The sequence below is a fragment of the Micromonospora sp. R311 genome (genome assembly GCF_056780015.1).
Genome location: NZ_JBSWCE010000003.1, coordinates 1 through 113,645, shown reverse-complemented (window position 1 = coordinate 113,645; position 113,645 = coordinate 1). Strand labels below are relative to the sequence as shown.

The following is a 113,645-nucleotide window of genomic DNA, read 5'->3' as shown; positions in this document are numbered from 1 at the left end:
TGAACGCCGCCTTCCCGTTCGGTGCCGGGTGGGACCGGCCCGACCTGACCCGCGGCTACGACCTGACCCGGCGGACGGTCGCCGACCTGACCGGCGCACGGATCGACGCCGGCGCGGTGCTGACCTATCCGGTGCTGCGCGAGGTGACCGACCTGCTGGCCGGGGTGGAGGTCTGCCTGCCCCAGCGGGTCCGGTCGAGCCACACCGAGCGGGTCTTCCCGGCCGGTTGCCAGCGGGTCGACGGCCGGGCCGCGGTCGACCTGCTCCGGCAGCGCCGGGACCTGCCCGACGGCGGGTTCGACCGGGACCGCAACGCCCAGCGGTTCGCGGCCGGCTTGATCAACCGGGCCGGTGAGCAGGGCGTGCTGAGCAATCCGGTGCGGCTCTCCCGGCTGCTCACCGAGATCGGACCGGAGCTGACCGTGGCTCCCGACGGCGGCTCCCTGTCGGACCTGCTGCGGGTGGTCCCGGAGTTGGCGTCGGTCGAGCCGGTCGGGCTCAGCCTGCCGGTCGTCCAATCCTCGGAGGCGCACCGCTGGGTCCTGCGCCCGGATCCGGCCGCCGCCCCGGCCTTCCTCGCCGCGCTCCGCGAGGACCGGCTGGCGCAGTGGGCCGCGCAGCACCCGGAGCGGGTCACCCCGCTCCGCTGACCGGACGGGTCAGCGGTAGTCGTCCTCGTCGCCGGCGACCACCCGGGCCTGCTCCATCGCGTCCCAGTCGTCGACCTCCAGGCCCCGATGCGGCTCGGCCTCGCCGTCGGCGGGGTCGATCGACACGGCCTGCTCGACCGCGTCGGCCGGCTCCGCCTCCAGGTCGCGCTCCTCGGGGCTGAGGTGGTCGCTGGGGGCGAAGTCCTCGTCGGGCTGACCCATCAGTCCCTCCCTAGATCTCGGCGGTCGGTTACCCCACACACCGTACGGGCTGTGCCGGTCGTGCGCTCGCAACGGCGGGTGCGAGCCCAGTCGACGGAATCGCCCCACCGGCCGGTACGCCCGGTGCCAGGATGGCACCGTGGGCTTCCTGATCCGGCTGGCGATCACCGCCGCCGCGTTGTGGATCACCACGCTGATCGTGCCCGGAGTGGAGGTGAGGGGTCGGACCGGCGGCGACACCGCGCTCACGCTGGTGGTCGTGGCGCTGATCTTCGGCGTGGTCAACGCGGTGCTGAAGCCGTTGATCAAGGTGGTCGGCTGCGTCTTCTACCTGCTGACCCTCGGCCTCTTCGCGCTGGTGGTGAACGCGCTGCTGTTCCTGCTCACCGACGCCATCGCCGGGGCGCTCGACCTGCCGTTCCAGGTGGACGGTTTCTGGGCGGCGTTCTGGGGCGCCATCGTGATGGCCGTGGTGACCTGGCTGATCAGCGTGGTCCTGCCGGACCGGCTGGAGGGCCGGTGACGGCATCGGGACGCGCCTGCGCCGCCGGAGTCCGGGCACGCACCGGGTCGGTTGTGCCGGCGCGGCGCTCCTACGGGATACTGCCGGCGGAGGACAGCGCGGTCCGGCGCACCCAATGGACAACAGCGGCCAGCACGGCCGACAGCGGTAAGTAAGGAGCGTTCGACATGCCCATCGCTTCCCCCGAGGCTTACGCGGAGATGCTGGACCGCGCCAAGGCCGGCCGGTACGCGTACCCCGCGATCAACGTGACGTCCTCGCAGACCTTGAACGCCGCGTTGAAGGGCTTCGCCGACGCGGAGAGTGACGGCATCATCCAGGTTTCCACCGGTGGCGCGGAGTACCTCTCCGGTCCGTCGGTGAAGGACATGGTCACCGGCGCCGCCGCGTTCGCCGCGTACGCCCGAGAGGTGGCCAAGAACTACCCGGTCAACATCGCCCTGCACACCGACCACTGCCCGAAGGACAAGCTGGACAAGTTCGTCCGGCCGCTGATGGCGATGTCGCAGGAGCGGGTGAAGCGCGGCGAGGAGCCGCTGTTCCAGTCGCACATGTGGGACGGCTCGGCCGTGCCGATCGCGGAGAACCTGGAGATCGCCGAGCAGCTGCTGACCGAGGCCGCCAAGGGCAAGATCGTGCTGGAGATCGAGGTCGGCGTCGTCGGTGGCGAGGAGGACGGCGTCGAGAACGCGATCAACGAGAAGCTCTACACCACCGTCGAGGACGGCCTGGCCATGGTCGACGCGCTCGGCCTCGGCGAGAAGGGCCGCTACATGGCGGCGCTGACCTTCGGCAACGTGCACGGCGTCTACAAGCCGGGCAACGTCAAGCTGCGCCCCGAGGTCCTCGACCACATCCAGATGGCGGTCGGCGCCAAGTACGGCAAGGAGAAGCCGCTCAGCCTGGTGTTCCACGGCGGCTCCGGCTCGCTGCTGTCGGAGATCCGGGAGGCGCTGGACTACGGCGTGGTGAAGATGAACATCGACACCGACACCCAGTACACCTTCTCCCGCCCGGTGGCCGACCACATGTTCCGCAACTACGACGGCGTGCTCAAGGTCGACGGCGAGGTCGGCAACAAGAAGATGTACGACCCGCGGGTCTGGGGCAAGGCCGCCGAGGCGGGCATGGCCGCCCGGGTGGTCGAGGCCTGCGAGCACCTGCGCTCGACCGGCACCACGATGACCAAGTGACACGCTGACCCGTACCGCCGACGGCCGGCTTCCCGCCCGGGGGCCGGCCGTCGGCGTTTCCCGGCCCTCGGTCAGGCCGGGGTGGTGAGCAGCCGGACGGCCTCGTGCACGTCGTCGGTGAGGTACACGGTCCCGGACAGGTCGCCGAACGGCGAGGCGGCCAGCAGGGGCCGCAGCAGCGACTCCACCGGCAGCTCCCGGGTCCAGTACGCGCGGTCCAGGAAGACGTACGCCCCGCTCGCCCCGTCGGTGCCGTAGTAGGTCTTGGTCGCCGCCTGGAAGACCTCCTGGAGGGTGCCGGCCCGGCCGGGGGCGAAGACGATCCCGCCCCGGGCCAGCCGCAGGATGGTGTCCTCCCGGATGGCGTTGGAGAAGTACTTGGCGATCCGGCCGGCGAACAGGTTCGCCGGCTCGTGCCCGTACAGCCAGGTGGGGATGGCCAGCCCACCGGTGCGCGCCCAGTCCAGGTCGCCGTGGGCCAGCGTCGCCGAGTCGGCGCGGGACCGGGTGGCCTGGTCGGCGGCCCGCGGCGCCGGCGGCACGACCGACCGGCCGAAGACCTCCCGGACCCGCAACGCCGCCGCCGTGTAGCGGTCGTGGTCGGTGAAGTCCGGTGCGCCGGCGAGCAGGTCGATCGCCGCGTCCAACTCCGCGGCCGGGCGTCGGGCCAGGTAGGCGCCGAGGTTCGCCGCCTCCATCACCCCCGGTCCGCCGCCGGTGACCACCAGCCGGTCGGCCCGGGCCAGCTCCCAGGCCAGCACGGCGGCCATCCGGTACGGCAGGCTGCCCCGCGGCACCGCGTGACCGCCCATCACCCCCACCACCGACTGCGGCCCGTGCACGGCCAGCCAGGCGCGGGTGGCGTCGGCGAGCGCGTTGTCCACCCCGTGGTCGTGCAGCCGTTGGCCGAGCGCCTCCTTCACCTCCGGCAGCGCCCCGCCGTGCGCGCGGAAGTGCTCGTAGACGCGGGTGTCGTACATCCCGGCGAACCCGCCCTCGGCGAAACCGGCGGCGAGGTCCTCGGGCGTGTAGAGGTGCGCCGGCTGGGTCGGGTACGGCAGTCCGGAGAAGGGCGGGACCACGTTCGCCCCGCGCCGGACCAGGTCGGCGCCGACCTCCCGGTTGGCGAACCGGCAGCCGACGAAGAGCGTGCCGGCGACCGGCACGCCGGTGAGGTCGGGAACCGGGTCCAGGTCGAGCCGGAGCCCCTGCACGGTCAGGCCGGCCAGGCTGCCGGTGGCCAGCCGCCGGTCGAACTCGGCCCGGGTCTCGACCTCGTCGGCGCAGATGTGCGGCTCGATGACGTCCGCGGGTGGTGGAGTCGGCACCCGGTCATCCTGCCCAACGCCGTCCAGCTGCCAAACCCCGGCCGGACGGACAGGAGCCCGGCGGCCGCGGCCACCGGGCTCCTGCATAACCGGGTCCTGGGGAGGCTCCGGACCAATAGTTGTAGTGGAAAATACTTGGCGGCGGCATAGGCCGCAGGCGTGACCAACTCCTCAGCCGTTCAGTCAACCGGTCTGCCCGACCCCCTCGCGGGCCGGTGGGCGAAGCGGGTTGAATGGGGCGATGCAGAACCTGTTGCCGGAACCACCGGCCACCCTCCTCCCCGCGCACGACGAGGCCGACGCCGCCCTGTCGGCCGCCGAGCAGGCCGGCAGCGACCAGGCGTTCGCCGAGGTGGCGGCGCGATTCCCGAGCTACAGCGCGGGCTGGGCCGCGCTGGCGGCCCGCGCCTTCGCCGCCGACCAGGTGATTCCCGCGTACGCGTTCGCGCGCACCGGCTACCACCGGGGCCTGGACCAGCTGCGTCGCAGCGGCTGGAAGGGGCACGGCCCGGTGCCCTGGTCGCACGAGCCGAACCGGGGCTTCCTCCGCTGCCTCTACCTGCTGTCCCGGGCGGCCGGCGAGATCGGCGAGGCGGACGAGGCGGCCCGCTGCGCCCAGTTCCTCCGGGACTGCGACCCGGCCGCGGCGGACGCGCTGGCCAGCAACTGACCCAGCGCGACGGCCGGCCCGTGACCTCGGGCCGGCCGCCCGGCCCGGGCCGGCCGGTGACCTCGGGGCCGCTGCCTGACTCCGGCCGGTGCGGCGCCTGGGCTCTGGTTCGCCGGCCGGCCGTCTGACCTACAGGCCCTCGGCGACGGCTGCGGCGATCTTGAGCCAGGCGTCCCGGGTGGCCGACGAGAGTGCGCCGTACCGGATCGGCTCCCCGGTGTCGATGAGCCGCTCGTAGGGCGCGAGCAGCACCGCCCGGGTGCGGGCGGCGAAGTGCTCCTGGATGGCCGGCAGGTCGATCTCCTTGCGGGAGGGGGGCATGGAGACCACGGTGACCGCCTGCCGGACCAGCCGGTGCCGTCCGCTCTGCTCCAGGTGGTCGAGCATCCGGGCGGCCGTCTCGGCCGAGTCGTTCCGGGCCGACATGGTGACCACCAGCTGGTCGGTGGCGTCCATCGCGGCCTGCCAGTTCTGCGCCCGGACGTTGTTCCCGGTGTCCACGAAGATCAGCTTGTAGAAGCGGCTGACCACCTCGCGGATCTCGGCGAACGCCGCGGCGGTGAGCATCTCGCCGCCGGTGGCCGACTCGTCCGAGGCGAGCACGTCGAACATCCCCTCGCCCTGCGAACGGACGTACTGCGACAGGTCGCCGATCCGCCCGTGCGCCCCCTGGAACTGGCCCAGGTCGCGCAGCATGTCCCGCACCGTACGGGAGTGGAAGTCCTGCTGGGCACGCATGCCCAGGGTGCCCTGGGTCTCGTTGTTGTCCCAGGCCAGCACGTAGCCGCCGCGCTTCTGGCCGAACGTCATGGCCAGCAGCAGGATGGCCACCGTCTTACCGGCGCCGCCCTTCGGGTTCACCACGGTCACCTGGCGCAGCCCGCCGAAGTTGCGCCGGACCATCTCGATGTCCCGCTTGAGCTCCTGCTCGTGCCGCCCCGGCGGCAGGCGCAGCCCGATCTTGTTGACCACCGCCCGTACGCCCATGGTGGCCACCGGGTCGGCCGGGCGCACCTGCCGGCGCCGGGCGAAGTCCTCGGCGGTCGGCGGCGCGGTCGCCTCGGGGCTCCAGTTCGGGTCCGGCTGGGCCGGCGGCACCCGGGTCACCCCGTCCGCCGGCTGGTAGGGATGCTGCGGGGCCGGCTGTGCCGGGGTCTGCTGCCAGCCCGGCGGGTACCAGCCCGGCTGCGGCGGGAACGGCCCGGGCGGTGGCGCGTCCGGTCGCGGGTCGGGTGACTCCGGGGCCCCCGGCTGCGGCACCGCCGGCGGACCGGGCTGCGCGCCACCTTGCGCCGGCACGGCCCCGGTGGCCTGCTGGGCCGGCGCTCCGCCGTGCGCGAGCGCGGTCCCACCTGGCTGGGTCGGGGCTCCGCCCTGCCCCGGCACGGCGGGACCGTGCCGCGGCGGGGTGGGGGTGCCGTGCACCGGGGCGGGGTCCTCCGGGGCCGGTGCCATCGTGGGTGGGGTGCCGGTGGTCGGCGAAGGCGTGCCGGGGACCGGTCCGGGAGAGCCGGCGGCCGGTCCGGTCGAGCTGGTGGCCGGCTCGGCGGCCGCGCCGGAGCGCTGCGGCGGCTGCGCCCAGGGTGACTCGCCACCCCTGACCACGGTGGCCGGAGCCGGCCCGCCGCCCGGCGCCGCGCTCTCCGGTCCGGCCGGGGTCGCGCTCTCCGGCCCGGCCGGGGTCGCGCTGCCCGGTCCGGGCGAGGCCGTGCTCTCCGGTCCGGGTGGGGCTGTGCTCTCCGGCCCGGGTGGGGCTGGGCTCTCCGGTCCGGGTGGCGTCGTGCTCTCCGGCCCGGGCGGGGTGGGCGGCGCGGTCGACGTCCGGGCTGACGGGCCGGCTGCCGTGGCCCGGTCGCTGTCCGGCTCGGCGGCGGCCGAGGACGGGGTGCCCGGTGCGGTCGTCGGCCCGGTGCCGCCGTCGACGCCGGTGCCCCGGTCCGGCGTCGGCAGGTGGTCCGGTTCGCCCGGCGGGCCGCCAGAGGCAGCCCCGACCGGGTCCTTGGCGGTGGCCGGGCCGGGGCTGGCCGGCGGGCGGGCCGGGGTCGGCCCGGCCATCGCCGGCTGGTCGAGGGTGAACGGCAGGTCGAGATCGACCAGAGCCGGTTGCCCAGCCCGGGGGGCCGGTACACCCGCCGGCGTCTCGATCCGGTCGGGCCGGTACCGGTCGACCGCGACGTGAGGGCCGGCTGAACCGGACGGGGCGCCGGACGCGGTGTCCGGGACAGCGGTGGCTCCGGCCGTTCCGGTCCCGTCCGGGCGGGACGCCCCAGCCGCGCCGGCCGGAGCCGGCGCACCGGACGACGGGGCCGCCGGGGCGGCCGGCGTCGGCGTACCGGACGTCGAGGCCGGCGGGGCGGCGGGAGCCGGCGCCCCGGGCGGGCCCGGCGGAGGGGCCGGGGCTGCCGGAGCCGGCGGGGCTGGGGGAGGTGTCGGAGCCGGCGGGGTGGGGGGAGTTGGCGGTGGTGGGGCCCAGCCCTGGCCGGCGGCCCAGTCGGGGGTGCCGGGCGTGCTGGTCGGGCCGGTCGTCGCCCACCCGCCGGGAGCCGGCACCCCGCCGGTCAGTGACGGGTAGTCGGCGGGCGTGGGCGGGGCGGTGCTGGCCGCGGCCGGTGAGCGGGCGGCCCAGGGTGGGGTGCCGGCGCCGGGGGCGCCATCGAGCTGATCCGGCGGCCAGAGTGGTTCGATGTCCCGCTCCGGTACCGGCTGCTGGCCGGGCGTGTGGACCCGGTCGGCGTTGTCGTCCACCACGGTTCCTCCCCATTCCTCCTGCCGAGGATAGGCCCACCGGCCGTACCGGACCGGCCGGCGCGGAGGCGGCCCGGGGTCAGGTCGTCCAGACCGCCCAGGCGCCCGGCTCGGTCCACCAGGACCGCTTCCGGTTCAGCTCGCCCGCCACCCCGTCGTCCAGGTAGGGCAGCTTCTCGTCCCGGGGGAGCACGGAGACGGCCCGGCCGCGGGCCCGGCGTACCTCCAGCCGTACCCGCTTCCTGCCCCACGCGGATCGGGCGACCACGGGCACGGCCACCGCCACCTCGACCCTGCCGTCGGCCGGGTCCGGCGCGCCGAGCAGCGCCACGTCGTCCAGCCGCGCGTACCCGCCGGCGTTGCCGATCACGCAGGCCAGCAGCGGCTCGTCGGCGTTGCTGAGCACGGTGTCGTCCACCTCGACCCGGCCCCGCCAGTGCAGCGGCCGGCCGTTGTCGTCGGCCGCGCCGAGCAGTGCGCCGTCCAGGGTCACCGAGCCGCCGTCGTTGCGCAGCAGGTCGAGCCGGCGGGCGGTGCCGTCCAGCACCGCGGCGGCCACCGCCGCCGGGTCGCGGGGCAGGCCGAGCTGCGCCGCCAGGTCCTGGTGCGTCGTGCTCCGGGCGGGATCGAGCGGGAGTACGCCCACCGGCGGCAGGTCCGGCACCGTACGGTTGCCGGCCAGGTCCGCGGGGCGGCGGCTGGGCGGCGGGGCGTACCGCCGGACCAGCCGGCGCAGGACGGCGCGCAACTGCGCGTCACTGGCCGTGGCGACCACGAGCCGGGTCTTGGAATCGGGATCCGGCCAGGTGAGGCCGTCGGGGCGGGGCGGTCCGTCGAGCCGGGCCAGCACCTCGTCGATCTCCGCGTCGGAGCGCGCGATCACCGTCTCGACCCGGGCACCCCGCGCGGTGAGCGCGTCCGCGCAGGCCAGCACCGGCACCCGGGGAGTCTCGCAGCGCTCGTCGCCCTTGCCGGGCCCGCCCGTGGCGTCGGCCTGGCCCGGCGATTCGGCCGCGGTCGCGCCGCCGCAGCAGGCCCCGCCACTGCCGCAGCCCCCGGGAGCGTCCCGCTCCGATCCGAGGGTGAGCAGCACCACGTCGTACACGGCTACCGGCCTCCCGCCTCTCGCCGCGACCCCTGCCGGTCGCGCCGTCACTACTTGTTAACCTGACACCCCGGGCTCGCCAACCGGTCGCCACCTGGCACCCGAGCCTTCTGGAGGCGGAGAAGATGCCAGCGATCGTGCTCCTTGGCGCTCAGTGGGGCGACGAGGGCAAGGGCAAGGTTACCGACCTGCTCGGCGAGCGGGTCGACTACGTGGTGCGGTACTCCGGCGGCAACAACGCCGGCCACACGGTGATCACGCCGGACGGGCAGAAGTACGCGCTGCACCTGATGCCCTCCGGGGCGCTGTCGCCGAGCGCGAAGATCGTCATCGGCAACGGCGTGGTGGTCGACCCGAAGGTGCTGCTCACCGAGATCGACGGGCTCGCCGAGCGGGGCGTGGACGTCTCCCGGCTGCGGATCTCCGGCGACGCGCACCTGATCATGCCGCACCACCGGGCGTTGGACCGGGTGGTCGAGCGTTACCTCGGCTCCGCCCGGATCGGCACCACCGGCCGGGGCATCGGCCCGGCGTACGGCGACAAGGTCGCCCGGATGGGCATCCGGGTCCAGGACCTGCTCGACCCGGGGATCCTGCGCAAGAAGCTGGAACTCGCGCTGCGCGAGAAGAACCAGATCCTGTTCAAGGTCTACAACCGCAAGGCGATCGACGTCGAGGCCACCGTCGAGGAGTACCTGGCGTACGCGGAGCGGCTCAGGCCGTACATCGCGGAGACCCGGGCGATGCTCTGGGACGCGCTCGACCGTGGCGAGACGGTGCTGCTGGAGGGTGCCCAGGCCACCATGCTCGACATGGACCACGGCACGTACCCCTTCGTCACCTCGTCGAACCCGACGGCCGGCGGCGCGTGCGTGGGCGCGGGCATCCCGCCGACCGCGATCTCGAAGGTGATCGCGGTCAGCAAGGCGTACACCACCCGGGTCGGCTCCGGGCCGTTCCCGACCGAGCTCTTCGACGACAACGGCCAGCACCTGCGCAAGATCGGCCACGAGTACGGCACCACCACCGGCCGGGAGCGCCGGTGCGGCTGGTTCGACGCGGTGGTGGCCCGCTACGCCTGCCGGCTCAACGGCGTCACCGATCTGGTGATCACCAAGCTGGACGTGCTGACCGGCCTGGCCAAGGTGCCGATCTGCGTCGGGTACGAGATCAACGGCCAGCGGGTCGACGACATGCCGATGACGCAGACCGACTTCCACCACGCCGTCCCGGTCTACGAAGAGCTCGACGGCTGGTGGGAGGACATCACCAAGGCCCGCACCGAGGACGAACTCCCCGAGAACGCGCGACGCTACATCGCCCGCATCGAGGAACTCTGCGGCACCCGCGTCAGCGTCATCGGCGTAGGCCCCGGCCGCGAAGAAAACGTCCTCCGCCACCCCCTCCTCCCCTAACCCCCCACCCCGGCCCCCCACCCCCGGGCCCGCCCCCGTTGATCATGAGGTTAGCGGTGTGATTGGCGATCAACTTCGCCGCTAACCTCATGATCAACGCGAGTTGCGGGTTGGTTGTCCACAGGGGTGTGAGGGTTATCCACAGGGGGTCGTGGGGGCGGGTGGGTTGGTCCATGGTCGGGAGTCATGGATCGGTGGTTGGCGCTGCGGCGGGTCGCTGGCGGGCAGGACGGGCTGGTGACCCGGGCGCAGGCGACGGATATCGGGTTCAGCCGGCACGAGATCGACAATCTCGTCACGTTCGGCCGGTGGCGTCGGCTTGCCCGGGCCGTCTACCTGGTGACCGGGCCGACAGTCGGGCAGCCCTCCCGGCGCTGTCGGATACGCGCGGCGCTGCTGTCACTGGGGCCGAAGGCCCACGCGGTACTCGGGACCGCCGCCGAACTCCACGGAATCGCCGGCCTTCCACCCGGTGACGAGATCCATGTGGCGCTGCCCGGTGCCGCCGCGAAGCTTGCGCGGGCCCAGGAACCCGGCCTCGTGGTGCACCAACTGGAGCATCCGGCGGCCTCCGTCGTCAGCCTCGATGGTTTGCCGACCACGGACCCGCTCTGCACTGTCGCCGAGGTGATCCTCCGCGTGGGCCGGTACCCGGCCGTCGCCGTGCTGGACTGCGCGTTGAATCGAGGGCTCGTCACCGATGACGACCTGCTCGCTGTTCCGCGCCTGGTCCGACGTCGCCGAGGCGCGGTGGCGGCACGCGCCGTCCTGGCCGAGGCGGACGGACGCGCCCAGTCCCCGCTGGAGACCCGCACCCGGCTGCGCTGCGTCGACGGCAGAGTGCCTCCGGACACCCTCCAACTGGAGGTGCGGGACGACGACGGCTACCTGCTCGGCATCGGGGACCTGGGCTGGCGCGGTCCGAGGGTGATAGCCGAAGCCGACGGCCGCGGCCCGCACGGCACCCCCGAAGCGGCATACGCCGACCGCCGCCGGCAGAACCGCCTGGTCAACGCCGGCTGGACCGTCCTCCGTTTCACCTGGGCCGACACCCTCGACCCCGCCTACATCCCCTGGACCGTCCGCCAGGCCATCGCCGCCGCCCAACGCCCTTGATCATGGAGTTGACGGCGAAATCGATCATCATTACTGCCGCTAACCTCATGATCAACGGGGGCGAGCGGGGTGGCGCGTAGGATGCGGGGTCGTGCGGGTACTTCTTCTGGGTGGTGGGGGGCGGGAGCATGCGCTCGCGCTCGGGCTGGCGGCCGATCCGACCGTCGACAAGCTGATCGCGGCCCCGGGCAATCCGGGCATCGGGCAGTTGGCCGAGCTGCGGCAGGTGAACCCGACCGATCCGGCGGCTGTCGCCGCGCTGGCGGTGGAGACCGGGGCCGACCTGGTGGTGATCGGTCCGGAGGCGCCGCTGGTGGCCGGGGTCGCCGACGCCGTCCGGGCGAAGGGCATCGCCGCGTTCGGTCCGTCCGCCGCGGCCGCCCGGCTGGAGGGTTCCAAGGCGTTCGCCAAGGACGTGATGACCGCCGCCGGCGTGCCCACCGCCCGGGCGTACGCCTGCGCCGACGAGGCGGCCACCGCCGCCGCGCTGGACGAGTTCGGCGCGCCGTACGTGGTGAAGAACGACGGGCTGGCCGCCGGCAAGGGTGTCGTGGTCACCGACGACCGGGCGGCCGCGCTGCGGCACGGCGCCGAGTGCGGGCAGGTCGTCGTCGAGGAGTACCTGGCCGGGCCCGAGGTGTCGCTCTTCGTGGTCACCGACGGCGAGGCCGCGCTGCCACTGCTGCCGGCGCAGGACTTCAAGCGGGTCGGCGACGGCGACACCGGCCCGAACACCGGCGGCATGGGGGCGTACGCCCCGCTGCCGTGGGCGCCGTCCGGCCTGGTGGACGAGGTGATGCGCGACGTCGTGGACCCGACCCTGGCCGAGCTGCGCCGCCGGGGCACGCCGTTCGTCGGCCTGCTCTACGTCGGGCTGGCGATCACCGCCGACGGCCCCAAGGTGATCGAGTTCAACGCGCGCTTCGGTGACCCGGAGACCCAGGTGGTGCTGGCGCTGCTGGAGACGCCGTTGGCCGGGCTGCTGCACGCCGCCGCCACCGGCACGCTGGCCGACCACCCGCCGCTGCGCTGGCGGGACGGCGCCGCCGTGACGGTCGTGGTCGCCGCCGAGGGCTATCCGGCCGCACCCCGCACCGGTGACGTGATCAGCGGTGCGGAGGGGGCGGGTTTCATCCACGCCGGCAGCCGCCGCGCATCCGACGGTGCGCTGCTCTCGGCCGGTGGCCGGGTGCTCTGCGCCACCGCCACCGGCGCCGACCTGGCGGCCGCCCGGGCCGCCGCGTACGCGCTGGTGTCCGGCGTCGGGCTGGCCGGCGCCCACCACCGGACGGACATCGCCGCCGACGCGGTCGCGGGGCAGATCACGATTCCGGGCTGAACCGGGCAACCCCCGCAGCTTCCGCCTCCGTTTGACCGGTGAGGCGAGGAGGTGGCGGGATTGCCGGCCGACATCGAGGGCTACCGCGAGTACGTCGGGGCGCGGCTGGAGCCGCTGCGCCGCACCGCGTACCTGCTCTGCGGTGACTGGCACACCGCCGACGACCTGGTGTCGACGGCGCTGGTCAAGCTGCTCCGGCACTGGCGGCGGGTGTCAGCGATGGACAACCCGGACGCGTACCTCCGGCGCACCCTGCTGCGGGTCTGGCTCGACGAGCGCCGCCGGCCGTGGCGGCGCGAGGCCGCCTGGGGCGAGGTCCCGGACGGCCCCGCCCGCTCCGCGACCGACGGCGCCGCGGACCGGCTGACCATCCTCGCCCTGCTCGCCGAGCTGCCGCCGCGCCGTCGCGCGGTCCTGGTGCTGCGCTACTTCTGCGACCTGTCGGTCGAGGAAACGGCCCGGGAACTCGGCTGCACCACCGGCACCGTGAAGAGCCAGTCGGCGCGGGCGATCGAGACGCTGCGGGGTCGTCTCGTCGGCGCGCCGGCGCGAGTCGAGGGGGCACGCACCGATGGATGACCTGTCGCAGCACCTGCGCGCGGTGGTGGCCGCGTCGCCGCCGACGCGGATCGACGTGGACGCGCTGATCGCCGCCGAACTGCGCCGCCGCCGGCACCGCACCTGGACGCTGGCCGGCACGGGCGTGGCCGCCGCGGTCGCCGTGGTCGCGGTCACGCCGGCCCTGCTCGCCGGCTCCGGCCCGGGCGGGTTCACCCTGCCGGGCGATGCGTGGACGCCGTCCGCCGGCCCGTCGCTCTGCGCGGTGCCGACCCCGCCGCCCAGTGGCTCCCCGGTCCCTCAGCAGACGTACGACACGGTGCGCGCGCGCCCCACCGAGAGCCCGGGCCGGGCCGTCGCCCGGCTCACCGGGGTGCTCCGTCCGGCGTTGGATGCCGCCCTGCCGGCCGGTATGACCGCCGCCGGCACCCTGCCCGGGTGTGACCTGATCCAGTTCGACTACGACGGGAGCAACCGGTTCTACGAGGCCCGGGCCCGGCTCGCGCTGGGCGGGCAGGTCGACAACCTGCGTGTGACGTTGATTCCGACGGGTGTCGACGCGCCGCGCGGCTGCGCCGCAGCTCCCGATCCCGCGGCCTGCACGAGCAGCCGGCTCCCGGACGGCGGTTCCGTCGCCGTGAGCACGGCGGCCCCGGGGAAGGACGGACACGAGCAGCGCTGGGTTCAGCTGCAGCGGGCGGACGGCACCTCCGTGACGGTGACGACGGACAACGTGCACATCGTGGTGAAGGGTGCCGACGGAGTCCCGTCGGTGGAACTCGGGCCCCCGCCGGTGCTGGCCGTGGAACAGCTGACCGCGATCGCCACCAACCCCGCGCTGACGCTCTATCCCTGACCGGCGTGAGTCCCGGTGCGCCGAGGGCGCCCGCGCGCCGGGACAGCGGCGAGGCGGGTGTGCGGCCCCGGCGGCGGTTGGCCGCCGAGCGGGCCGGGCCGCTCGGGCCCGGCTGGTCGAGCGGGCATCCGGGTTCGGTCGCACCGCCCCCGGCCGCTCAGCCGTAGTAGCGGCGCAGCTCGCGGGTCAGCACCTTGCCGGTGGCGTTGCGCGGCAGGTACTTCACGAAGATGACGTCCCGGGGCACGGAGAACCGGGCGAGGTAGTGCCGGACGTACTCGCGGACGGCCTCCGGGTCGAGCGTCTCGCCGGGGTGCAGGCCGAGGAACGCGGCGAGCCGCTGGCCGTACTCCGGGTCCGGCACCCCGATCACGGCGGCCTCGCGTACCTGCGGCAGCCGGGCGAGCAGGTCCTCCACCTCGGACGGGAAGACGTTCTCCCCGCCGGAGACGATCATGTCGTCGGCCCGGCCGTCGACGAAGAGCAGCCCGTCGGCGTTGACCCGGCCGAGGTCGCCGGTGTTCAGCAGCCCGTCCTGGCTCTCCCGTTTCGCCCCGGAGGTGTAGCCCTCGAAGAGCATCTCGTTGCCGACGAAGATCCGGCCGACCCGGCCGTCCGGCACCGGCCGGCCCGCGTCGTCGAGGATCCGCAGCCGGGTGCCGTGGGGCGGCCGGCCGGCCGTGGTGGGCGCGGCGCGCAGGTCGGCCGGGCCGGCGATGGAGGCCCAGGAGACCTCGGTGGAGCCGTAGAGGTTGTAGAGCACGTCGCCGTAGACGTCCATGAACCGGTGGGCGAGGTTGCCGGGCAGCGCGGAGCCGCTGACCGCGACCACCTTCAGCGGCGGCCGCGGGTCGGGCGCCGGCACCTCCAGCAGCCGCTGCACCATCACCGGTACGGCGAAGAGCGCGTCGCACCGGTGCTCGACGAGCGCGGCCAGCGTGGCGGCCGGGTCGAAGCGCCGGTGCAGCACGATGGTGGCGCGGAGCGCGAAGCAGACCTGCAGGGCGGCGAATCCCCAGGTGTGGAAGACCGGCGCGGCGATCATCACCCGGTTCCGGGTGTGCAGCGGGATGCGGTCGATGATGGACACCAGCGGGCCGAACCCGTTCGGGGTGGGCCGGCGGGCGCCCTTCGGCGTGCCGGTGGTGCCGGAGGTGAGCACGATGATCCGGCCGTCGTGCTCCGGCGGGTGCAGCTCGCCGGGGAGGGCGCCGGCGACCAGCTCCTCGCGGGCCCGCTCGTCGACGCGGTGCAGCTCGGCGGGGAGGCCGAGAACCCGCTCGGCGAACTCGGTGTCGTGTACCAGCACCCGCAGCGCCTGCTCGTCGGCCACGGTGGCCAGCTGGGCGGCGGAGAGCCCGGTGTTCACCAGCACCGCGTCGACGCCGAGCAGGGTCGCCGCGACGATCGTCTCGATCAGGCCGTGGTGGTTGCGGCAGAGCACCCCGATCCGGTCGCCGGGCTGCACGCCGTACGCCGCGCGCAGCGCCCGGGCCAGCCGCTCGGCCCGGTCCAGCAGCTCCTGATAGGTCAGCTCGGCGCCCTGCTCGTCGACGATCGCGGTGCGGCCCGGGTCCCGGGCGGCTGCCTGGCGCAGCTCGCCGGCGAGGCTCCAGCCCCACTTGCGCAGCGCACCGAGCTGGGAGGCGACCCGGATCGGGCGGCCGGGGGTGAGTAGTCCGCGACGGGTGAGCGTGGCGACGATGAACGGCAGGTCCATGCCACAGGCCTCCTTCGACGGTGCACGAAGGGCCCCCGAGCTGGGGGCCCTTCGTGAGCGGTTATCTCGATCATGCACCGGACGCCCGCCCGGACCCACCGGCGGTGACCCGGGCCACCCGGCGGACGCCGGTCGGCGCCGGCCCCCGCCGCACCCGGGTCAGCGGATCTGGACCCCGGAGATCGCCCGGGAGATGACCAGCCGCTGGATCTCCGAGGTGCCCTCGAAGATGGTGTAGATCTTCGCGTCCCGGTACCAGCGCTCGACCGGGTGGTCGCGCAGGAACCCGGCCCCGCCGAGCAACTGCACCGCCCGGTCGGTCACCGCGACGGCCACCTCACCCGCCTTGAGCTTGGACATCGAGCCCTCGCCGGCGGTGAACGGCCGGTTGTTGCGCCCCATCCAGGAGGCGCGCCAGACCAGCAGCCGAGCCGCGTCGATCTCCATCTTCATGTCGGCCAGCGCGAACGCGACCGCCTGGTTCTCGATGATGGGCCGTCCGAACTGGACCCGGTTCTTGGCGTAGTCCAGCGCGTACTCGTAGGCGGCCCGGGCCACGCCGAGCGCCTGGGCGCCGACGGTGGGCCGGGACAGCTCGAAGGTGCGCATCGCGGCCTGCGTCGAGGCCCGCTTGCCGGAGCGGGCCCGGTCCAGCCGTTCCAGCAGCGCCTCCCGGCCGCCGAGCAGGCAGCGCCCGGGCACCCGTACGTCGTCGAGGAAGACGTCGGCGGTGTGCGACGCGCGCAGCCCCAGTTTGCGCAGCTTGCGGGTGGCGGCCAGCCCGGCCGTGCCCGGCGGTACGACGAACGCGGCCTGCCCGCGCGAGCCGAGTTCCGGTTCGACGGAGGCGGTGACCACGTGTACCCCGGCGATCCCGCCGTTGGTGGCGTACGCCTTCTGCCCGCGCAGCACCCACTCGTCGGTGGCCTCGTCGTAGACCGCCCGGGTACGCATCGCGCCGACGTCGGACCCGGCCTCCGGCTCGCTGGTGCAGAACGCCGCCACGGCCGGCTCGTCGACCGAGCCGAAGCACTGCGGCACCCATTCGACCAGCTGGTCGGGGGTGCCGGCGCCGTAGATGGCGGCCACCGCCAGCGAGGTGCCGAAGATGCTCAGCCCGATCCCGGCGTCACCCCAGAAGAGTTCCTCGCTGGCGATGGGCAGGGAGAGGCCGGTCGGGTCGGCCCAGCAGGTGGCGAGGAACTCGAAGCCGTAGAGGCCGACCTTCGCCGCCTCCTGGATGATCGGCCACGGGGTCTCCTCCCGGGCGTCCCACTCGGCCGCGGCCGGGCGCACGACCTCGGCGGCGAAGCCGTGCACCCAGTCGCGCAGGTCCCGCTGTTCCTCGTTCAGGTCGAGCGAGAACTCGGCCATGCTCAGGCCTTGGGGATGTCGAACAGGTTGGCGATGTTGGCCGCCAGGCCCAGGTCGCCCTTGGCCTTGAGCTTGCCGGTCATGAACATCATCACCGGGTTGGCGCCGCCCGACACGATCTTGAGGAACTCGACCGGGCCCATGGTGAGGCTGAGCTTCGGGTCGTGCTGCGCGGTCTCGTTGACGGTGCAGGCGCCGTCGGCGATGACCACCTCGTAGGTGTCGGTGCCGCCGTCGGGGCGCCCGGTGATGTTCCAGTGGATGACCGCGTTGGTGGAGCCGGCCCGGTCGGCCCGGAACAGCGACGGCATCCGGCTGAAGACCTCGCCGAGGATCTTGCCGCGCAGGTCGCCGGACATCACCTCGGCGATCTTGTCGTCGGGGGTGGACTTGACCAGCTGGGCGAACTCCTTCGGGCCGACGTTGGCGAAGTTGGCCGGGTCGAAGTCAGTCATGGGGGAACACCTCTCGGGCGGGCCGAATCTGGTTACTCTGGCGTAACCTTACGCACGAGTAGGTATGCTCGCAAGGTGTCCGGCACCCCGACCTTCAAGCGCCTGCCCCGGGCCGTCCGCGAGCAGCAGATGCTCGACGCCGCGGTCAAGGTCTTCTCCCGGCGTGGCTTCCACGCGGCCAGCATGGACGAGATCGCCGAGGACGCCGGCATCTCCAAGCCGATGGTCTACGCCTACCTCGGCACCAAGGAGGAGCTCTTCGTCGCCTGCCTGCACCGTGAGGGCACCCGGATGATGCAGGCGATCGCCGGGGCGGCCGCCCCCGACCTGCCGGCCGACGAGCGGCTCTGGCGGGGGCTGCGGGCGTTCTTCGGCTTCGTCGGGGCGCACCGGGACGGCTGGGCGGTGCTCTACCGGCAGGCCCGGGGCGAGCAGCCGTTCGCCGGCGAACTCGCCGCCATGCGGGCCCGGCTGGTGGACGTGGTCGCCGGGATGCTCGACCACGCGCTGCGCGCCGAGGGGCGCGAGGTGAGCGAGACCGATCTGGAGGTGGTCGCGTACGCCCTGGTGGGGGCGACCGAGTCGCTGGCCGACTGGCTCGCCGACCACCCGGAGGCGGACCCGGAGAAGACCGCCACCCGGATGATGAACGCCGCCTGGCTCGGGGCCGGCCAGTTGCTGCGCGGCGCCACCTGGCGGCCGCCGGCCGGCTGAGGCGCTCACCGCCGCAGCCCGGCGTACTCCGGCCCCGGGTCGGTGGCGCGCGCCCGGCGCCGGCCCCGCGCCCAGCGGGCCACCTCGACCACCAGGGTCACGGTGAGCGCGAGGCCGAGCCCGAGCAGCAGGCCGCGCAGCGGGTCCTGTTCGAAGGCGAGCCCGCCCAGGTAGCCGACCAGCGCCGAGTAGACCCCCCAGGAGACCGCGGCGAGCGTGTCGAAGGCGAGGAACCGCAGCCGGGGGAAGCGGATCGCGCCCATGGTCAGGGTGACCGCCGTCCGTCCACCCGGGATGTACCGGGCGACGGTGAGGATCAGCCCGCCGCGCCGGGTGATGCCCCGCCGGGCCCGGTCGAGCGCCGTCCGCCGCCGGCCGCCGGCTGGCAGCCGGGCGAGCAGCCGGCCGCCGCCGCCACGGCCGATGGCGTACGAGACGTGGTCGCCGACCAGCGCGCCGGCCGCCGCGACCGCGATCACGGCCGGCAGGTCCGGCTGGCCGGTGGCGGCGAAGACGCCGGCGGTGATGACCGCGGTCTCGCTCGGCACGACCGGGAAGAACCCGTCGACCACCGCGATCACGAAGAGCGCCAGGTAGACCCAGGGCGAGGACATCGTCTGGTGGAGCAGGTCGAGCAGCGAATCCATGATCCCGATGCTGCTGCCGGTGCGGCCCGCCGCCATCGGCCGTGCGTCAGCCGGCGGCCGCTACTTAAGTAGCGGCCGTCCCCGAACCGGCTCAGGGGCGAGCGGCCCGGGGCGTCGGGGTATCCCCGACGCCGGGGCGATCCCGGCCGTCGGTGCTCGGGCGGCCGGCGGGCCAGCGCCTACGCTCGGGGCGTGACCTCCAGCGCCGCCGTGCTCCGGCGGGCCGTCGAGCGGTACGTCCCGCTCGGGCTCGCCGTGCTGGTCGGCGGCGGGGTCTGGTACTCGGCGACCGGTGCCCTGGGGGTCCGTTCGCCGCTGCCCGGGGTGGTGGTCCTGGTCGTCGCCGTGGCGGCCGGCTGGGCCGCCGCGACGGTCCACCGGAGGCGCTGGCCGCTGTTCGCCGCGGCGGCGGTCGCCTGGCTGCTGCTGGCCGCCTGGCCGGCGGCGGTCGCCGCGTCCTGGCAGGCCGGCCTGCGGCTGCGTGGCCGCCGCCCGCTCGGCGGCTTCCTGGCCGGCGCCGCGCTGGTGCTCGCGCTGGGTGTGCTGATCGGCCGGGCGATGGGGGGCGAGCGCGGGTTGACCACCGCCACCCCGGGCAACGCCGTCGCGATGGCCGCCTGGCTGGTGGTCTTCCCGCTGGTGATCGGGCTCTGGATCCGGGCCCGCCGGGACACCCTCGACGCCCTGCGGGACCGGGCCGCGCGGCTGGAGCGGGAGCAGGAGGCCCGGGCGGAGCGGGCCCGGGCCGAGGAGCGGGCCCGGATCGCCCGAGAGATGCACGACGTGGTGGCGCACCGGGTGTCGCTGATGGTGGTGCACGCCGGTGCGCTGGAGGTGACCGCCGCCGACCCGGCGACCGTCGAGGCCGCGTCGTTGATCCGGTCCACCGGCCGGCAGGCCCTCGCCGACCTGCGCGAGGTGCTCGGCGTGCTGCGCCAGCCCACCCCGACCGCCGGCGGTACGCCGGACACCACCCCGCCACCGGGCCTGGCCGGGATCGACGAGTTGGTCCGCGAGTCGCGCGCCGCCGGGTTGCGGGTGCACCGCCACGACGAGGGGACGCCCCGACCCCTGCCGGCGACGGTGGACCGGACCGTGCACCGGGTGGTCCAGGAGGCGCTGACCAACGTCCGCAAGCACGCGGCCGACGCGGAGACGACGGTGCGGCTGCACCACCTGGCCGGCGGGATCGAGGTCGACGTCCGCAACGGCCCGTCGGCCGGCGGCCGCGCCCTGCCCGGCGCCGGGCTCGGCCTGGTCGGCCTCCGGGAACGGGTGGAGCTGCTCGGCGGGCGGCTGGAAGCCGGCCCGGACGACGGCGGCTTCCAGGTCCGGGCGCTGATCCCGGTGCAGGAGGAGACGTGATCCGGGTCCTGGTCGCCGACGACGAGCACCTGGTCCGCTCCGGCCTGCGCCTGATCCTGGAGGCGGCGCCGGAGATCACCGTGGTGGGCGAGGCGGCGGACGGCGCCGAGGCCGTGGCCGAGTCCCGCCGGCTCCGCCCCGACGTGGTGCTGCTGGACGTGCGGATGCCCGGCACCGACGGGCTGGCCGCCGCGCCGCGGATCGTCGCCGGTGGCGCCAAGGTGATCATGCTGACCACCTTCGACCGGGACGAGTACGTGCACCGGGCGCTACGCGCCGGAGCGGTCGGCTTCCTGCTCAAGGACACTCCGCCCCGGGACCTCGCCGCCGCGGTGCGGACCGTGGCCGCCGGGAACGCGATGCTGGCGCCCACGGTGACCCGGCGGCTGATCGAGTCCTTCGCCGAGCGGGGGCCGGACCGGCGGACGGCCGCCCGGCAGCGGCTCGCCGACCTCACCGCGCGGGAGCTGGAGATCGTCCGGGAGGTCGCCCGGGGGCACGCCAACGCCGGGATCGCCCGCCGGCTGGGGATGAGCGAGGCCACGGTCAAGGCGCACGTCAGCCGCGCCCTGGCCAAGCTCGGCGTGGGCAACCGGGTGCAGGTGGCGATCCTGGTGCACGACGCCGACCTGCCCTGAGCCCGGATCCGGCCCGGGCCGGCGGCGGTGGTCAGCGGGGAGCGACCGGGCGGCGGCGGTGGAGCCACCGCCGGGCCGCCTCCAGCAGCAGGGTGATGACGACGGAGAACCCCACCCCGACCAGCACGCCCCGGACCGGGTCGCGTTCGAAGGCCAACCCGCCGAAGTAGCCGAGCAGCGTGCAGTAGAGCGCCCAGGTGAACGCGCCGATCGCGTCGAAGAACAGGAACGACCGGCGGGAGTAGCGCAGCGCGCCCATGGTCAGGGTGACCGCCGTCCGCCCGCCCGGCAGGTACCGGGAGGTGGTCAGGATCAGTCCGCCGCGCCGCTGGACCGCGCGCCGGGCCCACTCCGAGCTGGCCCGCCGCCGGCTTTCCTGCGGGAGTCGGGCCAGCGGCCCGGCGCCGCCGCCGCAGCCGATGGCGTACGAGACGTGGTCGCCGACGAGCGCGCCGAGGAAGGCCGCTGCGATCACCCCCACCAGGTCGGGGTGACCGCCGGCGGCGAGAACGGCTGCGGTGATCACCGCAGCCTCGCCCGGCACCGCCGGAAAGAACGCGTCGACCGCGGTGACCCCGAAGAGCACCAGGTACACCCACGGCGAGGCGACCGTCTCCCGGAGCAGGTCGAGCACGGCTTCCATGCCCCCATGCTGTCCGGGAGACGGTCCCGTAGGGGCTGAGTCAGCGGATCGTGCCGGTCAGGTGCGGGCGGTCGGTGCGCGCGTCGTGCAGGGCGAACTCCCGGGCCGGGACCGCGCTGAAGGCGACCGTGCCGGGCAGCGGGACCGGCAGCTTGAACGCCACGTCGACGGTGAAGGCGTCCGGCAGCCGGCTCTCCAGCGCGGCCAGGCAGCGGGCCTTGCTCCACATCCCGTGCGCGATCGGGCGCGGGAAGCCGAGCAACCGGGCCCCCAGCCGGGAGGTGTGGATCGGGTTGTGGTCGCCGGAGACCCGGGCGTAGTCCGTACCCACCCGGGGCTCGACCCGCCAGTGCGCGGAGGCGGGCGGTACCGCCGGCCGCTCGCCGCGGTCGCGCCGCTCGCCGCCGCCGGTGCCGCGCTCCTTGGCGAGGTACGTCGAGACGCCCCGCCACACCTCCGCGCCGCCCACCTTGGCGACGAGGACCACGTCGAGTTGGCGGCCCCGGTCGTGCGGGCGCAGGTTCTCCGCGTACGTGGTGAAGTCGAGCGTCTCGTCGGCGCCGATCGGGCGGTGCACGGTGATCCGGTTGGCCACGTGCACCACGCCGGCCAGCGCGATCGGGAAGTCCGGCGCGGTCATCAGCCGCAGCGCCAGCGGGAAGCCCAGCACGTGCGGGTACGTCGCCGGCAGCCGGTCGGCGAGCCGGAACCCGCAGACCCGGTCGTAGTCGGCCAGGTGGGCCCGGTCGACGGTGGCGCCGGCGACGGCCAGCTCGACCGCGGGCACGGTGTCGCCGCGCCGGCCGCCGACGCCGGGCAGCGCGCCGAGCAGGGCGCGCCGGTAGAGCGCGCCGGCCGCGGGCATCGCGGGCAGTTCGGCCCGGGCCCGGGTCGGGGCGGGCCGGTCCTCGGTGGTCGCCATCTCAGGCCCCCAGCAGGCTCTGGCCGCAGACCCGGACCACGTTGCCGCTGACCGCGCCGGAGGCCGGCCAGGCCAGCCAGCCGATGGTCTCCGCCACGTCGACCGGCAGGCCGCCCTGGGACATGCTGTTCATCCGCCGGCCCGCCTCGCGCAGCACCAGCGGGATCCGGGCGGTCAACCGGGTCTCGATGAACCCGGGGGCGACCGCGTTGACGCTGATCTGCCGGTCGCGCAGCGCCGGCGCGAGCGACTCGACCAGCCCGATCACGCCGGCCTTGCTGGTGGCGTAGTTGGTCTGGCCGCGGTTGCCGGCGATCCCGGCGATCGAGGAGACCGAGACGAGCCGCCCGCCGGCCGGGATCAGCTCCCGCTCCAGCAGCACGTCGTTGATCCGCTCCTGGCTGGAGAGGTTGACCTCCAACACCGAGTCCCAGCGGTCGGCGTCCATCCGGCCCAGGGTCTTGTCCCGGGTGATGCCGGCGTTGTGCACCACCACGTCCACCCGGCCGTGCCGGCCGGCCAGGTGCTCGGCGAGCCGGGTCGGGGCGTCCGGCGCGGTCAGGTCGAGCTGCACCGCGCTGCCGCCGATCTCGTTCGCGACCGCGGCCAGCTCGTCGCCGGCGGCCGGGACGTCCAGCGCCACCACCCGGGCGCCGTCGCGGGCGAGCACCCGGGCCAGCGCCGCCCCGATGCCCCGGGCCGCCCCGGTGACCAGCACCACCTGCCCGTCCAGCGGGCGGTCCCAGTCGGCCGGCGGTTCCGCCCGCCCGACGCCGACCCGGATCACCTGGCCGGAGACGTACGCGGACCGGCCGGAGAGCAGGAACCGGAGGGTGGCTTCGAGGCTGGTCGCCGTGCCGGCGGTGAGGTCCGGGCCGTCGCCGGCGGTGACGTACACCAGTTGGGCGGTGACGCCGCGGCCGAACTCCTTGCCGATGCTGCGGGTCAGCCCTTCCAGGGCGCGCTGCGCGGTCGCCTCCCGGGGCGTGCCGCACTCGGTCGGCGGGGTGCCCAGCACGATCACCCGGCCGCTGGGCAGCACCGAGCGGGCCCGAGGGTGGAAGAAGTCGTAGAGCTGCCGCAGCCCGGTCGAGTCGGTGATCCCGGTGGCGTCGTACACCAGGGCGCCGAAGCGGTCGGTGGCGTCGCCGTCGGCGGCCGGATCGCGCACCTCGACCCCGGCGGCGGCGAGGATCTTGCCGATCGGCGCGGCGAGGCGACCGCCGGTGGCCGCGCCGAGCAGGGCGGGCCCGGGCAGCAGGGGGTCGCCGGGACGGTGCCGGCGCAGTCGCGGCGGGTCGGGCAGCCCGAGGCGCTTGACCAGCGCGCGGCCGGCCCCCGATTGGACGAAGCTCGCGTACCTGTCGGTCATAGGCGTAGCCTACTGACGAGTAGGGTTCGGGCAAGACTTTCCAGGAGGCGGATCGTGCAGAACATCCGGCGGGTCGCGGTCATCGGTGGCAACCGCATCCCCTTCGCCCGCTCCAACTCCCGCTACGCGGGCGCGTCCAACGCGGACATGCTCGGCGCGGCGCTCGACGGGCTGATCGCCCGCTACGGCCTGGCCGGCCAGCGGGTCGGCGAGGTGGTCGCCGGGGCGGTGCTCAAGCACTCCCGCGACTTCAACCTCACCCGTGAGGTGGTGCTCGGCTCCCGGCTCGACCCGCACACCCCGGCGTACGACATCCAGCAGGCCTGCGGCACCGGCCTGGAGGCCGCCATCCTGGTCGCCAACAAGATCGCCCTCGGGCAGATCGACGTCGGCATCGCCGGCGGCGTCGACACCACCTCGGACGCCCCGCTGGCGGTCAACGAGGACCTGCGCCGCACCCTGATCCAGCTGAACAGCGCCCGCACCCTCGGCGAGCGGCTGCGGCTCGCGGCGAAGCTGCGCCCGTCGCAGCCGTTCAAGCCGGACATCCCGCGCAACGCGGAGCCGCGCACCGGACTGTCCATGGGGGAGCACGCGGCCCGCACCGCGCTGCGCTGGAACGTCGACCGGCAGTCCCAGGACGAGCTGGCGCTCCGCTCGCACCAGCGGCTCGCCGCCGCCTACGACCGGGGCTTCTTCGACGACCTGATGACGCCCTACCTGGGGCTGACCCGGGACCAGAACCTGCGCCCGGAGACCAGCCTGGCGAAGCTCGGCTCGCTCAAGCCGGTCTTCGGCGCCAAGGGGCCGGACGCCGAGCGGGCCACCATGACCGCCGGCAACTCCTCGCCGCTCACCGACGGCGCGTCCACCGTGCTGCTCGCCTCCGAGGAGTGGGCCCGCGCGCACAGCCTGCCCGTGCTGGCCTGGTTCAGCTGGTCGGAGACCGCCGCCGTGGACTTCGTGCACGGCGACGAGGGGCTGCTGATGGCCCCCGCCTACGCGGTGCCGCGGATGCTGGCCCGGGCGGGGCTCACCCTGCAGGACTTCGACTACTACGAGATCCACGAGGCGTTCGCCTCGCAGGTGCTGGCCACCCTGGCCGCCTGGGAGTCGGCGGAGTTCTGCAAGGACCGGCTCGGCCTGGACGCCCCGCTCGGCGCGGTCGACCGGGACCGGCTCAACGTCAACGGCTCGTCGCTGGCGGCCGGGCACCCGTTCGCGGCGACCGGCGGCCGGATCGTGGCCACCCTGGCCAAGCTGCTCGCCGAGAAGGGAAGCGGCCGGGGTCTGATCTCGATCTGCGCGGCCGGCGGCCAGGGGGTCACCGCGATCCTGGAACGCTGACCCTTCCGCTCAGCTACTTCACCGACCCGGCTGGTGCCAACCAGCGCATGGGCTGGCCGGTCACGGTGGCGATCTGGTCGAAGTCGCGGTCGTAGTGCAGCACGGACAGTCCGTGGTATTCGGCCGTGGCGGCGATCAGGAGATCCACAGGTCCGGCCGACCGGTGCCAGCCCCGCCCGGTCAGCTCAACCTGGGTCTCGGTTGCTCGCTCGTAGATCCGGTCGGGCATGGCCATCCAGCCGAAGGCGATCCGCAGTTGCTCCTCGAGTCGAGCGCGGTCGGCGACGGACCGGGCCGAGTAGAGAAACTCCAACTCGATGAGGGGACAGACGGCGACGAGGCCAGCCGTGATGGTCGGCTCCCAGCGGGCCAGCACCTCCGGGTCCCGGAACAGTCGGACGAGGGCGCTGGTGTCGACCAGGTAGTCAGCGAGCTTCACGAACGGTATGTCTTCTTGTCGAGCAGCTCGTCGAAGTCTCCTGCCTGCCCGCGAGTTGCCAGTTCGGCGAGCGCTCGGGCCCGGCGCACCCGCGCCGCCCCTTCGCGGAGCGCCACGTTGACCGTCTCCTTCTTGGTCTTGGTGCCGAACGCCTCGGCCGCGTCGGCAAGCGCCTCGTCGTCGACATCTACCAGGATCTTGGTCATCCGGGCCCCCTATATACGGCAACCTTCTAAAGTATATCCGGCGGGGGGCTTCGGTCGGGGACGGACGCGGCGTACGGGAGAATGAGGTACGTGACGACGATCCCGAACGTGCTCGCCAACCGCTACGCCTCGCCCGAACTGGTCGCCCTCTGGTCCCCGGAGGAGAAGGTCCGGATGGAACGGCGGCTCTGGCTCGCCGTGCTCCGGGCCCAGCGTGACCTGGGTGTGCCGGTGCCGGACGGGGTGGTCGAGGCGTACGAGCGGGTGCTCGACCAGGTCGACCTGGCCTCGATCGCCGAGCGGGAGCGGGTCACCCGGCACGACGTGAAGGCCCGGATCGAGGAGTTCAGCGCGCTCGCCGGGCACGAGCACGTGCACAAGGGGATGACCTCCCGGGATCTCACCGAGAACGTCGAGCAGCTCCAGGTCCGCCGCTCGCTGGAGCTGATCCGGGATCGCGTGGTGGCCACCCTGGCCCGGCTGGCCCGGCTCGCCGTCGAGCACTCCGACCTGGTCATGACCGGCCGTTCGCACAACGTCGCGGCGCAGGCCACCACGCTGGGCAAGCGCTTCGCGTCGGCCGCCGAGGAGCTGCTCATCGCGTACGAGCGGCTGGACGACCTGATCAACTGGTACCCGCTGCGCGGCATCAAGGGCCCGGTGGGCACCGCCGCCGACCAGCTCGACCTCTTCGACGGCGACGCCGACAGGGTGGCCGAACTGGAGCGCCGGGTGGCCGGGCACCTCGGCTTCACCCGGGTGCTGGACAGCGTCGGCCAGGTCTATCCGCGCTCGATCGACCTGGCGGTGCTCTCCGCGCTGGCCCAGATCGCCGCCGCGCCGTCGTCGCTGGCCACCACGATCCGGCTGATGGTCGGCCAGGAGCTGGCCACCGAGGGCTTCAAGCCGGGCCAGGTGGGCTCCAGCGCCATGCCGCACAAGATGAACACCCGCTCCAGCGAGCGGGTGAACGGCTTCGCGGTGATCATCCGGGGTTACCTGTCGATGGTCGGCGAGCTGGCCGGCGACCAGTGGAACGAGGGGGACGTCTCCTGCTCGGTGGTCCGCCGGGTGGCCCTGCCGGACGCGTTCTTCGCCGCCGACGGGCTGTTCCAGACCTTCCTCACCGTGCTGGACGAGTTCGGGGCGTACCCGGCGGTGATCAACCGTGAGCTGGAGCGCTTCCTGCCGTTCCTGGCCACCACGAAGATCCTGGTGGCGGCGGTCCGGCGGGGCGTCGGCCGCGAGGTGGCGCACGAGGCGATCAAGGAGCACGCGGTCGCCGTGGCGCTGAACATGCGGGAGAAGGGCGCCGCCGAGAACGACCTCTTCGACCGGCTTGCCGCCGACGGCCGGCTCGGCCTGTCCCACGGCGAGATCGACGCCCTGGTCGCCGACCGCACCGCCTTCGTCGGCGCCGCCCCGGCCCAGGTCGAGGCCGTCGCCCGCCGCGTCGCCGCCGTGGTGGCCGCCCACCCCACCGCCGCCACCTACACCCCACCCCCCATCCTCTGACCCCCCTGGCTCCCGGCCCCGCACCGTCGATCAGGAGTTCGGGTCGGCTCCGACCTCCGGGCCGACGCGAACTCCATGATCAACAAGCTCTGGTGAGCGGGAGGGGTCAGGAGTCGCGGGTGGGGGTTTCGGCGGCGGTGCGGAGGTTGGGGGCGCTGGCCGGCTCGGCGATGCCGCCGGGGGCCTCGGCGATCTCGCCCTCGTGGGCGGTCTCCGCGGCGACCAGGGGCTGGTCGGGCGGCATGACGTCGGGCACCTTGGGCGCCACGATCACCGCCGTGCCGTACGCGCAGATCTCCATCCACATCTCGCCGCAGTCGCGGCTGTCGAACCGCATCCCCACCACGGCGTTCGCGCCCAGCCGGCGGGCCTCCTCGCCGAGCCGGGCCACCGAGTCGGTCCGCCACCGGGTGAGGTTGTCCGGCGCCATCGGGTCGTACGCGCCACCGCGCAGGTTCTTGACCCCCTCGCGGTACGGGTTCCGCGTCCTGGCCATCGATGACACCACTTCGCCGAGAATCTGGCGGATCTCGTACCCGGGTAGTTGCTCCGTCGTCACGACCAGCACGTTTCCGATGCTGTCAGGCGACCCGGCACCCCATCGTGAGGGTTGTTCACCTGATCGGATGCTGCAAAACGGCGCGGCGCGGACGGCCGGCGCGCCGCCGACCATCCGCGCCGCCCGGGGCGCTAACCGTCAGACACCGGCCACCGAGGTGATCCAGGCCCGGTTGTACGCCACACTGCCGTAGTTCTGGATGCTCTGGCCGTCGGCGGTGGAGGCGACGCCGACCTGCCGGCCGTTGTAGAACTGCGGCCCGCCCGAGTCGCCCCGCCAGGCGTTGCCGTTGATCCGGGTGCTCCGGATCGCCTGCCCGCCGTAGGCGTCGGTGGCGCTGTTGCTGGTCACCTGGACCGAGGCGGTCTTGAGCTGCGTGGACGCCGAGCAGCCGCTGTAGCAGGTCATGCCCCAGCCGTAGATCGAGTTGGTCGAGCCGATCGGCGGGTTGCTGCTGGCCAGCGTGACGTACGAGGTGCTCACCGAGCTGGACAGCCGCATCAGCGCCAGGTCGTAGCGGCTGTAGGTGGCGCTGACGGTGCGGGTGACGCCGCCGGAGGAGCGGTAGACGCTGCCCACCCGGACCGACATCGAGCCGCCGAGGCAGTGCCGGGCGGTGAGTACCCACTGCGGCGCGATGATCGTGCCCGAGCAGGTGAACGAGCCGTTGCTGAAGACCGCGGCGGCCCACGGGGCCGACGAGACGGTGCTGCCGCCGATGATGGGATCCGGGCCGGCCGGGGCGGCGACGGCGCCGGAGCTGGCGCCGAGCAGGGTGGCCGCGGCGGTGGCGACGACCGCGACCAGGGATCGGATGCGCATGGGGGCTCCTTCGGGGGGTTGGACCCGGGTTCGCCGGGTCCGGCCTGCCGGTCGGCGGGCGGGGGTGGCCCGCCGCCCGGGGACTATCATCGACGTCCGACGATGTACGGTAGGGCGCTGAGATGTCGTTCACAAGAGTTTCATCGAAATTAATCGATGACATGGGTCGTGGTGCGGTGGTCCGCCGGGTGCCCGCGCGTCCGGCCGGCCGAACCGGGCGAAACGGCCCACCCGGCAACGAACACGCATCGGGATCACAACGACTCGGCATCGGTCCACCGGACCCCACGCCGATAATGTCGATCACTGCCTGAACCGCGTCCGGCCGGTGCGGCCGGGGCGGGATCTGCCAGGTAGGCTGGCTGCGCTCGCCCGTTGTGGGTCGGCACCCAACTGCGTACACAGTCAGGAGTGCCCAGTGCCTCGCGTCGTCGTCGACGTCATGCTCAAGCCCGAGATCCTCGATCCGCAGGGCCAGGCCGTCGCAAACGCGCTGCCCCGGCTCGGCGTCAGCGACGTCGCCTCGGTCCGGATCGGCAGGCGGATCGAGATCGAGTTCGCCGGTGAACCGGACCTGGACCGGGCCCGGGAGATCGCCGACAAGCTGCTCGCCAACCCGGTCATCGAGGACTTCACGGTCCGCCTGGTCGAGGCCGACGAGACCGCGGACGCCCGCTCGTGACCGCGCGGGTCGGTGTGGTGACGTTCCCCGGCTCGCTCGACGACGGGGACGCGGCCCGGGCCGTCCGGATCGCCGGCGCCGAGCCGGTCCGTCTCTGGCACGGCGACCCGGCGCTGCACGGGGTGGACGGGGTCGTCCTGCCCGGCGGCTTCTCCTACGGTGACTACCTGCGCTGCGGCGCCATCGCCCGGTTCGCCCCGGTGATGGAGACGATCGTGGACGCGGCCCGGGGCGGCCTGCCGGTGCTCGGCATCTGCAACGGCTTCCAGATCCTCTGCGAGGCCCACCTGCTGCCCGGCGCGCTCACCCGCAACCAGCACCTGCACTTCCGCAACCGCGACCAGTTCCTGCGGATCGAGTCGGCCGGCACGGCCTGGACCAACGCGTTCCAGCCCGGCCAGGAGGTGCTGATCCCGGTCAAGAACGGCGAGGGTTGCTACGTCGCCGACCCCGCGACGCTGGACCAGCTCGAGGCCGAGGGCCGGGTGGTCGCCCGCTACATCGGCGGCAACCCGAACGGTTCGCAGCGCGACATCGCCGCGATCAGCAACGCCGCCGGCAACGTCGTCGGCATCATGCCGCATCCCGAGCACGCGGTGGAGGAGCTGACCGGCCCCTCCCTGGACGGTCTCGGCTTCTTCACCTCGGTGCTCAAGCACCTGGTGGGGGCGCCGGCGTGAGCGCGAGGAGTGAGCCGGGTTTGCGAGCCCCGCAGTCGCGAACGAAGAGCGGGGCGGTGACCGGTCGCGGCGGGATCATCGGTCGGCTCACCCGCCCGCAGGGCGGCCACGAGCGCAGCGAGGAGAGGTCATGACCACCCATCCGGACCCGGTACGGGAGATCCCGGAGGCCGCCCCGGCGCAGCCGGTGGAGCCGCGGCCGGCCCCCGTCGTGCCGCAGGCCGGGCCGGCCGGGCACGCCGACTCGGCGCCCGCCGGGCACGCCGAGCCGGAGCCCGCCGCCTGGGCCGACGGCGTGGACACCGTGCCGCGCGCCGGTGGCACCCCGGGCGAGCTCCAGCCGTACGCCGAACTCGGGCTCCGCGACGACGAGTACGACCGGATCCGGCACATCCTCGACCGCCGGCCCACCCAGGCCGAGCTGGCCATGTACTCGATCATGTGGAGCGAGCACTGCTCCTACAAGTCCAGCAAGGTGCACCTGCGCCAGTTCGGTGAGAAGGCGCCGCCCAGCGACCGGCTGCTCGCCGGCATCGGCGAGAACGCCGGCGTGGTGCAGGTCTCCGACGAGCTGGCGGTGACCTTCAAGGTCGAGTCGCACAACCACCCGAGCTTCGTCGAGCCCTACCAGGGCGCGGCCACCGGCGTCGGCGGCATCGTCCGGGACATCCTCGCCATGGGCGCCCGCCCGGTCGCGGTGATGGACCCGCTGCGCTTCGGCGCCGCCGACCACCCGGACACCGCCCGGGTGCTGCCCGGTGTGGTCGCCGGCGTCGGCGGCTACGGCAACTGCCTGGGCCTGCCGAACATCGGCGGCGAGGTCGTCTTCGACCCGTGCTACCAGGGCAACCCGCTGGTCAACGCGCTCTGCCTCGGTGTGCTTCCGGTGAACCGGCTGCAGAACAAGGCCGCCGCCGGGCCGGGCAACATCGTGGTGCTGATGGGCGCCAAGACCGGCCGGGACGGCATCGGCGGTGTCTCGGTGCTGGCCAGCGCCACCTTCGACGAGGGCAGCGAGGAGCGGCGCCCGTCCGTCCAGGTCGGCGATCCCTTCATGGAGAAGCTGCTCATCGAGGCGTGCCTCGAGCTGTACGACGCCGAGTTGGTCGTCGGCATCCAGGACCTGGGCGGCGCCGGCCTGACCTGCGCGCTCACCGAGACCGCCGCCGCGGCCGGCACCGGCATGCGGGTCTGGCTCGAGCGAGTGCCGCTGCGCGAGCCCTCGATGGAGCCGCACGAGATCCTGGCCAGCGAGTCCCAGGAGCGGATGCTGCTGGTGGTCGAGCCGGAGAAGCTCGACGCGGTGCTCAAGACCGCCGAGAAGTGGGGCGTCTGGGCGACCGCCATCGGCGAGGTCACCCCGCCGGCGCCGGACGGGCAGCCCGGCCGTCTGGTGATCACCTGGCGGGACCACCTGGTGGTCGACGTACCGCCGGGCTCGCTGGTCGACGACGGTCCGGTCTACGCCCGCCCGATGCGCGAGCCGGCCGACCTGATCCTGCTCCAGGCCGACCGGGCCGAGACGCTGCCCCGGCCGGCCGACCCGGAGGCGCTGCGCGAGACCGTGCTGCGCATGATCGCGTCGCCGAACCTGGCCGACAAGACCTGGGTCACCGAGCAGTACGACCGGTACGTGCTGGGCAACACCGTGCTGGCCCAGCCGGAGGACTCCGGCGTGATCCGGATCGACGAGCGGACCGGGCTAGGCGTGGCGCTGTCGGTGGACGGCAACGGCCGGTACGCCCGGCTCGACCCGTACCACGGCACCAAGCTGGCGCTCGCCGAGGCGTACCGGAACGTGGCGGTCACCGGCGCGAAGCCGATCGCGGTCACCAACTGCCTGAACTTCGGCTCGCCCGAGGACCCGGGCGTGATGTGGCAGTTCGCCGAGGCCGTCCGCGGCCTGGCCGACGGCTGCGCCGAGCTGGGCATCCCGGTGACCGGCGGCAACGTCAGCTTCTACAACCAGACGGGCGCGGCGGCCATCCACCCGACCCCGGTGGTCGGCGTGCTGGGCGTCCTCGACGACGTGGCCAACCGGGTGCCGATGGGCTTCGTGCCCCGGCCGGGCGGCGACCACGACCAGCTCTTCCTGCTCGGCGAGACGCACGTGGAGCTCTCCGGCTCGGAGTGGGCCTGGGTGAACCACGAGCACCTCGGCGGCGTACCGCCGCAGGTCGACCTGGCCCACGAGCGGTCGCTGGCCGAACTGCTCGCCGAGGCCGCCCGGGTCGGGCACCTCAGCTCCGCGCACGACCTCTCCGACGGCGGTCTCGCGCAGGGCCTGGTCGAGTCCTGCCTGCGCCGCGGGGTCGGTGCCCGGATCGCGGTGCCCGAGCGCTTCGCCGGCGGCTCGATGCCGTTCGTCTACCTGTTCAGCGAGTCCGCCGGGCGGGTGCTGGTCTCGGTGCCGCGCGGTCACCAGAAGGCGTTCACCGCCCTCTGCGCCGAGCGCGGCGTGCCGTTCGAGCTGATCGGGGTCACCGACCCGGCCGGCGGCGCGCTGGAGGTGCACGGGCAGTTCCGGATCGGCCTGGACGAGCTGCGCGCCGCGCACACGGCCACCCTGCCGCGGCTCTTCGGGGGCGCCGAGGTCGTGGACGTGCCGGCGCCGGCGGCCGGCGTGGCGGGCGCCGTCGAGGCGGTGCCGCTGCCGGCCACGGAGCCGGCCGTCGAGGTGGCGCCGGTGGATCCGGCGACCGTCGAGGCCGAGCCGATCGCGTCGGCGGCGCCGGTCCCGCCGACCGGTGCGGCGGAGCCCGTCGCGCCGGCCGACGACGACGCCGACGGGCCGGCCGAGGCGTCCGGGTCCGACTCCGGTGACACCGAGCCGCCCGCCGCGTCCGACCAGCGCTGAGGCGTTGGCCGCGACGGTCTGCACGCAACCCGGATCCGGCGCCCGGTTCGACTGGGGGTTGGCCGGGGCGGCCGAGCTCGGCCGCGTCTGCGCGGTGCTGGTGGTGGTGGACGTGCTCTCGTTCACCACCGCTGTGGAGGTGGCGGTCGGCCGCGGCATGCGGGTGCACCCCTTCCCCTGGGGCGAGCAGGCGGCCGACTACGCGCGCCGGGTCGGCGCCGTCGCGGCGGTGGGCCGCCGGCAGGTGACCCCGGAACACCCGTGGTCGCTCTCGCCGGCCGCCCTGAGCACCGCGCCGGCCGTCGCCGACCTGGTGCTGCCCTCGCCGAACGGTTCGGCGATCAGCGCCGCGGCCAGCGCCACCGGGCTGCCGGTCGTCGCCGCCTGCCTGCGCAACGCGCGCGCCGTCGGGCGCTGGCTCCAGCGACAGGGGTACGGCTCGACGGACGCGCCGGTGGGCGTGATCGCGGCCGGCGAACGCTGGCCGGACGGGTCGTTGCGCCCGTCCGTGGAGGACCAGCTCGGGGCGGCCTGCGTGCTCGACGCCGCGTCGAACGTGCCGGGCGGGCTCTCCGTGGAGGCGGCCATGGCGCTCGCCGCGCTGGCCAGCACCCCGGACGTACCGGCCGCCGTGCGGGGCTGCGTCTCCGGCCGGGAGCTGATCGAGCGCGGCTTCGCCGAGGATGTCGAGATCGCGGTGCGGGTCGGGGTCTCGGACGTGGTCCCGGTGCTCCGTCAGGGCGTCTTCTCCGCCGCCTGACCGGCTACGGTGGAGCTTCGCCGACGAGTTGACACGCGAAGGGCCGCCCGGTCAGCCGGGCGGCCCTTCGTCGTGGTCGTGCGGGCCGCAACGGCCCCGGTGCTCAGTCGTCCAGCCAGTCCAGCCGGCGGCCACCCCGGTCCTGCGGCGGCGGCCCGTCCGGCCGGCCACGCCCGCCGTGCGGCTGGTCGCCGTAGTAACCGCCCTGCTCGTAGCCGCCGCCCTGGTCGTAGCCGCCGCGCTGGGCCGGCGGCTCCTGGCCGTAGCCGCCCTGCTGGCCGTAGCCGCCGCCCTGGTCGTAGCCGCCGGTCGGCTCCGCGCCCCGGCCGTAGGGCGCCGCGTCGGGCTGGCCGTAGCCGCCCTGGTCGTAGCCGCCGGTCGGCTCCGCGCCCCGGCCGTAGGGCGCCGGGTCCGGCTGGCCGTAGCCACCCTGGTCGTAGCCGCCGGTCGGCTCCGCGCCCCGGCCGTAGGGCGCCGCGTCGGGCTGGCCGTAGCCACCCTGGTCGTAGCCGCCGGTCGGCTCCGCGCCCCGGCCGTAGGGCGCCGGGTCCGGCTGGCCGTAGCCGCCCTTGTCGGGCTGGTAGGCGCCGGTCGCGTACGGGTCGGCCGGGGCGGGGTACTGGGTGGCCTCGCCGGTGTACCGGCCGGTCGGCTCGTCGTACCGCTCGCCGTAGCCCGCACCGCCCGGCGCCGGCGGCGGGTAGCCCGCCGCGCCACCGGCCGGAGCGCCGTAGTCCCGGCTGCCGTAGCCGCCGCCCGAGGACGGCGCGTTGCCGTAGCCGCCACCGGAGGACGGCGCGTTGCCGTAACCGCCACCGTAGCCACCCGGGCCGGCCGGCTCGTCGCCGTAGCCGTTGCCCGCCCAGCCCGACTGCGGGCCCCCGGCGCCGTACGGCTGTGGCGGCGCGCCGTACGGGTCCGGCGGCACGTCGTCGACCACCGGGCGGTGCATCATCGTCGGCGCGTCGGCGAGCGAACCGCCGGCCACCATGGTCCGGTCCGGCCCGGCGCCGACCCCGTTCACCACCCGGGTCTGGTCGTCCGCGCCCCGGTACGCGCCCCGGGCCGCCGGGACGGCGCCGGCCGCCGCGGCGGCACCCGCCGGGTCGGCCGCGTCGGGGTCGTCGGCGTTCTCCCGGCGCTTCATCAACAGCAGCACGATCGTGCCGACGCCCGCCGCGACCAGCAGGCCGCCGAGCAGGATGATCACGTACGACCCCATGCCGCCGCCGTCGGAGTTGCTGGCGTTGTTCGCCGCGCCGACCGTGGCTTCCGGGGTCTCCTCGGTCGTCTCGTCGGTGGCCTCCTCGGTCGGCAGCGGCTCCTCGGTCGCCGACGGGGTGGCGCTCGGGGTCACCTCGACCTTGATCGCCAGGGTCAGCCGCTGGCCGGTGACGCTCTGGCCGGCGCTGGCGGTGAAGGGCTTGGTGGTGACCACGTCGTCGAAGCTGGCGCCGAGGGCGAGCCGGCCCGGGGCGATCGGCTTCTCGGAGGTGCCGGTGAAGCGGAAGTTGCCGCTGTCGTTGCTGATCGTCTCGGTCCGCTTGCCGTTGCCGTCCTGGAGCATCACCAGGGCGTTCGGCACGGGGCTGCCGTCGGCCTGCTTGACCACCTTGCCGGAGACCGACAGGACGGTCTGCGGTGCGGCCGGCTTCCCGACGAGGGTGACGGTGGTCGACCCCTCCTGCGACTGCTTCAGGGGGCCGTTGGAGTCCGTGGCCTTGACCGTGATCCGGGCGGTGCCGTTGGCCGCGTCGTCGGCGAGCCGGAAGGTGGCGTCGAAGGTGCCACTCGAGTCGACCCGCCCGCGGGCGCATCCGTCGACGCAGGTCAGCTTCGAGTTGCTCGAAGTGACCGTGACGTCCGCCGGCTCCGCGCCGTCCTCGAAGGTGAGCGTGTAGCTGATCTTCGTGGTCTTACCGGCTTCCACGCTGCCGGGCGAGGCCGAGACGTTTGTGACGTTCGGTGCCGCCTGGGCTGGTGTGGCGGGGACGGCGAGCAGGGCGCCGACAACCAGCGCCACGACCACACCGGCCCGCTGCTTCCAGGCACGTCGGTGTGTTGACACGTCCACCGCCTTCCGGGCTGACTTCCCTGGACCGGCGGGCGCCGGGCCGGGGATCATCACGGTACGAATACGCCGTCGGCCACTATGCCTTGTCTGACCGGATCGGCGCGACCCAGGGCCAGCGTCGGACCGGTTGCGGGCGAGTCGTATCGTCCCGTGGTGTCCTCTCCGCACATTAAGTCCGCCGCGGTCGCGGCGGCGTTGTCGGCGCTCGACGAGGGCCGTACCCCCGAAAGGTCGGTGCTCCGAGAGGCGGTCCGTGCCCTGTTGACCGCCCTCGCGGACCGCGCCCCCGGCCGATCGGTGGAGGTGCGTGTCCCACCTTACGGTGCAGTTCAGTGCATTCCCGGTCCCCGACACACCCGCGGCACCCCGCCGAACGTGGTGGAGACGGATCCGCGGACCTGGCTGGAACTGGCGACGGGGCGGCTCGACTGGGAACGGGCGGTCACGGAGGGTCGCGTATCGGTGAGTGGGATCCGGGCGGATCTCTCCGGTCACCTGCCGCTCTAGGTGGCGCGGAGGCCGATCTTGGTAACGGACCGGAGCCGTTTCGTGACTTTCTGTATCGACGCTGATTCGCGTACACTGTCAGGCGACGACAGAGGTCCCGGCCGAGACGTGTGGGTCGCCCCCGTGATCCCGCCAGGCCAGTCCAGATCAGCATGAGGGAGCGGCAGGTGCCCCGAGGCGACGGCCGGCTGAGCCACGACCTTGACCCCCAACGACCCGGCCCGCAGGACGCATGCGGTGTCTTCGGCGTCTGGGCGCCCGGGGAGGAGGTCGCCAACCTGACCTACTTCGGGCTGTACGCGCTGCAGCACCGCGGTCAGGAGGCGGCCGGCATCGCGGTGAGCGACGGCTCCGGCGTGGTGGTCTACAAGGATCTCGGCCTGGTCGCCCAGGTCTTCGACGAGCCGACCCTGGCCAGCCTGCGCGGGCACCTCGCGATCGGCCACGCGCGCTACTCCACCACCGGCGGCTCGACCTGGGAGAACGCCCAGCCGACCATCCGGTCGACCAGTTCCGGCACGACGATCGCGCTGGCCCACAACGGCAACCTGGTCAACACCGCCGAGCTGCAGCGTGAGGTCGCCGAGCGGGGGCTGGTCGCCGACGGCTCGACCAACGACACCTCGCTGGTGACCATGCTGCTGGCCAGCCGCCCCGACCTCTCCGTCGAGGCGGCCGCGCTGGAGGTGCTGCCGCAGCTGCGCGGCGCGTTCAGCTTCGTCTTCATGGACGAGTCGACGCTCTACGCGGCCCGCGACGCGCACGGCGTCCGCCCGCTGGTGCTCGGCCGGCTGGAGCGCGGCTGGGTGGTGGCCAGCGAGACCGCGGCGCTGGACATCGTCGGCGCCAGCGTGGTCCGCGAGGTGGAGCCCGGCGAGCTGATCGCCATCGACGAGGACGGGCTGCGTTCCACCCGGTTCGCCGTCCCGGAGCCCAAGGGCTGCCTCTTCGAGTACGTCTACATCGCCCGCCCGGACGCCACCATCGCCGGCCGGAACGTGCACGCCGCCCGGGTGCAGATCGGCCGCCAGCTGGCCAGGGAGCACCCGGTCGAGGCCGACCTGGTCATTCCGGTGCCCGAGTCGGGCACCCCGGCCGCGATCGGCTACGCCGAGGAGTCCGGCATCACCTACGGCGCCGGCCTGATGAAGAACCCGTACGTCGGGCGGACCTTCATCCAGCCGTCGCAGACCCTGCGCCAGCTCGGCATCCGGCTCAAGCTCAACCCGCTGCGGGAGAACGTACGGGGCAAGCGGCTGGTCGTGGTCGACGACTCGATCGTGCGTGGCAACACCCAGCGGGCGATCGTCCGGATGCTGCGCGAGGCCGGCGCGCTGGAGGTGCACGTCCGCATCTCCTCGCCGCCGGTCAAGTGGCCGTGCTTCTACGGCATCGACTTCGCCACCCGCGCCGAGCTGCTGGCCAACGGCCTGGACACCGAGGGCGTCCGGCGTTCGATCGGCGCCGACACGCTCGGCTACGTGTCCCTCTCCGGCCTGATCGCCGCCACCGAACAGCCGAAGACCCGGCTGTGCCGCGCCTGCTTCGACGGGGAATACCCGATCGAGCTGCCGGCCGGCAACCTGATCGGCAAGCACGTGCTCGAAGGGGTGGGCCGTCGGGTCGCGAACGCGACCCCGGACGCCCTGGAGCGCACCGCCCCGACACTCGTCGCCACTCCGGGCGGCGCGACCGCACACCGCCCGTAGCACCGCCCGGCACCACCGGCCACCGCCGACGGCGCCGAGAACCACAAAGGGGAGAACCGTGACGCACGTGTCCGAGCGCAGCGGCGCAGGAAGCAGCCCGACCGGCGCCGGCGGCGAGCGCCAGCCGTGGACGGCCGGCACCGGCCGCCAGGCGCGCAAACGCTCGGTCTCGTACGCGGACGCCGGCGTCTCGATCGACGCGGGCGACCGCGCGGTCGAGCTGCTCAAGTCCAAGGTGCGGCAGACCCGGCGTCCGGAGGTGCTGGGCGACCTGGGCGGCTTCGCCGGCCTGTTCCGGCTCGACACCACCAAGTACAAGAACCCCATCCTGGCCTCCTCGACCGACGGCGTGGGCACCAAGCTGGTGATCGCCCAGCAGATGGACATCCACGACACGGTCGGCATCGACCTGGTCGCGATGGTCGTGGACGACCTGGTGGCCTGCGGCGCGGAGCCGCTCTTCCTGCTGGACTACATCGCCACCGGCGAGGTCGTGCCGGACAAGGTCGCCGAGATCGGCGCGGGCATCGCCGACGGCTGCCGGTACGCCGGCTGCGCGCTGCTGGGCGGGGAGACCGCCGAGCACCCGGGCGTGCTCCGCCCCGACGAGTACGACATCTCCGCCACCGGCGTCGGAGTGGTGGAGGAGAGCGAGATCCTCAGCCCGGAGCGGGTCGAGGTGGGCGACGTGGTGATCGCGATGCGCTCCTCCGGCCTGCACTCCAACGGCTACTCGCTGGTGCGCCACGTGCTGCTCGGCGCCGGCCGGATGCGGCTGGACGTGGTGATCGAGGACTTCGGCCGGCAGCGGACGCTCGGCGAGGAGCTGCTCACCCCGACCAAGATCTACGCGCAGGACTGCCTCAAGCTGATCGCCGAGGCCGAGGTGCGGGCGCTGGCCCACGTGACCGGCGGCGGCATCCCGGGCAACCTGGTGCGGGTCCTGCCCGAGCACGTCGACGCGGTGGTCAACCGCTCCACCTGGAAGCCGCAGCCGATCTTCGACCTGATCCAGTCCAAGGGACGGATCGAGGACCCGGAGATGGAGGCGACCTTCAACATGGGCGTCGGCATGTTCGCGATCGTGTCGGCGGAGGACGCCGACCGCGCGCTGGCCACGCTGACCGGCCGGGGCGTCGACGCGTGGCAGGCCGGCGAGATCATCGAGGGCTCCGGCAACGTGCAGATGATCGGCCAGCACACCCGCGGATGATCACGCTCTGGTGATCGTACGGGCACCTGATCAGGGCTTCACCCGAGTGGCCATCGCCGCCTAGCCTGAAGGGCACCCTCAGGCACAGCGGAGGAGGGCAATGGCTGCTCGGGGACAGTCGTTCAGCGGAATGCGCGGCCTGGCCGCCGTTCCGTCGTACGTCGTGATGCAGCCCACCACCCTCTGCAACCTGGATTGCGCGTACTGCTACCTGCCGTTGCGGGCGGCGGACCGGCGGATGCCGGTGCCGGTGGCCGAGGCGGTGGCCGCGTCGGTCAACCCCTGGGCGGCGGCCGGCCGGTTCTCGGTGGTGTGGCACGGCGGTGAGCCGCTGGCCGCCGGCCGGGAGCATCTGGCGGCGCTGCTGGCCCCGTTCGGGCCGGAGGTGGAGCACCACGTCCAGACCAACGCCACGCTGATCGACGACGCCTGGTGCGCGTTCTTCGCCGAGCACCGGGTGCGGGTGAGCGTGAGCGTGGACGGGCCGCGGGAGCGCAACGGCGACCGGGTGACCCGGGCGGGCCGGTCCGCGTACGACCGGATCCTGCGCGGGGTGGCCGCGCTGCGCCGCAACGGCCTGCCGTTCTCGGCGCTGGCGGTGGTGAGCCGCCCGGAGCCGGGCCTGGCCACCGAGCTGTACGACTACTTCCTCGGGCTCGGCTGCGACGTGCTCGGCATCAACATCGAGGAGACCGAGGGGGTCAACACCCGCGACAACTCCCACGACCCCGGTGTGGTGACGGCCTTCTGGGCGGAGCTGGTGGCGGCCTGGCGCCGGGACCCGCGAATCCACCTGCGGGAGGTCGAGTGGTCGCTGCGGTACGCCGCGGCGGTGCTGGACGGCACGGCGGACGACCTGCTGCCGCGCCGGCTGGACCCGATCCCCACCGTCGGCCACGACGGCTCGGTGACCGTGCTCTCCCCGGAGCTGGCCGGCTTCACCGACTCCCGGTACGGCGACTTCAGCAGCGGCAACGTGCTGGCCACCCCGCTGACCGAGATCCTCGCCGGGGCGGCGGGTACGCCCTGGGTGGGCGAGTTTTTGGCCGGCGTCGAGGCGTGCCGCTCGTCCTGCCCCTACTTCGGCTTCTGTGGCGGAGGCCACGCGGCCAACCGTTACTTCGAGCTGGGGCGTTTTGACGGTACGGAGACCGAGCACTGCCGCAACAGCAAGATCCGCCTACTGGAGGGAGTGTTGGAGCATGCCCGAGACCACCAGTCACCGGCAGCCTGAGCGCGTGGCGGGCGCCGCCCCGGACGGGGTCGCCGAGCGGGTGCGGGATGCCGCCCCGGGACTCACCACGCTGCTCCACGAGGCCGAGGTCGCGCGACGGCTGCGGGCGGAGGTGGCGGGCGGCGACGGTGCCAGCGCGGTCTGCGCCTGGAACCACTTCGAGAACATCCCGACGTTCTACAACTGGAACAACCGGCCCCGCTGAGGCGGACCGGGATCAGGGACCTGCCGATCGACCGGAGTCGCCTCCGGCGCGGTCAGGTCCCTGATCATCGGTCGTGGCGCCGCTTCGATGGGCACATGCGTGAGCACGCGGGAGGTTACCGCGTGCTCAGCTGCGACCGGAGAGGTCAGCGGGTCGGACGGACCCAGGTGTCCGGGTCCTCGTCCGCGTGATCCTCGTCGTCGTCGTCGACATACTCTTTGTAGTCGTCGTCGAAGTTGTGCTCAGACTTACCAGCACCCGCCAACTCGCGCTGCAAGGCGGTGAGGTCGGTGTTCGGGGAGTGGTACTTCAACTCCCGGGCCACCTTCGTCTGCTTGGCCTTAGCACGGCCGCGCCCCATGGCTCGACCCCCTCGCACAGAATGCGGGGCAGCCCGAAGGCGGGCCCCGATGACGTCAGGCATCTCTCGTGGCTCTTACGGTACATGGGGATGCCGCCGTTCGGCACCTCGGGTTACCGTCGACCGGCCCTGCGCGTCGCGGTTGTCCGGTCGTCACACAGTGTACCCGGTAAGGAGCGGTGCGGCGAGCACCCATGACACCGGACGAATCCCACGAACCGACCCGATTCTCAGCTTAACGGGGTGCCCGGGCCCGGGGGCGGAACCGGCGTGGCCCGCCCCCGGAGCGACAGGTCAGCGCAGGTGGATCGTGCGCAGCCGGCCGACGTCGGCCATCCGCCGCTCGGCCAGCCGGTCGGCGGCGACCGCCGGCGGGACGCCCTCGGCGTCGGCGAGCTGGAGGATCTCCCGGGTGGTGTCGTAGATCCGGGTGGCGCGCAGCTTGGCCCGCTCGAAGTTGAAGCCCTCGATCTCGTCGGCGACCTGGATCACACCGCCGGCGTTCACCACGTAGTCGGGGGCGTAGAGGACGCCCCGGTCGGCCAGGAGCTTCTCGATGCCCGGGTGGGCGAGCTGGTTGTTCGCCGCGCCGGCGACCACCTTCGCGCGCAGCACCGGCACCGTGTCGTCGTTGAGCGCGCCGCCCAGCGCGCACGGGGCGTACACGTCGATGTCGGCGGCGACCAGCATGGCGGCGTCGTCGACGAGGGTGACCTGCGGGTGGGTGGTGCGCGCCCACTCCAGCGCCTTCGGGTTGACGTCCGTCGCCACCACCTCGGCGCCGTCGTCGAGCAGGTGGCCGACCAGGTACTTGCCCACCTTGCCCAGGCCGGCCACGCCGACCCGGCGGCCGTGCAGCGTCGGGACGCCCCAGACGTGCTCGGCGGCGGCCCGCATGCCCTGGAAGACGCCCCAGGCGGTGAGGATCGAGGAGTCGCCGGCGCCGCCGTGCTCGACGCTGCGGCCGGTGACGTAGCTGGTCTCGCGGGCGATCACGTCCATGTCGGCGACGTAGGTGCCGACGTCGCAGGCGGTGTAGTAGCGCCCGGCCAGCGACTCCACGAAGCGGCCGTAGGCGCGCAGCAGCGCCTCGGACTTGATCTGCTCGGGGTCACCCCAGATGACCGCCTTGCCGCCGCCCAGGTCCAGCCCGGCGAGGGCGTTCTTGTACGCCATGCCGCGGGACAGGTCGAGCACGTCGGCGAGGGCCGCCTCCTCGCTGTCGTACGGGTAGAACCGGGTGCCGCCGAGCGCGGGCCCGAGCGCGGTGGAGTAGATGCCGATGATCGCCTTGAGGCCGGTCTGCTTGTCCTGGCAGAACACGACCTGTTCGTGACCGGTCGATCCCGGGTCGTCGGTGCTGGCGAAAACGCCCATGGCTTGCTCCTGGTGTCGGTGGGCGCCCTTGTGGGGCGCGGACCTGGTGGGACGCCGGCGGGATGCTGCCGGTGCCGCTGAGCCTAGTATCGGCCGACGCCGTCCGGTCGCCCGCGGCACGTGGGGGCGCGCGACGGCGCTCGGGTCCCGATTCGTGGGAGGATCGCGCCGTGCCGTCGCTCTTCGCTTCATACCTGCGCGTGTACGAGCCGCTGACCGCCTTCGACCGGGACCGCCAGTCGTACTGGCGGCGCTACGTCGAACAGGGGCGGGCGGTGGCCCCGGTGGAGGGGCCGGGCCGGCAACGGACGTCGGTGATCGAGGCCCTCGGCGCCGGCTGGACCCGGCTGCCCGATCCGCCGGACGAGGCGTACGTCCTGGAGACGGACGACACCCTGCTGGTCTGCCCGTGGAACCTGCGCATCCGGGTGGCCGAGGCGGCGCTGAGCGCGCGCGACGGGGTGCCCCCGGTGCTCGCCGACGCGTTCGTGCCGCCGGTGCTCGCCGGCCAGGCCAAGGCGGTGGTGGAGGACTGGCGCAGCGGCGCCCGGGTGCTGGAGCACGGCGTGCCCCGGGTGCACGAGCAGGTGGCCACCTGGGGCGTGCCGCTGCGCTGGTTCGTGCTCTTCGAGCCGGCGGAGCGGGACCTGGTCACCCGGCCCGGGCGGCGGGCGCTGCGCTACCGGACGGAGATCTCCAAGGCCCGGCGCCGGTCGTCCCGGGCGCTGTCCGTGCTGCGTAAGTCGGTCGGCGAGGCGCCGATCACCGAGGCGGTCGAGGAGGCCGCCCGCTGGCTGGAGGAGTTCCACCCGCGCTCGGTGGTCGAGCTGGACTACGGCGGCCTGGTCGAGTTGCTCTCCGACGAGACGCTGGCCGCGGACGACTCGCCCGAGCTGGTCGCGGCGGGGCTGGCCGGGCTGTCCCGGGGCGAGGCGGAGGAGGCGTCCGCCGCCTACGACAAGCTGGTGGCCCGGTGGCGCGCGGTGCAGCTGCTGGAAAGGTGCAACTGATCACCAACCGGTCAGGGAGCGCGCCCAAGGCGAGGCGGGCTCGTAGTTAGCGCATCACGAACCGTGATCATGAGTCCGAATAAGGTACTTTCTGCCGTGTAAAAGTCGCATAAATCGGGCATGGTTCATCCGTCCGTCTAGGGACGTTCGGCCGTTCGGCCCATGTCGGACATCGGGGACTAGCCGGACCATGGGAGACGCGTCGGCCGGCGGGACCCCGGCCGATGTCTATACATGTGGAGGAGTGACCGATGGCATCGCGAACGCACGAACCAGAGCCGCTACTCACGCCGGCCGAGGTGGCGTCGATGTTCCGTGTCGACCCGAAGACGGTGACCCGGTGGGCCAAGGCTGGCAAGCTCAGCGCCATCCGGACCCTCGGTGGCCACCGCCGGTACCGCGAGTCGGAGGTCAGGGCCCTGCTGCAGGGGCAGATCCCCCAGCAGCGCCAGGGGGACTGACGGCCGGGAGCCAGCAGAGACGAACTGCCGAAGGGGCGGTGGAGCATTCCACCGCCCCTTCGTCGTGTCAGCCGATGGCCGTCCGCTGACCGTCCGGCGTTCAGTCGGCCAGCGTGACCCGGACACCGACCGTCCCGCCCTCGCCCCGGCGCAGCCGGCTGCCGAGCAGGCTGAGCCGGCCGATCAGCCGGTACTTCTGCTTGATCAGGCCGCGTATCCGGCGGGTGCCGGCCGGGTCGCAGAGGGTCGCGTGGCCGGGCACCGGCTCGCCGTGCGGGCGGCCCCGCACGTCACAGGGGGTCACGGTGACCTCGCCGCTGCGCCGGATCCGCTTCACCTTGCCGGAGTTGGCCGCCGTCCACACCGCCAGCGCGTCACCGTCGCGGACCGCCCAGACCGGGGTCGCCACCGCCCGACCGTCCTTGCGGAAGGTGGTGAGCAGCAGGTACTTCTCCGCACCGAGGCGGTCCAAGGTGGTCACGCCGCCAGGATACGGCCGCGCGGCTGACTGACCGGCCGGATAGCGTGAAGCCCGTGACGGGCCAGCCACGGATCGGTGACGTGTTCGGTGAACTGCTGCGCGACGCGTACGCCGTGGCCACCGGGGTCGGTCCGCGACCGCTGGCCGGCGGCCGGCTGCCGCGCCCGGTCATCGAGATCATCGAGCGCGACGACGGGCTGATCAACGGCGCGCCCGCCGCGCACTACCTGGACGGTCCCGCCGACTGGCAGCCGTACGACCGGCGGGCGGTGGACCGGGTGCGGGGCGCCACCCTGGACGTCGGCGTGGGCGGCGGCCGGATCGCGCTGGAGCTGCAGGAGCGGGGCGTGTCGGTGACCGGGCTGGACACCTCGGCCGGGGCGCTGGACGTGTGCCGGCGCCGGGGCGTACGCGACCTGGTGCACGGCACGGTCGACGACCACGTCGCCGACGGCCGGCGGTACGACACTTTCCTGCTGCTCGGCAACAATCTCGGCCTGATCGAAGGGCGGGAGCGCGCTCCGGCGTTCCTGGCCGCGCTCGCCGCGCTGGCCCGCCCTGGCGCGCAGGTCATCGCGCACGGCACCGACCCGTATGGCACCCGCGACCCGGTGCACACCGGTTACCACGAGCTCAACCGCCGTCGCGGCCGACTCGGCGGTCAGCTGCGGCTCCGGCTGCGCTACCGCGAGCTGGCCACCCCCTGGTTCGACTACCTGGTCTGCTCGCCCGACGAGTTCGGCACGCTGGTGCGGGGCACCGACTGGCGACTGGCCGAGGTGGACGACCGGGACGCCCCGTACTACCTGGCCACGCTCCGGCTGGCCGGCTGACCTGGCCGGGCCCCCGCCGCGCGGCGAGGGCCCGGGGGCGTCGGGTTCAGACCTCGACGGTCGGCGGCAGCTGCTCGGGCGGGAGACCGCCGTCGCCGTCGACCACCTCGTCCGGGGTGCCGTCCTCGTCCAGGTCCACCATGGTGACGTCGACCTTGCCGTCGTGGTCGGTGTCGAACTGGAACAGGTCGGCCTTGCCGTCCCCGTCGGTGTCCACCACCCAGACGTCGGTCCGGCCGTCGTTGTTCGTGTCGGCGCGCAGCAGCTCCACCCGCTCGTCCCCGCGGGTCTCCACGGTCTCCGGAGCGCCCTCGCTCCGGTCGGTCTCCGGTGCCTGGCTCATCTCGGCTCGTCCTTCCCTCGGTTGACCGCCGTCTGTACCCGATCCGCCGCGCCCCCACGCGTGCGGCCACTGTCGGGGCTCATAGGGTCGCGGCATGAGCGAGTGGAGCGGACCGTCGGGCGAGGGTGACCCCCGCGTCGCCGCCGGACGCAGCGGGGAGGCGTGGTGAGCGATCGGTTCGTCGTGGTCGGGGCCGGCACGATGGGGCTCGGCATCGCGTACGTGGCGGCGGGCGCCGGGCACGCCGTCGAGCTGGTGGAGGTCGACCCGGGCCGGGGCGCGGCAGCCCTGGCCCGGCTCGGTGAGCTGTGGGACCGGGCGGTGCAGCGGGGCAAGCTGACCGCCGACCAGGCCGCGGCCGACCGGGCGCGGGTCACCCTCCGCGCCGCGCTCGGCGAGGTCGCCGAGGCGCCGGACGTGGTGGTGGAGGCGGTGCCGGAGCGGCTCGACCTGAAGCGGGCGGTGCTGCGCGACGCCGAGGCGCTCGGGCCCGCGCTGCTGGGCAGCAACACCTCCAGCATCCCGATCGCCGAGCTGGCCACCGGCCTGGCCCGGCCGGAGCGCTTCCTCGGGCTGCACTTCTTCAACCCGGTCTGGGCCATGGCGCTGCTGGAGGTCGTGGTCGGCCCGGCCACCGCCGCGGAGACCACCACCGCGGCCGTCGCGCTCGCCGGCCGGCTGGGCAAGGACCCCGTCGTGGTACGAGACATGCCGGGCTTCGCCACCTCCCGGCTCGGCGTCACCCTCGGCCTGGAGGCGATCCGGATGGTGGCCGACGGGGTGGCCTCGCCGGCCGACATCGACAAGGCGATGGTGCTCGGCTACCGGCACCCGGTCGGGCCGCTGGAGCTGACCGACCTGGTCGGGCTGGACGTCCGGCTGGACATCGCGCGGACCCTCCAGACCGCGTACGGGGACCGCTTCGCGCCGCCGCCGCTGCTCGTGGAGATGGTGGCCGCCGGCCGGCTGGGCAAGAAGTCCGGGCAGGGCTTCTACCGCTGGGAGAACGGGGTGAAGGCGTGAGCGCGAGGAGTGAGCCGGGTTTGCGAGCCCCGCAGTCGCGAACGAAGGTGGCACGGTGAGTGCGGCGGCGTACGGCACGGGGCTGCGGGTCGAGGAGCATCCGGACCGGCTGGTGGTCACCCTGGACCGGCCGGAGAAGCGCAACGCGATCGACGCCGACCTGATCGCCGCGCTGCACGCGGTCTGCGCGGAGTTGGAGGCACGCCCCCGGCTGCTGCTGCTCACCGGCGGCACGGACGGCATCTTCGCCGGCGGGGCGGACATCGGGCAGCTGCGCGAACGCGGGCGGCTGGAGGCGCTGGCCGCGATCAACTCGGCCGCGTTCGCTCGGATCCGGGCACTGCCGATGCCGACCGTGGCGGCCGTCGACGGCCCGGCGCTGGGCGGCGGCGCCGAGCTGGCGTACGCCTGCGACCTGCGGGTCTGCACCGAGCGCGCGGTCTTCGGCCAGCCGGAGGTGCGGTTGGGCATCCTGGCCGGCGCCGGCGCGACCCACCGCCTGCCGGCGCTGGTCGGCGAGGCCCGGGCCAAGGAACTGCTCTTCACCGGGCGCCGGGTGGACGCGGCGGAGGCGCTGCGGATCGGGCTGGTCAACCGGGTGGTGGCCGAGCCGGGCGAGCTGCTGCCGGCCGCGCACGGCCTGATCGACGAGATGGCCAAGGGCTCCGCGCTGGCGCTGCGGCTGACCAAGCTGGCCGTCGACGCGCCCGCCGCCGCCCACCCCCAGCTCGACCTGGTCAGCCAGGCGGTGCTCTTCGAGGACGAGGAGAAGCACCGGCGGATGACCGAGTTCCTCGAACGGCGGCGCCCGCGCTGAACCTCCCCGTAACGGCGGACGGCCGCACCGGTCAACCGGTGCGGCCGTCCCGCGGCTGTGCGACGGTCAGTGCCGGATCTGCACCCCGGCGTCCGCCAGCGCCCGGATGACCTGCGCCGACTCGGCGAAGCCGATGATCAGCACGGCCTCCGCGCCGAAGTCCTTGATCTCCTTGGCGCCGCTGGTGAAGTCGACCGGCGGCGCCTCGGCGCCCTCCCCCGGGTCGTAGGTGAGCAGCTTCACCCGGTCGGGGCCGAAGCCGGCCCGCTCCAGCTCCTCCCGGACGTTGCCCTGCAGGCCCTCACCGTAGGAGTCCTTCCGGGCGACCAGCGCGATCTTGCGCGGGCCGTCGCGGAGGATCACGTCGGCGAGCGCGCGGCCCTGGAGGCTGTCCGGCGGCGCGGTACGGAAGTAGAGGCCCTTGTCGTCCACCTCGGTCAGGCTGGCGTCGGTGTTCGACGGGGAGATCATCACCTTGCCGGCCTTCACCACGTCGGGCAGCACGGCCCGGGAGATGCCCGAACCGCCGGCGCCGATGATGACGTGCACGCCCGCCTCGACGTGGCTGGCCACGGTCGCCTTCGCGACCTCCGGGTTGGTGCCGTCGTCGCCGTCGATCCAGGTCACCGGCTCGCCGAGCACGCCACCGGCCCCGTTGATCTCCTCAAGGGCCAGCGCCGCGCCGGCCGCGATCGGCGGGTTGGCCAGGGCCAGGTCACCGGTCTTCGGCAGCAGGCCGCCCAGCACCAGCGGGGCGTCCGCGGCCTTGCCGCGCTGCTTCTTCGCCTTCGGCGGCGCCTTGGTGCTGGCCGTCGACTCGTCACCGGCCCCGACGAACTCGGTCTTGCCGTCGTTGAGCTGCTGACCGTCGAAGTGCAGGGTGGCGTAGCTGGCCGTGGCCGGCTCGCCGGCGTCGGTGAAGCCCGCCCGGGTGAGCGAGACGCTGCGGTACTCGATGTCCTGCCCGTTGCGGGCCAGCGCGAGGCAGGTCGAGGGGTCCTCGCAGCGCTGCCCGCCGTTGGTGACGCCGACGATCTGCTTGGCGATGGCGGCCGGGTTCGTGGTGCCGGCCAGCTGGGCGGCCAGCGCGCTGATCACCACCGCGTCGTACGCCTCGGCGGAGTAGAGGAAGTCGGTCAGCTTCGGGTCCACGGTGCGTAGCCGGTTCTTGAAGTCCTCCGGCAGCGGCGTGAGCGGCGTGGTGCCCTTCATGCCGTCGACCAGATTGGCCCGCTCCTTCAACTCGGCGGGGTACGAGTTGAGCATGTTGCCGTCGGTCCCGTAGAGGCGCACCTGGTGGGTGGTCGTCTCCTCGGGCTGGTCGGTCCCGCATGCGCTGGTGGCGAGCAGGAACGTCGCGCAGGCGGCCAGGGTGGCCGCCCGCGAGGCGCGTGACATGAGCATGGTCGTCCTTCCTCCGGCGAAGGTCCGCTGCGCACATTAGCGTGCCGGCCGGAACGGCGGGACCGTGGAGCCCGGTCAATCCGCTGGTAGCCCGCCATGCGTACGCAGAGTGACGATCGGCCGGAGGTGGTGGCTTGACCCACCCCCCTACCGTGCACTGGGTGACGAACTCACCACAGCAGATCCTCGACGACGCGGCCGCCGTGCTCCACTCCGCGCTGGCCGGCGACGGCGACGCGGTGGTGGGCACCTTCGACGCGGTGGTCGACCGGTCCGGCCTGGCCGGCGCGTACGGGGTGGCGTGGTGCCTGGCCGCCGCGATGGTGGGCGACGAGGCGCCGCGGGGGGCGTGCGCGCTGGACTTTCCCGGCATCGACCAGGCCGGCTACGACACCCGCTGGGTGGCCCGCTTCGTCAGCGCGTACGCCAACGCGGACGCGGACACCGGGGAGGCGCTGTTCGGCGCGGCGGTCGCCGACGGCCTGCTCCCGGACTGCCTGCTCACCCTCGCCGGCTCGACGGTGGCCACGCTGCGCCATCGGGCCGGCTGAGTTCGCGGCGCCCGTCGGGGGGCGGGCGCCGCGTCTCAGGCTCCGGTGTGGACGGTGCGCCGCCCCGCCCGCGGGCGGCACGGCGCCCCGGCCGGCCACACCCGGCTGCTGCTGGGCGTGCCGGGCGTAGCGCAGCCGTCGGCCCGCCGTGATAGGTCTGTGGGATGTCCGAGGCCATGCTGAGCAAGGTGCGCAAGCTGCTGGCCCAGGCCGAGGACCCGGCCTGCACGCCCGCCGAGGCGGCCGCGTTCACCGCCAAGGCGACCGAGCTGATCGCCCGCTACGGCATGGACCGGGCGCTGCTCGCCGCCCGCGATCCCGCCACCGACCCGGTCGGCGACCGGGTGGTCGAGGTCGTCGCTCCGTACGCCCGGGACAAGGCCGGCCTGCTCGCCGCGGTGGCGGAACCGCTGGGCTGCCGCTGCGTACGCCGCCGGCAGGGCAGCGGGTTCGCGATGCACCTGTTCGGTTTCGCCAGCGACCTGGAACGGGTCGACCTGCTCTTCACCTCGCTGCTGGTGCAGGCGGCGCACGGCCTGGCTGGCGCGGTGGTGCCACCGGGCGAGCACCCGGCCGCGTTCCGGCGGTCCTGGCTGGCCGGCTTCGCCCAGGTGGTCGGCGGCCGGCTGCGCGCGGCCGAGGAGGGCGCGGCCACCGCGGCAGGCGCACCCTCGGTCGCGCTGGTGCTCGCGGACCGGTCCGACCGGGTGCAACGCCGGCTCGCCGAGGTCTACCCGCGGCTGCGCACCGCCCCGCCGCGCCGGCTGGCCGGGTCCGGATTCGGTATCGGCGCGGCCGCGGGTCGCCGCGCCGACCTGGGTGGCCGGGTGGTCCCGGCGCCCGGCGGCCGGCCCGGGTTGGGTCGCTGAGCGGCGGGTCAGTCGCTGGCGGAACGCCGGCCGACCGAGGCGGCATAGCGGGAGAGCAGTTCGTGCCAGCCGGCGGTCAGCGCCTGCCGGTAGCCCTCCGCCGCGTCGCCGTGCCGGTCGAAGTGCCGGTGCACGACCTCCACCCGGGTCTGCCCCGCCCCCTTCGGGTGGAAGAGCACCTCGACCTCGCTGGCCCGGGCCGGGTCCGGCACGGGCACCCGGTCGGCGCCGATCTGCCAGGTGAAGACCAGCCGCCGGGGCGGGTCCCAGGTCAGCACCCGGCCCCAGTCGTTGCGGAAGCCGTACGGGCCGATCTCGTAGAGCATGCCGCCGGCCCGTGGCTCGATCCCCAGCTCGGCCAGGTGCGCCGGCCCGGACCAGGTGTATTCGGTCACCCACCAGTCGGCCAGCGCCCCGGTGAACACCGCGAACGCCTGCGCGGGCGGAGCGGGGACGAGGAGGCTGTTGCGGAGCGAGAACCGCTGGCAATCCTGCCGGATCTCTGTCGGATCAGCCATCCCCTGTCCCATAGGCCCGGACCATACCGGCTGATGCCCGGCTGTGCAGCTTCGAGCGGTGCCCGGTTGCGGACAGCCGGCGCAGCCTCGGCCGCGGCCGGTGCGGTCGCCGCGGCGGCCCGGCCGACGGCGCGACGGTGAACGGCAGGGTGGCCACGGGGGGCCGGACGGCTGCCGCCGGCGGCGAGGGATGGCGCCCCGGCGATCGGGTAAGCGCGCCCGTGCGGCCGGGCTGTCACCCGGCCATCGGGGGCTGGCAGCGGGGAGCGGGACGATGAGCGAGACCGGGTCGGGTCACCAGGATCAGCGGCCGGGTGGGCAGGGCGAGCGGCCGGGCCGGCCGCAGCCGGAGGGCGACCGGCGCACGCGGCAGGCGCGGTACGGCGACGAGCCGGACGCGGCGGATCGTCGGGCGGCCCGGCCGGGTGAGCCGGACGTGCTGCTGGACGTGCCCGACCTCAGGGTGGAGTCCATCCGGCTGGCGGTGGACGGGCTGCGGGCCGACCTCTCGCTCAAGGCCCGGCTGGCGAATCTGGTGCAACTCGACGCCGGCGTGCGGGTCGACCTGCACGGGGTCGAGCTGGACATCACCGACGTGCGCGCCGAGGTGCTGCTCAAGGTGCGGCTGGAGAAGGTGATGGAGATCCTGGACCGCGCGCTGGCCACGATCGACCGGAACCCGCAGATCATCGAGACCCTGGCCCACAGCGCCGGCGGGGTGGTGGACGACGTGCACCGCACGGCCCATCAGGTCACCGGCACGACCGAGCACCTCGACACGGTGGTGGACCGGCTCGGCCAGGAGATCGGCTCGATCAGCGCCCGGGCGGAGTACCAGGGCCCGGGCGCGGTCGCCCGGGGTGCGGCACCGGGTGGCCAGCAGCAGCCCGGCGGCCCGGCCCAGCAGGGCCGGCAGGGCGCGCCGGGCGGCGCCCAGGGTCAGGGCGGGCCGGGCGGCGGACCGGGCCAGCAGGGCGGCGAGGCCCCGAGCCCGACCGACCTTGCCGCCCAGGCCAGCGAGGCACTCCGGCAGGCCGGACGCAGCGTCTGGGAGGCGATCCAGGCCGGGGTGAGCCAGCACCGGCCACGTTGACCATCGCCGGGTCGGTGGTCAGCCCCGGCCGTCACGCCTTTCCGTCTGTGCAGCAGCCGTCGGCGCAGTCCGAGGGCTGGCTGACCGGCGTACCGGCGGCGGGCAGGGGCGCGCAGTCGTCGCAGTGCTCGCCGCGCCAGGCTTCCACGCCCTCCTTGACCGCGACCCCGGCGATGACGAGCGCGGCGACCGGGTCGGCCCACGACCAGCCCCACCCGGCGTTGAGGACCAGGCCGACGAGCAGCACCGCGGACAGGTAGGTGCACAACAGGGTCTGCGTCGAGTCCGCCATGACGGTGGTCGAGCCCAGCTCCCGGCCGGTGCGCCGCTTGGCGCGCACGAGCAGCGGCATCACGACCAGCGAAGCGACAGCGAGGCCGATGCCGACCGGACTGGCGTCGGCGTCCCCGCCGGCCAGCAGCGACCGTACGGCGTCGACCGTCACCCAGGCGGCCAGCGCGAAGAACGACAGGCCGATCAGCCGCAGCGCGAGCCGCTCCCGATCCTCCGGCACCCGGGAGCGGAACTGCCAGATCAGCACGGCCGCGCTGGACACCTCGACGAACGAGTCCAGGCCGAAGCCGATCAGGGCGGTCGAGGAGGCCGCCGTGCCGGCGGCGATCGCGACCAGGCCCTCCAGCAGGTTGTAGCCGGCGGTGGCGTAGGCCAGCCACAGACTGCGGCGCGACAGCACCGCCCGACGCTCCGGAGTCAGCAGCGGAACGCTCACGCCGTTACCTCCGCAGAGTCGGACGGAACGCCGTAGACCGGGCACAGGGCGACCGCGTCACCGGTGGCGGCCAGGACCTGCTCCGCCGAGCGGAGCAGGTCCAACAACTCCGGCCGGGCCAGGGCGTAGAACGACTGGCGACCCTCGACCCGGTAGTCGATCAGACCGCAGTCCCGAAGGCACGCCAGATGCTTCGACACCGTCGACTGCGCCAGCCCCAACTCGCCGGTCAGGTCCACCACCCGGGCCTCACCGGACGCGAGCCGGCGCAGGATCGCCAGCCGGGTCGGGTCGCCGAGGGACCGGAACAGGGCCACGGCGGGAGCCAGCCCCGGAGCACAACCAATCGTCATCAAGCGATGATAGCCGGATGCGGCGATGTTTCTGCCGGTATGCCGGGCCGCCGGATGGGCGTGTCGTCGCGAATCGGGATGCTGTCCCGCGGGCGTGATACCTGAGAGGCATTTTGATGACTGTGAGGTATCGCGCTCGTTCCGGATGGTCCCTCTGTGCCGGGATGTCGGCACCGTTGGTCGCCAGGTCACCGCAAGGCGCCGCCATGGACGAGTCCGCCGAGTCGCTTCACCGGGTCGGCCAGGGCCCCACCTTCCGATCCGCAGCCACAGCAGAGGCGGGAGGCGGTCAGGCCCACCACTTCGGGTACCACCTCAGAACCTCTTCCGCGGGCTTCGGCGGCTTGGAGTCCCTTTCACGCCATGCGGCGATGACGGTCGGCCCGAACGCAAACGGGCCGGCGGCGAGTAGAAGCGACGACGTGATCTCATCGGGCCAGCCCAGCCACATCCCGACCCCCGACGCAAGCCAGAGCAGGAACCCGACGAGCTGCGTCATCCGGAGCCGCGGAGGCTTCATGCCCCTAAGCCTACGTTTGACCGACCAGCGATGAGTGGCGGTGATCACCGGCCAAGAGCGGTCAAACCACGGGCCAGGGCAACCGGCGTGGCGCGGCCGTGCAAAGCAAGATCCCCACCTGCGTTTCCGCTGGTGGGGACCTCTGTAGCCCGGCGAAAGGCTATGTGGCCAGGGGCGGGGTCGAACCGCCGACCTTCCGATTTTCAGTCGGACGCTCGTACCAACTGAGCTACCTGGCCGTGCTCGGCTCATGCTACCCGGAGGGCGGCGTTTCCGCCGCGAGGGTCGCACGCTCCGATACGCAGAACGCCGCGCATGGTGGGCGCGGCGTCAGCGCTGGCGGTCCTGACGGGACTTGAACCCGCGACCTCCGCCTTGACAGGGCGGCGAGCACTCCAACTGCTCCACAGGACCTAGCTTTGTTGCTCCGGCTTGCGCCGGTCGTGCCCCCAACGGGATTCGAACCCGTGCTACCGCCTTGAAAGGGCGGCGTCCTGGGCCGCTAGACGATGAGGGCGGCCCCGCCATCATTGCACATTCGCAACTTCAAGCGGACTTGCTCCCATCCGGCCCCGCCGGAGGCTTGGAAAGCATACGTGATGCCCGGTCGGTCGACCAAACCGGTATGGCTGTAGCCACCACGAGCCACGAAACCGCAGGTCAGCGAGCTAGCGAAGCTTGGTGACCCCGTAGCGGCGCTTCAGGTCGGCGATCAGGCTGGTGCAGGCGGCCAGGGTGGCCCCACGGTTGCCGCCACCGTCGTGCAGCAGCACCACCGCGCCGGGCCGGGCCGCGACGTGCACCCGCTTGGCGATCGTGGCCGCTGCCGGCCTCCCCCAGTCCTGCGGGTCCACCGTCCAGTGCAGCGACCGCATGCCGAGCTGCTTGGCGGTGGCCACCACCTCGGCCGTCCACCGGCCGCCGGGCTGTCGGTAGAACGGCACCCGCGCCCCGGGGACGGCCGCCTGGATGGCCTTGTTCGTCCGGACCAGGTCGGCCCGGATCTCGGCCACCGGCCGCCGGCCGAGGTCCAGGTCGTGGCCCCAACTGTGGTTGCAGAGCTGGTGCCCCTCCCGGACGATCCGGCGGATCAGCTGGGGGTGCCGCCGGGCGTTCCGCCCCACCACGCAGAACGTCGCGGTGACCCGGGCCGCCCGCAGCCGGTCGAGGACCTTCGGGGTCCAGACCGGATCGGGCCCGTCGTCGAAGGTGAGCGCCACCTGCCGGACCCCGGTGCCCCGCTGCAGCCCGGCCGGCAGCGTCTTCGGCAGCGGCCGCAGCGGCGGACGGGGCGGGGTGGTCCGGGTCGGTCGTACGGTCGGGGTGGCGCTCGGCGCGGGGGCCACCGGTTCGGCGACGGTCGGGCTGGGGGCGGCTGCTGGCCGGCCGGTCGCGGTGCGGTCGCCGCAGCCGGCGAGGACGAGCACCAGAGCCAGGGCGTACGCCGGCAGGGCACGGTGGCGCATCGTTCGCTCCCGGAGGGGTCGGGGTTCGCGGACCCCACGACCGTAGTGGACCCCCGGTGCGCCCCGGGAACCCGGTCAGCTGGCCGCCGGCTGGTCGAGCGAGTCCCGCACGGCCACGGCCAGCGACAACGCCTCGGTGAGATCGACCGGTCGCACCACCCCCGCGGGCAGCGTGTCGGCCCGCCAGCCGGGCCCCGCCGCGAGCACCAGCAGCGGCCTTCGGTGCGCCGCCAGCAGGGCACCGAGCTGGTCCGGGTCGGCGGTCGACCGGGTGTGCGACCAGAGCACCACGGCGGCGGGTCCGGTCCGGTTGACCGCCTCCAGCAGGGCCGCCACCGGCACCCGGGCGCCCAGCATCCGGTAGCCGACCCCGATTTCGGCGAGCGCGGCGGCCAGCGCCTCCAGCGGCAGGCTGTGCTGTTCCTCGTCGGCGCAGGCCAGCAGGATGCGCGGGGGCCCGGCCGGTGCGGCTGCCCGGGCGGCCGCGGCGAGCGCCTCGGAGACGCATCGGGACACCAGGTGCTCCACCTCGATCAGGCCCCCGGTGGCCTCGTGCCGCTCGCCGATGCCGACGAGTACCGGGCGCAGCAGCCCGTCCCAGGTGGCGACCACCCCGTCCGCCTCGACCGCGCGGGCGATCGTCTCGTCGATCGCCAGCGAGTCGAGCCGCATCGCGGCGCGGGCCAGGCCCCGGGCCGCCGGCCCGGCCCGGCCCACCGGGATGGTCCGCCCGCCGTCGCGTCCGCCGGCCGGGCGCGCCCGTACGACGGCGTCGGCCGGTAGCGCGTCCGGTGCCTGGCGGGCCCAGCGGGCCGCCTCGGCGGGAGCCACCCCCGCCGCGGTGAGCCGGCGCATCACCTCCAGCCGGGCCAGGTCGGCCGGGGTGTAGCGGCGGTGCTGCCCCGGGACGTGCTCGCTCGGCCCGAGCCCGTAGCGCTGGTGCCAGGTGCGCAGCGTGGTCACCGCGACCCCGAGCCGCCGGGCGACCACCCCCGCGCTCAGCGCCTCATCTGCCACCCGGCGGCTCCGGCGCGTCGTCGGCCGGCAGCCCGGACGGGATCACGGCCGGGTCGGCCACCTGGCCGTTCGGGTTCAGCAGCCGGTTCACCACCCCGCCCAGCCACGGCGCGTACGACCGGGGGTCGGCGTCGATGGCGGCGGCCAGCTCGACCGGGTCCACCCAGCGCAGCTCGGCCACCTCGTCCGGGTCGGGCAGCAGCGGGCTGTCCGGCCGGAACCGGCCGCGCAGCACGTGGTCGTACTCGAACTCGACCCGCCCGGTGACCGGGTCCTCGGCGTAGTAGACGTACACCCCCACCTCGGTGAGCTCGACCGGGCCGGCGCCGAGCTCCTCGCGGAGCCGGCGGCCGGCGGCCTCGACCGGCGACTGCCCGGGCGTGGGGTGGCCGCAGCAGGAGTTGGCCCAGCGCAGCGGGAAGCGGGTCTTCGCCGCGGCCCGACGTTGCAGCAACACCCGGCCGTCCGGGTCGACCAGCAGCACCGAGAAGGCGCGGTGCAGCTGGCCCGGCGGCTGGTGCGCGGTCGACACGGTCGTCTCGCCGACGGCGCGGCCGGCGTCGTCGACCAGCTCGACGAGGTGGGTCTCCCGGGAGGTCACCGGTTCCTGCCCTTTCTGTCCGAGGGGGTGGCTCACCGGCCACCGCCGGTGATCCGGCCGGCGGCGAGCTTGCCGGAGATGAGCACCATCGGCACGCCCACGCCGGGTTGGGTGCCGGAGCCGACGAAGACCACGTTGGGCAGCGTCCGGTGCAGGTTGGCCGGGCGGAACGGACCGGTCTGGAAGAGGCTGTGCGCGGCGGCGAACGGCGTGCCGGCGGCCATGCCCTGCTCGGCCCACTCGGCGGGGGTGATCGTCCGGAGCACCTCGACGCCCGCGCCGAAACCGACGTAGCCGCGCTCCTCCAGGGTGGCGACGAGCTGGTCGGCGTACCGGCGGCTGAGGTCGCCGCGCCACTCGAACGGCGCCCGGTCGAGGTTGGGCACCGGCGCGAGCACGTAGTAGGTGTGCCGCCCGGCCGGCGCCACCGACGGGTCGGTCCGGCTCGGGTTGGTGACCAGCAGCGACGGGTCGCTCATCAGCTTCCCGCGCCGGATCACCTCGTCGAAGGTGCCCCGCCAGGCGCGTCCGAAGTGGATGTTGTGGTGGGCGATCTTCGTGTATTCCCGGGTCGAGCCGACGTGCAGCACCACGCAGGAGGGCGAGTAGCTGAGCCGGCGCTGCCGGGCCGGCGGCAGCAGGTCGCGGTAGGCCACCGGCAGGTCGGGGTTGAGCACCACCACGTCGGCCGGGACCAGCTCGCCGTCGGTGGTCAGCACCCCGGTCGCCCGCCCGCCCACGGTCTCCACCCGGCTGACCGTGGTGCCGTACCGGATCTGCACGCCGTGCTTCTCGGCCGCGCCGGCCATCGCCCGGGAGACCGCGTGGACGCCGCCGCGCGGGAAGTAGACCCCGGCCACCGAGTCGAGGTACGCGATGACCGCGTAGATGGCCAGCGCGTCGTGCGGGGCGAGCCCGGCGTACATCGCCTGGAAGGAGAAGATCCGTCGGGTGCGGGGGTCCCGGAAGAACTGGTCGATCTTGGTCTGCAGTCGGCGGAACGCGCCGCCGGCCAGCAGCTTCAGCAGGTTGCCGGTGAGCAGGTCGGTCGGCGCGTCCAGGTTGCGCTCGATGAAGTCGGCCCGCTCCAGCTGCCACAGCCGCCGGGCGTAGTCGACGAAGCGCAGGTAGCCGTCGGCCTCGCGGGGCCCGCACACCCGGGAGATCTCGGCGGCCATCCGGGTGGTGTCGGTGATGACGTCGAGCGTCGAGCCGTCCGGGTAGTACGCCCGGTAGGCCGGGTCGAGGGGGGTGAGGTCGAGCCAGTCGGCCAGCTCCTCGCCGACCGCGCCGAGCGCCTCGGCGATCAGGTCGGGCATGGTGAGCACCGTCGGCCCGGTGTCGAACTCGTAGCCGTCGACGCCGAGCCGGCCGGCCCGGCCGCCCGGCCCCGGCTCGCGTTCCAGCACGGTCACCTGCCGGCCGCTGCCGGCCAGGTGCAGCGCGCAGGCCAGCCCGCCGAGGCCGGCCCCGACCACCACCACCCGGTCGGTGGGTCCGCTCACGGTCCGCACGTGATCGCCTCCTCCACGAAGTTGCCCATCATGCCCGCCGCTGGGTGGCGGTGCCGGCGAGCCCGGTGAGCGCGGTCCGCGCCGCCTCGTCGATCGACGCGTCGCCGAGCGCGGCGAGCGCCTCGGCGACCCGGTCGGCGATCATCCGCTCGACCCGGTCGACCGCGCCGGTGTCGGCCACCAGTTCGGCCAGCCGGGCAACCTCCCGGTCGCCGCTGTCCGCGCCCGCCCGGTCCAGCGCCCGGCGCTGGGTCGGGGTGGCGAGCTGCCGGGCCAGCACGAGCAGCACCGTCGGCTTGCCGGCGCGCAGGTCGTCGCCGGCCGGCTTGCCGGTGGTGGTCGGGTCGCCGTAGACGCCGAGCAGGTCGTCGCGGAGCTGGAACGCCTCGCCGACGGCCAGGCCGTATCGGGTGTAGGCGGCGAGCAGCGCGGCGTCGGCCCCGGCGCCGGCCAGGTGGGCGCCGAAGAGCAGCGGCCGCTGCACCGTGTAGCTGGCGGTCTTGTAGCGGGCGACCCGCAGCGCCCGGTCGACCGACCAGCCCGCCGTGTCGTTCTCGCCGAGCACGTCGAGGTACTGCCCGGCCACGGTCTCCACCCGCATCTGGTCGTAGCAGCGACGGACCTCGAGCAGCCGGGCCGGCGCCAGGGCCGCGCGGGAGAGCAGTTGGTCGGCCCACACCATGCAGAGGTCGCCGATCAGCACCGCGACCGCCTCGCCGAACCGGCGTGGGTCGCCCCGGTGGCCGGCGGCGACGTGCTGGGCGGCCAGCGCCACGTGCGCGGTGGGCCGGCCGCGCCGGGTCGCCGAGGCGTCCATCAGGTCGTCGTGCACCAGCGCGAAGGTGTGCAGCAGCTCCAGGGCGGCGAGCGCCGGCAGCACCGGCGGCAGCGGCTCGGCGCCGTCGGACGCTCCGCGCCAGCCCCAGTAGGCGAACGTCGGACGGATCCGCTTGCCACCGGCGAGCACGCAGTCCCGCGCGGTGGCGGCGAACCCGCCCATCGCCGGGTCGATCGCGGCCAGCGCCTCGACCTCGGTGGCCAGGAAGGCGGCGAGGGTGTCGTCCAACGCCGTGACCAGCTCGCGGGTGTATGTGGCCAGGACGGCGCGGACCGGCCCGTCCCCGCCGGCCGAATCTGCCGGCGCGGTGCGGAGCGCATTACCCGCGGGTGCCTCGTTGGCCATGCGGCTGAGCGTACCCTAGGGTGGTGAGTTGCGTCGATTGGTGCGTCGATTCTGAGGAGGGCCGGTGGACATCGATCTCACCGCTGCCTACGACCGCTGCCGTGAGCTGCACAGACGCCACGGTCGCACCTACTATCTCGCCACCCGCCTGCTGCCGGAGTGGAAACGGCGGCACGTTCACGCCCTCTACGGCTTCACCCGCTACGCGGACGAGATCGTCGACCGCACCGAGGACCTGCCGCCGGCCGCGCGGGCGGCCCGGCTGGACGACTGGGCCGGTCGCTTCGTCGCCGGCCTGCACGGCGAGCCGGTCGACGACCCGCTGCTCCCCGCCGTGCTGCACACCATCGCCGTGTTCGACCTCGACCGGGACGACTTCGCGTCCTTCCTCAAGAGCATGGCGATGGACCTGACGGTCACCTCGTACCGCAGCTACGACCAGCTGCTCGACTACATGGAGGGCTCGGCGGCGGTCATCGGCACCATGATGCTGCCGATCCTGGGCAGCTCCGATCCGGCCGCCGCCCGGGAGCCGGCCCGCCAGCTCGGCCTCGCCTTCCAGCTCACCAACTTCGTCCGCGACGTCGGCGAGGACCTGGACCGGGGGCGGATTTACCTGCCGGACGAGGACCTGGCCCGGTTCGGGGTGACCCGGCGGGACCTGGTCGAGGCCCGCGCCCGGGGCCGTGCCACGCCGCGCATCCGGGAACTGGTCGCGTACGAGGTGGACCGCGCCCGGGCGCACTACGCCGCCGCGGCTCCCGGGATCACCCTGCTCGCCCCCGCCTCGCAGGCCTGCATGCGCACCGCGTACGCGCTCTACGGGGGGATCCTCGACGAGGTGGCCGCGCAGGACTACGACGTCTTCGCCCGCCGGGCCGTGGTGCCGCGGCGGCGCCGGCTCGCGGTGGCCGCCCGCGCGCTGCGCACGCCGGCCGGCACCCCGGTGGTCGTCCCCGGGCCGGCCCGCGTCCCGGCCCGGGTCGCCTGAGCGTCCCTTCCCGGGTCGGCTGAGCGTCCCTTCCCGGGTCGGCTGAGCGTCCCTTCCCGCGCCGGCCGGGCGCCCCGAACGCGTGCCTGAGCGTCCCTGCGCGGGCGGGCGGGGTCAGAGGCAGGTGTGCAGCGCGTCGACGAGGGCCTCGACCCGGTCGTGCTCGGCGAGCCGCGCGGTGGCGTACGCGAAGGTGTAGCCGCGCTCCGGGTCGGCCCAGGCGGAGCTGCCGCCGATCCCGCCCATGCCCCAGCTGCCGTCCTCCTCCCACTGCATGCCCAGCGTCCACCGGGTGTGCCGGCCCAGCACCAGGTCCGGGCCGTCGTACTGCACCCGGGTCGCCTCGGCGACCAGCTCCGGGCTGAACAGCCGGACGCCGTCGAGGACGCCGCCGGCGAGCAGGCCGGCGTAGCAGCGGGCCAGGGCGGCCGCGGTGGCGTGCAGGTTGACCGCGGGCACCTCGGCGGACCGCCAGAGCGGGCTGTTCACCACCGCCAGGTCCCGGCCGCCCGGCGGGTTGTCCACCGCCCGGGCCCGCAGCGATCCCGGCTCGCCCGCCGCCCGGCGCGGCCACTCCGGGTCGCCGTAGGTCAGCTCGGCGCAGCGTCGCTGGTCCGCCTCGGCCAGGCCGAAGCCGAGGTCCAGCCGCCACGGGCGGGCGACCTCCTCGGCCAGGAACCGGCCGATCCGCCGCCCGTCCACCCGCCGGACCAGATCGCCGACCAGGTGCCCGTACGTCCAGGCGTGCTCGCCCGCGACGGTGCCCGGCTCCCACTCCGGCGCGGCGGCGGCCAGGTCGCCGGTGAGCAGCTCCCAGTCGGCGACCGCGCTGGCCGGCCGGGGCACCGGGAAGACCGGCAGCCCGGCGGTGTGGCTCAGTACCTGCCGCACGGTGGCCGGGGTGCGGAAGCCGGGCCAGTGCGCGGCGACCGGGTCGTCCAGGTCGAGCCGGCCCCGGTCGACCAGCATCAGCAGGCAGAGCGCGGCCAGCGGCTTGCCGACCGAGTAGACGTTGACCAGGGTGTCCGGCCGCCACGGCCGGCCCGGGGCGCGTTCCCCGCCGACCAGGTCGACCACCGGGTGGCCGTCGGACCAGACGGTCAGGGCGGCCCCGGTCTCCCGGCCGGTGGCGAGGAGGTCGGCGAAGCAGTCGTGGACGGGGGCGAAGCGTGCGCGCATCCGGCCACGGTAGGCGGGCGGGCCGCCGCGCCGCCCGGGGGATTCGGCCACCCATTTCGCCGCGGTCGCTGGTCCGCGCAGACGAGCTGGGGGATGCTGACGGGGTGGCGGAGCCGGAGCAGGTGGACGTGGTCGTGGTTGGGCTCGGCGTCGGCGGCGAGGAGGTGGCCGGGCGACTCGCCGAGGCCGGGCTCAGCGTGGTCGGCGTCGAGCGGGATCTGGTCGGCGGGGAGTGCCCCTACTGGGGCTGCGTGCCGAGCAAGATGATGATCCGGGCGGCGAACGCGATCGCCGAGGCGCGCCGGATCGACGGGCTGGCCGGCACGGCCCAGGTCCAGCCGGACTGGGCGCCGGTGGCCAAGCGGATCCGCGAGGAGGCCACGGACACCTGGGACGACACCGTCGCGGTGCGGCGGTTCACCGACCGGGGCGGCCGGTTCGTCCGGGGCAGCGGCCGGCTGGACGGCCCGGGCCGGGTCCGGGTCGGCGAGCAGGTCTTCCAGGCCCGGCACGCGATCGTGCTGGGCACCGGCACCCGGCCCTCGGTGCCGCCGATCGACGGGCTGGCCGACACTCCGTACTGGACCAACCACCAGGCGATCGAGGTGGAGGAGCTGCCGGAGTCGCTGCTGGTGCTCGGCGGCGGGGCGATCGGGCTGGAGCTGTCCCAGGTCTTCGCCCGGTTCGGCGTCCGGGTCACCGTGGTCGAGGCGCTGGACCGGGTGCTCGCCGCCGAGGAGCCGGAGGCGTCCGAGGTGGTCGCCGCGGCGCTGCGCGCGGACGGGGTGGAGATCCACACCGGGGTACGCGCCGAGCGGGTCAGCCACGACGGGCGGACCTTCACCCTGCACGGGGCCGGCGGGGCGGAGTTCACCGCCGAGCGGCTGCTGGTGGTGACCGGCCGCCGCGCCCACCTGGAGGAGCTGGGCCTGGACACGGTCGGGGTGGACACCCACCGGCGGTACCTGCCGGTGGACGACCGGCTGCACGTCACCGAGGGGATCTGGGCGGTCGGCGACGTGACCGGGGAGGGTGCGTTCACCCACGTCGCGATGTACCAGGCGGCGATCGTGGTGGCCGACGTGCTCGACCGCTTCCGGCGCGCGCAGCCCGGGGCGGACCCGAGCGGCACCGCGAGCGTGGTCGGCGGTGCGATGGGCGCGGTCAGCGCGCTCGGCGCCACCGGGTCGAGCGGGTCGGCCGGCTCGGTTCCCCGGGCCGACTACCGGGCGCTGCCCCGGGTCACCTTCACCGACCCGGAGGTCGGCGCGGTCGGGATCACCGAGCAGCAGGCCCGGGACCGGGGCGTCAACGTGCAGGTCGGCGTCACGCCGCTGGCGTCCTCGGCGCGGGGCTGGATCCACAAGGTCGGCAACGAGGGGTTCATCAAGCTGGTCGCCGACGCCGACCAGGGGGTGCTGATCGGGGCCACCTCGGCCGGCCCGGCCGGTGGCGAGGTGCTCTCCGGGCTGGTGGTGGCGGTGCACGCGGCGGTGCCGCTCAGCCAGCTCCGGCACATGATCTACGCGTACCCGACCTTCCACCGGGCGATCGAGGACGCGTTGCGCAAGCTGTCGTAGCCCGGCTGACGTCGTCGAGTCATCGCACGGCAGAGGGCTGTTCAATTCTTGCAGCGTGAAGACGTACGATTGCGGCCGTGACGAAACGGCTGACCGAGGTGGCCCGGAAGGCGGGCGTCAGCGAGGCCACCGTGAGCCGGGTGCTCAACGGCCGCGGTGGTGTCTCCGAGGCGACCCGCACCGCGGTGCTCACCGCGCTGGACGTGCTCGGCTACGAGCGCCCGACCAAGCTGCGCGGTGAGCGCGCCCGGCTGGTCGGCCTGGTCCTCCCCGAACTGCAGAACCCGATCTTCCCGGCACTCGCGGAGGTGGTCACCGGCTCGCTCGCCCAGCGGGGTTTCACCCCGGCGCTCTGTGCCCGCACGATCGGCGGCGTCTCGGAGTCCGACTACGTGGAGATGCTGCTGGACCACCGGGTCAGCGGGGTCATCTTCGCCGGTGGCTCGTACGCTCTGGCGGACGCGCCGCACGAGCACTACCGCCGGTTGACCGACCGGGGGCTGCCCGTGGTGCTGGTCAACGCGGGCGTCGACGAGCTGGGCTTCCCGCGGGTGTCCACGGACGACGCGGTGGCGGTGGAGCAGGCGTACGGGCACCTGCGCTCGCTCGGGCACGAGCGGATCGGGATGGTGCTCGGCCCGGAGGGGCACGTGCCGTCCCGACGCAAGCTGGACGCGATGGTCCAGGCCGCGGGCTGGACCGACGTCACGGAGCAGGTCGAGCGTTCCAGCTTCTCCATGGAAGGGGCGCGGGTCGCCGCGACCAAGTTGGTCGAGCGGGGCGTGACCGGCATCATCTGCGCCAGCGATGTGCTGGCCCTGGGCACCATCCGGGCCGCCCGGCGGCTGGGGCGTAGCGTGCCGACCGAGGTGTCGGTGGTCGGCTTCGACGACTCCGCGTTCATGACCTGCACCGACCCGCCGCTGACCACGGTGCGGCAGCCGATCGAGACGATGGGGCAGGCCGCGGTGGACCTGCTGGTCACCCAGATCGAGGGGGCCGGCGTGCTGCACGACGAGTTGCTGTTCGAGCCCGAACTGGTGGTCCGCGGTTCCACCGCGCCCGCCCCCGGCCGCTGACCGGGGCCACCCCGACCGGGTCGCCCGCCGGCCACCGTTCCCGCCGTCGGGCCATCGCACTCGACGCTGACTGAGACCACCGAGCAGCCGCCCCGACTGAACCGACGCTCCGGCCGTCGACCGCCGCCCGCGGTCGGCGGCCGTTTCGTCGTTGCCGACGCCGAGTGGCGACCCGGGGCGCAGCGGTGGCTCGAAGCCACCACCGTGTCTCCACGGATCGGTCCCGGCGAAGGGACGGGAAGCCGGGATTCTCGGCAGCCCTCAGCTGCTGTCGAGATCTACCTCATGAAAGTCGCATCCTTTCAAAACCAGATCGAAATCTTGCGGCGATGAGTCCTCCTCGCTACAGTGACTCCACTCACACCTGGCCCCGGCCCAGCTACGGAGGGTCAGGTCGCGGGGCGGATAGAGCAGTAGCAGCGCATCGTCGCGGTGACGGTCACCGCAGGTCAGCGAAGGTCATGGAGACACCCGTTCCCGAAGGGATGGACAGATGTCCGTACCGCAGTACCGGAAGGCTGCGGCGTTAGCGCTCGTGGCCGGCCTGGGGCTCAGCCCCACGGCATGCTCCACCAAGAGCGACGACGACGACTCGAACGCCGGCGGCAAGGTCACCATCACGGTCGACTGCCAGCCGGTCGGCTCCCAGAAGGAGCTGTTGCAGAACTGGAACGACGATGTCGCGGAGTTCCAGCGGCAGAACCCGGACATCGTCATCAAGAGCGTGAGCGTCGGCGAGCAGTGCAACAACCCGCCGGACTTCACCGCCCGGCTGGCCGGCGGCACCGTGACCGACGTCTTCTACGGGTACATGACCGATCTCCAGCAGGTGCTGGACTCCGGCCAGGCGATGGACATCACCGAGTTCGCCAGCAAGGAGACGATTCCGACCTGGGACAGCGTGGACCCGGCGCTCAAGGAGGTCTTCAGCGACGGCGGCAAGCTCTACGGCGTCCCGGTGAAGAACTACTCGATGGGCCTGGTCTACAACAAGGTCCTGTTCCAGCAGGCCGGGCTCGACGTGAACAACCCGCCCAGGACGTGGCCCGAGGTCCGGGCGGCGGCCAAGAAGATCTCCGCGCTCGGCAACGGCGTCGCCGGCTACGCGGAGTACAGCGCCGGCAACACCGGAGGCTGGCACTTCACCTCCCTGCTCTACTCCCAGGGCGGCCAGGTGCTGACCGCGGACGGCAAGAAGGCCGACTTCAACAACGCGATGGGCAAGCAGGTCCTGCAGAACCTCAAGGACATGCGGTACGGCGACAACAGCATGGGCAGCCGCCAGTTGCTGCAGTGGGGCGACCTGTTGACCAACGCCGCCGCGGGCAAGGTGGGCATGTTCATCGGCGCGCCGGACACCACCCAGGCGATCGTCAGCCAGTTCCAGGGCAAGTTCCAGGACTGGGCGATGGGCCCGCTGCCCGGCCAGGACGGCCCGGCGAAGGCGACGCTCGGTGGCGGCGAGGGCTACTTCTTCAAGAAGGGCCTCGCGCCCGAGCAGGTCAAGGCGGGTCTGAAGTGGATCGCGTACCAGAAGCTGACGCCGGGCAAGGGCCAGTTCGACTACGTCCGGGCCAAGCCGCAGAACTACCCGGTCGGCCTGCCCCAGCCGCTGCTCTTCGCGGCCGGCAGTGAGGCGCAGAAGCAGGAGCTCGAGCTGCGCAAGGCGAACGCGAACGTGGACACCGCGAACTTCGCGGTCTTCGAGACGAACCCGGTCCCGATCAAGGGCGAACCACGCAACGCGCAGGCGATCTACGCGGTGCTCGACGCGGCGATGTCCGGGGTCCTGACGAACCCGAACGCGAACATCGACGCGCTCCTCAAGACGGCCGAAGACAAGGTCAACCAGCTCCTCGCGGCCGAGAGCTGACCCGACGGGTGGGGGCCGGCGCGCCGGCCCCCACCCCAGCCGCGCCGCACCGTCCGGTCACCGACTTCGCAGGAGTTGTCTTGGCGATCACCACCCTTCCGGGGACCACCAGGAAGACGCGCCGCCCGCCGTCCCCGGCAGGGCCGCGGCGGACGAGCCTCGGCCGCAAGGTACGGGACAACCTGACCGGGCACGCGTTCCTGATCGGTGCCGTCCTCTGCTTCGCCGTCTTCTCCTGGTACCCGATGGTCCGCGGCGTCGTGATGAGCTTCCAGCGCACCCGGCGCGGCGAGACCACCTGGGTGGGCTGGGACAACTACCAGCGCATCCTCGACGACCCCAGCTTCTGGACCGCCTGGCGGAACACGTTCTACTTCACGGTCCTCGCGCTCGTCCTCGGGTACGCCGTCCCGTTCTTCGTGGCGATCCTGCTCAACGAGTTCCGCCACGCCAAGGGGTACCTGCGGATCCTGGTCTACCTGCCGGTGATGCTGCCGCCGGCCTCGGCGCTCTTCCTCTTCAAGTTCTACGCGTACGACCCGAGCGAGGCGGGGCTCTTCAACGCGATCCTCAAGGCACTGCACCTGCCCACATCGCAGTGGATGCAGTCCCCCGAGATGACGATGCCGGCGATGGTGCTCGCGTCGACCTGGATGAACATGGGCAGCGCGGTGCTGATCTACCTCGCGGCGCTGCAGAACATCCCCGGCGAGCTCTACGAGGCGGCCGAGCTCGACGGCGCCGGGATCTGGCGGCGGATCCGGCACGTGACCATCCCGCAGACCCGGCTGATCCTCCTGCTCCTGGCGATGCTGCAGATCGTCGCCACCATGCAGCTGTTCATCGAACCACTGATCCTGGCCAACGGCGCGGGTGCGGAGGACTCGGCGACCTCGGTCGCGTACCTCATCTACCAGCACGGGTTCTTCCAGAACGACCTCAACGGCGCCGCGGCGCTCGGCGTGATCATGCTCGTGGTGCTGGCCGCCTTCTCCGCCGTGTACGTGCGGCTGACCGCGAAACAGGACTAGGACGGACGAGGAATGGCACAGGACACCGGGACCCGGACGCTCATCTCCCACGCCCAGCTCCGGCGGGGACGCGGCAGGGCGATCTACTGGGCGCTGCTCACCGTCGTCGTGGTGGTGTTCACGCTCGTCTTCCTCGGGCCGCTCTACTGGATGGTCACCGGCGCGCTCAAGTCCGGCCAGGAGATCGCGCAGACCCCGCCGTCGCTGTTCCCGAAGGATCCCCAGCCGCAGAACTACGTCGACGCGTGGAACAACCTGGACCTCGCCAAGTTGCTGTTCAACACCTTCTACTACGCGGCCGGCGCGGTGCTGTTCCAACTCGTCCTCGACACCGCCGCTGCGTACTCCCTGTCGAAGCTTCGACCGGTGCTCGGCAACGTGATCCTCGGCCTGATGCTGGCGACCCTGATGATCCCGGCGATGGTCCTCATCGTCCCGCAGTACGTGACCGTGATCGACCTGCCGATCCTGCACCTCAACCTGCTCGACTCGCCGTTCGCGATCTGGCTGCCCCTGGTCGCGAACGCGTTCAACATCTTCCTGCTGAAGCGTTTCTTCGACTCGATTCCGGAGGACCTGATGGCGGCGGCCCTGATGGACGGGGCGACGCCGCTGCGCACGCTCTGGTCGATCATCCTGCCGATGTCGCGCCCCATCCTCGGCGTGGTCTCGATCTTCGCCGTGACCGCGGTGTGGAAGGACTTCCTCTGGCCGAAGCTGGTCATGCCGTCGCCCGAGACCCGGACGGTCAGCGTCGGGATCTACGCCTTCTCGGGCGGTACGCCGATGAACGTGGTGGTCGCCGCGTCGGTCATCGCCGCGATCCCGACCGTCATCGTCTTCCTGATCTTCCAGCGGAACATCATGTCCGGCCTGACCACCGGCAGCCTGAAGGGATAGCCCGACGATGCGGACGTTGAGCAGCGCGGCCCGGGGCGGGCTCGATGAGGGGCCGACCGCGCCGGCGCACCAGCGGCGCGACCTCCGCGGCGAACGACGACCGTTCGCCCGACACATCCAGGTCCGGCGAACCCGCCGACGTACCGACGCAGAAAGCAGGTGCTCGTGTCCACAGTAGACGACCTTCGGTGGTGGCGCGGCGCGGTGATCTACCAGATCTACCCGCGCAGTTTCGCCGACGCCGACGGCGACGGGATCGGTGACCTCGCGGGTATCCGGCAGCGCCTGGCGTACCTCGCCGGCCTCGGCGTCGACGCGATCTGGTTCAGCCCCTGGTACCCCTCCCCGATGGCCGACGCCGGCTACGACGTGGCCGACTACCGCGACATCGACCCGGTCTTCGGCACCCTGGCCGAGGCGGAGGCGCTGATCGCGGAGGCGCACGCGCTGGGCATCAGGACCATCGTCGACGTGGTGCCGAACCACTGTTCGGACGCGCACCCGTGGTTCCAGGCGGCACTGGCCAGCCCGGACGCCCCCGAGCGGGAGCTGTTCTGGTTCCGTCCGGGCCGCGGCGCGGACGGCTCCGGCAAGCCCACCGACTGGGTCTCCCCGTTCGGCGGCGACACCTGGACCCGCACCACCAACCCGGACGGCACGCCGGGCGACTGGTACCTGCACCTCTTCGCGCCCGAGCAGCCGGACTTCAACTGGGACCACCCCCGGGTGCGCGCCGAGTTCGAGGACATCCTGCGGTTCTGGCTCGACCGGGGCGTGGACGGCATCCGGATCGACTCCGCGGCGATGCTGGCCAAGGACCCGACGCTGCCCGAGGCGACGCCGGACGGGCCGAACCCGTTCGTCGACGTGGACGCGGTGCACGAGATCTACCGGAACTGGCGGCGGATCACCGACGGCTACCCCGGCGAGCGGGCGCTGATCGGCGAGGTCTGGCTCCCCGACCACCAGCGGTTCGCCAACTACCTGCGCCCGGACGAACTGCACGCGGCGTTCAACTTCGACTTCCTCGGCTGCGCCTGGGACGCGGACGCCCTGCGCGCCTGCATCGACACGACGCTGGCCGCGCACGCCCTGGTGGACGCCCCGGCCACCTGGGTGCTCTCCAACCACGACGTCACCCGGCACGTCACCCGGTACGGCCGGGAGGACACCACGTTCAGCTTCGCGGCCAAGCGGGAGGGGATCGCCACCGATCTGGAACTGGGCACCCGGCGGGCCCGGGCGGCGGCGCTGCTCTCCCTCTCCCTGCCCGGCGCCGCCTACGTCTACCAGGGCGAGGAGCTGGGGCTCTGGGAGGTCGAGGACATCCCGCGCGAGCTGCGGCAGGATCCGATGTTCTTCCGCTCCGGCGGGATCGACCCCGGCCGGGACGGCTGCCGCGTCCCGATCCCCTGGTCCGGCGAGACGCCGCCGTTCGGCTTCAGCCCGGACGACACCACGGCGGCCCCCTGGCTGCCCCAACCGGCCGACTGGAAGGACCGCACCGCCCGCGCCCAGACCGGCGACGAGCGCTCGATGCTCGAGCTGTACCGGTCGGCGATCGCCATCCGGCGGGCCGAGCCGGCGCTCGGCGACGGCGAGATGACCTGGCTGCCCGCCCCGTCCGGGGTGCTCGCCTACCACCGCCCGCCCGGCTTCACCTGCCTGGTCAACCTCTCCGACACGGCGGTGCCGCTACCCCCGCACACCGGGCGGCTGCTGGCCAGTGGCCCGCTCGACGACGACCTGCTCCCGCCGGACACCGCCGTCTGGCTGCGTACCGCCGAACCGACCGCGGCCGGACCCGAACCGGCCTGACCACCCGCGGTGCCGGCGGCCCGTCCCGCCCGCCGGCACCGCGCCCACCCGCCGGCCCCCACCGGCCCGCACCCGGAAGGAGGTACGTCGCCCCAGCGCCACCGCACCGCACGGGGGATCTGGACCACGACGAAAGGGAGAGCCCAGCTCATGCCCGATTACGCCACCGCCACCCCGCACCCACCCCGAACAGTCCGGCTCCGCACCGGGGTCGCCGCCCTCGCCGGCGCCGCCCTCACCGCGACCTCGCTCACCGTCATCGCGTTGACCAGCACCGCCACCCCGGCCCAGGCGGCCGGGCTCTCCCCGTTCGACATTCCCGGCCGGGGCGCCACCGTCCCCTTCGTCGAGCACGAGGCCGAGGAGGTCGCGCACACCGGCACGAAGATCGGCCCGGACCGGCGGTACGGCACGCTGCCGTCCGAGGCCTCCGGCCGGGAGGCGGTCACCCTCGACGCGGTCGGCGAGTACGTCGAGTTCACCCTCACCGCGCCGGCCAACGCGGTCACCTTCCGGTACAGCCTGCCGGACAACGCCGCCGGCACCGGCCGGGACGCCAGCATCGACCTGCGGGCCAACGGCGCCCTGGTCAGGGCGGTGCCGGTGACCTCCCGGTACGGCTGGTACTACGGCGGCTACCCGTTCAACAACAACCCGGGCGACACCAACCCGCACCACTTCTACGACGAGACCCGGACCATGTTCGGCACCACCTACCCGGCCGGCACGAAGATCCGGCTCCAGGTCTCCTCGACCGCCCAGTCGCCCACCTTCACCATCGACCTGGCCGACTTCGAGCTGGTCGGCGACCCGATCACCAAGCCCGCCGGTGTCCTCGACGTGGTCACCGACTTCGGCGCCGACCCGACCGGCGCCACCGACTCCACCGCGAAGTTCCAGGCCGCGGTGGACGCCGGCCGGGCCCAGGGGCGGGCGGTCTGGATCCCGACCGGCACCTTCACGCTCTGGGACCACGTGGTGGTCGACGGGGTGACCCTGCGCGGGGCCGGGCCCTGGTACTCGGTGCTCGGCGGCCGGCACCCCACCGACCGCAAGCGCGCCGCCGGCATCTACGGCAAGTACGTGCCGGGCGGTGGCTACAGCGGCGGGATCCGCCCGCACGAGGCCGGCGGCCCGAGCCGCAACGTGACCCTGCGCGACTTCGCCATCATCGGCGACATCCGGGAGCGGGTGGATGAGGACCAGGTCAACGCCATCGGCGGGGCGATGTCGAACTCGGTGGTGGACAACGTCTGGATGCAGCACACCAAGGTCGGCGCCTGGATGGACGGCCCGATGGACAACTTCACCATCCGCAACAGCCGGATCCTGGACCAGACCGCGGACGGGGTGAACTTCCACTGGGGCGTCACCAACTCCACGGTGACCAACACCTTCGTCCGCAACACCGGCGACGACGCCCTCGCCATGTGGGCGCAGAGCGTGCCGAACGTCAACAACTCCTTCACCTTCAACACGATCGGCGTGACCATCCTCGCCAACCACCTGGTCACCTACGGCGGGCGGGACATCAAGATCACCGACAACGTGACCGCCGACTCGGTCACCAACGGCGGTGGCATCCACGTCGCCAACCGCTATCCCGGGGTGAACGGCCCGACCGCCGTCGCCGGGACGATCACCGTCGCCCGGAACACGCTGATCCGCAACGGCAACTCCGACTACAACTGGCGCTTCGGGGTCGGCGCGATCTGGTTCTCCGCGCTCAACGAGCCGATCCAGGGCGCGTCGATCGCCGTCACCGACACCGACATCCTGGACAGCTCGTACGCGGCGCTGCACTGGATCGAGGGCGCCACCAGCGGGATCAGCTTCACCAACGTACGCATCGACGGCGCCGGCACGTACGCCCTCCAGGTGCAGGCGCCCAGCCAGGTGTCGTTCACCAACGTACGGGCCACCGGGATCGCCCAGGCCAACCCGATCCACAACTGCGTCGGCAGCGGCTTCCAGATCACCCAGGGCGCCGGCAACTCCGGCTGGTACACGCCCACCCCGTACTGCGGGCCGTGGCCGGAGCCGCAGTGGGGCGGCGGCCCCACCAGCCCACCCCCGACCACCACGCCGCCGCCGACCACACCGCCGCCCAGCGGCGGAAACCTGGCGCTGGGCCGGCCGGTTACCGCCACCGGCTCGACCCAGAACTACGTGCCGGCGAACGCGGTGGACGGCAACGCCGCCAGCTACTGGGAGAGCGCCAACAACGCCTTCCCGCAGTCGCTCACCGTCGACCTGGGCGCGGCGCGCGCCGTCGACCGGGTGGTGCTGAGACTGCCCGCCGGCTGGGAGCGGCGCACCCAGACGCTGTCGATCCTCGGCTCCACCGACGGCTCGTCGTGGAGCACGCTCGCCGGCTCCGCCGGCCGCACCTTCGACCCGACCGCCGGCAACACCGTCTCGGTCGGCGTGCCGGCCGGTGACCGGCGGTACGTCCGGGTCACCGTCACCGGCAACACCGGCTGGCCGGCCGGCCAGGTTTCCGAGTTCGAGGTGTACGGCGGCGGCACGCCGCCACCGACCACCCCGCCCCCCACCACGACACCGCCACCGACCGGCAACCTGGCGCTCGGCCGCCCGGTCGCGGGGACCAGCCACGCCGACGTGTACGTGGCCGCCAACGCGGTCGACGGCAACCCGAACACCTACTGGGAGAGCGCCAACCACGCCTTCCCGCAGTCGCTGACGGTCGACCTGGGTGCCGCCCGTCCGGTCGCCCGGATCGTGCTGAAGCTGCCGCCGTCCGCGGCCTGGCAGACCCGTACCCAGACGCTGTCGGTGCTCGGCTCCACCGACGGCTCGTCGTGGAGCACGCTCGCCGCGCCGGCCGGCCGCACCTTCGACCCGGCCAGCGGCAACACGGTCTCGATCGGCGTGCCGGCCGGTGACCGACGGTACGTCCGGGTCACCGTCACCGGCAACACCGGCTGGCCCGCCGGCCAGCTCGCCGAGTTCGAGATCCACGCCACCTGACGTGTGGGCGGGGCCCCGTACGCCGACCGGGGCCCCGCCCACGCCGCACCACACCGCACCACACCCCCGCACACGCCTCTCCACGTCCCCCGGAAGAAGGTGTCCCCCCACCATGTCCAGATTCCGTACCCGGGTCGTCGCGGCGCTCGCCGTGCTCGGCCTCGCCGTCACCGCGGCGCCCGCGCCGCCGGCCGTCGCCGCCGGCGGACCCAACCTCGCCGCCGGTCGCAGCGCCGCGGCCAGCAGCGTCAACGGCCCGTACGTGGCGACCAACCTCACCGACGGCAACCCGTCGACCTACTGGGAGAGCAGCGGCGCCCTGCCGCAGTGGGCCCAGGTCGACCTGGGCTCCGGCCAGTCGGTCGACCAGGTGAAGCTGAAGCTGCCGGCCGGCTGGGAGGCGCGCACCCAGACGCTGTCGGTGCAGGGCAGCGCGGACGGCAGCGGCTTCAGCACCATCGTCGCCTCGGCCGGCCGGGGGTTCAGCCCGGCCGAGGGCAACACCGTCACGCTCGACTTCCCCGCCACCACCACCCGGTACGTCCGGGTCGTGATCACCGCCAACACCGGCTGGGCCGCGGCCCAGCTCGGCGAACTGGAGGTGTACGGCGCGGCGACCTCGTCGGCGAACCTGGCGGCGGGCCGGACCATGACCGCCAGCGCCCACGCGGACGTCTACGTCGCCGGCAACGCCAACGACGGCAACCAGGGCAGTTACTGGGAGAGCGCGAACAACGCGTTCCCGCAGTGGCTCCAGGTCGACCTCGCGGCCACGGTGAGCGTCAACCGGCTGGTGCTCAAGCTGCCCGCCGGCTGGAACGCCCGCACCCAGACGATCACCGTGCAGGGCAGCACCAACGGCTCGACCTTCAGCACGATCGTCGCGTCGGCCGGGTACGCGTTCAACCCGGGCGCCAACAACACCGTGACCATCACGTTCACCGCGGCCAGCACCCGTTACCTGCGGCTGCTCTTCACCGCCAACACCGGCTGGCCCGCCGGGCAGCTCTCCGAGCTGGAGGTCTACGGGCCGGCGACCGGGGACACCCAGCCGCCGTCCGCGCCCGGCAACCTGGCGTACACCGAGCCGGCGAGCGGGCAGATCCGGCTGACCTGGACGGCGTCCACCGACAACGTCGGGGTGACCGGGTACGACGTCTACGCCAACGGCGTCCTGCGGACCAGCGTCGGCGGGACCACGCTGACGTACACCGACAGCCAGCCGGCCGGCGCCACCGTCTCCTACCACGTCCGGGCCCGGGACGCGGCCGGCAACCAGTCAGCCAACAGCAACACGGTGACCCGGACCGGCAACACCGGCGACACGGTCGCGCCGACCGCGCCGGGCAACCTGGGGTACACCCAGCCGGCGAGCGGGCAGATCCGGCTGACCTGGACGGCGTCCACCGACAACGTCGGGGTGGCCGGGTACGACGTCTACGCCAACGGCGCGCTGCGGGGCAGCGTCGGCGGGACCACGCTGACGTACACCGACAGCCAGCCGGCCGGCGCCACGGTCTCGTACTTCGTCCGGGCCCGGGACGCGGCCGGCAACGTGTCGGCGAACAGCAACACGGTGACCCGGACCGGCAGCACGCCGGGCGGCAGCAATCTCGCCGTGGACAAGCCGATCACCGCGTCCTCGGTGGTGCACGTCTTCACCGCCGCCAACGCCAACGACGACGACGTCACCACCTACTGGGAGGGCGCGCCCGGGGCGTACCCGAGCACGCTGACCGTCGCGCTGGGCGCGAACGCGAGCATCAGCGCGCTGGTGGTGAAGCTGAACCCCGACCCGGTCTGGGGGCCGCGCACGCAGACGTTCCAGGTGCTCGGCCGGGAGCAGTCCGGGTCCGGGTTCAGCACGCTGGTCGGTTCGGCGACGTACTCGTTCAGCCCGGCCAGCAGCAACACGGTGACCATCCCGGTGTCGGCGACGGCCGCCGACGTCCGGCTCCAGTTCACCGCCAACTCCGGCTCGTCCAACGGGCAGGTCGCCGAGTTCCAGGTGATCGGCGTGCCGGCGCCGAACCCGGACCTCACGATCACCGGGATCACCGCCGCGCCCGCCGCGCCGGTGGAGACCGACGCGATCACCCTCTCCGCCACCGTGCGCAACGCCGGCACGGCGGCCTCCGCCGCCACCGCGGTCGGCTTCCACCTGGGTACGACGAAGGTCGGCACGGCCACCGTCGGTGCCCTGGCGGCCGGCGCGTCGACCACCGTCTCGGCGAACATCGGCCCGCGTAACGCCGGCAGCTACCCGCTCGGCGCGACGGTCGACGAGGCGAACACGGTCATCGAGCAGAACGAGGCGAACAACAGCCACACCAGCCCGAGCCCGCTGACGGTCAGCCCGGTGGCCAGCTCCGACCTGGTCGCCTCGGCGGTGATCTGGTCACCGGGCACGCCGAGCGCGGGTGCCACGGTCAGCTTCGCGGTGACCATCCGCAACCAGGGCACGGTCGCCTCGGCGAGCGGCGCGCACGGCATCACGCTGACCGTGCTCAACGACACCGGCGCCGTGGTCCGTACGCTGACCGGTTCGTACAGCGGCACCATCGCCGCCGGGGCGAGCGCCGGCCCGGTCAACCTGGGCACCTGGACCGCGGCCAACGGCCGGTACACCGTCCGGGTGGTGCTCGCCGACGACGCCAACGAGCTGCCGGTGAAGCGGCAGAACAACACCAGCGAGCGGTCGCTCTTCGTGGGCCGCGGCGCCAACCTGCCGTACGACATGTACGAGGCCGAGGAGGGCTCGGTCGGCGGCGGGGCGCAGGTGGTCGGGCCGAACCGGACCATCGGCGACCTGGCCGGCGAGGCGTCCGGCCGGCGGGCGGTGACCCTGAACAGCACCGGCGCCTACGTCGAGTGGACCACCCGGGCCCCGGCCAACGCCCTGGTCACCCGCTTCTCCATCCCGGACGCGCCGGGCGGCGGGGGGATCGACTCGACGTTGAACATCTATGTCAACGGCGTCCTGCACAAGCCGATCAGCCTCACCTCGAAGCACATCTGGCTGTACGGCGCGGAGGCCAGCCCGAGCGACTCGCCGAGCGCCGGGCCGCCCCGGCACATCTACGACGAGGCGAACGTGTTGCTGAACTCCACCATCCCCGCGGGCAGCCGGATCCGGCTCCAGAAGGACCCGGCGAACAGCACCACGTACGCCATCGACTTCGTCAATCTGGAGCAGGTGGCGCAGCGGGCCAACCCGGATCCGACCCGGTACCGGGTGCCGAACGGGTTCAGTCATCAGGATGTGCAGAACGCTCTGGACGCGGTCCGGATGGACACCACCGGCACCCTGGTCGGGGTCTACCTGCCCGCCGGCACGTACGAGACCGCGCAGAAGTTCCAGGTCTACGGCAAGCCGGTCAAGGTGGTCGGCGCGGGCATGTGGTTCACCCGCTTCCAGACGCCGACCGGCCAGCAGAACACCGACGCCGGTTTCCGGGTGGAGCCCTCGGCGAGCGGGTCGTCCTTCGAGCACCTGGCCTTCTTCGGCAACTACACCAACCGCATCGACGGGCCGGGCAAGGTCTGGGGCGAGTTGAAGGACGTCGACAACATGACCCTGGACAACGTCTGGGTCGAGCACACCGTCTGCGCGTACTGGGGGGTGAGCGTCAGCGGCCTGAAGATCACCAACAGCCGCTTCCGGAACACCTTCGCCGACGCGGTGAACATGACCAACGGCAGCACGAACAACCTGGTCAGCAACTCCGAAGGCCGGTCGAACGGGGACGACGCGTTCGCGCTCTTCTCGGCCGTCGACCAGGGCGGGGCGACGGCCAACCACGGCAACGTCTTCGAGAACCTGACCGCCACGCTGACCTGGCGGGCGGCCGGGATCGCGGTGTACGGCGGCTACGACAACATCTTCCGCAACCTCTACATCGCGGACATGCTGACGTACTCCGGCATCACGATCAGCTCGCTGGACTTCGGCTACCCGTTCATCGGCTTCGGGGCCAGCCCGCCGACGCAGTTCCAGAACATCTCGCTGATCCGGGCCGGCGGCCACTTCTGGGGCGCGCAGACCTTCCCGGCGATCTGGGTCTTCTCGGCGTCCAAGGAGTTCCGCGGCATCCGGGTGTCCGACGTGGACATCGTCGACCCGACGTACTCCGGGATCATGTTCCAGACCAAGTACACCGGGGGTCAGCCGGAGAACCCGATCACCGACACGGTCTTCACCAACGTGTCGATCTCGGGGGCGCGGCGCAGCGGTGACGCGTTCGACGCCAAGTCGGGCTTCGGCATCTGGGTCAACGAGATGCCCGAGGCGGGCCAGGGCCCGGCCGTCGGCTCGGCCACCTTCGTCAACCTGCGGCTGACCGACAACTGGCAGGACATCCGCAACACCACGTCCACCTTCACCATCAACCGCAGCTGACGCGGCACGACCCGGGCGCCGTCGGGAGGACCCGCCCTCCCGGCGGCGTTCGCCGTTGCGGGCCGACCCTCGTGACGCGGCAGGACCGGGTCAGTCGGCCGGGGCGCCGTGCCGGCCCGCGCCGGCCGCGAACCGGGCCGCCCCGGCCGCCGCGTCGACGGCCAGCGAGTCCATCCCGTACGCCAGTTCGGTGGCCAGCGCCGCCGGCTCCGGCAGGCCCGCGCCGGCGAGCACCGCGGCCCGGTCGTTGCGCAGGCAGGTCTGCGGGTGCCGGGCGATCTCGGCGGCCAGCCGCTCGGCGGCCGTCCGCGCCTCACCCGGCCCGACCAGCCGGTTCACCAACCCCATGGCGTACGCCTCCGCGGCCGGCACCGGCCGGCCGGTGAGGATCAGGTCCATCGCGCGGCTCTCGCCGATCAGCCGGGGCAGCCGGACCGTCCCGCCGTCGATCAGCGGCACTCCCCAGCGCCGGCAGAACACCCCGAGCACCGCGTCGGACTCGGCGACCCGCAGGTCGCACCAGAGCGCCAGCTCCAGCCCGCCGGCCACGGCGTACCCGGAGACGGCGGCGATCACCGGCTTGGTCAGGGTCATCCGGGTCGGGCCCATCGGGCCGTCGCCCTCCGCCTCGACCCGGTTGCCGCTCGGGGTGCCGATCGCCTTCAGGTCGGCGCCGGAGCAGAACGTGCCGCCCGCGCCCCAGAGCACGGCCACCGCCGCGTCCGGGTCGGCGTCGAAGGCGCGGAACGCGTCGGCCAGCGCCCGGGCGGTCGGCCCGTCGACCGCGTTGCGCGCCGCCGGCCGGTCCAGGATCACCGTGGTCACCGGCCCGTCACGCTCGACCCGTACGCCCATCGGGACAGCATGCCCCCGGCGCTGTCGGCACGCCAGTGGGCACCCGGCCGGTGCCCGGCGACCGGGCGCGGGGCTAGCATCACCGACGGCACGATCATGCGAGGTGCCCTGCGCGAGCGGGGAGAATCGGGAAGCCGGTGGAAATCCGGCACGGGCCCGCCGCGGTGACCGGGGAGCCACCGTCCACGCGCAGCAGCGCAGCCACTGGCCCGAGGGCCGGGAAGGCGGACGGCCAGGCGTCGATCCGGGAGTCCGAAGACCGGCCTCGCGTCCGGTGCCCACGCGCGGGCGTGGGCCGAGCGCAGCGGGAGCCTGCCCTGAACACCGAGCTGTACGACGTCATCCACCGCCGCCGGGACGTGCGCGCCCAGTTCACCGGCGCGCCGGTGCCCGAGGAGGCCCTGCACCGGATCCTCACCGCGGCGCACGCCGCGCCGAGCGTCGGTTACTCCCAGCCCTGGGACTTCGTCGTGGTCCGCGACCCCGAGCTGCGGCGGCGCTTCCACGACCACGTGCGCACCGAGCGTGAGACGTTCGCCGCCACGCTGGACGGCGCGGCGGCCGAGACGTTCGGCCGCATCAAGATCGACGGGGTGCTGGAGTCGAGCCTGTCGATCGTGGTGACCTACGACCCGGCCCGCGGCGGGCCGGCCGTGCTGGGCCGGCACGCCATCGCCGACACCGGGCTCTACTCGGTCTGCCTGGCCATCCAGAACCTCTGGCTGGCCGCCACCGCCGAGGAGCTCGGCGTCGGCTGGGTGTCCTTCTACCGCGAGCCGTGGCTGGCGGACCTGCTCGGTATCCCGGCCGGCATCCGGCCGGTGGCCTGGCTCTGCCTCGGCCCGGTCACCCATCTCGAGTCCGTGCCCGACCTGGCCCGGCACGGCTGGCGGCGGAAGCGCCCGCTGGCCGACGCGATCCATCACGACCGTTGGGTGGCCCCGGCCGGCTGACCCCACGGCCGCCCGGGTTGCGGAGCCGGCGCCCGGTCGTCACGCGCCGCTGCGGATCCGTCACCGGCGACCGGTTTGCGACCGCGAACGCCGGGAAGTCGGTACGGGTGCGAGCACTGTTGACGAAGATTGAGCAGAACACCCGGCTGGACCGGGTCGGTGACCGGTTGCAGCGCGCCGTCCAGGCGACCCTGCGCCCGCAGCGGGTTCGCGACCTGTTGCACGGCGTCTGGCTGGGCCACCCGCTGCACCCGGCGATGGTGCAGGTGCCGGTGGGTGCCTGGATCAGCGCGGCCATCCTGGACGTGCTGCCCGGGCAGCAGCGGGCGGCCACCACGCTGACCGCGGTCGGCACGGTGAGCGCCCTGCCGGCGGCGGTCGCCGGGCTCAACGACTGGGCGGCACTCGCTCCCGACCAGCGCCGGGTCGGCCTGGTGCACGCCGCGTCGAACAGCGTCGCGCTGGTGTTCTACGCCGGCTCGGTGAGCGCGCGCCTCCGCGGCCGGCACGGGCTCGGCCGGGCCCTCGGCATGATGGGGCTCAGCGCGGCGAGCATGGGCGCCTACATCGGCGGGCACCTGGCGTACAAGCAGGGTGCGCAGGTCAACCAGAGCATCTCCGAGCTGCACCGGATGAGCGGCGGCTGGCACCCGCTGGGTGACCTGGCGACCCTGCCGCAGCGACAACTGCTCACCCGGGAGATCGACGACGTGTCGGTGATTCTCTACCGGCACGGCGACGACGTCACGGTGATGCTGGAGCGCTGCCCGCACCAGAGCGGCCCGCTCGGCCAGGGCGAGGTGCAGGTGGTCAACGGGCACGAGTGCGTGGTCTGCCCGTGGCACGGCAGCACGTTCCGGCTCAACGGCGGCGAGGTCGTGCACGGCCCGTCCGGCAACGACCAGCAGATCCTGCCGACCCGGGTGCGCGAGGGCGTGCTGGAGGCCCGGCTGCCCTGAGCGGCGGTACGCGGGGCTGCCGTGGGGCCAGAGCGGCGAAGCCGGCAGACCCCAGCGCGGGCGCGAGCCGACCAGGATCTGGCGGCTGGCCCGGCGCGGGCGCGGCGTGCCTTATGCCCGCGCGGCTGTCCGGCGCGATGGACCTGGCCGAATGGGAACGCCGGACCGCATGAAGGTCCCGCGGCCGCCTCCGGCTTGCGCCCCGGCGGGTTGGGCTCCCCCAGCCACCCGACGGCAAGAGTGATGACTCTCAGGCATATTTATGCCTGAGAGTCATCATGCTCGTGCGGGTGTTCGGCGCCGACACGGAGGCGGGCGTCGGGAGCGTCGCGCCGGAGCGTCACGCGCATGCCGGACGCAGCGCCACCACGCCCGCGAAGGCGGCCAGTTGCAGCCCGTTGGGCCCGGCCGGGGCTAGTCTCGGCGGTGCCGGCCCACCGGCAGTTCTCCGGCCACGCTCGCGTGTGCCCTCGCCTGACCGCTCACGGCTGCGCCGCGTGCCGCCGCCGCACCGCCTGCCGGCGCCGCACCGCCTCCCCGCCCGGCCCCGCTGGAGCCGGCGCGGACGGTGGCCGGGCGACGGCGCAGGCCAAGAACCGCGCCGATCTGGGCGCCGACGATGCTGGCCACGGCGAGCACGGCGGAGACCGCCAGCGGGCGGTTCACCCGGTCGGGCGCGCCCGACCGGGCCGCCCCCACCGTCACCGGGGCACCGGGCGCCTCCGCCCCCGGCTGCCGCTGCCCCGGGTCTCCCGGGGCCTGGCCCGGTGCGGTCCGGCCCGACCCGGCCTTTTCCGGCGTCGCTCGACCCGGTGTGGCCTTTTCCGGAGTTGCTCGACCCGGTGTGGCCTTTTCCGGCGTCGCTCGACCCGGTGTGGCCTTGCCCGACGTCTCCTGGCCGGAAGCGGCCTGGCCGGGAGTTGCCCGACCGGGGGCTGCCTGGCCGGTGGTGGCGTGACCGGGGGGTGCGGGCCGGGCCGGGCGGGCGACCAGCCGGCCGGTGGCGTGCGGGCGAGCACCCCGGTCGCTGGCCCGCTCGGGCAACTTCAGCAACTGCCCGGGGCGGATCCGGTCCGGGTCGTCCAGCCGGTTGAGCCGGGCCAGCTCGCGGTAGTCGGCGAACCCGCCCAGGTAGCGCTCGGCGACGGCGCCGAGGTAGTCGCCCCTCGCCACCCGGTAGACGGGCGCGTCGCCCCCGGACATCGCCCGGGCGGCCGGCCCGGCCGCGTTCGGCGGCAGCGCGGTCGACGCGACCGACTGCCAGGAGGTCGCGGGGGAAGCCAGCGCGGCCGGCGGCGCCGACTGGCCGTACGGCTCCATGGCAGCCACCGTGGCGGCGCTCGCCGCGGGGGCGGCGGCGACGATCAGCGCGACCGACCCGACCAGCGCCGCCGCGGCGCGCTGCTGGCGGCTCATCCCGGGCAGCCGGGGCGCCGGCCGGCGCAGCGCCTGCGCGCCCAGCTCGACCAGCACGGAGAGAGCGAACGTGGCCCAGCCGAACCAGCCGGCCACCGCCAGCGCCCGCAGGAAGAGCCGTCCGTCGTCGCGGCTGGTCAGGGTGGCGCCGACCTCGGCGAGGGTGGGCACATGGTCCGGCAGCGGGTTTCCGGCGAAGGCGAGCAGCGCCACCGGCCCGCCGGCCAGCACCCCGCAGAGCACGACGAGCGCACCGAACCCGGTCAGGATCCGTCCGGCCCGCCGTACGGCGGAGCGACCCGATGCGGACATGGCTGCCTTCCCTTCCCTACGGCGCCCCGGTGAGCGCCCGTGCGGTCGCCTCCCCGGAGACGGTGACGGTGTCGTCGAAGCCGAAGAGGCCGAGCATGGATCTGCGGTAGGTGACGGTGACCTCGACCCGGACGACGGTCTCCCCGTCGACGGTCGGGAAGCTGACGGCGTGCCGGGTGGCGCCGGCCGCGGCGAGGTAGTCGGCCACCGCCCGGCGCGCTTGGGCCCGGTTGATCCGCTTCGGCCCGCCCTCGATCGCGGTGGCCCGGTCGATGGCCTGGCCGCCCGCCCGGGCCGCCTCGGCGGCGAGGTTGTCGGCCCGCTGCAACGTGCGCAACTGCCCCGCCCCGTCGAACGCGAGACCGATGATCGCCAGGACGCCGACCATCGTCACGGCGAGGAAGATGCTCACCCGCCCGGCGTCGTACGGCGTGCCGCGGCGGGCGGTCATCCCCGGCTCCGGTAGCGGTCCAGCGGCGAGGTGAAGCTCGCCGTGACCCGGTTGCCGGTGGGCATCCCGGGCAGCGCCGACAACCGGATGTCCCGGAACGAGACCGTGCAGGCCACCTGGACGGTGACCGTGGCGTCCTGCCCGACGGGGCTGCGGAAGGCCGCTTCGAAGCTGGACGGGTTGCCCCGCACCGTCCCGCTGAATGTCACCTCGGGGGTAGAGGCGCAGTCCAGGCCCCGCCAGTCCAGCTGCCGGCGGGCCGCGTTCCGCGCCGCCGCCCGGGCGGCGGCCGGGTCGCGGGAGATCGACGCGGCCCGCGCGGCGTCGTGCGCGGCGGCGTCGATCGCCTCGGCCGCCACCGCGGTACGCCCGGCCACCCCGGCCAGCACGATCAGCGCGATGAAGGCCGGGGCGAGCACGGCCACCTCGATCGAGACCGAACCCCGCTCGGCGGTACCGCTCACGGCACGGTCCACCGTTCCACCGTCCCGTGCGCGGTCTGCCGCACCCCGAAGTCGACCCCGGGGATCACCGACAGGGAGCGTCCGCGCACCGTGCAGGTCACCTCGGTGGCGCTGGTGACACAGCTGGGCCCCGGGTCGTCCCAGCCGACCAGCCAGTCCCCGGCGGAGCGCAGGAAACGGACGGCCCGCGCCTCGCCGGCCCCGGGCGGCGCCTGGTGCAGCCGCTGGGCGTTGACCGCGCTCTGTGCGGCGTTCAGCGCGGTGGACCGGGCGACGAACCAGACCGCCACCTGGATCGAGGCGAAGAGCAGCACCAGGACCAGCGGCAGCACCACGGCCAACTCCACCGGGTTGGCGCCCCGGTCGGCGGGCGCGAGGCGGCGCCGGGCGGTGGCGACCGCCCGGCGTCCCCTGCGGGAAGCGGCTCGGCGCATCGGCGCTTACTGCGGGTTCTTGTGGCCGGGGATGGCGTTCATCCAGTCGTTGGCCTTGGCCAGCGCCACGCCGGTGACCACCGTGGCGACGAAGACCAGACCGAAGATGATCACCGCGGTGGGCACCGGGCTGTCGCCGCGCTCGCCGTCGCGGCGCAGTTCGGCCAGGCGCGTCGTCAGCGCGACGTGCAGGTAGGTGACGAGGGACATGGCGTACTCCTTCTGTTGCGGGGTCAGACCCGGGCGATGAACGGGTAGACGGCGAAGCCGAGCAGCACGAAGACGAGCAGTGCGCCGGGGATGTCGAGCCGGCTGGTCACCCCCTCCGCGCGGGTCAGGTTGTCGGTGCGGATCTGGTCGCGCAGCGAGTCGGCCCGGCTGCGCAGGGTCTCGTGCACCTGGGCGCCCTCGCTGCCGGAGGAGCGCATGATGGCACCCACGTCGCCCAGCTCCGGGATGCCGATCCGGTCGGCGAGGTCCCGCAGCTCGTCCCAGGGCGAGTGCATCTGCAACTGGGCGATCCGCAGCGCCTCGCGGATCCGGTCGAAGACCCAGCCGTCGCAGATCGCCGCGGCCCGCTCCAGTGACTGCACCGGCCCGTGGGCGGCGCTGAGCTGCAACGCCACCAGGTCCAGGTAGGTGCAGACCGCCTGACGGAACTCGTCCCGGGCGGCGTCCGCCCGGGTGAGCGCCGCGCGGTGGGCGAGCAGCGCGGCGAGCAACGCCATCCCGAGGCTGCCCAGCACCGGTACGGCCACCGGCAACCCGATGCCGAGGACGAAGAGCGCCACCCCGAGCACGGCCGGCATGGCGAGCCCGACCAGCGCGGAGAGCAGCAGCGACAGCGCGTACTGCTCGGCGGTGCGGTCGATCAGCGCGAGCTGCCGGTGTGGCGGCCGCAGCCAGCGGGACAGGCCGGTCAGCCACTCCAGCCGGCGGTCGGCGGGGCCGGCGACCCGACCGGCGCCGGTGACCGGCTGGTGCAGCCGGCGCAGCGCGGGGCCGAGCGCCGGGGTCGCCGGCACCAGTTCCCGGACCACCAGGAACAGGCCGAGCCCCACCGCCGCCCCGCCGCAGACCGCGGTCGCCAGCTGCCAGTTGAGGATCACCGGACCTCCCTCTCGTCGGCGACCGCGGGGCCGGCGGGCCCACTCCTCGCGCTCACGCGATCGCCTCCTCCGGGTCGGGGGCGGGCAGGAAGCGGGCCGGCCGCTGCGGCTGGCTCATCGACCGCACCCAGGCCAGCAGCCCGACGAAGGCCGCGCCCAGGACGGCCATCACCAGTTGCCCGGCCGGCGTGCCGTACGGGCGGATGTACTCGGTGTTGACCAGTCCGTACGCCAGCGTGGCCAGGGTCATCCCGGTGAGGAAGCGGACCGCGAACCGGGGTTGGGTGCGCTTGGCCTCGATCTCCCGCCGGGTGGCCACCTCGGCGGCCGCCGCGGACGCGATCGAGCCGAGCACGTCACCGAGCCGCTCGCCCCGGTCGGTCAGGTGCAGGATCAGCGCCGCCACCACCTGGTCGCCGACCGGGTCGCCGATCTCCTCGGCGAACGCGAGCAGCGCGGCGCGGGCCAGCCAGCCGGCCTGGAGCCGGGCAGCGAGCAGCCGTACCTCCTCCTGGATCTCCTCCGGCGCGGTGGCGACCGTGCCGATCACCGCCTGCTGGAGCCCCTGGCCGGTGGCGGAGACGTCCTTGAGCCGGCGGGTCCACTCGCCGACCGCCTCGATCCGGGCGATCGCCCGCTGCTCGGCGCGGCCCACCGAGAAGAGCCACGGCGCGCCCGGCACGGCCACCGCCACCAGCAGGCCGACCACGGGCAGCCCGGTGAGCAGGAAGGCGAGCGCGCCGGCGACCAGCGCGCCGACCAGCAGGGCCTGGTACGCCCGCTGCTCCCGTGGGGTCGCGCCGGAACCGCGCCACAGCCGGCTGAACCCCCGACCCGCGCCCGGTCCGGGACCCGGCGGGCGGCGGGTGCCGACCAGCGCCACCACCGCGAGCAGCAACCCGGCGACGCAGGCGGCCCCGGAGACCACCGCGATCAGTTCGACGTTGTCCAGCACCGGTCACCGCCGGCCGAGGCGGGTCTGCAGGGGTCGCCGCCAGGCACCGGTGCCGGCCTCGATCCACCGGGTCAGCAGCCGGGCGTCGTAGCCGACCCGGAGCAGTTGGGCGCGGATCCGCTCGGGCAGGTGCCGGGGCACCGCCCGGCCGTCCGGGCCGGGGCCGAAGACGGCGGTGGTGACGATCCGGTTGCCCTCGCCGACCCCGATCACCTCCTCGACGTGCGAGACGAAGCGGTGCTTGCGCCCGCCGATCGCGGTCTCGTCCTCGACGGTGACGTAGACGATCAGGTCGAGCGCGTTGCCGGCCATCCGCCGGGCCTGGTCGACGGTCATCTCCCGGCCGTGCGCCAGGGCCAGCTCGATGATCCGTTCGCCCACCCCGGCCGGGGTCCGGGCGTGGATGGTGCACATCGACCCTCGGCTGGTGGTCATCGCCTGGAGCATCGGGACGATCTCCCGGGACCGGACCTCGCCGACGATGACCCGCAGCACGCCCATCCGCAGCGAGAGCGGGATCAGGTCGGCGATGCTCACCTCACCGGCCGGCCGTCCGTCCGGCCCCCGTTCGCCGTGTCCCTCGCGGGCCTCGAAGCTCATCACCGCCCGGTGCCGCGGCCGGCGGCGCGCCGGCAGCAGCTCCCGGCTCTCCTCCAGCAGCACGTACGGCTCGTCGGCCGGGATCTCGTTCATCAGCGCCCGGATGACCGTGGTCTTTCCGGCTCCCGCCAGCCCGGCGACCATGATGTTCAGCCCGGCCCGCATGGACGCGCGGAGGAAGTCGCGCAGCAGCGGGTCGATCATCTCGTCCAGGTCGCCCCGGCTGCCGGCAATGTCGTCCAGGCTCACGTCCAGCGTGTTGTGCTTGCGGATCACCGCGTACGGGCGGTGGCTGACCAGGAACACGGCGGCGAGCCGGCTGCCGTCGGGCAGTTGCAGGTCGAGGGTGGGCTTCGAGGTGGAGAGCGACCGCTCGGTGGCCCCGGCCCGGCGGGCCGCCGCCTGGAGGATCTCCACCAGCTCGTCGTCGCTGTCGGCGATCGGCTCGGCCCAGTCGACGCCGCCGCCGTGCCGGGTGATGCGCACCTGGTCGCAGCCGAGGATGTGCACCTCCTCGATGGTGTCGTCGACCAGCAGGGTCTGCAGCCGGCCCAGCCCGGCCAGCTCGGCGGTGACCTGGTCGAGCAGCAGCCGCTCCTCGCCGGCCGCCATCGGGGTGCCGGCCCGGCGCACCGAGTCGGCGTACTCGGCGACCACCGCCACGGCCAGCCGGGCCCGCTCGGTGTCCTCGGCGTCGGCGTCGAACTCCCGGCCGCGCTGCCAGCGGGTGAGCCGCTCGCTGAGCTCCCGGCGCAGCTCGCGGACCACCTGGAAGTCCACCCGCGGCCGGGGCGGCGGGTCCGGCGGCGCACCGGCCGGGGCCGGCGCGGGGTGGTGGTGCCGGCCGTTCGGCAGGACTCCGTCCGGTCCCGTCCCGTGTGGTGCGGCGCCGTTCGCGCCGGGCGGGGCGACGCCGCGCGGGACGGTCCCGTTCGGCGCGGGCAGCGGCGGCGCCGTGGAGGTGGCACCGGGCGGCTGCCGCCGCGGGTCGGACGAGACCGGCTCAAAGCGCATCGGGCACCCCCTGCGACACCGGCCAGGCCAGCCGGGCCCGCCGCCGCTCCAGCAGCGACCCGACCGGCACCTCCAGCGCCCCGGCCGCGCGCATCAGCGGCCGTCCGGCCCGCACGGTGCCGCCCAGCCCGAGCACCTCGGCGGTACGCGGGTCGTGCGGCAGCCGGGCGATCACCGGCAGCCGCAGCGCCTTGCTGATCTCGCCGCGCCCGTGGCCGTCGCCGACCAGCAGCAGCCGCAGCGTGCCGGGGGAGACCCGGTGCTCGGTGAAGTCCCGCTCGATCGCCCGGACCAGGGCCCGGGTGCCGGAGAGGTCGGGCAGCTGGGCCCGGGTGACCAGCAGCACCACCGAGGCGGCCCGCAGGATCGGCCACGGCGGGCCGGGGACGTGCAACCGGCCACAGTCGACCAGTACGTCGTAGCCGGGCTCGCCGCGCTCCAGCCCGGTGAAGAAGTCGGCGAACCGTTGCCAGAGCGGGGTGATGCTGCCGGCCTGCGTGGGGTCGACCACGCCGGGCAGCAGCAGCCGTTCCCGCTTCGGCGCGTCCAGGTCGACCAGCTGTGACCAGAAGGCCGTCTCCAGGTTGCCGTCGCGCAGCTCGCCGACGGCCAGCTCACCGATGCCCCGGGGCCCGTCGAGAGCCCCGCCGAGGTAGCCGGCGAGGATCGACCCGCCGGCCGGGTCGGCCTCGGCGAGCACCAGCCGGCGGTGCCAGCTCAGCGCACAGGCCAGGGCGGTGGTGGTGACACCGGGCGAACCCTTCGCCGACACCAGCGCGATGATCGCCACGGTCAGGCCGCCTCGGTGAGCACGACGGCGATCCGCTCCCGGGCCGACAGCGCCACCACCGCCGGCACGTCCCGCACCGCGAGCGCCAGGTAGACCACGATCTCGGTGTCGTTCTGGCCGGTGCCCGTGCCGATCACCGTGGCCTCGAACCGGGTGGCGGTGGCCGCCGGGCCGGTGTCGTCGTCGTCCGGCGTGCTCACCAGCAGGACCTTGTCGCCGGGGTGCAGCTCGCGGGCCGGCACCTCGGCCGGGCCGAGGCCCAGCGCGAGCTGCTGCTGGCCGGGGCCGAGCAGCGGGTCGTCGGTGAGCTGGGCCATGGTGAGCAGGGTTCCCGGGGTGAGTGACACGACGGCCCGCTTGCCGACCACCTCGTCGAGCCGGCCGGCCGGCACCGGCGCCAGGCCCTGGCCGCCGGCGACCTGCACCGGCATGAGGTCGTCCGCGCTGAGTTGCCGGCCGACCTCGACCGGACGGGCCACCGCCAGGTAGCTGCCGGTGGCCCGGACCGAGGTGACCGCGAAGGCGGCGCCGAGGCCGCCGAGGGCGATCAGCAGCACGGCGAGGCCGAGCAGCCCGGGCCGCGTCCGGCGCTGCCGGACCACCTTGGGTGGGGCGACCGGCGCGTCCACCGGTCCGGTTCCGTTGCGCGTCGCCAGACTCACCGGGTCACCACCTGGAGTTCGTTGATCTGGATCGGGACGGTGCCGCTGGTCCGGGTCTGCGGGATCTCACCGCTCTCGCCCCCGCCGCGCCAGGTCACCGTCCAGTACGTGGTGGCGCTGACCCGGTACGTGCCGGCCTGCGGGTAGCCGCCGTGGTAGCCGCAGTCGGGCGAGGTCTTCCCGGCGCGGGGCCCGGTGGCCGAGTACGCCGTGCCCGGACCGGTGCAGGTGACCTTCCGGCCGTTGCCCATGTCCCACACGCTCCGGTCGACCTTCGCCTCGATGGAGACGGTCAGTCCGCGGTCCTCCGCGTCGGCGTGCAGCGGGCCGAAGTAGTCCTCGCCCGGGCTGGCCCACATCCACACCGGCAGGCCGACCAGCCCCGGCCCCTTGCTCTTGCGGGGCGCCACCGCCACCCGGGGCGGGAGCAGCCGGATCGAGGCGAGCGCGCGCCGGGCCAGTTCCTCCGGGTCCGGCGGCGCGCCGAACCCGGGTGGTGGACTGTCCCGCAGCACGGTGGTCTGGTCACCCAGGTCGCCGCCGTTGCAGGTGCGCACGTACCACTGCTGGCCGGGCGGCGTGTTGTCCGGCTGGGGCTGGGCGAGCTTGTAGTAGCAGCCGTCGCCGTTGTTGAACCAGCCGAGCAGGTCGTCGTAGCAGGGGATGGTCCGGCCGTTCCACTGGCACCTGCCGCCGCCGCCTCCGCCGCCGGTGTCGCCACCCCCGCCGGTGTCGCCACCCCCGCCGGTGTCGCCGCCACCGCCCGGGCCGCCGGGCGTACCCGGGTCGTCGTCCCAGACGCTGCAGTCGGGCTGGCCGGGCGGGCATTCGACACCCGGGTCCGCCCGCCCCGCGGCGACCGCCGGCACGGTGACCCCGGCGGCCAGCAGCAGCGCCAGGCCGGCGCCGACGAGCGTGCGGCGGGCCGCCCCGGGCCGGGTACCACGGCCCGGGGCGGCCCTTCCTCCCCAGGTCAGCACGGCTGGTCCTGGTGGCCCGCGCCGGCGCTGATCAGCCAGCGGCCGTCGGGATAGCGGGTGGCGGTGGCGGTGGCCAGGTGCCGGCCACCACCGGTGCCGGGGACCACCTTGTTGGTCCGGGCGTAGACCAGCCGGTAGCCGGTCGTGTCCAGGCAGTCCTGGATCTCCACGGTGGCCGGCTCGGCCTCCAGGTCGACCGAGGTCACCGCCGGCTGCGAACGCAGCGTCCCGGTACGCATCGCGCCGTGCTCCCTCGCCTCGCGGATGGCCACCCGGACCCGGGTCAACAGTGGATCGGCGAGGAATCTGGACAGTTCCGGATGATGTGGATCGCTTTGCCGGCTGGCCGTACGGGATGCGTCGAGATAGCCGGAATACGCGGCCAGCGCCGCTTTCTCCGCCGACTGTTCCGCGGCCTTCCGCTCCGCCGGAGCGGGCGCCTTCCGGTCGCCGGCCGGCCAGCCGGCCGTCTCCTGGTCGGTGCCGCAGGCGGTTGCCGAACCGACCGCCGCGACCGTGAGCAGGCCCGCCATCCAGCGGCTGAGCTGCCGTCCTCGCACCGTCGTGCCTCCTCGGTGATGACCCGGGGCCGCCGTCGCGGTGACCTCCGGGCATGCGGCAGCGCGGCCGGATCCGCCGGATCCGGTGCCGTGAATTGCGCAGCCACATTTACCGTTATCGATTACTTACGAATGCAGGTTCCAGAATGCATCCTGTCGGTTGAACGTGTGTTGCGTCACACCCAAGGGGCGAGCATAGGCTGACGCCCGCCGATGCAACAGAGGCAATTCATTCGAATACCAAGCGTGATGACGGGTGGTGGCGACGGGTGTACGACGACGGGCGGCGCGAAGAGCGCAGCCGAGAGAACGTGATCATGATGCGGCGTTCGGGTGATGGGTTTCCCACGCCGCGTCGGGCCCGGTTCGCCGCCCGAGCGGGGATGACCCGACGCGGCATCTGGCCCGATCCGTCCCCCGGTCGCACCGCCATGGCCAGGTGCTATTTCCTCGGGCTGGGAATCCCGTCAATGCAGAAGCTGGGCCTCCCGGGTGGCGCGGCCTGTGTCGCCTGGCATCCGCGACGCTCCATCGCTCGTCACACCCTCCGACCGTTGGCACTACCGTCCGTGTCGGCCGTCGGGCGTCCCGTCTCCGGTCGGCGCCGCGCCGCGGGTGTCCCCGGCGGTCGTCCGCAGGGGCGGGGACGGCGGTGACCGGGCCCCGCGACGGGATCGACCGGGCGACCGGCGGCGGGCCCGGCCTCGCCCCGGCCTCGCCGGAGGTCCGCCCGCGCCGCCGGTCGGGCCGACCGGCCGCGCTGGCGCTCACCCCGCTTCTTCGGCTGGCCGCGATCCGGTACGCCGTACCGCCCGGGGAGGGCGACCGGACCGGCTGCGACCGCTGCGCCGCCCCGGTCGGGCTGGACCGCCCGTGGCCGGCGCTCGGCCCGCGCGCCGGGTGCGGCGGCTGCGGAGCCCGGATCGGCCCACCGCCCGGCGCCGTGGAACTGGCCGCCCTCGCGGCGGCGGCGCTGCTGGTGCTGGCCGCCCCGCCGCCCGCCGCACTGGCCGCCGCCGCCTGGTGGTTGGGTTGGGCGGTGCCGCTGGTCTTCGTGGATCTGGCGGTGCACCGGCTGCCGGACCGGCTCACCTGGCCGGCCGCGGCCGGCACCTGGCTGCTGCTCGGGGTGGCCGCGCTGGCCGGGGCCGGTCCGGCGCCCTGGCTGCGGGCCACCGCCGCCGGGCTCGGGCTGGCGGCCTTCTTCGCGGCCAGCACGCTGCTGCTCGGTCACCGGGGCTTTGGCCTCGGCGACGCCAAGCTGGCGCTGGGCGCCGGCGCCCTGCTCGGCTGGTACGACGCGGCGCTGCCGGTGGTCGGGCTGCTGCTCGCCGTCACCGCCTCCGGGCTGGTCGCGCTCGGGCTGCTGACCGCCCGCCGGGTGCGCTGGTCGAGCCATCTCCCGTTCGGCCCGTACCTGGTGCTCGGCACCGCCGGCGCCCTGCTCCTGGCCCGGGTGTAGCGAGCATCGGCCCGCCCGGCGCGAGCGACGAACAGATGGGCGGGCGGGCGTTCGGCGGTGCGGACGTGCGGGCCGGCACCCCGATTCAGTCAGAGTGACACAGGTCACATCGGATGAACTTTCACCCGCCCGTCACGTCCGGAGCCCTCGGATACCTCTCGCGTTCATCCAGGGAGAATGATGCGTTCAGTTCGTAAGTTATCGACGCTGGCACTGCTGGTGCTGGGCGTCTCGGCGGTGGTTCCGGGCGGTGTGCCGGCGTCGGCGCAGCCCCGGTCCACCAAGCCGGCGACCACACCCCCGGTCGCGGCCAAGCCCCGGACGGTCACTCTGCTCACCGGCGACACCGTCCACCTCAGCACCGTGCACGGCCAGACGGCTGTCGACGTCGTGCCGGGCAAGGGACGGGAACGGATCCCGTTCATCACCCACAGCGCCGGCGAGGACGTGCGGGTCATCCCCGCGGACGCCGTCGGCCTGCTCAACCGGGGCAAGCTCGACGCGCGGCTCTTCGACATCTCGACGCTGGTCGACTTCGGCTACGACGACACCCGCGCCACCCTGCCGCTCATCGTCCAGCACGGCAGCACCACGCCCGCCGGCCTCGCCGGCGCCCGGACCACCCGCAAGCTCTCCGGGGCGAGCGCTGTCGCGGAGAACCGCGCGGACGCGGTGTCCTTCTGGAACAGCGTCACGTCGGCCGCCAGTGGCACCGAGCGGCAGCTGCGGGCCGGGTTGGACAAGATCTGGCTCGACGGGCTGCGCCAGCCCACCCTCGACGTCAGCGTCCCGCTGACCGGCGCGCCGAAGGCCTGGCAGGCCGGCTGGACGGGAGCGGGGGTGAAGGTCGGTGTGATCGACACCGGCGTCGACCAGACCCACCCCGACCTGGCTGGCCAGGTCGCCGCCGCGGAGAACTTCACCGCCGACCCGGACGCCCTCGACCGGGTGGGCCACGGCACCCACGTCGCCTCCACCATCGCCGGCACCGCGGCTGCCTCGCAGGGCCGCTACAAGGGCATGGCGCCCGGCGCGAGCCTCTACAGCGCCAAGGTCTGCGTGCAGGAGGGTTGCCCGGAGTCGGCGATCCTGGCCGGTATGACCTGGGCGGCGGAGCAGGGCGTCAAGGTCGCCAACATGAGCCTCGGCGGACCGGACAGCCCGGAGATCGACCCGATCGAGGCGGCCGTGGCCGACCTCACCCACCGCTACGGCGTGCTCTTCGTCGTAGCCGCCGGCAACACCGGCGAGGCCGGCGAGTCCACGGTGAACTCGCCCGGCAGCGTGACCGAGGCGCTGACCGTGGGCGCCGTGACCAAGACGGGCTGGCTGGCCTCGTTCTCGAGCCGCGGTCCGCGCACGGGCGACGCCGGCATCAAGCCGGACGTCACCGCGCCCGGCGTCGGCATCCTCGCCGCCCGCAGCTCGACCTCCGGCCTGGAGCCGTACTACGAGAACCCGCAGTACACCAGCCTCAACGGCACCTCGATGGCCACTCCGCACGCGGCCGGCGCGGCGGCGATCCTGGCCCAGCAGCACCCGGACTGGGCGCCTGAGCGGATCAAGTCCACGCTGATGGCGGCCGCCCAGCCGAACGCCGCCGTCGGCGTCTACGAGCAGGGTGCGGGCTTCCTCGACGTCGGCCGGGCGATCGAGCAGACCGTCACGACGAGCCCGGTCAGCGTCGCCTTCGAGCGGACAGCCACCGCGCAGCAGCGCACGATCACGTACGCGAACAGCGGCTCCTCCGCCCTCACCCTGGCTGTGTCCCTCGACGCCAAGGACGCCGACGGCGCCCCGGCGCCGGCCGGCCTGTTCAGCCTCAGCGCCGCCTCGGTGACGGTCCCGGCCGGCGGCACGGCCACCGTGACCGTCAGCGTGCGGGCCGGCGCCGACCTGCCCGACCGCTACTTCGGCGGTGAGGTGACCGCCACCGGCGGCGGCGTGCAGGTGCAGACCCCGGTCGCGCTCGATATCGCCCGCAGCGAGCTGACCCTCAAGCTCGTCGGGCCGGACGGCGGAGCGCCCACGCCCGAGCAGGGCTGGGTGACCATCCTGACCGACCTGGACCGGAACGGCATCCTGGTCTTCGACAACCCCGCGGTCACCAAGCACCGGATCCGCCCGGGCCGTTACACGGTCCAGACCTATCTGTTGTCCGGCGACCCGTACCTCCCGCACGTCGCTTCGCTGATGCGCCCGAGCCTCGACCTGACCACGGACCAGGCGCTCACCATGGACACCCGGCTGGCGAAGCCGATCGCGGTGTCGGTGCCGAACCCGAAGGCCACCGCGGTTCATCAGGAGTTCGGCTGGACGATCCGGATTGAGCAGCCGCAGATCTGGGGCAGCAACGACCCGTTCGGCGTGCTGATGGGCATCCCCTTCGACCACCTGCGAACGGCGCAGATCGGGGCCGGCGAGACGGCCGGCTTCGTCTCCTACGTCAACGGGATGTGGGGCCAGGTGCGCCAGCACAGCCTGCACAACAGCCCGTACGTCTACCGGGTCTACCTCTACGAGCCGGAGAAGATGATGACCGGGCTCACCCGCAATCTGCGCGCGGACGACTTCGCCACGGTCCGCTCCCGCATCAGCGCGGACGTGGCCGACGTGCCCGTCGCGCGGACCGCGGTCGCGCACGCGCCCGGCAACTCGCCGGTCTACCGCGACGAGCGCAACATCCCGCCGAGCTTCACCTACGACGTGCCGAGCACCATCACGGAGTACTACAACCAGGACAAGCAGGCGGTGTGGAAGTCGACCTCGGCGCAGCTGAGGTACACGTACTACGAGTCGCCGTGGACCAGCTTCCAGCCCGGGCGCACGTACAACGTGAAGTGGGCCAACGCGGTGGCCGGGCCGGTCTTCCCGGAGCCGAACTTCGGCCAGCAGTTCGCCACCCGCTACTGGGGCGACCTGATCGGCGGCCCGGGGCCGCTGCACGGCGACGGCACCGGGCACATGGGCTTCCGGCACGTCCGGGGCGGCAGCGTGCAGGTGAGCCTCTACCGCAACGGGGTCAAGGTCGGCGACGCCAACGAGGCGCCCTGGGTGTGGAACGTGCCGGCGGAGACGGGTGACTACCGGCTGGCCGCGACCTTCCACAGCGACCCGGCGTTCACCCTGTCGACGGTGGTCGACGCGGAGTGGACCTTCAAGTCCGGGCACGTGGGCGACGGCGAACTGGTGAAGCTGCCGATGACGGCGATCCGGTTCACCCCCGAGCTCAACATCAACAACCGGGCGCCGGCCAACCGGCTGTTCGAGATCCCGGTCTCGCTCGACCGTCAGGTCGGGGCGGCGCCGGGCCAGACGAGCAGCTTGACCGTCGACGCGTCCTTCGACGACGGCAAGACCTGGCAGCAGCTGACCGTGCAGCGGTCCGGCGAGAAGGCGGTCGTCCGGGTGTACAACCCGGCCGGCACCGGCTTCGTCTCGCTGCGGGCCGCCGCCACGGACACCAGCGGTAACACGGTCAAGCAGACCATCATCCGCGCCTACCGGTACTGACGGTGGGCCCCGGACGCGGCGCCCCACCGGCGCCGCGTCCGGGTCACCGGTGCCAGAGCAGCCGGTCGCGGATCCGCCGGGCCACCGGCGAGTCCGTCCCGTCGACCTCGGCGAGGGCCTCGCTCCACGCCTGCCCGGCCAGGGCCGGGTCGCCGTTGGCGGAGTGGAAGTCGCCGATGGAGACCAGCACCTCCGCGGTGTGGTGGGGGGCCCGGGCGTCGCGGAAGGTGTCGACCGCCTGCTGCCAGGTCACCATCGCGTGCGGCAGGTCGTCGATCATCGAGTACGTGTGCGCCAGCCACGCCTGGGTGGTGCCCACCCCGTGCAGGTCGCCGAGGGCCTCGAACTGCCGACGCGCCTCGACGAACATGCCCAGCGCCTCGGCGTGCCGGCCGAGCCAGCCCTGTGCCCGGGCGATGGCCAGCAGAGCGTTGGTGGCGCCCCGCACATTGCCCTCGGCGTGAAAGAGCGCCCGCGCGGCCTCGGCGTGCCGGATCGCCTCGTGGTAGCGCCGCTGGTCCAGCCGGATCTCGGCGATGTTGTTCTCCACATGGCCCTGCTCGGTGCGCCGGCCGAGCCGGTCGAAGAGCGCCCGGGCGTGCTGCAGGTGCGACAGCCCGCGGTCGAGTTCGGCCAGGAAGTAGCAGGCGCCGGCGAGGCTGCGGTGCAGCAGGGCCTGGGCGGTGGGGTCGTCGTCCCCGGTCGCCGCGAGGGCGGCGCTCGCCGCTGCCGCCCACTGCTTGAACTGCGCGGTGTCCTGGAAGAAGTTCTGCAGGGCCAACACGATCTGCCAGGCCGTGCGGGGCCGGCCGCGCTTCCCGGCCCGGGCGACGATGTCGGTCAGCACCCGCTGTTCGGCGGCGAACCAGGCCACCGCGTCGGCCCGGCCGGTGAAGCCGCGCCCGGTGACCCCGTGCTCGGACGGCTCCGGTTTCGGCAGCGGCACCTGGGGCAGCAGGGGCAGGTGCGCCGCGTACGTACTGAGCTGGTAGTAGTCGTAGACCCGGTCGATGGCAGCGTCCCGCTCGGCCGCGTCGTCGTGCTCCTCCCCGAGCTCCACGGCGTAGGCGCGCAGCAGATCGTGCATCCGCCACCGGCCGTCGCCGGGCTGGACCAGCAGCTGCGCCCCGAGTTCGGCGAGCAGGCCCCGGGCGGAGCGCAGGGACAGGCCGCCCAGGGCGGCCGCCGCCTCCGTGCTCAGCTCCCCGGCCGGGTGCAGGGGCAGCAGCCGGAAGAGCCGGGCCGCCTCGGGAGTCAGGGCCCGGTAGGACCAGGAGAAGATCGCCTCCAGATCGGCGTGTGCCTCCCCGAAGCCGGCCAGCCGGCCGTCGGCCTCGGCCAGCTCACCGGCGACCGCCGGCAGGCTGAGCCCGGGCCGGCCGACGCTGCGGGTGGCGACCAGCGCCAGGGCCAGCGGCAGCCGGCCGCACCGCGCGATGATCTCGTCGACGGCGGCGGGGTCGGCGGCCGCCTCGTCGCCGAGCCAGCGGGTGAGCAGCTCGCGGGCCTCGGCATCGGTCAGCAGGTCGAGGTGCAGCCGGTGGGCGCCCGCCGGGCCGGCCACGCCGGTGATCCGGCGGCGGCTGGTGGCGATGACGAGACTGCCGCCGGTGCCGGGCAGCAGGTGCCGGATCTGGTCCCAGTCGCGGCAGTTGTCGAGCAGGATCAGCATCCGGCGCTCGGCCAGGATGCTGCGGTAGAGGCCGGCCTGGGCGTGCAGCTCGGCCGGGATGGCGGCCGGCGCGACCCCGAGGGACCAGAGGAAGCCGCGCAGTGCCTCCGCCGGTGTCATCACCGACTCGCCGCCGTCGAAACCGCGCAGGTCCGCGTGCAACTGCCCATCGGGGTAGCGGGCGGCCAGCCGGTGGGCCAGGTGCACCGCGAGGGTGGTCTTCCCCACGCCGGGCATTCCGTCGATCACCAGCGCGGTGGTCCGCGGGTCTCCGGCCAGCAGCTCCTCCGCGGCGGCCACGACCCCGCGGCGGCCGGTGAAGTGGGGGTGGTCGGCCGGCAGCTGCGCCGGCGATTCAGTCCGGGGCGGCTGCGACAACTCCCGCCCGGCACGTCCGACGCCGCGCCGGGATCTGGCGCCGTCGGCCGGGGCGTCGTGCTCGAGCAGGCTGTCCCGGGCCGCGCGCAGCTCGCCGCCCGGCAGGATGCCGAGCTCGTCGGCGAGCCGGTGCTCGATGTCGGCATAGGCCGCGAGGGCCTCGGCCCGCCGGCCGTCCGCGCCGAGCGCGAGCAGCAACCGCGCCTGCAGTGCCTCGTCCAGCGGCTCGTCTTCGGCGGCCAGCCGGATCGCGGGCAGCACCGCGTGGACGCACCCGGCCCGCAAGGCGGCGTCGGTCGCCGCCCGCACGGCCGCGAACCGCTCACCGTCGACCGCGACGAACTCCGGATGGGACCGGCCGCCGGCCCGCAGGCCCGAGGCGCACCGGTCGCGCCACAGCCCCAGCGCCTCCCGGTAGAGCTCCACGGCCGGCTCGCCGGAGCTGGCACCGGCCTGGGCGACCAGGCGCCGGAAACGCAGCAGGTCGAGCGACTCCCCGTCGATCCTCAGCCGGTATTCGGCGCCGTCGCGGATCAGCACCGAGCCCGCTGCCCGGGTCGGCAGGCCCGGCTCGAAGCGCCGCCGGAGCATCCCGACATGCCGGTGCACCACGTTGACCGCGCTGGTCGGGGGGTCGGAATCCCAGAGCAGGTCGACGAGCTCGGCGACGCTGACCGCGCCGCCGGCACGGGCGAGCAGCAACGCCAGGATCAGCCGCTGCTGCCGGGTGCCCAGGTCGATTTCGGAGTGGCCGCGCCAGGCCCGCACCGGGCCGAGAACGGCGAAAGAGAGCGGGCTGGTCATCTGGACGCGATCCACGGAGAGCTGGTTGCCACGATCGCCACAGCATGGCAGGGCCCGCCGCGACCCGGGTGCGCGTCGCGGCTGTGAGCTTCGACTCAGCAGCCGGGCGAGTCGTCCCTGCTCAGGCCGCCTTGAGGCCGGTCCGCAGGGCGCGCAGCGCGTAGTGGGTCCGGGACTTCACCGTGCCGATCGGCACTCCCAGCCGGCCAGCGACCTCTTCCGGGGACCGGCCGACCAGATAGACCTCGGAGAGCAGGCTGCGCTGCGCCGGGCTCAGCCGGCCGAGCGCGCGCCGGATGGCGTACGACGCCAGGGCGCTGCCGGTGGTGTCGTCAGCAGCGGGAATCCAGGTCAGGTCGACGAGCTGGACCTCGCTCGGGCGGCCCCGCCGCAGCCGGACGCCGTCGATGACGAGCCGCCGGGCGACGGTGAGGAGCCACCGGCGGGCGGCGTCGGGCTCGGCCGGCACCGCGTCGAGGTGCCGCCAGGCCCGCAGCATCGTCTCCTGGAGCAGATCCTCGGCGGTCTGCCGCTGGCCGTGGGTCAGCAGGAGCAGGAGACGCAGCACGGCACGGGCGTGGTCCGCGTGCAGCGCGGTCATGCGCTCGGCCCGGCCGGCCGGTGATTCGTCGGGTGCCCGGAGCACGGTTTACCCCCACAGGCAGGAGCAACGGTGAGTGCGGCACGAGCCTAGGGACGATCGATGCGAATGGACTGACGCGTCAGTGCGAATCGAGTGCCGTCGCCGACCGCGATCGGTCACCGACCCGACGTGACCGCCGCGAGCAGGCCGGCCAGCCGCCGGCCGGTCCGGGTCTGCGCGTACGGGATCAGGGCCAGCGCCTCCTGCCACGCCCGCACCGCGGCGTCCTGGTCGCCGCCGGCGGCGAGGGCGTCGCCGAGCAGCGCCAGCACCTCCGCGGCGGCCGCCGGTGCCGACGCCTCCTGGTAGGCGACGGCCGCCGCGCGCCAGCAGTCGACCGCCTCCTCGGGTTTCCGGCGGGCGGAATGCACCTGGCCGAGCACCTCCCACGCCTCGGCGACGCCCAGCCTGTACTGCGCTCCGCGCGACAGCGCCATCGCCTGCTCGGCGCAGCGCACGGCCGCTTCCTCCCGGCCCAGTTCGGCGTTGCTCGCGGCCATGATCACCAGGGCGTCCGCGCGCAGCCTGTCGTCTCCGGCCGCCCATGGCCCCAGCGCCCCGGCGAGCGTCCGGACGACCTCCTCGTGTCGCCCCCGGGCGGCCAGGATCATCGCCCGGTTGATTTCGGCCCGGGTCATCTCGCCGTGCAGGCCGAGCCGGGCGAGCAGCTCGAGCGCCCGGTCGAGATGCCCGACCGCGGTCTCGTGCTCGTGCCGGAAGTAGGCCGCCCCGGCCAGGCTGCGGTGCATCCGGGCCTGCCCGACCAGGTCGCCGCCCGCCCGGGCGGCCTCGAGGGCCACCTCGCCGGTCGTCGTCCAGTCGACCCACCGGCCGCTGCGGTCGAAGAAGTGCTGCATGCCCAGGGCAAGCTGCCAGGCGTCGGTGTGCCGGCCCTGCCGGGCGGCCCGGCCGACCAGCGCGATCAGGACCTGCCGCTCGGCGGTGAACCAGCGCATGGCGTCGCCGTGGCCGGCGAAGCGCAGCGGCGTCTCGCCCGGCCCCGGCTCGATCATGGGGTGGTGCTCGGAGGCCAGCAGCCGCCGGTGCGCCTGATAACAGGTGGCCCGGTAGAACCGCAGGCAGCGCAGCTCCGCGGCAGCGCGCTCGGCCGGGCTGTCGTTCTCCTCGCCGAGTTCCGTGGCATAGGCCATCAGCAGGTCGTGGGTGCGGTAGCGACCCGGCAGCTCCTCGCTGATCAGGTGCGCGCGACTCAGCTCGCCGATCAGCGCCCGCGCGGTCCGCAGCGGGACGCCGGCCAGGCCCGCCGCCCCGGCGATCGAGATGTCCGGGCCGGGATGGATCGGCAGCAGCCGGAAGAGCCGGGCGGCCGGGGCGGAGAGCGCCCGGTAGGACCAGGAGAAGCCGGCACGCAGGCCGGTCTGCGGGTCGTCGCCGTCGAAGCCGTCCAGGCTTCCGGGCGCCCGGGCCAGCTCGGCGGCGATCTGCGCCGCTGGCGTCCCGGGCTGGCTGGCCGCGCGGGCGGCCACCACGGCCAGCGCGAGTGGCAGCCGCCCGCAGCTGGCGATGATGGCGTCGACCGCGGCCGGGTCCGCCGCGACCCGGCCGGCGCCGAGCGGCCGCAGGAGCGCCGCGCGGGCCTCGTCGACGCTCGGCAGGCCGACCGGCAACGGATGGGCGCCGGCCGTGGTCAGCAGGGTGCTGAGCCGGCTGCGGCTGGTGACGATCACCAGGCAGCCGGGGCTGCCCGGCAGCAGGTGCCGGATCTGCTCGGCGTCCCGGCAGTTGTCGAGCACGATCAGCAGGCGCCGGCCGGCGAGGCAGCTGCGGTACAGGCCCGCCTGGGCGTGCAGCTCGACGGGTATGCCCTGCTGGGGCACCCCGAGCGAGCCGAGGAAGCCGCGCAGCGCCTCGGCCGGGCACATCGCCGGCTCCCGCCCGTCGTATCCGCGCAGGTCGACATAGAGCTGCCCGTCCGGGTAGCCGGCGGCGAACCGGTGGGCGAGGTGGACGGCGAGGGCGGTCTTGCCGACCCCGGGCATGCCGTCGATCGCGAGCACCGCCGGCCCGCCCGGGCGCGCGACCGCCGCCCGGGCCTCGGCGATGAGGTCGTCCCGGCCGCTGAAGAAGGGCAGGTCCGGCGGCAGCTGCGCGGGCCGGGGGAGGGGCGCCGGCGACTCGACCCGCGCCGGCTGGGTGCGCTGGTGCAGCAGCCGGTCGTACGCCTCCCGCAGCTCCTCGCCCGGGTCGATGCCCAGGTCGTCGGCGAGCCGGCGGCGCACCACCCGGTACATCTGGACGGCTTCCGCCTGGCGACCGTCGGCGGCGAGCGCCAGCAGCAGCCGGCTCTGCAGTGACTCGTCGAGCGGGTGCTGCTCGGCGGCCTGCCGCAACGGCGCCAGCACCGCGCTCAGCCGGCCGCAGCGCTCGGCGGCGTCGGCGGCCTCGCGCACGGCCTGGGCGCGTTCGGCCTCCACGGCGAGGAACGCGGGATGCAGGCGGGAGGCCGGTTCCAGGCCCGCGGCGCACCGGCCGCGCCACAGCCGCAGCCCGTCGAGGGAATGCCGCAGCGCCGACTCCGGGTCGCCGTCCTGCAGGCTCCGGCCCGCCAGCCGGGTCAGCGACCGGAACTTCAGCAGGTCGAGGGAGTCCTCGTCGGCGCGCAGCCGATAGCCCGAGAGTTCCCGGAGGATGTGCCGGCCGGTCGACCGGGTGGGCAGGCCGGGCTCGAGCAGCCGCCGGAGCACCCCGATGTGCCGGTGCACGACGTTCGCGGCGCTGGCCGGGGCCTCCTCGTCCCAGAGCAGGTCGACCAGCTCGGCCAGGGAGACCGGTGAACCGGCCCGGACCAGCAGCAACGCGAGCACCAGGCGCTGCTGTCGGGCGCCCAGACGCAGTTCGGCGCCGGCGCGGACGACCCTGACCGAGCCGAGCACCGAGAAGCCGATCGTCTCGCCCGCCTCCGCCCGCACGCCGGCAACGGTAACCGCCGGTCAGCGGCCCGGAGCTTCCGACCAGGGGCCCAGGGGCGCGGCCGGTCAGCGGCGGGCCGGGCGGCCGAGGGCGTCGGCGACCGGACGCTCGGCGTGCCGGGACCAGCGGCGCAGCAGGTCGCCGCCCGGCCGGGCGAGCACGATCGTGACCACGGTCGCCACCAGCGCGCCGAGCAGTGCGCCGGCGACCACGTCGTGCGGGTAGTGCACGCCGACGAAGGTGCGGGAGAACGCGGCCAGGGCCGCCACCGGCAGCGCGATCAGCCCGAGCCGGCGGGACAGCAGCAGCGTGGCCGCCGCCAGCGCGCCCGCGATGGTGGAGTGGTTGCTGGGGAACGACCAGTCGCCGGTCGGCGGGCAACTGCTCGCCACGATCACCACGTCGGCCACCGCCCGGCAGGGGCGCTCCTGGTCCACCACCGACTTCAGCCCCTCGCTGCACCCGTACGCCAGCACCACCGACAGCGGCGCGAGCAGCGCCACCGCCCGGTCCCGGGGCCCGCCACCGAGCCGGGCGACGGCCGCCGCCAGCAGCAGCGCGCCGAGCAGCAGGATCGCCCCCTCGGTGAAGTGCCCGGCGAACCACTGCACCGGTTGCGGGGTGTCCGCGGCGAAGTCGACGATGTTCTGGTACCAGTCGACGCTGATCTCCGGAACATCCGGCGTGCTGGTCTCAACCATGACTCACCTCACCAACTGTTCATACCGGGTTTACCGTGCAGACAAGGTTGGAACACCTCGACGGTCACCGCAGTGTGCGATGGTCGGGACGTCTCCCTGACCTTCGTCTCAGTGACCTCACAGCCGGGTCTGCTTCGGTGGATGTCGGTACGTCGACCCAGGGAGGCGCTGTGCAGCACACCCCCACCGCCGATCGACCGCCGGCCGGGCCCGTGGCGGGGGACGACGAGAGCTGGCGGGTCCGGCGTACCGAGGCGGACCTGCACCGGCTCGCCGAGACCGAGTCGATCTTCGCGCTGGGCAACGGCTGGGTGGGCTGGCGCGGCAACCTCGACGAGGGCGAGCCGTACGGCATGCCGGGCAGCTACCTCAACGGCTTCTACGAGGAACGCGAAATCAGCTACCCCGAGGACGGGTACGCCTTCCCGCAGCTCAGCGACACGGTGGTCAGCGCGCCCAACGCCGCGCTGATCCGGCTCTGGGTCGGCGACGAACCGCTGGACGTCCGCACCGGCACGCTGCGCAGCCACGAGCGGGTGCTGGACCTGCGGGCCGGGACGGTCGAGCGGCACACCGAGTGGATCTCGCCGGCGGGCCACGGCGTCCGCATCCGCAGCATCCGGCTGGTGTCCCTGCCCCGGCGCCCGGTGGCCGCGGTGCGCTGGGAGGTCGAACCGCTGGACGCCGCGGTCGAGGTGCGGATCGTTTCCGACCTGCTGGCCAACCAACGGGTCCCGGAGCGCTCCGACGACCCCCGGGCCGCGGCGGTCATCACCGACCCGCTGACCGCCGAGTACCGTCGCTGCGCCGGCCACGACGGGGTGCTGGTGCACCGCACCGAACGCAGCGGGCAGCGGGTCGCCGTCGCGGTGGCCCACCAGGTCGACACGCCGGACGGGTTCGGCTCGGGCGTCGACCGCAGCCCGGACCGGCTGCGCCTGACGCTGACCGGCACGCTGCACCCCGGCGAACGGGCCCGGCTGGTCAAGTTCGCCGCGTACGAGTGCGGGCGGGTGACGGCCACCCCGCCGGAGGAACTGGCCGACCTGGTCGTCCGGGAGGCGGACGCGGCCCGCGCGGACGGCTTCGACGCCCTGCTCGCCGGCCAGCGCGCGGCGCTCGACGCCGCGTGGCAGGTCGCCGACGTGCAGCTCGACGGCGACGCCGAGTTGCAGCAGGCGATCCGGTTCGCCGTCTTCCACCTCATCCAGTCCGGCCGCCCGGACGGTGACCGGACCATCCCGGCGAAGGGGCTGACCGGCAACGGCTACGACGGCCACGTGCTCTGGGACACCGAGGGCTACGTGCTGCCGGTGCTGACGTACCTCGCCCCGCAGCTGGCCCGGTCGGCGCTGCGCTGGCGGCACGCCCACCTGGCCGAGGCCCGGGAGCGGGCCGCGGAGCTGCGGCTGACCGGGGCGACCTTCCCGTGGCGCACCATCGGCGGCCGGGAGTGCTCCGGCTACTGGCCCGCCGGGGCCGCCGGGCTGCACGTCAACGCCGACATCGCCGACGCGGTGCTGCGCTACGTCGCGGCCACCGGCGACGAGGAGTTCCTCGCCGGGACCGGGCTGGAACTGCTGGTGGAGACGGCCCGGCTGTGGCACGGCTTCGGTCACTGGTCCGACACCGGCATCTTCCACCTGCACGGCGTGACCGGCCCGGACGAGTACTCCGCCCTGGTCGACGACAACGTCTTCACCAACCTGATGGCCCGGCGCAACCTGCGCGGCGCCGCCGACGCCGTGGAGCGGCACCCCGGGCCGGCCGCCCGGCTCGGCGTCGACCCGGCCGAGGTGGCCGGCTGGCGGGCCGCCGCCGACGCGGTCTTCGTCCCGTACGACCGCAAGCGCGGGGTGCACCAGCAGTCGGCCGGCTTCACCGAACGGCCCGAGTGGGACTTCGCCGGCACCGGCGAGGACGACTATCCGCTGCTGCTGCACTTCCCCTACCTGGAGCTCTACCGCCGGCAGGTGGTCAAGCAGGCCGACCTGGTGCTGGCCATGCAGCGCTGCCCGGGCGACTTCACGGCCGAGGAGAAGGCCCGCAACGTCGCCTACTACGAGGCCCGCACGGTCCGGGACTCGTCGCTGTCCGCCTCCCCGCAGGCGGTGCTCGCCGCCGAGGTCGGGCACCTCGACCTGGCGTACGACCTGTTCGCCGAGTCGGCGTTGCAGGACCTCGCCGACCTGGGCGACAAGACCGGTGACGGGCTGCACCTGGCGTCGCTGGCCGGGGCGTGGCTGGCGCTGGTGCAGGGCTTCGGCGGGCTGCGCGACGACCGTGCCGTGCTCTCCTTCGACCCGCGGCTGCCGGCGGCGATCCACCGGCTGGCGTTCCACCTGCGCTGGCGCGGCCAGCGGCTCCGGGTCACCCTCACCCGGGACGAGGCCCGCTACGAGCTGCCGGACGCCGACCCGCGGACCGCGGTGGAGCTGTGGCACCACGGCGAGCCGCTCCGGGTCACCGGCGGCTCGCCGGTGGTCCGCCCGATGCCGCCGGTTCCCGACGCCGGGCCGGAACCTCTCTCGCCTCCCGGTCGTCGCCCCGCCCGCCGCTCCGCCGGCGAGCGCTGACCCGGGAGGCCGCCCCCCGTGGAGCCGCGTCTGCTCCCGCGGGGTGCCGGTAGGGTGGCGCGGTGGCGGATCTTGAGCGGCTGGGCGAGCGGCACGCCGCGGCGGTGCTGCGGTTCGAGCGGGAGAACCGGGAGTGGTTCGCGCGGTCGGTGCCGGACCGGGGCGACGACTACTTCGCGCAATTCGCGGCCCGGCACGCCGCACTCCTCGCCGAGCAGGCGACCGGCCGGTGCCACTTCCACGTCCTGGTCGACGACGACGGCGAGGTGCTCGGCCGGTTCAACCTGGTCGACGTCGCCGACGGCGAGGCCGAGCTGGGCTACCGGGTGGCCGAGCGGGTCGCCGGGCGGGGCGTGGCGACCGAGGGCGTCCGCCGGGTCTGCGAGCTGGCCCGCGACGAGTACGGCCTGCGCCGGCTGGTCGCCTCGGCCACGCTGGACAACGCCGGCTCGCTCGCGGTGCTCGGGCGCACCGGGTTCACCCCGGCCGGCGAGGTGGTGCTCGGTGGCCGCCCCGGGCTGCGGCACGTCCGCGAGCTGACCGCCGCGGACTGACCGGCGCCGGCCCGGCGGTCAACCGGCGACGCCCCCGCCGGCCATCCGCTGCCGCACCTCCTCCAGCGCCTCGAAGGCGTACGCCCAGTTGTGGCACTTGAAGCTGCGCAGCCCCTCGATCGGGGTGCGGCAGTCCGAGCAGTTCACCGCGGCGATCGCATCCGGGATCCCGGTGTTGACGTACTTGCGGTCGCCGAGGATCACCGTCGCGATCATGATCGGGTCGTGCACCCCGGTGAGCGCCGAGGAGACGATGTCGTACCAGCTGATCCGGCGGCCGCACTTCGGGCAGTCCGGGTGGTCGCCGCTGACCCAGAGTGGCGCGCCGATGCTGCGCGACGGCATGCCGAGCACCTTCTCGATCCGGCGCACGTCCGACTCCGGGGTGGTCCACCGGTGCTCACCGGGCAACGAGGCCGGCGAGTCGTACACGGCGCGGAACAGGTCCGGATCGACCGGCACGGTCTCCCGCTGACTGGTCACGGCGTCCTCCTCGGCGGTCGGTGCCCCCACCGTCGTCCCGGCGATCGACGGGTGCAGCCGGATCAACGACACCGCAGCTCCGCGGGTCGCCACCGGGTGTACGGGGTCCGGTCGGGAAAGGGCTTTCCGCTCCCGGAAACCGGTGCGGATGGTACGAATTGGGCGGGGCGTCCCACCGGGAGGAGCGCCGATGGGTAGCAGGTCGGAGGGGCTGCTCCGCCGGCGCGAGGACCCGGTGAGCGCCACGTTCCTGGAGCTGGAGCTGTCGCTGCTGGTCGTCAGCGCGGCCACCACCTTGGTCCTGTTCCTGGTGGCCGCCCTCGACCGCACCGGCGTCTTCGCGCCAGGCCGACCCGGGGCGGCTTGACCCCCGGCCGCACCGTCGCGGCGGGCGTTTCATCTCTCCTCGATGTCCGACCCTTCGGACACAATCGCGCCATGGCAGCGGAGTTCACCCACACCGACGCGTTCCGGGGGGCGAGGTTCCGGAGCGTGGACCTGGCTGGCGCGACGTTCCGCGACTGCGACCTCACCGGGGTCAGGATCGTCGCCTCGGCGGTCGCCGACCTCCGGGTGTCCCGGCACGCCGGTAGGGGCCGGGTGGTCGTCGACGACGTCGACGTCACCGCGTACGTGGCGGCCGAGTTGGACCGGCAGCACCCGGAGCGGGCGCAACTGCGAGCGGTGCGGACGGCCGACGACCACCGGGCGATGTGGGACACGGTGGAACGCCTCTGGTCCGACACCCTCGCCCGGGCCGAGCGGCTGCCCGAGGCGGCGCGCCACGAGCGGGTCGACGACGAGTGGTCCTTCGCCGAGACGCTGCGCCACCTCGTCTTCGCTGTCGACGTGTGGGTGGGCCGGATGATCCGTGACGAGCCGAAGCCGTACCACCGGCTCGGCCGGCCGCCCACGGACTGCTCGGCGGCCAGTGCCGCGGAGCTGGGGATCGACCTCGACGCCCGCCCGTCCTACGCCGAGGTGGTGGCGCTGTACGCCGACCGCAGGGCGCGGGTGCGCGAGGTCGTCGCGGCGGTCACCGACGCCGAGTTGGCGGAAGTCCGCACCGCCGCGCCGACCCCCGAGTGGGGCGTGGAGTCGCACCCGGTCGGCGAATGCCTCCGGGTGGTGCTGAAGGAACACTGCGAACACCGCCGCTTCGCGGTACGCGACCTCGCGGTGCTCGAGGCGCGCCAGCCGTAGCCCGCTGTCTTCCGCCGGCGCCGGTCACGCGTCGACGGTCAACCGGACCGTCACGGTGTCGCCCACCTCGAGCTCCTCCGCCTTCCGCACCTTCGTCTTCACGGGCACGATGTACCGCCCGTCCTTGGGCCACAGCGCGGTCTGCCACTCGCTCGCCCCGATCCGGGCGGTCACCGGGATCATGCCCCAGCCGTAGCTCACCTGGGTGGCGGTCGCCTCCAGGGCGCCGCACTGCTCGTCGGGCACGGTCACGAAGTGCCACGGCGCCGGCCCGCGCCAGAACCACATCTCCCCGCTGAACTCCAGGTCCATCGCAGCAGGATACGGGCGCCACGGGGCAGGTCGGCGCCATCGCGGTCGCGGGGGCCCGCGGTAACCCGCCACGTCACCGATCTCGGGTCGATCACCTATCGAACGTATGTCGGATAGGGTCGCGTCATGGACGTGCGGCGGCTGGTGGAATCGCAGCTAGTTTCTGCTCTGGCCGTGCCCGATGGCCTCTTCCTGGCGTTCCCGCAGTCCAAAGGCGGTAAATGGTGGGCCGGAGGTACCACCATGCGAACCGCACCGCCACGATCGCCGGCGATCCGCTGACCCTGAATTTGCCCGGCTCACGGACCTCGGGTCGTGCGCGACGATTCCGACGCAACCCGCCGAACCGCCGGCCAGTCGCCATGGCCTGGACCTCGTCGACCTCTCTGGTCGGCGAACAGGCAGCCCGGATGGCGCCAGGAGCTAGAACCGTAGAACATTTAGTTCTACACTCGTGTCCATGGAACGCATCGGTGTCCGGGAGCTGAACCAGAACACGAGCCAGGTCTTGGCTCGGGTGAGTGGCGGCGAGACCGTCGAGATCACCGATCGCGGACACCCGATCGCCCGACTTGTTCCGGTAGGCGACGACAGGTCGGTGTTGGCTAAGTTGGTAGCGGCAGGGCGAGCCGTCGCCCCGACCGGTGGCGGCTCTGTGCCACTTCCACCGAAGCTCGGTGACGAAAATGTGGACGTGGCTGCCTCGCTCGCTGCGATGCGTGACGAGGAGCGCTGGTGATCTATCTTGATTCAGCTGCCGTTGTCAAGCTGGTTCGGCAGGAGATGTGCAGTGCCGACCTTGTCTCCTGGCTCAACAAGCACGACGACGTGCCGCTGGTCTCCTCCGCTCTCGTCGAGGTGGAAGTGCCCAGAGCGCTGCGCCGATCAGCTCCGCAAGCTTTGATCGGAGTGCCGGCTGCCGTTGGACGGCTGTTCCGACTGGAGATCGACAGCACGATCCGTGCGACCGCAGCCGCGTTCGCCGAGCCGACGCTCCGCAGCCTCGACGCCATCCATCTGGCCACCGCCCAAGTGCTGACCAACGAGTCCGGCACGGCACTCACCGCCTTCGTCACCTACGACCGGCGGCTGCTCGAATGCGCCAAGGAAGCAGGACTACCCGTAGCAAGCCCCGGCCAGAACTGACCTACGAATCCACCACCCTGGTGCGGAGTCCGGCCGCCGTACGGCAGTGCGGCCGTAACACCGGCCGCGCGCCTGCGTTTCTGCGACCTTGCGCCCCTCCGTTTGGGTATCCGTCTCGAGTGGGCCGCCAGGGACTCGAACCCTGAACCTATGGATTAAAAGTAGCCAGAAGAGGACAGAGTGCCATCATTTATCCGCCGTCCGGATTCCGGGCGCGTCGTCCGGCCGCGTTGGTGCTGGTCCGCGCGGCGCCTACGTTGGATGGCACGGCGATGAGTGGCCGGTAGGGGCGCGAATCCAGGAGTCGCGCCGTGAGTCCGTCCGGCATCGGAACTTCCGAGCACCCGGGGAGCACCCTGACCGCGGGCGCCGCCCGCTCGTTGGCCACTCCACCGATTGTGAGTCGGCGTTGACGGGGGCGTTGTCGGCCCCGCTTCCTTGGACGCTGACCGATCCACCCACTTGGCGTCTGGTGATCGGCGGGAAGCGGGCGGTTTCGTCCCTGGCATCCGCTTTCGCCCTCCGTCCGAGCTCCACGTCCGTATAACGCTGACATTATTCGTGGGCTATAGTGGGTGTGTGGGCGAGTGGGAGGTCAGCCTTACCGAAGACGTCGAGGACTGGCTGCTTGACCTGGCCAAGTCTGATCCCGACTCCGCTAACCAGGTCGCTGCGGCGATAGATCTGCTCGCCGCTGAGGGCCCGGCGCTCGGTCGACCGTTCGTTGACCGGGTCAAGGGCTCGGACTACAAGAACATGAAGGAGTTGCGGCCAGGCTCGGCAGGGGAAACCGAGATCCGTATCCTGTTCGCCTTCGACCCTCAGCGGGAAGCCATCCTGTTGGTGGCGGGTGACAAGAGCGGCAACTGGAAGGGCTGGTACGAAACCAGCATTCTCGAAGCCGACAGGAAGTTTGCCGACCATCTGCGAGAGCTGAAGGGACAGCACTGATGGCGCGTAGCTGGCGGGATGTCCGCTCCCGCATGAACCTCGACGAGGCCAAGGTTGAGCAGCACAAGGAGCGCATGCGCGGCGAGGTGCGCGCAGCGCGACTGCGTGAGATGCGTGAGAAGCGCGGGCTGACTCAGCAGCAGGTTGCCGACCGCATGAACGTTTCACAGCCGCGTGTCGCCGCCATCGAGAGTGGCGAACTGCCGAAGGCTGAGGTCGGCACGGTTGCCCGGTACATCGCTGCCCTTGGCGGCAAGGCTGAGTTCGTTGCCGAGTTCGACGGCGAACGGGTGACCCTTAGTTGATGCTCGGGGCATGAGGGCGCCGCTGTCGTTGCGCTCATGTTTGTCGTGCACGTCGCGAAGCCTCGGCTGATGCCGGGGCTTCGCCGTTGAACCTGACTGCGGCATCGGTCTCGCCCGCCGCCGGCGAGTCCGCCGTTCACGGCGATGCAGTGCGAGCCCGCGCTGTCGGCCCTGGGTCCGTCGGCATCATGAACGACTTCGCCTTCCTCGCCAACACCTGGCGCAACGCCGCCAAGCCCGAACCTTCTCGATCTCGTCGTGCGGCTGGCCGCGACACCGGGCAACCCGGCTTCTGAAAATGGTTGGCAACCCATGTGGGCTGCGGAGAGAACCTCCTCTGGTGGAGCCTGGTCCAGCGCCCGGCCGCCGCGACGGAGCGTGGGCGCTTCGTTCGGTGTACTGCCCTTCCGCCTGCCGGACGGCCCCGCTACGTTCAAGATATGGATGCTCCCGATGGCAGTGACATCCCGACCACGCTGACCTGCCGCAATCCGGCCTGCGCCGAAACGTTCGACTTTCACGAGGTGGAAACCCGCGCCAGCGCGGACAACACGAAGTGGGAGTGGCGCTGCCCCCGGTGCGGGCGAGCGAACGCAACCCAGGGATTCATCGTGAAGCACGGCGGCGACATCCCTCTGTAGGCGACCGTCTCACCCTGGCGTCCCAAGGTAACCACTCTCGCCCCCGGACTGGTTGGACCTGTCGGCCAGCGCGTGCACGCCGTGCTGCCCGCTGGCCGACTGCTGCATCTGGCTGAGCGTCTGCTCGAGGTTCCGTTGTTCGGCCCCACGCGGACCGGCAGGGCCACGTCACTTGCTCGAGCGGTTTCGCCTGTCGCAGCAGCGCGAGGCGTTCATGCGTCGGAGGGCCACTCGGCTCGGGCAAGGATCACCAACCCCCGTAGTCAGTGTTCGAGGAATCCCTGTTGACGTGTCGGTTCGGTCCGCCACGGAAGCCTCGCAGTCACCAGTTCGGCACTGTGTGAAGTGCTTCGATATTATTGGGGTGCTGGTGCCCAGAGTGTGGAGTGGACTTGTCACGACCGAAGTCGGACCGTGCGACCGTGGTCAGCACGGTCATCGCGCTTCTCGCCCTGGGTTGGGGCATCTACGCCTACTACTTTCCGCCTGCCTCGCCGGTCGCACCGGCGGCTGCCACCGCTCCGACCGCCTCACCGACGGTCACTGCCACGCCGCCGAGCACTGTGTCCGGTACCGAGACTGAAACGGGTAGTTCGGTGGTGCGGGCGTTAAGGGCGCTGCCGGCTGGCTTCGAGCGCTTCTCGCAGCGGGCCGAGCGTGATCGGTACGGACAGTCGTGGTGGGAGCTAGCTCTGGCGTGGCTGCTGCTCATGGGCTTCATGCTCTGGAGATCGTTGGAATACTTTGACCGGGCAATCTGGGTGCCGGTGTGCGGCACGGCTTTTATCGTCTACTTTTGGCCGTCGCTGACCTGGTGGGGCGTCACGGTCAGTACCGTCGGCGGCTTCATCGCCTGGGGGATAGCTGGTCTTGGATCCGCTGGCGCCTTCGCACCCCAGACGCCCGGCGCCGGTAACCGGCAGGCATCAGTCGGTGAGCAGATGGAGCGGCCTGGCCAGTAGGTCGAACGGGAGCCTCGGCAAGTGGGCACGGTTTGAGCACCCTGCCGTCGTTCCACCGGTAGAGCAGTGCCAGACCGTCCGGACGCTTTCGGGTAGGACAATCGCGGTCGCGGCACAAGGGGTCACTACGCTTCGAGGAGCATCTCGACGGCATCGGCAACCGAGTCGACTGCGGCGTCTGGCACTGGCCCGACGAAAGACCACGAGTCGGGTCGGCGTTTCGGCTGCAGCCAGATTGTGCGTAGCCCAGCGGCGTGGCCACCGGCGACATCGAGGACGAGGCTGTCGCCGACCATCCATCCACCGCTGCCGCAGTTGGTGCCGCAGCGATCAGCGGCGAGGCGGAAGATTTCGGGGTCGGGCTTGCGGATGCCGACCTCGTCTGAGATACACCACGCGTCGACGAGCCTGTCCAACCCGGCGTTCCGGATCTTCCCGAGCTGGTTGTCGGTCATTCCGTTGGTGACGATGCCGATCCGCCATCCGGCCCGGCGCAGCCGCCTCAACGCATCCAGATCCTCGGGGCGGCATGACGCCAGCCCAGGCATCCGGCGGCGGTACTGCTCCCACAGTTGCTCCGGCGGCCTGGCCAGGTCGAACGTTTGGCAGACGGTGGTGAAGAAGCTGTCCATTGGCCCGGAGTGGTGCGCGTCGGCCATGAGCAGAAAGGTCAGCGCCGCCTCGCCGAGCCCGTGGGTGACGACGAACTCCTCGGCCCACGCCTGGAACGCCGCGCTGCGATCCACGAGCGTGTCGTCGAGGTCGAACAACGCCAGCGACTGCATGCCCGGCACGATAGCCAACCGGAGGCCGTTGCACGGGCGCAGCCAAGTGCGCCGCCGCGACATCACGGCTCCACCTACGGTGCGCATGGCTGATCCCACGTTCGTGGAACGGGGGCTGCGATCCACGACCCGCTGATCCCGATCGCAGTGACCGGCAGCGCCGGAGAGCCGAGGGCCCCCACGCGGCCCGTCCGTGGCCTATTTTTGCCGGACTGCGCACCGGCGCGTGACGCGCATACAACACGTCGAACGCCCGCCGGTTCCCCTCACCGATGAGGCGCGTCAGCTTCCCATCGCCCACGTCCATTACGCAAGGTTAGGACGCATCACTGTCCGAAACGGTTCTCTTCGACGACGCCAGGCCCAGCGTGGCCACCGATAACCGCTCGGAATCATTAGGCTGCACGAATGGCGGCGTGTCCCGAGCTGGCCAGGCTGCGTCCCCGCGTGGGGCGCGGTCACGGTCTCTCCGGGGTAACCCCGGGGACGTCACACTCACCTCGGCACCACACCACAGGTGCGTCGGCACGCTCCGCGAGCCTGGGCACCCGCACGACCGGGCATCGTCGGGACACGCCGCCACCGCACCCGGCCCGGCCATGACCACCGTCCGCGCCCTGACCACCGCGCTCGCCGACGCGTTCCTCGCCGACGGCGACTGGCACCGCCCCGATCTCGTGAACCGCGGCGGGCTCGTCCTCGGCGTCCGGCGGCGCTGGCTGTGGCCGATCGCCGACGCGGTCCTGGTCGCCTACCCGCACCCACCACGGGACCGGCCCCGCGATCTGGCCGCCTTCCTCGCCACCCTCGAACCGCTTCGCGGCGCGGTCACCGCCGCCCGACAACACGGCCGGCCAATCGTCATCCGCGCCCGCCCCGTCGCGCCGATCCGCACCGTACGCCACCCCTGGCACACCCCAGTCATCGACGACATCGGCGCTCTGGCCGCGATGCTCGACCTGAGCATCGAACACCTCGACTGGTACGCCGACCGGCGCGCCATGAACCGCCGCGCCACCGACCAACGGCTCCACCACTACCGCTACCGATGGACCAACCGAGGCCGGCTCATCGAAGCGCCCAAACCCCGGCTGCGTGCCCTACAGCGGCAACTCTTGGCCGAGGTCCTCGGCCCGATCCCCGTGCATCCCGCCGCGCACGGCTTCGTGCCCGGCCGCAGCGCGCACACGTTCGCCGCCGCCCACGCCGGGCAGCCGGTCGTCGTCCGGATCGACCTGCTCGCCTTCTTCACCCACATCCCCGCCAGCCGCGTGTACGGGCTGCTACGCATTGCCGGCTACCCCGAACCCGTCGCCCACACCCTCACCGGACTGTGCACCACCCGCACCCCGCACACCGTCCTGCGCCAGGCACCCGCCGACCTGCCACACCGGTCGGCGCGACTCGCGGCCCTGCGGGCTGGTCATCTGCCGCAGGGCGCGCCGACCTCACCCGCGCTGGCGAACCTGTGCGCCTACCGCCTCGACCGACGCCTGACCGGCCTCGCCGACGCCTTCGCGCTCACCTACACCCGATACGCCGACGACCTCGCCTTCTCCGGCGACCTCACCAACCAGCGCACCAGCGACCTCACCGCGGCCGTCACCACGATCGCGCGCGACGAGGGCTTCCGAATCCACCCCGACAAGATCCGCGTCCGCGGCCAGGCGGACCAGCAACTCCTCGCCGGACTGGTCGTCAACCACCGGCCCGCCGCACCCCGCGACGAATACGACCGGCTCCGCGCGATCCTCCACAACGCCGCCCGCACCGGCCTCGACGCGCAGAACCACACTGGCCACCCCGCCTTCGCCGAACACCTCACCGGACGCGTCGCCTGGATCGCACACCACCACCCCACGCGCGCCGCCAACCTGGCCAGGCTGCTGGACCAAGCACTCAACCCACCGGACGGCCGATCCACGACAGCGACCCGGCAAGCCCCAGCACAACTCGACGTTGGCGAAGCTGCAACCTAGCCCAGGCCGGATCCGGCCAACCGGCACGAGGCGCGAACCTACTCAGTCAGCGCCTCCCCACCAGCCACGTCCGGCGCCTACCACGGGGTGCCACCCGAGGATGCCGGGCCTCGGCATGTCGCCGCTAAGCATCCTCCTGGAGCTCGCGGATGAGGGCTTGCCGCTCCTGCCTGGTCAAGCGTCGCCGCAGGTCACTGGCGGCCACAGCAACCGGGTCCAACCGGGCGGGAGTCGGCTTCGGCGTGCGGATTGTCCCGCCCCGGGTTTGATGGAGACATCGAAACCTGGGAGGAACACCAGCGATGCCTGCACCGAAGAAGTACAACGATGAGCTGCGTGAGCGTGCGACTCGATTGGCGGTCGAGGCCCGTCGGGATCCGGTGTC

At 73.6% G+C, this 113,645-nt stretch carries 106 protein-coding genes, 3 tRNA genes and 1 riboswitch (1 of these 110 running past the window's edge); of the genes, 55 read left to right on the top strand and 54 right to left on the bottom strand.

Annotated features, from left to right (window positions below):
* A protein-coding gene (locus AC1WTP_RS03345) for an LCP family protein (RefSeq protein WP_481647755.1) crosses the window boundary here: on the top strand, window positions 1–650 show its 3' portion. It extends 415 nt beyond the left edge of the window; the window shows 650 of its 1,065 coding nt (coding positions 416–1,065); its start codon lies off the left edge, out of view; its stop codon occupies window positions 648–650.
* A 9-nt stretch (window positions 651–659) separates the two neighbouring features.
* On the opposite strand, the gene AC1WTP_RS03340 is transcribed toward AC1WTP_RS03345, so the two are convergent.
* Window positions 660–872, bottom strand: coding sequence for a hypothetical protein (locus AC1WTP_RS03340; protein WP_481647754.1), 213 nt, complete (start codon window positions 870–872; stop codon window positions 660–662).
* A 139-nt stretch (window positions 873–1,011) separates the two neighbouring features.
* Here AC1WTP_RS03340 and AC1WTP_RS03335 point away from each other — a divergent pair, with 139 nt between their 5' ends.
* Both AC1WTP_RS03335 and fbaA read left to right on the top strand, forming a co-directional pair.
* Window positions 1,012–1,395: a phage holin family protein gene (locus AC1WTP_RS03335; RefSeq protein WP_481647753.1), complete on the top strand. Its 384-nt coding sequence runs from the start codon at window positions 1,012–1,014 to the stop codon at window positions 1,393–1,395.
* A 167-nt stretch (window positions 1,396–1,562) separates the two neighbouring features.
* Window positions 1,563–2,588 (top strand): class II fructose-bisphosphate aldolase, encoded by a 1,026-nt coding sequence (gene fbaA / locus AC1WTP_RS03330; RefSeq protein WP_481647752.1) that lies wholly within the window; start codon window positions 1,563–1,565, stop codon window positions 2,586–2,588.
* Between the two features lie 71 nt (window positions 2,589–2,659).
* On the opposite strand, the gene AC1WTP_RS03325 is transcribed toward fbaA, so the two are convergent.
* Window positions 2,660–3,916 (bottom strand): LOG family protein, encoded by a 1,257-nt coding sequence (locus tag AC1WTP_RS03325; RefSeq protein WP_481647751.1) that lies wholly within the window; start codon window positions 3,914–3,916, stop codon window positions 2,660–2,662.
* A 241-nt stretch (window positions 3,917–4,157) separates the two neighbouring features.
* On the opposite strand from AC1WTP_RS03325, the gene AC1WTP_RS03320 reads away from it, so the two are divergent.
* Entirely contained in the window at window positions 4,158–4,586 is a 429-nt protein-coding gene (locus tag AC1WTP_RS03320) for a DUF3151 domain-containing protein (RefSeq protein WP_481647750.1), read from the top strand.
* Between the two features lie 129 nt (window positions 4,587–4,715).
* Here the strand turns inward: AC1WTP_RS03320 and AC1WTP_RS03315 are convergent, their stop codons facing one another.
* Window positions 4,716–6,536: a MinD/ParA family ATP-binding protein gene (locus AC1WTP_RS03315; protein ID WP_481647887.1), complete on the bottom strand. Its 1,821-nt coding sequence runs from the start codon at window positions 6,534–6,536 to the stop codon at window positions 4,716–4,718.
* Between the two features lie 874 nt (window positions 6,537–7,410).
* A complete protein-coding gene (locus AC1WTP_RS03310; protein ID WP_481647749.1) occupies window positions 7,411–8,436 on the bottom strand; it encodes a diacylglycerol kinase family protein in 1,026 nt (341 codons plus the stop codon).
* 125 nt (window positions 8,437–8,561) lie between these two features.
* On the opposite strand from AC1WTP_RS03310, the gene AC1WTP_RS03305 reads away from it, so the two are divergent.
* From AC1WTP_RS03305 to AC1WTP_RS03285, 5 genes are all read left to right on the top strand, one after another.
* Window positions 8,562–9,851 (top strand): adenylosuccinate synthase, encoded by a 1,290-nt coding sequence (locus AC1WTP_RS03305; RefSeq protein ID WP_481647748.1) that lies wholly within the window; start codon window positions 8,562–8,564, stop codon window positions 9,849–9,851.
* Window positions 9,852–10,037: 186 nt separating this feature from the next.
* Complete coding sequence (locus tag AC1WTP_RS03300) at window positions 10,038–10,967, top strand: type IV toxin-antitoxin system AbiEi family antitoxin domain-containing protein (RefSeq protein WP_481647747.1); 930 nt, start codon at window positions 10,038–10,040, stop codon at window positions 10,965–10,967.
* A 91-nt stretch (window positions 10,968–11,058) separates the two neighbouring features.
* The gene (gene purD, locus AC1WTP_RS03295) at window positions 11,059–12,306 is read left to right on the top strand and encodes a phosphoribosylamine--glycine ligase (protein ID WP_481647746.1); all 1,248 of its coding nucleotides are present in this window, start codon (window positions 11,059–11,061) and stop codon (window positions 12,304–12,306) included.
* 51 nt (window positions 12,307–12,357) lie between these two features.
* Complete coding sequence (locus AC1WTP_RS03290; RefSeq protein WP_481647745.1) at window positions 12,358–12,885, top strand: SigE family RNA polymerase sigma factor; 528 nt, start codon at window positions 12,358–12,360, stop codon at window positions 12,883–12,885.
* Entirely contained in the window at window positions 12,878–13,720 is an 843-nt protein-coding gene (locus AC1WTP_RS03285; protein WP_481647744.1) for a hypothetical protein, read from the top strand. The genes AC1WTP_RS03290 and AC1WTP_RS03285 overlap by 8 nt, the downstream gene beginning before the upstream one ends.
* Window positions 13,721–13,877: 157 nt before the next feature.
* Here the strand turns inward: AC1WTP_RS03285 and AC1WTP_RS03280 are convergent, their stop codons facing one another.
* From AC1WTP_RS03280 to AC1WTP_RS03270, 3 genes are all read right to left on the bottom strand, one after another.
* The gene (locus tag AC1WTP_RS03280) at window positions 13,878–15,440 is read right to left on the bottom strand and encodes an AMP-binding protein (RefSeq protein ID WP_481647743.1); all 1,563 of its coding nucleotides are present in this window, start codon (window positions 15,438–15,440) and stop codon (window positions 13,878–13,880) included.
* 159 nt (window positions 15,441–15,599) lie between these two features.
* Entirely contained in the window at window positions 15,600–16,814 is a 1,215-nt protein-coding gene (locus AC1WTP_RS03275; RefSeq protein WP_481647742.1) for an acyl-CoA dehydrogenase family protein, read from the bottom strand.
* 2 nt (window positions 16,815–16,816) lie between these two features.
* Window positions 16,817–17,269 carry an SCP2 sterol-binding domain-containing protein gene (locus AC1WTP_RS03270; RefSeq protein WP_481647741.1) on the bottom strand — a complete coding sequence of 151 codons (453 nt, stop codon included), beginning with the start codon at window positions 17,267–17,269 and terminating at the stop codon, window positions 16,817–16,819.
* Between the two features lie 75 nt (window positions 17,270–17,344).
* Here AC1WTP_RS03270 and AC1WTP_RS03265 point away from each other — a divergent pair, with 75 nt between their 5' ends.
* The gene (locus tag AC1WTP_RS03265) at window positions 17,345–17,983 is read left to right on the top strand and encodes a TetR/AcrR family transcriptional regulator (RefSeq protein WP_481647740.1); all 639 of its coding nucleotides are present in this window, start codon (window positions 17,345–17,347) and stop codon (window positions 17,981–17,983) included.
* A 5-nt stretch (window positions 17,984–17,988) separates the two neighbouring features.
* On the opposite strand, the gene AC1WTP_RS03260 is transcribed toward AC1WTP_RS03265, so the two are convergent.
* Window positions 17,989–18,630, bottom strand: a complete 642-nt coding sequence (locus AC1WTP_RS03260) for a DedA family protein (protein ID WP_481647739.1) — start codon at window positions 18,628–18,630, stop codon at window positions 17,989–17,991.
* Window positions 18,631–18,822: 192 nt separating this feature from the next.
* Here AC1WTP_RS03260 and AC1WTP_RS03255 point away from each other — a divergent pair, with 192 nt between their 5' ends.
* Both AC1WTP_RS03255 and AC1WTP_RS03250 read left to right on the top strand, forming a co-directional pair.
* Window positions 18,823–19,995 carry a sensor histidine kinase gene (locus AC1WTP_RS03255; RefSeq protein ID WP_481647738.1) on the top strand — a complete coding sequence of 391 codons (1,173 nt, stop codon included), beginning with the start codon at window positions 18,823–18,825 and terminating at the stop codon, window positions 19,993–19,995.
* A complete protein-coding gene (locus AC1WTP_RS03250; protein ID WP_481647737.1) occupies window positions 19,992–20,633 on the top strand; it encodes a response regulator in 642 nt (213 codons plus the stop codon). The genes AC1WTP_RS03255 and AC1WTP_RS03250 overlap by 4 nt, the downstream gene beginning before the upstream one ends.
* A 31-nt stretch (window positions 20,634–20,664) precedes the next feature.
* Here AC1WTP_RS03250 and AC1WTP_RS03245 read toward each other — a convergent pair whose 3' ends face one another.
* The 3 genes from AC1WTP_RS03245 to AC1WTP_RS03235 are packed head-to-tail and all read right to left on the bottom strand — an operon-like array spanning window position 20,665 to window position 23,570.
* The gene (locus tag AC1WTP_RS03245; protein WP_481647736.1) at window positions 20,665–21,276 is read right to left on the bottom strand and encodes a DedA family protein; all 612 of its coding nucleotides are present in this window, start codon (window positions 21,274–21,276) and stop codon (window positions 20,665–20,667) included.
* Window positions 21,277–21,316: 40 nt separating this feature from the next.
* Complete coding sequence (locus AC1WTP_RS03240; RefSeq protein WP_481647735.1) at window positions 21,317–22,198, bottom strand: MaoC/PaaZ C-terminal domain-containing protein; 882 nt, start codon at window positions 22,196–22,198, stop codon at window positions 21,317–21,319.
* Window position 22,199: 1 nt separating this feature from the next.
* Window positions 22,200–23,570, bottom strand: coding sequence for a 3-oxoacyl-ACP reductase (locus AC1WTP_RS03235; protein ID WP_481647734.1), 1,371 nt, complete (start codon window positions 23,568–23,570; stop codon window positions 22,200–22,202).
* Between the two features lie 54 nt (window positions 23,571–23,624).
* Between AC1WTP_RS03235 and AC1WTP_RS03230 the strand changes: the two genes are divergently transcribed.
* Entirely contained in the window at window positions 23,625–24,917 is a 1,293-nt protein-coding gene (locus AC1WTP_RS03230) for an acetyl-CoA C-acetyltransferase (RefSeq protein WP_481647733.1), read from the top strand.
* A gap of 13 nt (window positions 24,918–24,930) precedes the next feature.
* On the opposite strand, the gene AC1WTP_RS03225 is transcribed toward AC1WTP_RS03230, so the two are convergent.
* Together AC1WTP_RS03225 and AC1WTP_RS03220 are read right to left on the bottom strand one after the other, a co-directional pair.
* Window positions 24,931–25,356, bottom strand: a complete 426-nt coding sequence (locus tag AC1WTP_RS03225; protein WP_481647732.1) for a PIN domain-containing protein — start codon at window positions 25,354–25,356, stop codon at window positions 24,931–24,933.
* Window positions 25,353–25,562, bottom strand: a complete 210-nt coding sequence (locus tag AC1WTP_RS03220) for a type II toxin-antitoxin system VapB family antitoxin (RefSeq protein ID WP_447134903.1) — start codon at window positions 25,560–25,562, stop codon at window positions 25,353–25,355. The genes AC1WTP_RS03225 and AC1WTP_RS03220 overlap by 4 nt, the downstream gene beginning before the upstream one ends.
* A gap of 90 nt (window positions 25,563–25,652) precedes the next feature.
* On the opposite strand from AC1WTP_RS03220, the gene purB reads away from it, so the two are divergent.
* On the top strand, window positions 25,653–27,077 hold the full coding sequence (purB, locus tag AC1WTP_RS03215) for an adenylosuccinate lyase (protein ID WP_481647731.1): 1,425 nt from the start codon (window positions 25,653–25,655) through the stop codon (window positions 27,075–27,077).
* 106 nt (window positions 27,078–27,183) lie between these two features.
* Here the strand turns inward: purB and AC1WTP_RS03210 are convergent, their stop codons facing one another.
* Together AC1WTP_RS03210 and AC1WTP_RS03205 are read right to left on the bottom strand one after the other, a co-directional pair.
* On the bottom strand, window positions 27,184–27,750 hold the full coding sequence (locus AC1WTP_RS03210) for a YbjQ family protein (protein WP_481647730.1): 567 nt from the start codon (window positions 27,748–27,750) through the stop codon (window positions 27,184–27,186).
* Between the two features lie 24 nt (window positions 27,751–27,774).
* Window positions 27,775–28,458, bottom strand: coding sequence for a S1 family peptidase (locus AC1WTP_RS03205; RefSeq protein WP_481647729.1), 684 nt, complete (start codon window positions 28,456–28,458; stop codon window positions 27,775–27,777).
* A 418-nt stretch (window positions 28,459–28,876) separates the two neighbouring features.
* On the opposite strand from AC1WTP_RS03205, the gene purS reads away from it, so the two are divergent.
* The 4 genes from purS to AC1WTP_RS03185 all read left to right on the top strand — a co-directional run bounded on the left by purS (window position 28,877) and on the right by AC1WTP_RS03185 (window position 33,437).
* Window positions 28,877–29,140: a phosphoribosylformylglycinamidine synthase subunit PurS gene (gene purS / locus AC1WTP_RS03200; protein ID WP_252417098.1), complete on the top strand. Its 264-nt coding sequence runs from the start codon at window positions 28,877–28,879 to the stop codon at window positions 29,138–29,140.
* On the top strand, window positions 29,137–29,820 hold the full coding sequence (purQ, locus tag AC1WTP_RS03195) for a phosphoribosylformylglycinamidine synthase subunit PurQ (protein ID WP_481647728.1): 684 nt from the start codon (window positions 29,137–29,139) through the stop codon (window positions 29,818–29,820). The genes purS and purQ overlap by 4 nt, the downstream gene beginning before the upstream one ends.
* A 130-nt stretch (window positions 29,821–29,950) precedes the next feature.
* Window positions 29,951–32,677 (top strand): phosphoribosylformylglycinamidine synthase subunit PurL, encoded by a 2,727-nt coding sequence (purL, locus tag AC1WTP_RS03190; RefSeq protein ID WP_481647727.1) that lies wholly within the window; start codon window positions 29,951–29,953, stop codon window positions 32,675–32,677.
* A gap of 4 nt (window positions 32,678–32,681) precedes the next feature.
* Window positions 32,682–33,437, top strand: a complete 756-nt coding sequence (locus AC1WTP_RS03185) for a 2-phosphosulfolactate phosphatase (protein WP_481647726.1) — start codon at window positions 32,682–32,684, stop codon at window positions 33,435–33,437.
* 103 nt (window positions 33,438–33,540) lie between these two features.
* Here the strand turns inward: AC1WTP_RS03185 and AC1WTP_RS03180 are convergent, their stop codons facing one another.
* Complete coding sequence (locus tag AC1WTP_RS03180) at window positions 33,541–35,562, bottom strand: carboxypeptidase-like regulatory domain-containing protein (protein ID WP_481647725.1); 2,022 nt, start codon at window positions 35,560–35,562, stop codon at window positions 33,541–33,543.
* A gap of 102 nt (window positions 35,563–35,664) precedes the next feature.
* On the opposite strand from AC1WTP_RS03180, the gene AC1WTP_RS03175 reads away from it, so the two are divergent.
* The 5 genes from AC1WTP_RS03175 to amcA all read left to right on the top strand — a co-directional run bounded on the left by AC1WTP_RS03175 (window position 35,665) and on the right by amcA (window position 40,379).
* Entirely contained in the window at window positions 35,665–36,018 is a 354-nt protein-coding gene (locus tag AC1WTP_RS03175; protein WP_447134896.1) for a sterol carrier family protein, read from the top strand.
* Window positions 36,019–36,185: 167 nt separating this feature from the next.
* On the top strand, window positions 36,186–37,727 hold the full coding sequence (gene purF, locus AC1WTP_RS03170) for an amidophosphoribosyltransferase (protein ID WP_481647724.1): 1,542 nt from the start codon (window positions 36,186–36,188) through the stop codon (window positions 37,725–37,727).
* Between the two features lie 58 nt (window positions 37,728–37,785).
* Entirely contained in the window at window positions 37,786–38,940 is a 1,155-nt protein-coding gene (purM, locus tag AC1WTP_RS03165) for a phosphoribosylformylglycinamidine cyclo-ligase (protein WP_447134894.1), read from the top strand.
* Window positions 38,941–39,070: 130 nt separating this feature from the next.
* Window positions 39,071–40,174 (top strand): cyclophane-forming radical SAM peptide maturase AmcB, encoded by a 1,104-nt coding sequence (amcB, locus tag AC1WTP_RS03160; protein WP_481647886.1) that lies wholly within the window; start codon window positions 39,071–39,073, stop codon window positions 40,172–40,174.
* Entirely contained in the window at window positions 40,143–40,379 is a 237-nt protein-coding gene (amcA, locus tag AC1WTP_RS03155; protein ID WP_481647723.1) for a multiple cyclophane-containing RiPP AmcA, read from the top strand. The genes amcB and amcA overlap by 32 nt, the downstream gene beginning before the upstream one ends.
* A 145-nt stretch (window positions 40,380–40,524) precedes the next feature.
* Here amcA and AC1WTP_RS03150 read toward each other — a convergent pair whose 3' ends face one another.
* Window positions 40,525–40,740: a DUF3073 domain-containing protein gene (locus tag AC1WTP_RS03150; protein WP_088996883.1), complete on the bottom strand. Its 216-nt coding sequence runs from the start codon at window positions 40,738–40,740 to the stop codon at window positions 40,525–40,527.
* 294 nt (window positions 40,741–41,034) lie between these two features.
* Window positions 41,035–42,117, bottom strand: coding sequence for a Glu/Leu/Phe/Val family dehydrogenase (locus tag AC1WTP_RS03145; protein WP_481647722.1), 1,083 nt, complete (start codon window positions 42,115–42,117; stop codon window positions 41,035–41,037).
* Between the two features lie 170 nt (window positions 42,118–42,287).
* Between AC1WTP_RS03145 and AC1WTP_RS03140 the strand changes: the two genes are divergently transcribed.
* Both AC1WTP_RS03140 and AC1WTP_RS03135 read left to right on the top strand, forming a co-directional pair.
* Complete coding sequence (locus tag AC1WTP_RS03140; protein ID WP_109900597.1) at window positions 42,288–43,127, top strand: DUF8083 family protein; 840 nt, start codon at window positions 42,288–42,290, stop codon at window positions 43,125–43,127.
* Between the two features lie 251 nt (window positions 43,128–43,378).
* Window positions 43,379–43,588, top strand: coding sequence for a BldC family transcriptional regulator (locus AC1WTP_RS03135; protein WP_007073996.1), 210 nt, complete (start codon window positions 43,379–43,381; stop codon window positions 43,586–43,588).
* A gap of 100 nt (window positions 43,589–43,688) precedes the next feature.
* Here AC1WTP_RS03135 and AC1WTP_RS03130 read toward each other — a convergent pair whose 3' ends face one another.
* Window positions 43,689–44,069, bottom strand: coding sequence for a PPOX class F420-dependent oxidoreductase (locus tag AC1WTP_RS03130; RefSeq protein ID WP_481647721.1), 381 nt, complete (start codon window positions 44,067–44,069; stop codon window positions 43,689–43,691).
* A gap of 53 nt (window positions 44,070–44,122) precedes the next feature.
* Here AC1WTP_RS03130 and AC1WTP_RS03125 point away from each other — a divergent pair, with 53 nt between their 5' ends.
* A complete protein-coding gene (locus AC1WTP_RS03125; protein WP_481647720.1) occupies window positions 44,123–44,902 on the top strand; it encodes a class I SAM-dependent methyltransferase in 780 nt (259 codons plus the stop codon).
* 46 nt (window positions 44,903–44,948) lie between these two features.
* Here the strand turns inward: AC1WTP_RS03125 and AC1WTP_RS03120 are convergent, their stop codons facing one another.
* A complete protein-coding gene (locus AC1WTP_RS03120; RefSeq protein WP_481647719.1) occupies window positions 44,949–45,245 on the bottom strand; it encodes a hypothetical protein in 297 nt (98 codons plus the stop codon).
* A 165-nt stretch (window positions 45,246–45,410) separates the two neighbouring features.
* On the opposite strand from AC1WTP_RS03120, the gene AC1WTP_RS03115 reads away from it, so the two are divergent.
* A complete protein-coding gene (locus tag AC1WTP_RS03115) occupies window positions 45,411–46,268 on the top strand; it encodes a 3-hydroxyacyl-CoA dehydrogenase family protein (RefSeq protein ID WP_481647718.1) in 858 nt (285 codons plus the stop codon).
* A 55-nt stretch (window positions 46,269–46,323) separates the two neighbouring features.
* A complete protein-coding gene (locus AC1WTP_RS03110) occupies window positions 46,324–47,085 on the top strand; it encodes an enoyl-CoA hydratase/isomerase family protein (RefSeq protein WP_481647717.1) in 762 nt (253 codons plus the stop codon).
* Between the two features lie 66 nt (window positions 47,086–47,151).
* Here AC1WTP_RS03110 and AC1WTP_RS03105 read toward each other — a convergent pair whose 3' ends face one another.
* Window positions 47,152–48,489 carry an ABC transporter substrate-binding protein gene (locus tag AC1WTP_RS03105; protein WP_481647716.1) on the bottom strand — a complete coding sequence of 446 codons (1,338 nt, stop codon included), beginning with the start codon at window positions 48,487–48,489 and terminating at the stop codon, window positions 47,152–47,154.
* A 161-nt stretch (window positions 48,490–48,650) separates the two neighbouring features.
* On the opposite strand from AC1WTP_RS03105, the gene AC1WTP_RS03100 reads away from it, so the two are divergent.
* Window positions 48,651–49,040, top strand: coding sequence for a hypothetical protein (locus AC1WTP_RS03100; protein ID WP_447134885.1), 390 nt, complete (start codon window positions 48,651–48,653; stop codon window positions 49,038–49,040).
* 164 nt (window positions 49,041–49,204) lie between these two features.
* Window positions 49,205–49,909 carry a DUF2786 domain-containing protein gene (locus tag AC1WTP_RS03095; protein WP_481647715.1) on the top strand — a complete coding sequence of 235 codons (705 nt, stop codon included), beginning with the start codon at window positions 49,205–49,207 and terminating at the stop codon, window positions 49,907–49,909.
* A gap of 8 nt (window positions 49,910–49,917) precedes the next feature.
* Here the strand turns inward: AC1WTP_RS03095 and AC1WTP_RS03090 are convergent, their stop codons facing one another.
* Complete coding sequence (locus AC1WTP_RS03090; RefSeq protein WP_481647714.1) at window positions 49,918–50,439, bottom strand: SRPBCC family protein; 522 nt, start codon at window positions 50,437–50,439, stop codon at window positions 49,918–49,920.
* Between the two features lie 262 nt (window positions 50,440–50,701).
* Between AC1WTP_RS03090 and AC1WTP_RS03085 the strand changes: the two genes are divergently transcribed.
* The gene (locus AC1WTP_RS03085; RefSeq protein ID WP_481647713.1) at window positions 50,702–51,520 is read left to right on the top strand and encodes a hypothetical protein; all 819 of its coding nucleotides are present in this window, start codon (window positions 50,702–50,704) and stop codon (window positions 51,518–51,520) included.
* Window positions 51,521–51,551: 31 nt separating this feature from the next.
* Here AC1WTP_RS03085 and AC1WTP_RS03080 read toward each other — a convergent pair whose 3' ends face one another.
* The 11 genes from AC1WTP_RS03080 to AC1WTP_RS03030 all read right to left on the bottom strand — a co-directional run bounded on the left by AC1WTP_RS03080 (window position 51,552) and on the right by AC1WTP_RS03030 (window position 58,904).
* Entirely contained in the window at window positions 51,552–52,250 is a 699-nt protein-coding gene (locus AC1WTP_RS03080) for a cation diffusion facilitator family transporter (protein ID WP_481647712.1), read from the bottom strand.
* Window positions 52,247–52,603, bottom strand: a complete 357-nt coding sequence (locus AC1WTP_RS03075) for an ArsR/SmtB family transcription factor (protein WP_481647711.1) — start codon at window positions 52,601–52,603, stop codon at window positions 52,247–52,249. The genes AC1WTP_RS03080 and AC1WTP_RS03075 overlap by 4 nt, the downstream gene beginning before the upstream one ends.
* 289 nt (window positions 52,604–52,892) lie before the next feature.
* Window positions 52,893–53,123: a hypothetical protein gene (locus AC1WTP_RS03070; RefSeq protein ID WP_481647710.1), complete on the bottom strand. Its 231-nt coding sequence runs from the start codon at window positions 53,121–53,123 to the stop codon at window positions 52,893–52,895.
* A 165-nt stretch (window positions 53,124–53,288) separates the two neighbouring features.
* Window positions 53,289–53,362 (bottom strand) — tRNA-Phe (locus AC1WTP_RS03065).
* Window positions 53,363–53,460: 98 nt separating this feature from the next.
* A tRNA-Asp gene (locus AC1WTP_RS03060) sits at window positions 53,461–53,537 on the bottom strand.
* Between the two features lie 30 nt (window positions 53,538–53,567).
* Window positions 53,568–53,640 (bottom strand) — tRNA-Glu (locus tag AC1WTP_RS03055).
* A gap of 151 nt (window positions 53,641–53,791) precedes the next feature.
* The gene (locus AC1WTP_RS03050) at window positions 53,792–54,589 is read right to left on the bottom strand and encodes a polysaccharide deacetylase family protein (protein WP_481647709.1); all 798 of its coding nucleotides are present in this window, start codon (window positions 54,587–54,589) and stop codon (window positions 53,792–53,794) included.
* 75 nt (window positions 54,590–54,664) lie between these two features.
* Window positions 54,665–55,606: a MerR family transcriptional regulator gene (locus AC1WTP_RS03045; protein ID WP_481647708.1), complete on the bottom strand. Its 942-nt coding sequence runs from the start codon at window positions 55,604–55,606 to the stop codon at window positions 54,665–54,667.
* Window positions 55,596–56,207, bottom strand: coding sequence for an isopentenyl-diphosphate Delta-isomerase (gene idi, locus AC1WTP_RS03040; RefSeq protein WP_481647707.1), 612 nt, complete (start codon window positions 56,205–56,207; stop codon window positions 55,596–55,598). The genes AC1WTP_RS03045 and idi overlap by 11 nt, the downstream gene beginning before the upstream one ends.
* Window positions 56,208–56,239: 32 nt before the next feature.
* Window positions 56,240–57,721: a phytoene desaturase family protein gene (gene crtI, locus AC1WTP_RS03035; protein WP_481647706.1), complete on the bottom strand. Its 1,482-nt coding sequence runs from the start codon at window positions 57,719–57,721 to the stop codon at window positions 56,240–56,242.
* A 28-nt stretch (window positions 57,722–57,749) separates the two neighbouring features.
* Window positions 57,750–58,904 carry a polyprenyl synthetase family protein gene (locus tag AC1WTP_RS03030; RefSeq protein WP_481647705.1) on the bottom strand — a complete coding sequence of 385 codons (1,155 nt, stop codon included), beginning with the start codon at window positions 58,902–58,904 and terminating at the stop codon, window positions 57,750–57,752.
* 64 nt (window positions 58,905–58,968) lie between these two features.
* Between AC1WTP_RS03030 and AC1WTP_RS03025 the strand changes: the two genes are divergently transcribed.
* Window positions 58,969–59,895, top strand: coding sequence for a phytoene/squalene synthase family protein (locus AC1WTP_RS03025; protein ID WP_481647704.1), 927 nt, complete (start codon window positions 58,969–58,971; stop codon window positions 59,893–59,895).
* A gap of 114 nt (window positions 59,896–60,009) precedes the next feature.
* Here the strand turns inward: AC1WTP_RS03025 and AC1WTP_RS03020 are convergent, their stop codons facing one another.
* On the bottom strand, window positions 60,010–61,074 hold the full coding sequence (locus AC1WTP_RS03020; protein ID WP_481647703.1) for a serine hydrolase domain-containing protein: 1,065 nt from the start codon (window positions 61,072–61,074) through the stop codon (window positions 60,010–60,012).
* A gap of 104 nt (window positions 61,075–61,178) precedes the next feature.
* On the opposite strand from AC1WTP_RS03020, the gene AC1WTP_RS03015 reads away from it, so the two are divergent.
* The 8 genes from AC1WTP_RS03015 to AC1WTP_RS02980 all read left to right on the top strand — a co-directional run bounded on the left by AC1WTP_RS03015 (window position 61,179) and on the right by AC1WTP_RS02980 (window position 76,745).
* A complete protein-coding gene (locus AC1WTP_RS03015) occupies window positions 61,179–62,654 on the top strand; it encodes a dihydrolipoyl dehydrogenase family protein (RefSeq protein WP_481647702.1) in 1,476 nt (491 codons plus the stop codon).
* Between the two features lie 77 nt (window positions 62,655–62,731).
* Window positions 62,732–63,733 (top strand): LacI family DNA-binding transcriptional regulator, encoded by a 1,002-nt coding sequence (locus AC1WTP_RS03010; protein WP_481647701.1) that lies wholly within the window; start codon window positions 62,732–62,734, stop codon window positions 63,731–63,733.
* Window positions 63,734–64,226: 493 nt separating this feature from the next.
* Window positions 64,227–65,606: an ABC transporter substrate-binding protein gene (locus tag AC1WTP_RS03005; RefSeq protein WP_481647700.1), complete on the top strand. Its 1,380-nt coding sequence runs from the start codon at window positions 64,227–64,229 to the stop codon at window positions 65,604–65,606.
* An 80-nt stretch (window positions 65,607–65,686) separates the two neighbouring features.
* Window positions 65,687–66,637, top strand: a complete 951-nt coding sequence (locus AC1WTP_RS03000; RefSeq protein WP_481647699.1) for a carbohydrate ABC transporter permease — start codon at window positions 65,687–65,689, stop codon at window positions 66,635–66,637.
* Between the two features lie 12 nt (window positions 66,638–66,649).
* Window positions 66,650–67,537, top strand: coding sequence for a carbohydrate ABC transporter permease (locus AC1WTP_RS02995; protein ID WP_481647698.1), 888 nt, complete (start codon window positions 66,650–66,652; stop codon window positions 67,535–67,537).
* Between the two features lie 165 nt (window positions 67,538–67,702).
* Complete coding sequence (locus tag AC1WTP_RS02990) at window positions 67,703–69,355, top strand: glycoside hydrolase family 13 protein (protein WP_481647697.1); 1,653 nt, start codon at window positions 67,703–67,705, stop codon at window positions 69,353–69,355.
* A 150-nt stretch (window positions 69,356–69,505) separates the two neighbouring features.
* A complete protein-coding gene (locus tag AC1WTP_RS02985; RefSeq protein ID WP_481647696.1) occupies window positions 69,506–72,346 on the top strand; it encodes a galactose-binding domain-containing protein in 2,841 nt (946 codons plus the stop codon).
* Between the two features lie 112 nt (window positions 72,347–72,458).
* Window positions 72,459–76,745, top strand: a complete 4,287-nt coding sequence (locus AC1WTP_RS02980; protein ID WP_481647695.1) for a discoidin domain-containing protein — start codon at window positions 72,459–72,461, stop codon at window positions 76,743–76,745.
* A 90-nt stretch (window positions 76,746–76,835) separates the two neighbouring features.
* Here the strand turns inward: AC1WTP_RS02980 and AC1WTP_RS02975 are convergent, their stop codons facing one another.
* Entirely contained in the window at window positions 76,836–77,600 is a 765-nt protein-coding gene (locus tag AC1WTP_RS02975; RefSeq protein WP_481647694.1) for a crotonase/enoyl-CoA hydratase family protein, read from the bottom strand.
* Between the two features lie 89 nt (window positions 77,601–77,689).
* Window positions 77,690–77,882: riboswitch (cobalamin riboswitch) on the top strand.
* 35 nt (window positions 77,883–77,917) lie between these two features.
* Between AC1WTP_RS02975 and bluB the strand changes: the two genes are divergently transcribed.
* Window positions 77,918–78,553: a 5,6-dimethylbenzimidazole synthase gene (bluB, locus tag AC1WTP_RS02970; RefSeq protein ID WP_481647885.1), complete on the top strand. Its 636-nt coding sequence runs from the start codon at window positions 77,918–77,920 to the stop codon at window positions 78,551–78,553.
* Between the two features lie 107 nt (window positions 78,554–78,660).
* Window positions 78,661–79,512 (top strand): Rieske (2Fe-2S) protein, encoded by an 852-nt coding sequence (locus AC1WTP_RS02965; protein ID WP_481647693.1) that lies wholly within the window; start codon window positions 78,661–78,663, stop codon window positions 79,510–79,512.
* A gap of 414 nt (window positions 79,513–79,926) precedes the next feature.
* Here AC1WTP_RS02965 and AC1WTP_RS02960 read toward each other — a convergent pair whose 3' ends face one another.
* Genes AC1WTP_RS02960 through AC1WTP_RS02905 form a run of 12 tightly spaced genes read right to left on the bottom strand, consistent with a single transcriptional unit; the run spans window position 79,927 to window position 89,232 of the window.
* Complete coding sequence (locus tag AC1WTP_RS02960) at window positions 79,927–81,240, bottom strand: LysM peptidoglycan-binding domain-containing protein (protein WP_481647692.1); 1,314 nt, start codon at window positions 81,238–81,240, stop codon at window positions 79,927–79,929.
* Between the two features lie 16 nt (window positions 81,241–81,256).
* A complete protein-coding gene (locus AC1WTP_RS02955; RefSeq protein WP_481647691.1) occupies window positions 81,257–81,691 on the bottom strand; it encodes a pilus assembly protein TadG-related protein in 435 nt (144 codons plus the stop codon).
* Entirely contained in the window at window positions 81,688–82,167 is a 480-nt protein-coding gene (locus AC1WTP_RS02950; RefSeq protein WP_481647690.1) for a TadE/TadG family type IV pilus assembly protein, read from the bottom strand. The genes AC1WTP_RS02955 and AC1WTP_RS02950 overlap by 4 nt, the downstream gene beginning before the upstream one ends.
* On the bottom strand, window positions 82,152–82,589 hold the full coding sequence (locus AC1WTP_RS02945) for a TadE/TadG family type IV pilus assembly protein (protein WP_481647689.1): 438 nt from the start codon (window positions 82,587–82,589) through the stop codon (window positions 82,152–82,154). The genes AC1WTP_RS02950 and AC1WTP_RS02945 overlap by 16 nt, the downstream gene beginning before the upstream one ends.
* Before the next feature lie 6 nt (window positions 82,590–82,595).
* Window positions 82,596–82,799 carry a hypothetical protein gene (locus AC1WTP_RS02940; RefSeq protein WP_088996913.1) on the bottom strand — a complete coding sequence of 68 codons (204 nt, stop codon included), beginning with the start codon at window positions 82,797–82,799 and terminating at the stop codon, window positions 82,596–82,598.
* Window positions 82,800–82,822: 23 nt separating this feature from the next.
* Entirely contained in the window at window positions 82,823–83,695 is an 873-nt protein-coding gene (locus AC1WTP_RS02935; protein ID WP_481647884.1) for a type II secretion system F family protein, read from the bottom strand.
* A 55-nt stretch (window positions 83,696–83,750) separates the two neighbouring features.
* Entirely contained in the window at window positions 83,751–84,650 is a 900-nt protein-coding gene (locus AC1WTP_RS02930; protein WP_481647883.1) for a type II secretion system F family protein, read from the bottom strand.
* 6 nt (window positions 84,651–84,656) lie between these two features.
* Window positions 84,657–86,267, bottom strand: a complete 1,611-nt coding sequence (locus AC1WTP_RS02925; RefSeq protein WP_481647688.1) for a TadA family conjugal transfer-associated ATPase — start codon at window positions 86,265–86,267, stop codon at window positions 84,657–84,659.
* Window positions 86,257–87,057, bottom strand: a complete 801-nt coding sequence (locus tag AC1WTP_RS02920; protein WP_481647687.1) for a CpaE/TadZ family protein — start codon at window positions 87,055–87,057, stop codon at window positions 86,257–86,259. Before AC1WTP_RS02920 ends, AC1WTP_RS02925 begins: the two co-directional genes overlap by 11 nt.
* 2 nt (window positions 87,058–87,059) lie before the next feature.
* Window positions 87,060–87,719, bottom strand: coding sequence for an SAF domain-containing protein (locus tag AC1WTP_RS02915; protein ID WP_481647686.1), 660 nt, complete (start codon window positions 87,717–87,719; stop codon window positions 87,060–87,062).
* Entirely contained in the window at window positions 87,716–88,699 is a 984-nt protein-coding gene (locus AC1WTP_RS02910) for a hypothetical protein (RefSeq protein ID WP_481647685.1), read from the bottom strand. Before AC1WTP_RS02910 ends, AC1WTP_RS02915 begins: the two co-directional genes overlap by 4 nt.
* The gene (locus AC1WTP_RS02905) at window positions 88,693–89,232 is read right to left on the bottom strand and encodes a hypothetical protein (RefSeq protein ID WP_481647882.1); all 540 of its coding nucleotides are present in this window, start codon (window positions 89,230–89,232) and stop codon (window positions 88,693–88,695) included. Before AC1WTP_RS02905 ends, AC1WTP_RS02910 begins: the two co-directional genes overlap by 7 nt.
* A gap of 787 nt (window positions 89,233–90,019) precedes the next feature.
* On the opposite strand from AC1WTP_RS02905, the gene AC1WTP_RS02900 reads away from it, so the two are divergent.
* Window positions 90,020–90,721 carry a prepilin peptidase gene (locus tag AC1WTP_RS02900; RefSeq protein WP_481647881.1) on the top strand — a complete coding sequence of 234 codons (702 nt, stop codon included), beginning with the start codon at window positions 90,020–90,022 and terminating at the stop codon, window positions 90,719–90,721.
* 180 nt (window positions 90,722–90,901) lie between these two features.
* Window positions 90,902–94,234, top strand: a complete 3,333-nt coding sequence (locus AC1WTP_RS02895) for a S8 family serine peptidase (protein WP_481647684.1) — start codon at window positions 90,902–90,904, stop codon at window positions 94,232–94,234.
* Between the two features lie 43 nt (window positions 94,235–94,277).
* Here the strand turns inward: AC1WTP_RS02895 and AC1WTP_RS02890 are convergent, their stop codons facing one another.
* From AC1WTP_RS02890 to AC1WTP_RS02875, 4 genes are all read right to left on the bottom strand, one after another.
* The gene (locus tag AC1WTP_RS02890) at window positions 94,278–97,088 is read right to left on the bottom strand and encodes an AfsR/SARP family transcriptional regulator (RefSeq protein ID WP_481647683.1); all 2,811 of its coding nucleotides are present in this window, start codon (window positions 97,086–97,088) and stop codon (window positions 94,278–94,280) included.
* A gap of 121 nt (window positions 97,089–97,209) precedes the next feature.
* On the bottom strand, window positions 97,210–97,734 hold the full coding sequence (locus tag AC1WTP_RS02885; RefSeq protein WP_481647682.1) for a sigma-70 family RNA polymerase sigma factor: 525 nt from the start codon (window positions 97,732–97,734) through the stop codon (window positions 97,210–97,212).
* 113 nt (window positions 97,735–97,847) lie between these two features.
* Window positions 97,848–100,661, bottom strand: coding sequence for an AfsR/SARP family transcriptional regulator (locus tag AC1WTP_RS02880; RefSeq protein WP_481647681.1), 2,814 nt, complete (start codon window positions 100,659–100,661; stop codon window positions 97,848–97,850).
* Window positions 100,662–100,727: 66 nt separating this feature from the next.
* Window positions 100,728–101,363, bottom strand: coding sequence for a phosphatase PAP2 family protein (locus AC1WTP_RS02875; RefSeq protein ID WP_481647680.1), 636 nt, complete (start codon window positions 101,361–101,363; stop codon window positions 100,728–100,730).
* Between the two features lie 170 nt (window positions 101,364–101,533).
* Here AC1WTP_RS02875 and AC1WTP_RS02870 point away from each other — a divergent pair, with 170 nt between their 5' ends.
* Complete coding sequence (locus AC1WTP_RS02870) at window positions 101,534–103,939, top strand: glycoside hydrolase family 65 protein (RefSeq protein WP_481647679.1); 2,406 nt, start codon at window positions 101,534–101,536, stop codon at window positions 103,937–103,939.
* A gap of 62 nt (window positions 103,940–104,001) precedes the next feature.
* Complete coding sequence (locus AC1WTP_RS02865) at window positions 104,002–104,493, top strand: GNAT family N-acetyltransferase (protein ID WP_481647678.1); 492 nt, start codon at window positions 104,002–104,004, stop codon at window positions 104,491–104,493.
* 18 nt (window positions 104,494–104,511) lie between these two features.
* On the opposite strand, the gene AC1WTP_RS02860 is transcribed toward AC1WTP_RS02865, so the two are convergent.
* Entirely contained in the window at window positions 104,512–105,048 is a 537-nt protein-coding gene (locus AC1WTP_RS02860) for a hypothetical protein (RefSeq protein WP_481647677.1), read from the bottom strand.
* A 118-nt stretch (window positions 105,049–105,166) separates the two neighbouring features.
* Between AC1WTP_RS02860 and AC1WTP_RS02855 the strand changes: the two genes are divergently transcribed.
* A complete protein-coding gene (locus AC1WTP_RS02855) occupies window positions 105,167–105,343 on the top strand; it encodes a hypothetical protein (RefSeq protein WP_481647676.1) in 177 nt (58 codons plus the stop codon).
* A gap of 71 nt (window positions 105,344–105,414) precedes the next feature.
* Window positions 105,415–106,179 carry a DinB family protein gene (locus AC1WTP_RS02850; RefSeq protein WP_481647675.1) on the top strand — a complete coding sequence of 255 codons (765 nt, stop codon included), beginning with the start codon at window positions 105,415–105,417 and terminating at the stop codon, window positions 106,177–106,179.
* Between the two features lie 24 nt (window positions 106,180–106,203).
* On the opposite strand, the gene AC1WTP_RS02845 is transcribed toward AC1WTP_RS02850, so the two are convergent.
* Window positions 106,204–106,491: a DUF1905 domain-containing protein gene (locus AC1WTP_RS02845; protein WP_481647674.1), complete on the bottom strand. Its 288-nt coding sequence runs from the start codon at window positions 106,489–106,491 to the stop codon at window positions 106,204–106,206.
* A gap of 460 nt (window positions 106,492–106,951) precedes the next feature.
* On the opposite strand from AC1WTP_RS02845, the gene AC1WTP_RS02840 reads away from it, so the two are divergent.
* From AC1WTP_RS02840 to AC1WTP_RS02815, 6 genes are all read left to right on the top strand, one after another.
* Entirely contained in the window at window positions 106,952–107,230 is a 279-nt protein-coding gene (locus AC1WTP_RS02840; RefSeq protein WP_218105002.1) for a type II toxin-antitoxin system Phd/YefM family antitoxin, read from the top strand.
* The gene (locus tag AC1WTP_RS02835; RefSeq protein WP_091614667.1) at window positions 107,227–107,637 is read left to right on the top strand and encodes a type II toxin-antitoxin system VapC family toxin; all 411 of its coding nucleotides are present in this window, start codon (window positions 107,227–107,229) and stop codon (window positions 107,635–107,637) included. Before AC1WTP_RS02840 ends, AC1WTP_RS02835 begins: the two co-directional genes overlap by 4 nt.
* Before the next feature lie 579 nt (window positions 107,638–108,216).
* Complete coding sequence (locus AC1WTP_RS02830) at window positions 108,217–108,588, top strand: type II toxin-antitoxin system RelE/ParE family toxin (RefSeq protein WP_120331796.1); 372 nt, start codon at window positions 108,217–108,219, stop codon at window positions 108,586–108,588.
* 32 nt (window positions 108,589–108,620) lie between these two features.
* Window positions 108,621–108,893, top strand: a complete 273-nt coding sequence (locus AC1WTP_RS02825) for a helix-turn-helix domain-containing protein (protein ID WP_240033225.1) — start codon at window positions 108,621–108,623, stop codon at window positions 108,891–108,893.
* 440 nt (window positions 108,894–109,333) lie between these two features.
* Window positions 109,334–109,534, top strand: coding sequence for a hypothetical protein (locus AC1WTP_RS02820; protein ID WP_147427317.1), 201 nt, complete (start codon window positions 109,334–109,336; stop codon window positions 109,532–109,534).
* Between the two features lie 422 nt (window positions 109,535–109,956).
* The gene (locus tag AC1WTP_RS02815) at window positions 109,957–110,496 is read left to right on the top strand and encodes a hypothetical protein (protein ID WP_120331795.1); all 540 of its coding nucleotides are present in this window, start codon (window positions 109,957–109,959) and stop codon (window positions 110,494–110,496) included.
* Window positions 110,497–110,621: 125 nt separating this feature from the next.
* On the opposite strand, the gene AC1WTP_RS02810 is transcribed toward AC1WTP_RS02815, so the two are convergent.
* Entirely contained in the window at window positions 110,622–111,281 is a 660-nt protein-coding gene (locus tag AC1WTP_RS02810) for an HAD family hydrolase (RefSeq protein WP_120331818.1), read from the bottom strand.
* A gap of 599 nt (window positions 111,282–111,880) precedes the next feature.
* Between AC1WTP_RS02810 and AC1WTP_RS02805 the strand changes: the two genes are divergently transcribed.
* Window positions 111,881–113,260, top strand: coding sequence for a reverse transcriptase family protein (locus AC1WTP_RS02805; protein WP_481647673.1), 1,380 nt, complete (start codon window positions 111,881–111,883; stop codon window positions 113,258–113,260).
* The last annotated feature ends 385 nt before the right edge of the window (window positions 113,261–113,645 follow it).

Coding starts and splice junctions, on each gene's coding strand:
- AC1WTP_RS03340 (WP_481647754.1), bottom strand. CDS start 872: ATGGGTCAGCCCGACGAGGACTTCGCCCCCAGCGACCACCTCAGCCCC.
- fbaA (WP_481647752.1), top strand. CDS start 1,563: ATGCCCATCGCTTCCCCCGAGGCTTACGCGGAGATGCTGGACCGCGCC.
- AC1WTP_RS03320 (WP_481647750.1), top strand. CDS start 4,158: ATGCAGAACCTGTTGCCGGAACCACCGGCCACCCTCCTCCCCGCGCAC.
- AC1WTP_RS03305 (WP_481647748.1), top strand. CDS start 8,562: ATGCCAGCGATCGTGCTCCTTGGCGCTCAGTGGGGCGACGAGGGCAAG.
- AC1WTP_RS03300 (WP_481647747.1), top strand. CDS start 10,038: ATGGATCGGTGGTTGGCGCTGCGGCGGGTCGCTGGCGGGCAGGACGGG.
- AC1WTP_RS03285 (WP_481647744.1), top strand. CDS start 12,878: ATGGATGACCTGTCGCAGCACCTGCGCGCGGTGGTGGCCGCGTCGCCG.
- AC1WTP_RS03280 (WP_481647743.1), bottom strand. CDS start 15,440: ATGGACCTGCCGTTCATCGTCGCCACGCTCACCCGTCGCGGACTACTC.
- AC1WTP_RS03275 (WP_481647742.1), bottom strand. CDS start 16,814: ATGGCCGAGTTCTCGCTCGACCTGAACGAGGAACAGCGGGACCTGCGC.
- AC1WTP_RS03270 (WP_481647741.1), bottom strand. CDS start 17,269: ATGACTGACTTCGACCCGGCCAACTTCGCCAACGTCGGCCCGAAGGAG.
- AC1WTP_RS03260 (WP_481647739.1), bottom strand. CDS start 18,630: ATGGATTCGCTGCTCGACCTGCTCCACCAGACGATGTCCTCGCCCTGG.
- AC1WTP_RS03245 (WP_481647736.1), bottom strand. CDS start 21,276: ATGGAAGCCGTGCTCGACCTGCTCCGGGAGACGGTCGCCTCGCCGTGG.
- AC1WTP_RS03240 (WP_481647735.1), bottom strand. CDS start 22,198: ATGGCGACCACCGAGGACCGGCCCGCCCCGACCCGGGCCCGGGCCGAA.
- AC1WTP_RS03235 (WP_481647734.1), bottom strand. CDS start 23,570: ATGACCGACAGGTACGCGAGCTTCGTCCAATCGGGGGCCGGCCGCGCG.
- AC1WTP_RS03220 (WP_447134903.1), bottom strand. CDS start 25,562: ATGACCAAGATCCTGGTAGATGTCGACGACGAGGCGCTTGCCGACGCG.
- AC1WTP_RS03210 (WP_481647730.1), bottom strand. CDS start 27,750: ATGGTCGGCGGCGCGCCGGCCGTCCGCGCCGCGCCGTTTTGCAGCATC.
- AC1WTP_RS03205 (WP_481647729.1), bottom strand. CDS start 28,458: ATGCGCATCCGATCCCTGGTCGCGGTCGTCGCCACCGCCGCGGCCACC.
- purL (WP_481647727.1), top strand. CDS start 29,951: ATGACCACCCATCCGGACCCGGTACGGGAGATCCCGGAGGCCGCCCCG.
- AC1WTP_RS03180 (WP_481647725.1), bottom strand. CDS start 35,562: ATGATCCCCGGCCCGGCGCCCGCCGGTCCAGGGAAGTCAGCCCGGAAG.
- amcB (WP_481647886.1), top strand. CDS start 39,071: ATGCGCGGCCTGGCCGCCGTTCCGTCGTACGTCGTGATGCAGCCCACC.
- amcA (WP_481647723.1), top strand. CDS start 40,143: ATGCCCGAGACCACCAGTCACCGGCAGCCTGAGCGCGTGGCGGGCGCC.
- AC1WTP_RS03150 (WP_088996883.1), bottom strand. CDS start 40,740: ATGGGGCGCGGCCGTGCTAAGGCCAAGCAGACGAAGGTGGCCCGGGAG.
- AC1WTP_RS03145 (WP_481647722.1), bottom strand. CDS start 42,117: ATGGGCGTTTTCGCCAGCACCGACGACCCGGGATCGACCGGTCACGAA.
- AC1WTP_RS03135 (WP_007073996.1), top strand. CDS start 43,379: ATGGCATCGCGAACGCACGAACCAGAGCCGCTACTCACGCCGGCCGAG.
- AC1WTP_RS03120 (WP_481647719.1), bottom strand. CDS start 45,245: ATGAGCCAGGCACCGGAGACCGACCGGAGCGAGGGCGCTCCGGAGACC.
- AC1WTP_RS03105 (WP_481647716.1), bottom strand. CDS start 48,489: ATGCTCATGTCACGCGCCTCGCGGGCGGCCACCCTGGCCGCCTGCGCG.
- AC1WTP_RS03095 (WP_481647715.1), top strand. CDS start 49,205: ATGTCCGAGGCCATGCTGAGCAAGGTGCGCAAGCTGCTGGCCCAGGCC.
- AC1WTP_RS03090 (WP_481647714.1), bottom strand. CDS start 50,439: ATGGGACAGGGGATGGCTGATCCGACAGAGATCCGGCAGGATTGCCAG.
- AC1WTP_RS03085 (WP_481647713.1), top strand. CDS start 50,702: ATGAGCGAGACCGGGTCGGGTCACCAGGATCAGCGGCCGGGTGGGCAG.
- AC1WTP_RS03075 (WP_481647711.1), bottom strand. CDS start 52,603: ATGACGATTGGTTGTGCTCCGGGGCTGGCTCCCGCCGTGGCCCTGTTC.
- AC1WTP_RS03070 (WP_481647710.1), bottom strand. CDS start 53,123: ATGAAGCCTCCGCGGCTCCGGATGACGCAGCTCGTCGGGTTCCTGCTC.
- AC1WTP_RS03050 (WP_481647709.1), bottom strand. CDS start 54,589: ATGCGCCACCGTGCCCTGCCGGCGTACGCCCTGGCTCTGGTGCTCGTC.
- AC1WTP_RS03030 (WP_481647705.1), bottom strand. CDS start 58,904: ATGGCCAACGAGGCACCCGCGGGTAATGCGCTCCGCACCGCGCCGGCA.
- AC1WTP_RS03020 (WP_481647703.1), bottom strand. CDS start 61,074: ATGCGCGCACGCTTCGCCCCCGTCCACGACTGCTTCGCCGACCTCCTC.
- AC1WTP_RS03005 (WP_481647700.1), top strand. CDS start 64,227: ATGTCCGTACCGCAGTACCGGAAGGCTGCGGCGTTAGCGCTCGTGGCC.
- AC1WTP_RS02995 (WP_481647698.1), top strand. CDS start 66,650: ATGGCACAGGACACCGGGACCCGGACGCTCATCTCCCACGCCCAGCTC.
- AC1WTP_RS02985 (WP_481647696.1), top strand. CDS start 69,506: ATGCCCGATTACGCCACCGCCACCCCGCACCCACCCCGAACAGTCCGG.
- AC1WTP_RS02980 (WP_481647695.1), top strand. CDS start 72,459: ATGTCCAGATTCCGTACCCGGGTCGTCGCGGCGCTCGCCGTGCTCGGC.
- AC1WTP_RS02975 (WP_481647694.1), bottom strand. CDS start 77,600: ATGGGCGTACGGGTCGAGCGTGACGGGCCGGTGACCACGGTGATCCTG.
- AC1WTP_RS02960 (WP_481647692.1), bottom strand. CDS start 81,240: ATGTCCGCATCGGGTCGCTCCGCCGTACGGCGGGCCGGACGGATCCTG.
- AC1WTP_RS02955 (WP_481647691.1), bottom strand. CDS start 81,691: ATGACCGCCCGCCGCGGCACGCCGTACGACGCCGGGCGGGTGAGCATC.
- AC1WTP_RS02945 (WP_481647689.1), bottom strand. CDS start 82,589: ATGCGCCGAGCCGCTTCCCGCAGGGGACGCCGGGCGGTCGCCACCGCC.
- AC1WTP_RS02940 (WP_088996913.1), bottom strand. CDS start 82,799: ATGTCCCTCGTCACCTACCTGCACGTCGCGCTGACGACGCGCCTGGCC.
- AC1WTP_RS02925 (WP_481647688.1), bottom strand. CDS start 86,267: ATGCGCTTTGAGCCGGTCTCGTCCGACCCGCGGCGGCAGCCGCCCGGT.
- AC1WTP_RS02905 (WP_481647882.1), bottom strand. CDS start 89,232: ATGGCGGGCCTGCTCACGGTCGCGGCGGTCGGTTCGGCAACCGCCTGC.
- AC1WTP_RS02895 (WP_481647684.1), top strand. CDS start 90,902: ATGCGTTCAGTTCGTAAGTTATCGACGCTGGCACTGCTGGTGCTGGGC.
- AC1WTP_RS02890 (WP_481647683.1), bottom strand. CDS start 97,088: ATGACCAGCCCGCTCTCTTTCGCCGTTCTCGGCCCGGTGCGGGCCTGG.
- AC1WTP_RS02875 (WP_481647680.1), bottom strand. CDS start 101,363: ATGGTTGAGACCAGCACGCCGGATGTTCCGGAGATCAGCGTCGACTGG.
- AC1WTP_RS02855 (WP_481647676.1), top strand. CDS start 105,167: ATGGGTAGCAGGTCGGAGGGGCTGCTCCGCCGGCGCGAGGACCCGGTG.
- AC1WTP_RS02850 (WP_481647675.1), top strand. CDS start 105,415: ATGGCAGCGGAGTTCACCCACACCGACGCGTTCCGGGGGGCGAGGTTC.
- AC1WTP_RS02845 (WP_481647674.1), bottom strand. CDS start 106,491: ATGGACCTGGAGTTCAGCGGGGAGATGTGGTTCTGGCGCGGGCCGGCG.
- AC1WTP_RS02840 (WP_218105002.1), top strand. CDS start 106,952: ATGGAACGCATCGGTGTCCGGGAGCTGAACCAGAACACGAGCCAGGTC.
- AC1WTP_RS02825 (WP_240033225.1), top strand. CDS start 108,621: ATGAACCTCGACGAGGCCAAGGTTGAGCAGCACAAGGAGCGCATGCGC.
- AC1WTP_RS02820 (WP_147427317.1), top strand. CDS start 109,334: ATGGATGCTCCCGATGGCAGTGACATCCCGACCACGCTGACCTGCCGC.
- AC1WTP_RS02810 (WP_120331818.1), bottom strand. CDS start 111,281: ATGCAGTCGCTGGCGTTGTTCGACCTCGACGACACGCTCGTGGATCGC.
- AC1WTP_RS02805 (WP_481647673.1), top strand. CDS start 111,881: ATGACCACCGTCCGCGCCCTGACCACCGCGCTCGCCGACGCGTTCCTC.